Source organism: Micromonospora sp. NPDC048887, assembly GCF_040649715.1.
GTDB lineage: Bacteria > Actinomycetota > Actinomycetes > Mycobacteriales > Micromonosporaceae > Micromonospora.
This window is the reverse complement of record NZ_JBEZGA010000002.1, coordinates 1-112,590: the sequence shown is the minus strand read 5'-3', so window position 1 is coordinate 112,590 and position 112,590 is coordinate 1. Positions and strand designations below refer to the sequence as shown.

The 112,590-nt window shown below is 73.1% G+C and carries 105 protein-coding genes, 1 rRNA gene, 4 pseudogenes and 1 riboswitch (1 of these 111 only partly in view); of the genes and pseudogenes, 34 read left to right on the top strand and 76 right to left on the bottom strand.

Annotation, left to right across the window (positions count from 1 at the left end; translation table 11 throughout):
• The 5 genes in view from AB0C17_RS03680 to AB0C17_RS03660 are tightly spaced (at most 33 nt apart) and all read left to right on the top strand, a layout consistent with a single transcriptional unit that may run on beyond the window.
• Positions 1-175: the 3' end of an ABC transporter ATP-binding protein gene (locus AB0C17_RS03680; RefSeq protein ID WP_357476470.1), read on the top strand. It extends 749 nt beyond the left edge of the window; only the last 175 of its 924 coding nucleotides appear in the window; its start codon lies beyond the left edge, outside the window; it ends in the stop codon at positions 173-175.
• Positions 176-178: 3 nt separating this feature from the next.
• Positions 179-1,003, top strand: coding sequence for an ABC transporter permease (locus tag AB0C17_RS03675; RefSeq protein WP_357476468.1), 825 nt, complete (start codon positions 179-181; stop codon positions 1,001-1,003).
• A complete protein-coding gene (locus AB0C17_RS03670) occupies positions 1,000-1,557 on the top strand; it encodes a TetR/AcrR family transcriptional regulator (RefSeq protein WP_357388640.1) in 558 nt (185 codons plus the stop codon). Before AB0C17_RS03675 ends, AB0C17_RS03670 begins: the two co-directional genes overlap by 4 nt.
• 33 nt (positions 1,558-1,590) lie before the next feature.
• Positions 1,591-1,845, top strand: a complete 255-nt coding sequence (locus AB0C17_RS03665; RefSeq protein WP_043329066.1) for a type II toxin-antitoxin system prevent-host-death family antitoxin — start codon at positions 1,591-1,593, stop codon at positions 1,843-1,845.
• A complete protein-coding gene (locus AB0C17_RS03660; RefSeq protein ID WP_357388642.1) occupies positions 1,842-2,216 on the top strand; it encodes a type II toxin-antitoxin system VapC family toxin in 375 nt (124 codons plus the stop codon). Before AB0C17_RS03665 ends, AB0C17_RS03660 begins: the two co-directional genes overlap by 4 nt.
• Positions 2,217-2,219: 3 nt before the next feature.
• Here the strand turns inward: AB0C17_RS03660 and AB0C17_RS03655 are convergent, their stop codons facing one another.
• The 10 genes from AB0C17_RS03655 to ppdK form a co-directional block, all read right to left on the bottom strand.
• Positions 2,220-2,759, bottom strand: a complete 540-nt coding sequence (locus tag AB0C17_RS03655) for a hypothetical protein (RefSeq protein WP_357388644.1) — start codon at positions 2,757-2,759, stop codon at positions 2,220-2,222.
• A complete protein-coding gene (dnaG, locus tag AB0C17_RS03650; protein WP_357388646.1) occupies positions 2,759-4,630 on the bottom strand; it encodes a DNA primase in 1,872 nt (623 codons plus the stop codon). Before dnaG ends, AB0C17_RS03655 begins: the two co-directional genes overlap by 1 nt.
• 96 nt (positions 4,631-4,726) lie before the next feature.
• Positions 4,727-4,972 carry a helix-turn-helix transcriptional regulator gene (locus AB0C17_RS03645; RefSeq protein ID WP_357388648.1) on the bottom strand — a complete coding sequence of 82 codons (246 nt, stop codon included), beginning with the start codon at positions 4,970-4,972 and terminating at the stop codon, positions 4,727-4,729.
• A gap of 10 nt (positions 4,973-4,982) precedes the next feature.
• On the bottom strand, positions 4,983-5,834 hold the full coding sequence (locus AB0C17_RS03640; RefSeq protein WP_357388650.1) for an ABC transporter permease: 852 nt from the start codon (positions 5,832-5,834) through the stop codon (positions 4,983-4,985).
• Entirely contained in the window at positions 5,831-6,805 is a 975-nt protein-coding gene (locus tag AB0C17_RS03635) for an ABC transporter ATP-binding protein (RefSeq protein ID WP_357388652.1), read from the bottom strand. Before AB0C17_RS03635 ends, AB0C17_RS03640 begins: the two co-directional genes overlap by 4 nt.
• A 44-nt stretch (positions 6,806-6,849) precedes the next feature.
• Positions 6,850-8,484, bottom strand: a complete 1,635-nt coding sequence (locus tag AB0C17_RS03630) for a BCCT family transporter (protein ID WP_357388654.1) — start codon at positions 8,482-8,484, stop codon at positions 6,850-6,852.
• Positions 8,485-8,541: 57 nt separating this feature from the next.
• Positions 8,542-9,378, bottom strand: coding sequence for a siderophore-interacting protein (locus tag AB0C17_RS03625; protein WP_357388656.1), 837 nt, complete (start codon positions 9,376-9,378; stop codon positions 8,542-8,544).
• A 39-nt stretch (positions 9,379-9,417) separates the two neighbouring features.
• Positions 9,418-10,653: a deoxyguanosinetriphosphate triphosphohydrolase gene (locus tag AB0C17_RS03620; protein WP_357476466.1), complete on the bottom strand. Its 1,236-nt coding sequence runs from the start codon at positions 10,651-10,653 to the stop codon at positions 9,418-9,420.
• A gap of 57 nt (positions 10,654-10,710) precedes the next feature.
• Entirely contained in the window at positions 10,711-11,064 is a 354-nt protein-coding gene (locus AB0C17_RS03615) for a VOC family protein (protein WP_357388660.1), read from the bottom strand.
• A gap of 115 nt (positions 11,065-11,179) precedes the next feature.
• The gene (gene ppdK, locus AB0C17_RS03610; RefSeq protein ID WP_357388662.1) at positions 11,180-13,888 is read right to left on the bottom strand and encodes a pyruvate, phosphate dikinase; all 2,709 of its coding nucleotides are present in this window, start codon (positions 13,886-13,888) and stop codon (positions 11,180-11,182) included.
• 312 nt (positions 13,889-14,200) lie between these two features.
• Between ppdK and AB0C17_RS03605 the strand changes: the two genes are divergently transcribed.
• Positions 14,201-16,024: a family 20 glycosylhydrolase gene (locus tag AB0C17_RS03605; RefSeq protein WP_357476464.1), complete on the top strand. Its 1,824-nt coding sequence runs from the start codon at positions 14,201-14,203 to the stop codon at positions 16,022-16,024.
• Between the two features lie 798 nt (positions 16,025-16,822).
• Positions 16,823-17,476, top strand: a complete 654-nt coding sequence (locus AB0C17_RS03600; RefSeq protein WP_357476462.1) for a C39 family peptidase — start codon at positions 16,823-16,825, stop codon at positions 17,474-17,476.
• Positions 17,477-17,531: 55 nt separating this feature from the next.
• Here the strand turns inward: AB0C17_RS03600 and dusB are convergent, their stop codons facing one another.
• Positions 17,532-18,695: a tRNA dihydrouridine synthase DusB gene (dusB, locus tag AB0C17_RS03595; RefSeq protein WP_357476460.1), complete on the bottom strand. Its 1,164-nt coding sequence runs from the start codon at positions 18,693-18,695 to the stop codon at positions 17,532-17,534.
• A gap of 178 nt (positions 18,696-18,873) precedes the next feature.
• Between dusB and AB0C17_RS03590 the strand changes: the two genes are divergently transcribed.
• On the top strand, positions 18,874-19,836 hold the full coding sequence (locus AB0C17_RS03590; protein WP_357388670.1) for a type IV toxin-antitoxin system AbiEi family antitoxin domain-containing protein: 963 nt from the start codon (positions 18,874-18,876) through the stop codon (positions 19,834-19,836).
• A 65-nt stretch (positions 19,837-19,901) separates the two neighbouring features.
• On the opposite strand, the gene AB0C17_RS03585 is transcribed toward AB0C17_RS03590, so the two are convergent.
• From AB0C17_RS03585 to AB0C17_RS03575, 3 genes are all read right to left on the bottom strand, one after another.
• The gene (locus tag AB0C17_RS03585; RefSeq protein ID WP_194802327.1) at positions 19,902-21,281 is read right to left on the bottom strand and encodes a glycine--tRNA ligase; all 1,380 of its coding nucleotides are present in this window, start codon (positions 21,279-21,281) and stop codon (positions 19,902-19,904) included.
• 113 nt (positions 21,282-21,394) lie between these two features.
• Positions 21,395-21,868 carry a hypothetical protein gene (locus AB0C17_RS03580; protein ID WP_357388531.1) on the bottom strand — a complete coding sequence of 158 codons (474 nt, stop codon included), beginning with the start codon at positions 21,866-21,868 and terminating at the stop codon, positions 21,395-21,397.
• A gap of 94 nt (positions 21,869-21,962) precedes the next feature.
• Positions 21,963-22,304: an antibiotic biosynthesis monooxygenase family protein gene (locus AB0C17_RS03575; protein WP_357388516.1), complete on the bottom strand. Its 342-nt coding sequence runs from the start codon at positions 22,302-22,304 to the stop codon at positions 21,963-21,965.
• A gap of 27 nt (positions 22,305-22,331) precedes the next feature.
• Between AB0C17_RS03575 and AB0C17_RS03570 the strand changes: the two genes are divergently transcribed.
• The 6 genes from AB0C17_RS03570 (at position 22,332) to AB0C17_RS03545 (ending at position 26,264) form a co-directional block, all read left to right on the top strand.
• Positions 22,332-22,595: a DUF6703 family protein gene (locus tag AB0C17_RS03570; protein ID WP_355512794.1), complete on the top strand. Its 264-nt coding sequence runs from the start codon at positions 22,332-22,334 to the stop codon at positions 22,593-22,595.
• Between the two features lie 82 nt (positions 22,596-22,677).
• Positions 22,678-23,622, top strand: a complete 945-nt coding sequence (locus AB0C17_RS03565; protein WP_357388514.1) for a metal ABC transporter substrate-binding protein — start codon at positions 22,678-22,680, stop codon at positions 23,620-23,622.
• Complete coding sequence (locus AB0C17_RS03560) at positions 23,619-24,383, top strand: metal ABC transporter ATP-binding protein (protein ID WP_357388512.1); 765 nt, start codon at positions 23,619-23,621, stop codon at positions 24,381-24,383. The genes AB0C17_RS03565 and AB0C17_RS03560 overlap by 4 nt, the downstream gene beginning before the upstream one ends.
• Position 24,384: 1 nt before the next feature.
• On the top strand, positions 24,385-25,260 hold the full coding sequence (locus AB0C17_RS03555) for a metal ABC transporter permease (protein ID WP_357388510.1): 876 nt from the start codon (positions 24,385-24,387) through the stop codon (positions 25,258-25,260).
• Between the two features lie 43 nt (positions 25,261-25,303).
• Positions 25,304-25,606 carry a metalloregulator ArsR/SmtB family transcription factor gene (locus AB0C17_RS03550; protein WP_357388508.1) on the top strand — a complete coding sequence of 101 codons (303 nt, stop codon included), beginning with the start codon at positions 25,304-25,306 and terminating at the stop codon, positions 25,604-25,606.
• A 52-nt stretch (positions 25,607-25,658) separates the two neighbouring features.
• Positions 25,659-26,264, top strand: a complete 606-nt coding sequence (locus AB0C17_RS03545; RefSeq protein ID WP_194802331.1) for a hypothetical protein — start codon at positions 25,659-25,661, stop codon at positions 26,262-26,264.
• Positions 26,265-26,342: 78 nt separating this feature from the next.
• On the opposite strand, the gene AB0C17_RS03540 is transcribed toward AB0C17_RS03545, so the two are convergent.
• The 4 genes from AB0C17_RS03540 to AB0C17_RS03525 form a co-directional block, all read right to left on the bottom strand.
• Entirely contained in the window at positions 26,343-28,316 is a 1,974-nt protein-coding gene (locus tag AB0C17_RS03540) for an acyl-CoA dehydrogenase family protein (protein ID WP_357476458.1), read from the bottom strand.
• 108 nt (positions 28,317-28,424) lie between these two features.
• Complete coding sequence (locus AB0C17_RS03535; RefSeq protein WP_357388504.1) at positions 28,425-28,928, bottom strand: DUF6328 family protein; 504 nt, start codon at positions 28,926-28,928, stop codon at positions 28,425-28,427.
• 89 nt (positions 28,929-29,017) lie between these two features.
• Entirely contained in the window at positions 29,018-29,767 is a 750-nt protein-coding gene (locus AB0C17_RS03530) for an SIS domain-containing protein (RefSeq protein ID WP_357476456.1), read from the bottom strand.
• Positions 29,764-30,600, bottom strand: a complete 837-nt coding sequence (locus AB0C17_RS03525; RefSeq protein WP_357476454.1) for an alpha/beta hydrolase — start codon at positions 30,598-30,600, stop codon at positions 29,764-29,766. The genes AB0C17_RS03530 and AB0C17_RS03525 overlap by 4 nt, the downstream gene beginning before the upstream one ends.
• Before the next feature lie 76 nt (positions 30,601-30,676).
• A riboswitch (TPP riboswitch) is annotated at positions 30,677-30,783 on the top strand.
• A 75-nt stretch (positions 30,784-30,858) separates the two neighbouring features.
• Between AB0C17_RS03525 and AB0C17_RS03520 the strand changes: the two genes are divergently transcribed.
• From AB0C17_RS03520 to gndA, 4 genes are all read left to right on the top strand, one after another.
• Positions 30,859-31,449 carry an ECF transporter S component gene (locus tag AB0C17_RS03520; protein ID WP_357388498.1) on the top strand — a complete coding sequence of 197 codons (591 nt, stop codon included), beginning with the start codon at positions 30,859-30,861 and terminating at the stop codon, positions 31,447-31,449.
• A 116-nt stretch (positions 31,450-31,565) separates the two neighbouring features.
• Positions 31,566-32,999: an ABC transporter ATP-binding protein gene (locus AB0C17_RS03515; RefSeq protein ID WP_357388496.1), complete on the top strand. Its 1,434-nt coding sequence runs from the start codon at positions 31,566-31,568 to the stop codon at positions 32,997-32,999.
• The gene (locus AB0C17_RS03510) at positions 32,996-33,796 is read left to right on the top strand and encodes an energy-coupling factor transporter transmembrane component T (RefSeq protein ID WP_357476452.1); all 801 of its coding nucleotides are present in this window, start codon (positions 32,996-32,998) and stop codon (positions 33,794-33,796) included. Before AB0C17_RS03515 ends, AB0C17_RS03510 begins: the two co-directional genes overlap by 4 nt.
• 882 nt (positions 33,797-34,678) lie before the next feature.
• Positions 34,679-36,121, top strand: coding sequence for an NADP-dependent phosphogluconate dehydrogenase (gene gndA / locus AB0C17_RS03505; RefSeq protein ID WP_357388492.1), 1,443 nt, complete (start codon positions 34,679-34,681; stop codon positions 36,119-36,121).
• Positions 36,122-36,230: 109 nt separating this feature from the next.
• Here the strand turns inward: gndA and AB0C17_RS03500 are convergent, their stop codons facing one another.
• From AB0C17_RS03500 to recO, 3 genes are all read right to left on the bottom strand, one after another.
• Positions 36,231-36,416, bottom strand: coding sequence for a hypothetical protein (locus AB0C17_RS03500; protein WP_073831832.1), 186 nt, complete (start codon positions 36,414-36,416; stop codon positions 36,231-36,233).
• 68 nt (positions 36,417-36,484) lie between these two features.
• On the bottom strand, positions 36,485-37,261 hold the full coding sequence (locus tag AB0C17_RS03495) for an isoprenyl transferase (RefSeq protein ID WP_357388529.1): 777 nt from the start codon (positions 37,259-37,261) through the stop codon (positions 36,485-36,487).
• A gap of 32 nt (positions 37,262-37,293) precedes the next feature.
• Positions 37,294-38,169, bottom strand: coding sequence for a DNA repair protein RecO (recO, locus tag AB0C17_RS03490; RefSeq protein WP_357470624.1), 876 nt, complete (start codon positions 38,167-38,169; stop codon positions 37,294-37,296).
• Between the two features lie 102 nt (positions 38,170-38,271).
• On the opposite strand from recO, the gene AB0C17_RS03485 reads away from it, so the two are divergent.
• Positions 38,272-39,069: a DUF4097 family beta strand repeat-containing protein gene (locus tag AB0C17_RS03485; protein ID WP_357388488.1), complete on the top strand. Its 798-nt coding sequence runs from the start codon at positions 38,272-38,274 to the stop codon at positions 39,067-39,069.
• Positions 39,070-39,462: 393 nt separating this feature from the next.
• On the opposite strand, the gene AB0C17_RS03480 is transcribed toward AB0C17_RS03485, so the two are convergent.
• The 10 genes and pseudogenes from AB0C17_RS03480 to AB0C17_RS03435 all read right to left on the bottom strand — a co-directional run bounded on the left by AB0C17_RS03480 (position 39,463) and on the right by AB0C17_RS03435 (position 47,914).
• Positions 39,463-40,638 (bottom strand): acyltransferase, encoded by a 1,176-nt coding sequence (locus AB0C17_RS03480; RefSeq protein ID WP_357476450.1) that lies wholly within the window; start codon positions 40,636-40,638, stop codon positions 39,463-39,465.
• A 150-nt stretch (positions 40,639-40,788) separates the two neighbouring features.
• Positions 40,789-41,685 carry a GTPase Era gene (gene era / locus AB0C17_RS03475; RefSeq protein ID WP_357470630.1) on the bottom strand — a complete coding sequence of 299 codons (897 nt, stop codon included), beginning with the start codon at positions 41,683-41,685 and terminating at the stop codon, positions 40,789-40,791.
• A complete protein-coding gene (locus tag AB0C17_RS03470; protein WP_354873826.1) occupies positions 41,682-42,068 on the bottom strand; it encodes a cytidine deaminase in 387 nt (128 codons plus the stop codon). The genes era and AB0C17_RS03470 overlap by 4 nt, the downstream gene beginning before the upstream one ends.
• Positions 42,061-43,470 (bottom strand): hemolysin family protein, encoded by a 1,410-nt coding sequence (locus AB0C17_RS03465; RefSeq protein WP_357388527.1) that lies wholly within the window; start codon positions 43,468-43,470, stop codon positions 42,061-42,063. The genes AB0C17_RS03470 and AB0C17_RS03465 overlap by 8 nt, the downstream gene beginning before the upstream one ends.
• Positions 43,446-43,919, bottom strand: a complete 474-nt coding sequence (gene ybeY / locus AB0C17_RS03460; protein ID WP_357388482.1) for an rRNA maturation RNase YbeY — start codon at positions 43,917-43,919, stop codon at positions 43,446-43,448. Before ybeY ends, AB0C17_RS03465 begins: the two co-directional genes overlap by 25 nt.
• A gap of 17 nt (positions 43,920-43,936) precedes the next feature.
• Positions 43,937-44,299 (bottom strand): annotated as a pseudogene (locus tag AB0C17_RS03455) (PhoH family protein); the annotation flags it as partial.
• A 261-nt stretch (positions 44,300-44,560) separates the two neighbouring features.
• A pseudogene (locus tag AB0C17_RS03450) lies at positions 44,561-45,043 on the bottom strand (LAGLIDADG family homing endonuclease); the annotation flags it as partial.
• A gap of 324 nt (positions 45,044-45,367) precedes the next feature.
• Positions 45,368-46,063: pseudogene (locus tag AB0C17_RS03445) on the bottom strand (PhoH family protein); the annotation flags it as partial.
• A gap of 133 nt (positions 46,064-46,196) precedes the next feature.
• The gene (locus tag AB0C17_RS03440; protein WP_357388480.1) at positions 46,197-47,573 is read right to left on the bottom strand and encodes a serine hydrolase domain-containing protein; all 1,377 of its coding nucleotides are present in this window, start codon (positions 47,571-47,573) and stop codon (positions 46,197-46,199) included.
• Positions 47,570-47,914, bottom strand: a complete 345-nt coding sequence (locus tag AB0C17_RS03435) for a histidine triad nucleotide-binding protein (protein ID WP_013475524.1) — start codon at positions 47,912-47,914, stop codon at positions 47,570-47,572. The genes AB0C17_RS03440 and AB0C17_RS03435 overlap by 4 nt, the downstream gene beginning before the upstream one ends.
• Before the next feature lie 80 nt (positions 47,915-47,994).
• Between AB0C17_RS03435 and AB0C17_RS03430 the strand changes: the two genes are divergently transcribed.
• Positions 47,995-48,756: an SDR family oxidoreductase gene (locus AB0C17_RS03430; RefSeq protein WP_357476448.1), complete on the top strand. Its 762-nt coding sequence runs from the start codon at positions 47,995-47,997 to the stop codon at positions 48,754-48,756.
• A gap of 114 nt (positions 48,757-48,870) precedes the next feature.
• Here AB0C17_RS03430 and AB0C17_RS03425 read toward each other — a convergent pair whose 3' ends face one another.
• The 3 genes from AB0C17_RS03425 to hrcA all read right to left on the bottom strand — a co-directional run bounded on the left by AB0C17_RS03425 (position 48,871) and on the right by hrcA (position 51,848).
• On the bottom strand, positions 48,871-49,605 hold the full coding sequence (locus AB0C17_RS03425) for a 16S rRNA (uracil(1498)-N(3))-methyltransferase (RefSeq protein ID WP_357388476.1): 735 nt from the start codon (positions 49,603-49,605) through the stop codon (positions 48,871-48,873).
• A 1-nt stretch (position 49,606) separates the two neighbouring features.
• Positions 49,607-50,752, bottom strand: a complete 1,146-nt coding sequence (dnaJ, locus tag AB0C17_RS03420) for a molecular chaperone DnaJ (protein ID WP_269704585.1) — start codon at positions 50,750-50,752, stop codon at positions 49,607-49,609.
• Positions 50,753-50,825: 73 nt separating this feature from the next.
• On the bottom strand, positions 50,826-51,848 hold the full coding sequence (hrcA, locus tag AB0C17_RS03415) for a heat-inducible transcriptional repressor HrcA (RefSeq protein WP_262015148.1): 1,023 nt from the start codon (positions 51,846-51,848) through the stop codon (positions 50,826-50,828).
• A gap of 232 nt (positions 51,849-52,080) precedes the next feature.
• On the opposite strand from hrcA, the gene AB0C17_RS03410 reads away from it, so the two are divergent.
• The gene (locus AB0C17_RS03410; protein ID WP_357388473.1) at positions 52,081-52,674 is read left to right on the top strand and encodes a DUF4870 domain-containing protein; all 594 of its coding nucleotides are present in this window, start codon (positions 52,081-52,083) and stop codon (positions 52,672-52,674) included.
• A 39-nt stretch (positions 52,675-52,713) separates the two neighbouring features.
• Here AB0C17_RS03410 and hemW read toward each other — a convergent pair whose 3' ends face one another.
• On the bottom strand, positions 52,714-53,937 hold the full coding sequence (hemW, locus tag AB0C17_RS03405; RefSeq protein ID WP_357470636.1) for a radical SAM family heme chaperone HemW: 1,224 nt from the start codon (positions 53,935-53,937) through the stop codon (positions 52,714-52,716).
• A gap of 19 nt (positions 53,938-53,956) precedes the next feature.
• Between hemW and AB0C17_RS03400 the strand changes: the two genes are divergently transcribed.
• A complete protein-coding gene (locus tag AB0C17_RS03400; RefSeq protein ID WP_357470639.1) occupies positions 53,957-54,742 on the top strand; it encodes an enoyl-CoA hydratase-related protein in 786 nt (261 codons plus the stop codon).
• A gap of 102 nt (positions 54,743-54,844) precedes the next feature.
• A complete protein-coding gene (locus AB0C17_RS03395; RefSeq protein ID WP_357470642.1) occupies positions 54,845-55,702 on the top strand; it encodes a hypothetical protein in 858 nt (285 codons plus the stop codon).
• 23 nt (positions 55,703-55,725) lie between these two features.
• Here the strand turns inward: AB0C17_RS03395 and AB0C17_RS03390 are convergent, their stop codons facing one another.
• The 7 genes from AB0C17_RS03390 to AB0C17_RS03360 all read right to left on the bottom strand — a co-directional run bounded on the left by AB0C17_RS03390 (position 55,726) and on the right by AB0C17_RS03360 (position 62,625).
• Positions 55,726-56,559 (bottom strand): carbohydrate ABC transporter permease, encoded by an 834-nt coding sequence (locus AB0C17_RS03390; RefSeq protein WP_013287980.1) that lies wholly within the window; start codon positions 56,557-56,559, stop codon positions 55,726-55,728.
• Positions 56,556-57,542 (bottom strand): sugar ABC transporter permease, encoded by a 987-nt coding sequence (locus AB0C17_RS03385; RefSeq protein ID WP_013287981.1) that lies wholly within the window; start codon positions 57,540-57,542, stop codon positions 56,556-56,558. The genes AB0C17_RS03390 and AB0C17_RS03385 overlap by 4 nt, the downstream gene beginning before the upstream one ends.
• Positions 57,539-58,831, bottom strand: coding sequence for a sugar ABC transporter substrate-binding protein (locus AB0C17_RS03380; RefSeq protein WP_357470647.1), 1,293 nt, complete (start codon positions 58,829-58,831; stop codon positions 57,539-57,541). Before AB0C17_RS03380 ends, AB0C17_RS03385 begins: the two co-directional genes overlap by 4 nt.
• A 225-nt stretch (positions 58,832-59,056) precedes the next feature.
• Positions 59,057-59,341, bottom strand: a complete 285-nt coding sequence (locus AB0C17_RS03375; RefSeq protein ID WP_013287983.1) for a transglycosylase — start codon at positions 59,339-59,341, stop codon at positions 59,057-59,059.
• A gap of 253 nt (positions 59,342-59,594) precedes the next feature.
• Complete coding sequence (locus AB0C17_RS03370) at positions 59,595-59,882, bottom strand: GlsB/YeaQ/YmgE family stress response membrane protein (RefSeq protein ID WP_116507974.1); 288 nt, start codon at positions 59,880-59,882, stop codon at positions 59,595-59,597.
• Positions 59,883-60,104: 222 nt separating this feature from the next.
• Positions 60,105-61,982, bottom strand: coding sequence for a translation elongation factor 4 (gene lepA / locus AB0C17_RS03365; protein ID WP_357388459.1), 1,878 nt, complete (start codon positions 61,980-61,982; stop codon positions 60,105-60,107).
• 106 nt (positions 61,983-62,088) lie between these two features.
• The gene (locus AB0C17_RS03360) at positions 62,089-62,625 is read right to left on the bottom strand and encodes a DUF4240 domain-containing protein (protein WP_357388457.1); all 537 of its coding nucleotides are present in this window, start codon (positions 62,623-62,625) and stop codon (positions 62,089-62,091) included.
• On the opposite strand from AB0C17_RS03360, the gene AB0C17_RS03355 reads away from it, so the two are divergent.
• Complete coding sequence (locus AB0C17_RS03355; RefSeq protein ID WP_357476446.1) at positions 62,624-63,694, top strand: aminoglycoside phosphotransferase family protein; 1,071 nt, start codon at positions 62,624-62,626, stop codon at positions 63,692-63,694. The genes AB0C17_RS03360 and AB0C17_RS03355 overlap by 2 nt on opposite strands.
• A 236-nt stretch (positions 63,695-63,930) precedes the next feature.
• Entirely contained in the window at positions 63,931-64,197 is a 267-nt protein-coding gene (rpsT, locus tag AB0C17_RS03350) for a 30S ribosomal protein S20 (RefSeq protein WP_357388453.1), read from the top strand.
• Positions 64,198-64,368: 171 nt separating this feature from the next.
• On the opposite strand, the gene AB0C17_RS03345 is transcribed toward rpsT, so the two are convergent.
• The 10 genes from AB0C17_RS03345 to pepN form a co-directional block, all read right to left on the bottom strand.
• On the bottom strand, positions 64,369-64,791 hold the full coding sequence (locus AB0C17_RS03345; protein ID WP_357388451.1) for a hypothetical protein: 423 nt from the start codon (positions 64,789-64,791) through the stop codon (positions 64,369-64,371).
• Positions 64,788-65,768, bottom strand: a complete 981-nt coding sequence (gene holA, locus AB0C17_RS03340; RefSeq protein ID WP_357474345.1) for a DNA polymerase III subunit delta — start codon at positions 65,766-65,768, stop codon at positions 64,788-64,790. The genes AB0C17_RS03345 and holA overlap by 4 nt, the downstream gene beginning before the upstream one ends.
• Positions 65,769-65,888: 120 nt before the next feature.
• Entirely contained in the window at positions 65,889-68,288 is a 2,400-nt protein-coding gene (locus tag AB0C17_RS03335) for a ComEC/Rec2 family competence protein (RefSeq protein ID WP_357476805.1), read from the bottom strand.
• Between the two features lie 140 nt (positions 68,289-68,428).
• Positions 68,429-69,205 (bottom strand): ComEA family DNA-binding protein, encoded by a 777-nt coding sequence (locus tag AB0C17_RS03330; protein ID WP_357474351.1) that lies wholly within the window; start codon positions 69,203-69,205, stop codon positions 68,429-68,431.
• 533 nt (positions 69,206-69,738) lie between these two features.
• On the bottom strand, positions 69,739-70,521 hold the full coding sequence (locus tag AB0C17_RS03325; RefSeq protein ID WP_357476444.1) for an SDR family oxidoreductase: 783 nt from the start codon (positions 70,519-70,521) through the stop codon (positions 69,739-69,741).
• A 9-nt stretch (positions 70,522-70,530) separates the two neighbouring features.
• Positions 70,531-71,385 carry a DegV family protein gene (locus AB0C17_RS03320; RefSeq protein WP_357474339.1) on the bottom strand — a complete coding sequence of 285 codons (855 nt, stop codon included), beginning with the start codon at positions 71,383-71,385 and terminating at the stop codon, positions 70,531-70,533.
• Between the two features lie 48 nt (positions 71,386-71,433).
• A complete protein-coding gene (locus AB0C17_RS03315; RefSeq protein ID WP_357388443.1) occupies positions 71,434-72,063 on the bottom strand; it encodes a histidine phosphatase family protein in 630 nt (209 codons plus the stop codon).
• A complete protein-coding gene (rsfS, locus tag AB0C17_RS03310; protein ID WP_013287996.1) occupies positions 72,060-72,464 on the bottom strand; it encodes a ribosome silencing factor in 405 nt (134 codons plus the stop codon). The genes AB0C17_RS03315 and rsfS overlap by 4 nt, the downstream gene beginning before the upstream one ends.
• Before the next feature lie 110 nt (positions 72,465-72,574).
• Positions 72,575-73,171, bottom strand: coding sequence for a nicotinate-nucleotide adenylyltransferase (gene nadD, locus AB0C17_RS03305; RefSeq protein WP_357388441.1), 597 nt, complete (start codon positions 73,169-73,171; stop codon positions 72,575-72,577).
• 83 nt (positions 73,172-73,254) lie between these two features.
• Positions 73,255-75,771 (bottom strand): aminopeptidase N, encoded by a 2,517-nt coding sequence (gene pepN / locus AB0C17_RS03300; RefSeq protein WP_357476442.1) that lies wholly within the window; start codon positions 75,769-75,771, stop codon positions 73,255-73,257.
• A 66-nt stretch (positions 75,772-75,837) separates the two neighbouring features.
• Between pepN and AB0C17_RS03295 the strand changes: the two genes are divergently transcribed.
• The gene (locus tag AB0C17_RS03295; protein WP_013287999.1) at positions 75,838-76,056 is read left to right on the top strand and encodes a DUF397 domain-containing protein; all 219 of its coding nucleotides are present in this window, start codon (positions 75,838-75,840) and stop codon (positions 76,054-76,056) included.
• 7 nt (positions 76,057-76,063) lie between these two features.
• On the opposite strand, the gene AB0C17_RS03290 is transcribed toward AB0C17_RS03295, so the two are convergent.
• Complete coding sequence (locus AB0C17_RS03290; protein ID WP_357388437.1) at positions 76,064-76,450, bottom strand: hypothetical protein; 387 nt, start codon at positions 76,448-76,450, stop codon at positions 76,064-76,066.
• Between the two features lie 239 nt (positions 76,451-76,689).
• Between AB0C17_RS03290 and AB0C17_RS03285 the strand changes: the two genes are divergently transcribed.
• A complete protein-coding gene (locus tag AB0C17_RS03285; protein WP_357476440.1) occupies positions 76,690-77,973 on the top strand; it encodes a cytochrome P450 in 1,284 nt (427 codons plus the stop codon).
• A gap of 21 nt (positions 77,974-77,994) precedes the next feature.
• On the opposite strand, the gene AB0C17_RS03280 is transcribed toward AB0C17_RS03285, so the two are convergent.
• A complete protein-coding gene (locus AB0C17_RS03280) occupies positions 77,995-79,173 on the bottom strand; it encodes a zinc-dependent alcohol dehydrogenase (RefSeq protein WP_357476438.1) in 1,179 nt (392 codons plus the stop codon).
• Positions 79,170-79,808, bottom strand: a complete 639-nt coding sequence (locus AB0C17_RS03275; RefSeq protein ID WP_357476436.1) for a cyclase — start codon at positions 79,806-79,808, stop codon at positions 79,170-79,172. Before AB0C17_RS03275 ends, AB0C17_RS03280 begins: the two co-directional genes overlap by 4 nt.
• Positions 79,809-79,928: 120 nt before the next feature.
• Between AB0C17_RS03275 and AB0C17_RS03270 the strand changes: the two genes are divergently transcribed.
• The gene (locus AB0C17_RS03270) at positions 79,929-81,011 is read left to right on the top strand and encodes a glycosyltransferase family 2 protein (RefSeq protein ID WP_357476434.1); all 1,083 of its coding nucleotides are present in this window, start codon (positions 79,929-79,931) and stop codon (positions 81,009-81,011) included.
• A 63-nt stretch (positions 81,012-81,074) separates the two neighbouring features.
• On the opposite strand, the gene AB0C17_RS03265 is transcribed toward AB0C17_RS03270, so the two are convergent.
• The 3 genes from AB0C17_RS03265 to AB0C17_RS03255 are packed head-to-tail and all read right to left on the bottom strand — an operon-like array spanning position 81,075 to position 82,979.
• A complete protein-coding gene (locus AB0C17_RS03265; protein WP_357388427.1) occupies positions 81,075-81,713 on the bottom strand; it encodes a DUF3618 domain-containing protein in 639 nt (212 codons plus the stop codon).
• Positions 81,710-82,162: a phage holin family protein gene (locus AB0C17_RS03260; protein WP_018787295.1), complete on the bottom strand. Its 453-nt coding sequence runs from the start codon at positions 82,160-82,162 to the stop codon at positions 81,710-81,712. The genes AB0C17_RS03265 and AB0C17_RS03260 overlap by 4 nt, the downstream gene beginning before the upstream one ends.
• Positions 82,163-82,193: 31 nt before the next feature.
• The gene (locus tag AB0C17_RS03255) at positions 82,194-82,979 is read right to left on the bottom strand and encodes a hypothetical protein (RefSeq protein ID WP_357388425.1); all 786 of its coding nucleotides are present in this window, start codon (positions 82,977-82,979) and stop codon (positions 82,194-82,196) included.
• 208 nt (positions 82,980-83,187) lie between these two features.
• Between AB0C17_RS03255 and AB0C17_RS03250 the strand changes: the two genes are divergently transcribed.
• Both AB0C17_RS03250 and AB0C17_RS03245 read left to right on the top strand, forming a co-directional pair.
• Positions 83,188-83,652: a DUF4383 domain-containing protein gene (locus AB0C17_RS03250; RefSeq protein WP_357476802.1), complete on the top strand. Its 465-nt coding sequence runs from the start codon at positions 83,188-83,190 to the stop codon at positions 83,650-83,652.
• A gap of 76 nt (positions 83,653-83,728) precedes the next feature.
• Positions 83,729-84,388 carry a DUF6766 family protein gene (locus tag AB0C17_RS03245; protein ID WP_357388423.1) on the top strand — a complete coding sequence of 220 codons (660 nt, stop codon included), beginning with the start codon at positions 83,729-83,731 and terminating at the stop codon, positions 84,386-84,388.
• 3 nt (positions 84,389-84,391) lie between these two features.
• On the opposite strand, the gene AB0C17_RS03240 is transcribed toward AB0C17_RS03245, so the two are convergent.
• From AB0C17_RS03240 to AB0C17_RS03195, 10 genes are all read right to left on the bottom strand, one after another.
• Positions 84,392-84,841, bottom strand: a complete 450-nt coding sequence (locus tag AB0C17_RS03240; RefSeq protein WP_357388421.1) for a GNAT family N-acetyltransferase — start codon at positions 84,839-84,841, stop codon at positions 84,392-84,394.
• Between the two features lie 59 nt (positions 84,842-84,900).
• Complete coding sequence (gene obgE, locus AB0C17_RS03235; RefSeq protein ID WP_357388419.1) at positions 84,901-86,352, bottom strand: GTPase ObgE; 1,452 nt, start codon at positions 86,350-86,352, stop codon at positions 84,901-84,903.
• Between the two features lie 90 nt (positions 86,353-86,442).
• Positions 86,443-86,697: a 50S ribosomal protein L27 gene (rpmA, locus tag AB0C17_RS03230; RefSeq protein WP_013288010.1), complete on the bottom strand. Its 255-nt coding sequence runs from the start codon at positions 86,695-86,697 to the stop codon at positions 86,443-86,445.
• Between the two features lie 11 nt (positions 86,698-86,708).
• The gene (rplU, locus tag AB0C17_RS03225) at positions 86,709-87,023 is read right to left on the bottom strand and encodes a 50S ribosomal protein L21 (protein WP_018787289.1); all 315 of its coding nucleotides are present in this window, start codon (positions 87,021-87,023) and stop codon (positions 86,709-86,711) included.
• Between the two features lie 295 nt (positions 87,024-87,318).
• Complete coding sequence (locus tag AB0C17_RS03220; RefSeq protein WP_357476432.1) at positions 87,319-90,651, bottom strand: Rne/Rng family ribonuclease; 3,333 nt, start codon at positions 90,649-90,651, stop codon at positions 87,319-87,321.
• 130 nt (positions 90,652-90,781) lie between these two features.
• Positions 90,782-91,501, bottom strand: coding sequence for a TIGR03936 family radical SAM-associated protein (locus AB0C17_RS03215; protein WP_357388519.1), 720 nt, complete (start codon positions 91,499-91,501; stop codon positions 90,782-90,784).
• Positions 91,502-91,863: 362 nt separating this feature from the next.
• Entirely contained in the window at positions 91,864-93,273 is a 1,410-nt protein-coding gene (gene mycP / locus AB0C17_RS03210) for a type VII secretion-associated serine protease mycosin (protein ID WP_357476430.1), read from the bottom strand.
• A 10-nt stretch (positions 93,274-93,283) separates the two neighbouring features.
• The gene (locus tag AB0C17_RS03205) at positions 93,284-94,777 is read right to left on the bottom strand and encodes a hypothetical protein (RefSeq protein WP_357476428.1); all 1,494 of its coding nucleotides are present in this window, start codon (positions 94,775-94,777) and stop codon (positions 93,284-93,286) included.
• A 16-nt stretch (positions 94,778-94,793) separates the two neighbouring features.
• Complete coding sequence (locus AB0C17_RS03200; RefSeq protein ID WP_357388411.1) at positions 94,794-95,231, bottom strand: hypothetical protein; 438 nt, start codon at positions 95,229-95,231, stop codon at positions 94,794-94,796.
• 170 nt (positions 95,232-95,401) lie between these two features.
• Complete coding sequence (locus AB0C17_RS03195; RefSeq protein ID WP_357476426.1) at positions 95,402-97,387, bottom strand: TIGR03960 family B12-binding radical SAM protein; 1,986 nt, start codon at positions 97,385-97,387, stop codon at positions 95,402-95,404.
• Between the two features lie 237 nt (positions 97,388-97,624).
• On the opposite strand from AB0C17_RS03195, the gene AB0C17_RS03190 reads away from it, so the two are divergent.
• Complete coding sequence (locus AB0C17_RS03190; RefSeq protein WP_357474323.1) at positions 97,625-99,769, top strand: hypothetical protein; 2,145 nt, start codon at positions 97,625-97,627, stop codon at positions 99,767-99,769.
• Positions 99,770-99,773: 4 nt separating this feature from the next.
• On the opposite strand, the gene AB0C17_RS03185 is transcribed toward AB0C17_RS03190, so the two are convergent.
• The 3 genes and pseudogenes from AB0C17_RS03185 to AB0C17_RS03175 all read right to left on the bottom strand — a co-directional run.
• Positions 99,774-100,481, bottom strand: a complete 708-nt coding sequence (locus AB0C17_RS03185; protein WP_357391067.1) for a lysophospholipid acyltransferase family protein — start codon at positions 100,479-100,481, stop codon at positions 99,774-99,776.
• A gap of 141 nt (positions 100,482-100,622) precedes the next feature.
• A complete protein-coding gene (gene ileS / locus AB0C17_RS03180; RefSeq protein ID WP_357391065.1) occupies positions 100,623-103,769 on the bottom strand; it encodes an isoleucine--tRNA ligase in 3,147 nt (1,048 codons plus the stop codon).
• A 377-nt stretch (positions 103,770-104,146) separates the two neighbouring features.
• Positions 104,147-104,425: pseudogene (locus AB0C17_RS03175) on the bottom strand (alkaline phosphatase); the annotation flags it as partial.
• Positions 104,426-104,711: 286 nt separating this feature from the next.
• Here AB0C17_RS03175 and AB0C17_RS03170 point away from each other — a divergent pair.
• Positions 104,712-105,152 (top strand): carboxymuconolactone decarboxylase family protein, encoded by a 441-nt coding sequence (locus AB0C17_RS03170; protein ID WP_357391061.1) that lies wholly within the window; start codon positions 104,712-104,714, stop codon positions 105,150-105,152.
• A 96-nt stretch (positions 105,153-105,248) separates the two neighbouring features.
• On the opposite strand, the gene ndk is transcribed toward AB0C17_RS03170, so the two are convergent.
• Complete coding sequence (gene ndk, locus AB0C17_RS03165) at positions 105,249-105,674, bottom strand: nucleoside-diphosphate kinase (RefSeq protein ID WP_030503075.1); 426 nt, start codon at positions 105,672-105,674, stop codon at positions 105,249-105,251.
• Between the two features lie 144 nt (positions 105,675-105,818).
• On the opposite strand from ndk, the gene AB0C17_RS03160 reads away from it, so the two are divergent.
• Positions 105,819-107,177, top strand: a complete 1,359-nt coding sequence (locus tag AB0C17_RS03160) for a VOC family protein (protein WP_357474318.1) — start codon at positions 105,819-105,821, stop codon at positions 107,175-107,177.
• A gap of 20 nt (positions 107,178-107,197) precedes the next feature.
• Here AB0C17_RS03160 and AB0C17_RS03155 read toward each other — a convergent pair whose 3' ends face one another.
• From AB0C17_RS03155 to AB0C17_RS03145, 3 genes are read right to left on the bottom strand one after another with little or no spacing between them, the layout of a single operon-like run.
• Positions 107,198-107,653, bottom strand: coding sequence for a DUF4233 domain-containing protein (locus AB0C17_RS03155; RefSeq protein WP_357474315.1), 456 nt, complete (start codon positions 107,651-107,653; stop codon positions 107,198-107,200).
• Positions 107,650-108,984, bottom strand: a complete 1,335-nt coding sequence (locus AB0C17_RS03150) for a folylpolyglutamate synthase/dihydrofolate synthase family protein (protein WP_357474312.1) — start codon at positions 108,982-108,984, stop codon at positions 107,650-107,652. Before AB0C17_RS03150 ends, AB0C17_RS03155 begins: the two co-directional genes overlap by 4 nt.
• Before the next feature lie 58 nt (positions 108,985-109,042).
• Entirely contained in the window at positions 109,043-111,661 is a 2,619-nt protein-coding gene (locus AB0C17_RS03145; RefSeq protein WP_357391053.1) for a valine--tRNA ligase, read from the bottom strand.
• Between the two features lie 69 nt (positions 111,662-111,730).
• Here AB0C17_RS03145 and AB0C17_RS03140 point away from each other — a divergent pair, with 69 nt between their 5' ends.
• On the top strand, positions 111,731-112,408 hold the full coding sequence (locus AB0C17_RS03140) for a hypothetical protein (protein ID WP_357391051.1): 678 nt from the start codon (positions 111,731-111,733) through the stop codon (positions 112,406-112,408).
• Positions 112,409-112,501: 93 nt separating this feature from the next.
• Here AB0C17_RS03140 and rrf read toward each other — a convergent pair.
• Positions 112,502-112,590, bottom strand: a 5S ribosomal RNA gene (gene rrf / locus AB0C17_RS03135); the annotation flags it as partial.

The window sequence follows — 112,590 nt, the reverse complement described above, 5'->3', positions numbered from 1 at the left end:
CGGGTTCCGTGCCGACCCCGATCACCCGGACCGGGTACGCCTCGCCGTGCCCGACGATCCGCGGGCCCTGGCGAGCGCCCTGACCGAGGCCGGCCACGTCGCCGCCGACATCACCGGTCTCCACCTCGCCGAGCCCTCCCTCGACGACGTCTTCGTCGCCCTCGCCGCCCGCTGACACGTGCTCCCACCGCAACCCGAAAGGCCCGAACCCGTGCTCCCGCAGGCAGTCCCCTCATCCCGCAGATCTCCGGCATCGGTCGTCCTCGCGGCGATCGGACGCTCCACGCGCGCCGTGCTCCGTACGCCCGCGCTGCTGGTCGCCCCGGTCGCCCAGTCCCTGTTCTTCCTGCTCGTCTACGCCGGACAGCTCGACGCCGTCGGCAGCACCTACCTGGGCGGGACGAGCTTCACCGCGTTCCTGCTGCCGCTGATCCTCCTCACCGGCGTCGCCACCGGCGCGGGTGCGGCCGGCACGCTGGTGCTGGGCGACCTCACCAGCGGATACCTGGACCGTCTCCGGCTCGCCCACGGCACCACCACACCGTTCCTCGTCGGCCCGGCCGTCGCCGCGCTGGTCGCCGTCGTACTCCAGATGGCGGTGACCGTCGCCGGGGCAACGGCGCTCGGCTACCGGCCGGCGAGCTGGTCCGGCGTCGCCGCGATGCTGCTGCTGATGCTGGCCCTGGGCCTCGGCGTCGCGCTGCTGAGCATGGCGCTCGCGATCCGGTCCGCCTCGGCGTCGGCCACCAACCTGGTCACGCTCGCCGTGTTCGGCCTGTCGTTCTTCACCGGCGTGTTCGCGCCGGTCGACGAACTGGCCGGCTGGATGCGGGCGATCGCCGTCGTCAACCCGCTCACCTATATCGTCGACACCGCCCGCCAGCTCGGCGGCGACGCGGCGCTCACCGCGGCTCCGATCGGCGTCACGGCGATCGCCGTCCTCGCCGTCGCCGGAACCGCCGCCTGCGCCCTCGCCCTCCGCCACGCGAGAGAGAACCGATGAGCCCCACCGACACCCGCACCCAGATCATGGACGCGTTCGCCGAGCAGCTCGCCGCGACCGGCTACCAGGGCATCTCCCTGGTCGGCGTGGGCCGCAGCGTCGGCATCCAGAAGCCGTCCATCTACCACCACTTCCCCGGCGGAAAGGAGGATCTCTACATCGCGGTGGCGGAACGGTACATCCGCGACGTCGGCGGCCTGATCTCGGCGGCGTTGTCCGGCCCCGGCGACGTGCCGCGGCGGCTGCACGCGCTCGCCACCGTCGCCGCCGGGCAGCACGGCGACGCGATCACGTTCGAGCAGCGCATCTACGACACGCTGCCGCTCGTCTCCGCCGCGACCAGCGAGCACGTCTCGGGCCTCTACGTCGCCCTGATGCTGGCGCCGGTGACCCGGTTCTTCGCCGACGCCCGGGCCGAGGGCGCCGTCACCGGCGAACCGGAGTTCCTGATGAACGCGTTCCTGCACCTGGCCCGCGCGGCCGACCTCACCGACGAGACCGGACCCGCCCGGGTCGTCGCGCTCTTCCTCGACGGCGCCCGCCCACGTGCCTAAACTAAGAACTTAGCTAACCGAGGAGGGCGCGCCATGTCGGCTGAGGCTGTGCACTACAACATGCATGACGCCAAGACCCACCTGTCGCGCATCATCGAGCGGGTGGAACGCGGCGAAGAGATCATCATCGACCGGGCGGGCACCCCGGTGGCGAAGGTCGTACCGCTGGTGCGCCGGACCGACCGCACCGCGATCGGCTCCCTCGCGGGGCAGGTGGACCTCTCGGGTGACTGGGATTCGCCACAGACCAACGCCGAGATCGCCGCCGACTTCGGGATCGGCGCATGACCCTGCTGCTGGACACCCACGTCGCGCTCTGGGCCATCACCGGCGACGCCACCCTCGCCGTCGAGTTCCTCGACCGGCTACGCCACGACCCCGATGTCTTCCTCTCCCCGGTCAGCCTCTGGGAGATCACCATCAAGCAGCAGGCGGGAAAGCTCTCCGGTCCTCCCGACCTCGCGGAACGGGTGCGGGACATGGGTTTCCGTGAACTCCCGGTGACCCACGACCACGCCATCACCGCAGGCCGCCTGCCGCCGCATCACCGGGATCCCTTCGACCGGATGCTGGTGGCGCAGGCGATCACGGAGAACCTGACCCTGGCCACCCGCGACGCCTCCATCCCGCTCTACGAGGTCGACGTCCTCAAGGTGTAGGCCTCAGGCGTCGGCGGGGGCGGTGGCGGCCCGCGCCGCCGCTACCAGCCGGGCGGTCTCGGCGGTCACCGCCTCGTCGTCGGGCGTCCCCGGGTCGTAGCGGACCGTCCAGGTCAGCCCGTCGACCCCGGACACCCGCCGGGCCGCGATCCGCCCGGAGCCGCCGGGCATCTCGTGGTGCGAGGTGTACGCCACCGAGCCGGTGACCCGGGCCCGGACCTGGTGCGGCAGGTCACCCGGGTCGACGAGCAGATACGTCTCGGGCAGGCCGTCCGCGACCACCAGGTAGCCGTCGTGCTCGCCGACCGGTTCGGCCGGGGTGACTGTGAGTTCGCGGCCGGACCAGACCGCCTTGAGGATGTCGTGCCAGCCGAGGCGCTCCACCCGGCCGGGCAGCCACAGCCCGCGGTTGCTGGCCACCAGCACGCCGTCGTTGCCGCCCTCGCCGGTGCCGGCGGCGGCCCAGGCGAGCACCCGCTCGTCGGCGGCCAGCGGCGGCCGGTCTGCCGACGGGAGTTTCGGCCGGCGGTTGAATAGTCCCATCACAATCCTCCGGCGGCCTGCTCGCGCAGTGCCCGTGCGTGCTGTTCCAGCGAGAGCAGTTCCCCGAACAGGGCGAAGTACTCGTCCTTGTTGCTCACCGGGTTGATCCGCTGGATCTTGGACTTCAGGTCGCGGATGCGGCCGGTGACCGAACTCCACTGGAGCCGGGCCATGGTGATCGAGACGTACCGCGGGTCGGGCTCGCCGTCGATGCGCAGCGGCTCCACCGCCAGCTCGCCGACCAGCGCCTGCCCGGCCAGGTCGTCGCAGGCGTCGCGGACCCGCTCGATCCAGACCGCGCCACCGGTGGCGGCGGACGCGCCGCCGGCCGCGGCGACGGCGGCGCGCACCGCGACGTGCACCGGGTGCTGGTAGTCGGTCGCCTCGACCGCGTCGAACATCGGGCCGGCCAGGACCGGCTCCTGCAACGCCAGCTTCAGCGCCTCCCGCTCCACCATGGAACGCGGGCTGTCCACGGCGGGCGCGGCCGGGCCGCGGCGTGCGGGTGCGGCGGGCGCACCGGGCCCCGGTTGCCCGTGTGCTGCCGCCAGCACCGCGCGCTGCACCGGCTCGATCTCCATGCCGAGGTCACCGGCGAGCTTGCGCACGTACTCCGGGCGCTTCTCCCGGTCCTTGATCTTCGCCACCAGGGGCGCGGCGCGGCGCATGGCCTCGACCCGGCCGTCGACGGTGTCCAGGTCGAACCGGCTGATCACGTGCCGGAGCGCGAAGTCCACCAGCGGCTCGCGGCGGGCCACCAGGTCGCGTACGGCCAGGTCGCCCTTTGCCAGGCGCAGCTCGCACGGGTCCATGTTGTCGGGGCTGACCGCGATGAAGGTACGCCCGACGAAGCGCTGGTCGTCCTCGAAGGCGCGCAGCGCGGCCTTCTGCCCGGCGGCGTCGCCGTCGAAGGTGAAGATGATCTCCCCGGCCCGCTCGTCGCTGTCGAACAGCACCCGGCGCAGCACCGAGATGTGGTCGCCGCCGAACGCGGTGCCGCAGGTCGCCACCGCCGTCGGCACGTCGGCGAGGTGGCAGGCCATCACGTCGGTGTAGCCCTCGACGACCACCACCTTGCCCTGCTTGGCGATCTCCCGCTTGGCCTGGTCGATGCCGTAGAGCACGTGCGACTTCTTGTAGATCGGCGTCTCGGGGGTGTTGAGGTATTTCGGGCCGTCGTCGTCGTCGAACAGCTTGCGGGCCCCGAAGCCGATCACGTCGCCGGTGATGTCCCGGATCGGCCACATCAGGCGACGGCGGAACCGGTCGATCAGCGAGCCGGAGCGCGCCGGGCGGGAGAGCCCGGCGGTGACCAGCTCGTCGTGGGTGAAGCCCTGCTGACGCAGGTGCTTGGTGAGCAGGTCCCAGCCGTCCGGGGCGAAGCCGCAGCCGTACCGCTCGGCGGCGGCCCGGTCGAACCCGCGCCCGGCGAGGAACTCGCGGGCCGGGCGGGCGCCGGCGGTGGTGAGCTGGGCCCGGTAGAAGTCGACGGCGGCGGCGTGCGCCGCGATCAGGCGCTGCCGCTGCCCCTGCTGCGGCCGGGTACGCGGCGCGGACCTGTCGTCCTCGACGTAGCGCAACTGGATGCCGGCGCGCGCGGCCAGCCGCTCGACGGACTCGACGAAGCTGAGGTGCTCGGCGTCCATCAGGAACTTGATCGCGTCGCCGCCGACCCCGCAGCCGAAGCAGTAGAACACGTTGCGGGCGGGCGAGACGTTGAACGACGGGCTCTTCTCGTCGTGGAACGGGCAGAGCCCCTTGAGGTTGCCGCCGCCGGCCGACTTGAGCGTCACCACCTCGGAGATGACGTCCGCGATGGCGGTGCGCTCGCGGACCAGCGCGATGTCCTCGTCCCGGATCCGCCCCGCCATGACCGCCACCCCCCTCGGCGTACATCCTGCCCTGCCGGACCGACGTTCCGGCGGCCGGGGGGACGGGCGTGTGGCCGACCACGCCCGTCCCCCGACTCAGGCCGAGCGGGCCGCCGCGGGGTCGCCGATGCGCGGGAACGGCTCGATGGAGAAGACCACCTCGACCGGCACCTCGAAGTACGCCGCGATGCGCAGCGCCAGGTGCAGGCTCGGCCGGAACTCGCCGCGTTCCAGGTAACCCACGGTCTGGTAGTGCACACCGAGCGCGTCGGCCAGTTGCCGGCGGGAGACGCCCCGTTCGGCGCGCAGCACCGCGATGCGGTTGTGCACGGTCTCGCTCATCGCCGCCCTCTCATCCGACCCGCTGCATGGCCCGTTCCCGCCGGGCGGCGACCCGCGAGCCGGACTCCCGGCGGGCCATCCGGCGCAGCACCACAGGGGCCAGCACCAGCCCGAGCACCGCCCAGGCGCCGAGCACCCCGAGCGTCTCCAGGTGCCGCCAGGAGCCGCCGAGTTCGACAGCCGCCAGGTCGGCCGGGAGCAGCGCCGAGCGCATGCCCAAGCCTAGCCAGTAGAGCGGGAAGACCTGGGCGATGCCCTGCACCCAACCGGGCAGGCCGTTGATCGGATAGAAGATGCCGGACAGCGCGATCAGACCGAAGATCGGCATCACCACCAGGCCCATGTTGCGCGGGTTGTCGATCAGCGAGCCGATCACCGCGCCCAGCGGCAGCGTCGCCACCAGCCCGAGCGGCACCACCCAGGCCAGCGTGAGCCACGCGCCCGGGTCACCGAGTCGCAGGCCGTCCAGGAAGAACAGGCCGGGCGTGAGCTGGATGGCCACGCCGATCAGCGAGACCGCCGAGACCAGCACGATCTTGCCGACCAGGTAGCCGAGCATGCCGTCCGGGATCGCCTTGGCGCGCAGCAGCGTGCCGTCCTCCCGGTCGATGACGAGCTGGTTGGCCAACCCGAGCAGGCCGCCGAAGAGCAGGCCCATGCCGAGCGCGCTGGGCAGCGTACGGGCACCGAGGGAGAAGTCGGTGCCGGGCACGGTCGAGCCGCGCATCCAGAACACGGCGACCAGCAGCACCACGGTGGGGAAGAAGTAGGTCCACAGATCCTGGCCGTTGGTGAACGTCGCGCGCAGCTCGATGACGCCGCGCCGCAGCCCGGCCCGCAGCGCGTTCGTGGTCGGGTTCATCGGTTCGCCTCCTGCTGCCACACCCGCTCGGCCCGGCCGGTACGGATACCCGTCTCCTCCTCGTGCACCAGGGTCAGGTACGCGTCCTCCAGGGTGGCCCGGCGCACCTCCAGCTCGCGTATCCGGTCGCCGTGCTCGCGGAGCAGGTCGCGCAGGAACGCGGTGGCGTCGGGCGTGGCGTGCACGTACCGCTCGCCGTCACGGGTCCAGCGCACCTCGGCGTCCCCGGCGACGCGCCGGGCGAGCTGGTCGGGTGAGCCCTCGGCGATGATCCGGCCGCCGGCCAGGATGAGGATGCGGTCGGCCAGCTTCTCCGCCTCGGCCAGGTCGTGCGTGGTCAGCACGATCGTGGTCTCGTCCAGGTCGGCCAGCCGGTGCACCAGCTCGTGGAATTCGCGCCGGGCGGCCGGGTCGAAGCCGACGGTGGGCTCGTCGAGGAAGAGCAGTTCCGGCCGGCCGACGATGCCGACCGCGACGTCGAGGCGGCGGCGCTGGCCGCCGGAGAGCCGGGCCACCCGGCTGCCGGCGTGCGCGCTCAGCCCGACGGTGTCCAGCAGGTCGTCGACCGGCCACGGGCGCGGGATCCGGTCGGTGGCGTAGGGCGCGTAGAAGTCGCCGAGGTGGGCGAGCAGCTCCCGCACCCGCCACTTGCCGTGGTCGCGCCAGGACTGGAGCACCACGCCCAGCCGCGCGCGCCACCGCTCGTCGCCGCGTGCGGGGTCGGTGCCGAGCACGCGCACCGTGCCGGCCGAGGGCAGCCGGAAGCCTTCGAGGATCTCGATGGTGGTGGTCTTGCCGGCGCCGTTGGGCCCGAGCAGCGCCACCACCTCGCCCCGCCGGGCGGTCAGGTCGACGCCGTGCAGCACGTCGACGGCGCCGTAGCGCATACGCAGATCCCGCACGTCGAGGACGAGATCCTCGTCGGGCGGTCGGGGGGACGCGACGGCCCCAGGGAGTTCGACCGCAGTCATACCTCGGAATGTAGCATCTCTACTATAAATCGAGGTATCCCCACTCAACGGCGAGGGCGATGGAACCATCTCGTGACGGGGGCCGGATCCTCCTCCTCGTACGACCGCGCCGCCCGGACCGCCGCGGCCAGGCCGGAGCGGCGGGGCGGAGGCCCGGGGCGGATCATCGGATCGACAGCCATCTCCCGCACGACCGCCACGGCCAGGCCCAGCATCACCACGACGAACGGCAACGCGACCAGGATGGTCGCCTGCTGCAACGCGGCCAGACCTCCGGCCAGCAGCAACGCCCCCGCCACCGCGCCGATCAGCACGCCCCAGAGCACCACCACCCCGCGGTGCGGCCGCAGCGCGCCCCGCGAGCTGAGCGAGCCCAGCACCAGGGACGCGGAGTCGGCGCTGGTGACGAAGTAGAGCCCGATCAGCACCATGGCGAGCACGCTCGTCAGCGTGGCCAGCGGCAGCGCGTCGAGCAGCCCGAACAGCGCCTGCTCCGAGCTGGCACCCACATCCGCGACCAGGTCACGGGTGCCGGTGGTCTGGGTACGCAACGCGGTGCCGCCCATGATCGCGAACCAGACGGCGCTGGCACCGCTGGGCACCAGCAGCACCCCGATCAGGAACTGCCGGACCGTACGGCCGCGCGAGATGCGGGCGATGAACGTGCCCACGAACGGTGCCCAGGAGATCCACCACGCCCAGTAGAAGATGGTCCACGAGCCCAGCCAGCCCGGGTCGGAGAACGCGCCGGTCCGCGTCGACATCCGCACCAGGCCGCTCAGGTAGTCACCGATCGAGGCCGGCAGCACCTCCAGCGTGTAGACGGTCGGACCGACCACGAACACGAACAGCATCAGCACGACAGCGATCAGGACGTTCGTGGTGGAGAGCCACTTGACGCCCCGGTGCAGGCCGGAGAAGGCGGACACGACAAACGCGAGCGTGAGCGCGCCGATGATCGTCAACTCGACGGCCCGGCTGTCCGGCACGCCGGCCACCAGGTCGAGGCCGGCCGCCACCTGGAGCGCGCCCAGGCCGAGACTGGTCGCGGAGCCGAACACGGTGGCGAAGACGGCGAGCAGGTCGATCGCGCGACCGATCGGACCGTCGGTCCGGTCGCCGAGCAGCGGTGCGAACGCGGACGAGATGCGGTTGCCCCGCCCCTTGCGGAACGTCGAGTAGGCCAGTGCCAGCGCCGCGATCGCGTAGATGCCCCACGGGTGCAGCGTCCAGTGGAAGAGCGTGTACTGCATGGCCGTCGCGGCGGCGGCCCCGGTCTGCGGCTCGACCCCGGAGGCCGGCGGCGGCGCGGCGTAGTGCTGGATCGGTTCGGCGACGGCGAAGAACACCAGGCCGATGCCCATGCCGGCACTGAACATCATGGCGATCCAGGCCAGCGTGTCGAACTCCGGCTCGTCGTCGTCGGCGCCCAGCCGGATCCGGCCGAACCGGGTGGCGGCGATCACCACCGCCAGCACCAGGAACGCGTCGGCCGCGACCACGAAGAACCAGCCGAAGGTGCCCACGGTCCAGGCCAGGCCGGACTCGCCGAAGCGGGCCAGTGAACCCCTGGCGAGCACGCCCCACAGCACCACGGCGACCACACCGGCGACCCCGACCCCGAGCACCACCCGGTCGACCGGCTGGGTCGCGGGCCGTTGCCCCATCCGTCCCGTCATGCCCTCATCGTGGGCGGACCGGCCGTATCGGCGGGCCGGAACGCCGCAGGACGCCGGTCAGGCAGCGACGGTGGCGGCCTCCTCGGCCTCCACGGCGGCGTTCCAGGCCGGCTTGGTCGACCGCCAGCCCTCGTCGTCCATGCCCCGCCGCCAGTAGCCGGAGATGGACAGGTCACCCCGGGGCACGCCGCGCTCGACCCGCAGCAGCCGCCGCAGCTCCTTGACCGCCCCGGCCTCGCCGTGCACGAACGCGTGCACCCGGCCGGGCGGGAACTCCAGCGCCCGGACCGCCTCGACCAGCGGCTCGCCGTACGGGCGCCCGGCCCGGTGCAGCCAGCGCAGGTCGACGGTGGCGGCGCTGTCCAGCGGCAGCTCGTCGGGCGGACCGTCCACCTCGACGTACACCGTCGCGCGGGCCCCGGCGGGCAGGCGTTCCAGGGCGGCGGCGATGGCGGGCAGCGCGCTCTCGTCGCCGGCCAGCAGGTGCCAGTCGGCCACCGGGTCCGGCGCGTACGCGCCGCCCGGCCCGGTGAACAACACCCGGTCGCCGGGGCGCAACGCCGCCGCCCACGGCCCGGCCAGACCCTCGTCGCCGTGGTGCACCACGTCCACAGTCATCTCACCGGCCGCGGCGTCCCAGGCCCGCACCGTGTACGCGCGCAGGCGCGGCCACTGCTCCGCCGGGAACTCCCGCTTGATCGTCGCCAGGTCGACCGGGTCCGGGTAGCTCACCCCGGCCGGCGGAAAGGCGAACTTCACGTAGTGGTCGGTGTACGCGCCCACCGGCAGCCCGGCCAGCTCCGGACCCCCCAGCACGAGGCGGATCAGGTGCGGGGTGGGCCGCGTGGTCCGGACGACCGTGGCGGCGGTGAGCTTCTTCGGGCGGTCCGTCATAACGCTTAGGCTAGCCTAAGCGCCGCGTCGGCGGCTCCGTCAGCTCGGTGGCACCAGGCGGGCGTGCCAGGCCAGCGCGGCCGGATCGGTGAGCGAGACGACCTGGTCGATCACCACGCGCAGCCGCGCGGCGTCGTCCGGCGCGTCCCGCCACAGCGGCGCGAACATCGGGTCCAGCCCGTCCGGCGCCCGGTCCAGCAGCGCCGCGACCAGCCCGGCCAGCACGTCCCGCTGCCGCGCGTAGCGCTCCTCCGCGCCGGGGCGGCGCATCACGTACCGCAGCGCCACGCCCTTGAGCAGCGCGCACTGCGCCCGGATCCGGCGCGGCACCACCAGGTCGGCCTGGTAGCGGCGGTGCGGGCCGGGACCGTGGCGCTGCTGGGTGGCGGCCACCACCGCGGCGACGAACCGGCCGGTGAGCACGCTCGTGGTGGCCTTCAGGGCGGCGAGGGCACGGTGGCTGCCGTCGTACGCCGCCAGCGGGGCGAGCACCGGATCGGCGAGCAGCTCGCCCAGCACCTCACCCAGGTCCTCCGGCGCCTCACCGGAGTAGGTGGCCGCCACGTCGGCGCAGAGCGCCCGCCGCTCGTCCGGGTCGGCCAGCAGCGGGCGCAGGTCGACGTACCCGCCGTGGATGCCGTCCTCGACGTCGTGCACCGAGTACGCCACGTCGTCGGCCCAGTCCATCACCTGGGCCTCCAGGCAGCGCCGGTCGCCGGGCGGGGCGCCCTCGCGCAGCCAGTCGAAGACCGGGCGGTCGTCGGCGTACACGCCGAACTTGCGTTCGCCGGGCCGGCGGGGCCACGGGTACTTGCTCACCGCGTCCAGCCCGGCCCGGGTCAGGTTCAGCCCGGCCGAGCGCCCGTCCGGGGCGAACACCTTCGCCTCCAGCCGGGTGAGGACCCGCAGCGTCTGCGCGTTGCCCTCGAAGCCGCCGCAGGAGGCGGCCAGCTCGTCCAGCGCGTACTCCCCGTTGTGCCCGAACGGCGGGTGGCCCAGGTCGTGCGCCAGCCCGGCGGTGTCCACCACGTCCGGGTCGCAGCCCAGCCGGGCGCCCATCTCGCGGGCGATCTGCGCGACCTCCAGCGAGTGGGTCAGCCGGGTACGCAGGAAGTCGTTCGTCCCGGCGACGTGCACCTGTGTCTTCGCGGCGAGCCGGCGGAACGCCGCCGAGTGCAGCACGCGGGCGCGGTCCCGCTCGAACGGCGACCGGCCGTACCCGGTGTCCTTGGGCGCCTCGCCGACCAGCCGCGCCGCGTCGTCAGCCCCGGTCACCGCTGCCGCGTTGGCGCAACGGCCGGAGGTCGCGACTGCGGGGCTCGCAAAACCGGCTCACCCCTCGCGCTCCCGCAACACGCAGAACTCGTTGCCCTCCGGGTCGGCGAGCACCGTCCACTCCACGTCTCCCTGGCCGATGTCGACGTGCCGCGCGCCCATGTCGACGAGGCGCTCCACCTCGGCCTCCATGTCGGCCGGTCGCAGGTCGATGTGCAGCCGGTTCTTTCCCTCCTTCGGCCCGGCGACCGGGACGAAGACGAGACCGGGTGAGGTGTCGGGCGTGCGGCGGATCTCCACCTCGTCCGGCTTGTCGGTGATCACCTGATAGCCGAGCGCCTCCGCCCACCAACTGGCGAGCCGGGACGGGTCCCGGGCGTCGATGGTCAGGTTCTCCCAGACGGCGGTCATGCGCCCACCCCTCCTGATCGACACGTGGCGGAAGCTCAGGTTACGCCGAGGAGACCGGAAAGGCGCGTCGGGCGTACGCGGGGCCGCCGGCGAACACCGGCGGCCCCGCGCCTCCTCAGCGGGAGTCCGAACCGGTGGTGGTGATGGCTGCGCGACCGGCCTCCAGCCGGGCCACCGGCACCCGGAACGGCGAGCAGGAGACGTAGTCCAGGCCGACGGAGTGGAAGAAGTGCACCGAGTCCGGGTCGCCACCGTGCTCGCCGCAGACGCCGAGCTTCAGCCCCGGCCGGGCCGCCCGGCCCTCCTCGGCGGCGATGCGCACCAGCCGGCCGACGCCGTCGGCGTCGATCGACTCGAACGGCGAGATGCCGAAGATGCCCAGCTCCAGGTAGCGCCAGAAGAACGCGCCCTCCACGTCGTCGCGGGAGAAGCCCCAGCCCATCTGGGTCAGGTCGTTGGTGCCGAAGGAGAAGAACTCGGCCGCCTCGGCGATCTGCCCGGCGGTCAGCGCCGCCCGGGGCACCTCGATCATCGTGCCGATCAGCACCTCGACGCCGCTGTCCCCGACCACCTCGGCGATGATCCGCTCGGCCTCGGTGCGTACCGTCTCCAGCTCCTGCACGGCGCCGACCAGCGGCACCATGATCTCCGGGCAGGCCTTGCCGCCGTCGCGGACGACAGCGACGGCGGCCTCGGAGATCGCGCGGACCTGCATGGCGAACAGGCCCGGGATGACCAGGCCGAGCCGGACGCCGCGCAGGCCCAGCATCGGGTTCTCCTCGTGCATCCGCCGCACGGCGGCGAGCAGCGCCTCCTCCTTGGCGACGTCCTCGCCGCGCTCCTGGGCCACCGCGACGTTCACCGCGAGCTGCTCCAGCGGGGGCAGGAACTCGTGCAGCGGCGGGTCGATCAGCCGCACGGTGACGGGCAGGCCGTCCATCTCGCGGAAGATCTCGATGAAGTCGGCCCGCTGCAGCGGCAGCAGCGCCGCGAGCGCGTCCTCCCGCTCCTGCGGGCCGGAGGCCAGGATGAGCCGCTCGACCAGTTCGCGCCGGTCGCCGAGGAACATGTGCTCGGTGCGGCACAGGCCGATGCCCTCGGCGCCGAAGCGCCGCGCCCGGGCCGCGTCCGCGCCGGTGTCGGCGTTCGTGCGTACCCGCAGCCGCCGCGTGGCGTCGGCGTGCGTCATGATCCGGTGTACGGCGCGGACCAGCGCGTCGTCGACGTCCTCCGGGTCGAGTTCGCCCTCGAAGTACTGCACCACCTCGGACGGCATGACCGGCACCTCGCCGAGGTAGACCTTGCCGGTGGTGCCGTCGACCGAGATCACGTCGCCCTCGTTCACCACGTGCCCGCCCACTGTGAACTTCTTCGCCGGCACGTTCACGTCCAGCTCGTCGGCGCCGGAGACGCAGGTCTTGCCCATGCCGCGGGCCACCACGGCGGCGTGGCTGGTCTTGCCGCCCCGGGAGGTGAGGATGCCCTTGGCGGCGATCATGCCGTTGAGATCGTCCGGGTTGGTCTCCCGGCGGACCAGGATCACCGCCTCGCCCTCGGCGGCCAGCTCGACCGCCCGGGCCGAGGTGAAGACGACCTTGCCGGACGCGGCGCCCGGTGAGGCGCCGATGCCCTTGGCCACCGCCTCGAACCCGTGGTCGAGCTGGAAGCGCGGGAACATCAGCTGGGCGAGCTGCGCGCCGTTGACCCGGTGCAGCGCCTCGTCCAGGTCGATCAGGCCCTCGTCGACGAGCTGCCCGGCGATGACGAACGCGGCGGCGGCGGTGCGCTTGCCGACCCGGGTCTGCAGCATCCAGAGCTTGCCGCGCTCGATGGTGAACTCGATGTCGCAGAGGTCCTTGTAGTGCTCCTCCAGCCGGGCCATGATGCCGAGCAGCTGGTCGTAGGAGGTCTTGTCGAGCTGCTCCAGCTCCTGCAACGGCACGGTGTTGCGGATGCCGGCCACCACGTCCTCGCCCTGGGCGTTGGCCAGGTAGTCGCCGTAGATGCCCTGCGCGCCGCTGCCCGGGTCGCGGGTGAACGCGACGCCGGTGCCGGAGTCGGGACCGAGGTTGCCGAACACCATCGCCACCACGTTGACGGCGGTGCCCAGGTCGGCAGGGATGCGCTCCTGGCGGCGGTAGAGGATCGCCCGCTCCGCGTTCCACGAGTCGAAGACCGCGCGGATGGCGAGGTCGAGCTGCTCGCGCGGCTCCTGCGGGAACTCGCGGCCGGTGTGCTTGGCGAAGATCTTCTTGTACGCGTCGACCAGCCCGCGCAGGTCGTCGGCGTCCAGGTCGAGGTCGTTGTGCGTGCCCTTGGCATGCTTGATCTCGTCCAGCGCGTGCTCGAACTCCTCGCCCGGCACCTCGCAGACCGTCTTGCCGAACATCTGGATCAGGCGGCGGTAGGAGTCCCAGGCGAACCTGTCGTTCCCACCCGCTTGGTTGCTCAGGCCGACCACGCTGCGGTCGTTGAGGCCCACGTTGAGGACGGTCTCCATCATGCCCGGCATGGAGAACTTGGCGCCGGAGCGTACCGAGACCAGCAGCGGGTCGTCCGGGTCGCCGAGGCGCCGGCCCATCTCGCGTTCCAGCGACTCCAGGTGCGCCTCGATCTGCGCGGCCAGGCCGTCCGGCTCGCGCCCGGTCGTCAGGTACGCCTTGCAGGCCTCGGTGGTGATCGTGAAGCCGGGCGGGACCGGCAGGCCGAGGTTCGTCATCTCGGCCAGGTTGGCCCCCTTGCCGCCGAGCAGATCCTTGAGATCCTTGTTGCCCTCGGCGAAGTCGTAGACGTACTTCTGCTCGACCGAATCGTGCGCTGCCACCAGAGCCCTCCCACGCGCGCCATTGACACTTAACGAAGGTTCAGTTCGGACATACCCCGGTAGTGACCACCGGTAATCCCGGCTCGTCAGCGTCGGTGGGCCGAAGGCTAGGCGAACTTCGCGAAACCTGGGAGCGTTCGGTGACTTTCGGCACAACGGTCACCACAATCCGCGTTCGTACGGGTTTTTGGGAACGCTTCCACGAGCACGATCACGCAATTCCGCTTCCTCTCGTACTCTTGACGTCACTGCGTCTCGCGGATCCTCACCTTTGCCATATCCCGCGCGAATACACCCCTCGGAGCTGTCGCCGTGCCGACCACCCCCACCGCCCCGGAGACCGGTCCGGAGCCGACCGCCACCCGTCCTGCCAGCACGTCTTCCGGTGACGTACCCGCGATGTCGCCGTCCGGCGCGGCGGCCCCCGCCGGCGTCGCGGCATCCGCCGATGCGGGACCGTCGGCCGACGTCGCGGCGGATGCAGGGCTGCCCGGCGTGCCGGCACCCGCCGCCGAGTTGGCGCGGGTCGCCGCGAGCCGGGCCGACGGCGCGCTCGCCGCAGCGGCGCCGGTCCGTCTCGACGACGTGGTGCCGGCGCCCGAGCGGGTGGTCCCGGACCCGGCGGCGGACTTCACCCTGAGCGCGGACGCGGTGCTGCGGGTCAGTCCCGCCGGCCGGGACGTGGCCGAACAGCTCGCCGCCTGGCTGCGCCCGGCCACCGGCTTCCCGCTCCCGGTCGCCGACGCCCCCGAGGGCGGCCCGCTGACGCTCACGCTGTCGCCGGCGGCTCCCGGTCCCGAGGCGGCGACAGGCTCCGGCGAGCCGGACGGCGCAGCCCTCGGCGACGAGGGCTACCGGCTCGACGTGACCGCCGACGGCGTGCGGATCACCGCCGTCAACCCGGCCGGGCTGTTCCACGGGGCGCAGACGCTGCGGCAGCTGCTACCCGCGCCGATCGAGAGCCCGACCGCTGTCGCCGCGCGCTGGGCGGTGCCCGGCGGCACCATCGTCGACCGGCCGCGCTTCCCCTACCGGGGCGCCATGCTCGACGTCGCCCGCCACTTCTTCGGCGTCGAGGACGTCCTGCGGGTGGTCGACCACCTGGCCCGCTACAAGCTCAACCACCTGCACCTGCACCTCACCGACGACCAGGGCTGGCGGATCGCGGTCGACTCCTGGCCCCGGCTCGCCGAGGTCGGCGGCGCGACCGAGGTCGGCGGCGGCCCGGGCGGCTGGTACACCCGTGACGACTACCGCCGCGTCGTCGCGTACGCCGCCCGCCGCCACGTGACAGTGGTGCCCGAGATCGACCTGCCGGGCCACACCAACGCGGCGCTCGTCGCGTACCCCGAACTGGCACCCGGCAAGATCGGGCCGCCGCCGTACACCGGCACCGAGGTCGGGTTCAGCTACGTCGACCCCGCCGACGAGCGGACGTACGACTTCGTCGCGGACGTGGTCGGCGAGGTGGCCGCGCTGACGCCCGGGCCGTGGCTGCACCTCGGCGGCGACGAGGCGTTCAAGGTGCCGGCCGACAGCTACCGCGCCTTCGTGGCGCGGGCGCAGCGGCTGGTCGCCGCCACCGGCAAGACCGTCGTCGGCTGGCACCAGCTCGCCCCGGCCGAGCACGTCGACGGGCGCGTCCTGCAGTGGTGGGGCACGAACGGCGACGACCCGGAGACCGCCGACGCGGTACGCCGGGGCGCCCGGCTGATCCTCTCCCCCGGCAACCACGCGTACCTGGACATGAAGTACGCCCCGGACACCCCGATCGGGCACGACTGGGCCGGTCTGATCGACGTGCGCCGGGCGTACGAGTGGGATCCGGGCACCCATGTTCGGGGCGTACCGGCAGAGGCCGTGCTGGGCGTGGAGGCGCCGCTCTGGACCGAGTCGGTCTCGACGCCGGCAGAGGTCGAGTACATGCTCTTCCCGCGCCTGCCCGCCGTCGCCGAACTGGGCTGGTCGCCGCGCGAGACGCACGACTGGTCCCGGTTCCGCAGCCGGCTCGCCGGCCACGGCCCACGCTGGGCGGCTGCCGGCATCACTTTCCACCCCTCCCCCGAGATCCCCTGGCCCTCAACCGCCCCCCACATCCCCACCCAGCCCACCCCCACCCCAACCACCACCCCCTAACCGCCCCCGGCCCCGCCGACCCCAAGCCGATCGATCATGAAGTAGACGGGGACAAACCAGGCACAAACGCCACCAACTTCATGATCGACGCCCCATCCCCGAAGCGCCGCGTCCAGCCACCCCTCGCCAACGCGCGCTCCCACCCCGATCGCAGATCGTGGTACGAAACGGCCGCCAGAGGGGCGCCGATCTACCAATATCTCGAACCCACCCATCCCAGAAACCGACATTCGGCACCATCACGACTCACCCCCATCGGTCCGGTGATCAAGGATTTTGTGTCCGTTCGAGGCCGCACGCCGGACACAAACTCCTTGATCACCGGGGTGGGGGGAGGGAGGGAGGGAGGGAGGGAGCCCTTGGGCGGCGGGGGCGGAGCCCGGGGCAGCCTCGACGGGGTTGGTGTCCGGAATCGGGGTGGTCGGGGTCACCGGTCGGGTGGAATCGGGGGTGGGTGCGGGGCGTTGTACATGGCAGACCGCGCCGCACCCGCCGACCGCCCCGCCCCTCGGTCCGGGAATCAGGCCGGGACGCCGGTCGTTACATCACCGGGCCGTCGAGCAGGCCGACGGATCCCGCCGCCGGAGCAGGCCGACAGCGCCTGTCGAGCAGTAAGACCGGGCGACGCGCGCCGGGAATGACCCCGGGTCCCGGTCGTTACATCCCCGAGCCGCCGGAGCAGGCCGTCCCCCTGGCCGCCCGAGCGAGCCACCGGCCCGACGCACACACCGGGCCACCTGATCTCTATTCGCGGCATCCCCCATTGCCGTCGTACCCCCGACAGAGAGGCAACTGATCATGGCTACCACTCTGCTGCGTAAGACCGCTCTGACCGTCGCCGGTATCGCCGCCACCGCTGGTGGCATCGCCGGTCCCGCCATCGCCGCCCAGGCCACCCCGGCCGAGCGCGCCGCCCAGGTCGTCACCAACGACCGCAAGCACGGCGAGCGGGAGCTGGACGTGCGCTACGAGGCGCAGCCCAACTTCTACTTCTGCGGCCCCGCCGCCGCCCGTAACGCCCTGAGCGTGCAGGGCAAGAACATCGACGTGCACGCCATGGCCAAGGAGATGGGCACCACCGAGTCCGGCACCGACAGCATCAACGACATCACCCCGGTGCTGAACAAGGAGACCGGTAAGGACGTCTACAAGTCCACCGAGATCCCCGTGGACAAGGCCCGCGACCGGGACAAGGTCGACAAGCTGCGTGCCGACGTGGTCAAGACCGTCGACGACGGCCGCGCCGTGGTCGCCAACATCGCCGGCACCGCCACCGACACCGACGGCAACACCCACTCCTTCGAGGGCGGCCACTACATCAGCGTGGTCGGCTACCGCGACGCCGGGAAGGTCGTGACGATCGCCGACTCGGCCAACCCGAACCAGGCCTCCTACCGGATGGACGTCGACGAGCTCGCCCGCTGGATCGCCAGCCGCGGCTACAGCTCCTGACCGGACACGAAGGGCCCGGCCCCCACGAGGGGTCGGGCCCTTCGGCATGACCGGGTCAGCCGCCGGAGTCGTCCAGCTCGGCACCGTCCGGCGGGGTGTCGTCGTCACGGCTGGCCAGCCACCCGTCGGGCAGGAACACCTTGCCCGGGGAGTTGGTGCGGCCACGCGGCTGGCCGAGGTTCTCCACCGGGAACGGTACGGCCGGGTCCAGCTTGCCGAGCAGGTCGTCCAGCTGCGCCAGGCTCTCGATCATGGCGAGTGAGCGGCGCAGTTCGCTGCCGATCGGGAAGCCCTTGAGGTACCAGGCGACGTGCTTGCGGAAGTCGGTGCAGCCGTCCCGCTCGCCCCGGGCCGGGTTCCGGGCGCCCGCCACGAACTGCTCCACCAGCAGCTCGGCGTGCCGGCGCATGGTCACCGCCACCTCGCCGAGGCTCGGCAGCCGCTGCTCGGCGCTGCCGTTGAACGCGGCCTCCAGGTCGGCGAACAGCCACGGCCGGCCCAGGCAGCCGCGCCCGATCACCACGCCGTCCACGCCGGTGTGCGCGACCATCCGCAGCGCGTCGTCGGCCTCCCAGATGTCGCCGTTACCGAGCACCGGCACGTCGAGCGCCGACTTGAGCGTGGCGATGGCGTCCCAGTCGGCGGTGCCGGAGTAGCGCTGCGCGGCCGTACGCCCGTGCAGGGCGACCGCCGCGACGCCCGCGTCCTGGGCCGCCAGCCCCGCCTCGACGTACGTCAGATGGTCGTCGTCGATGCCCTTGCGCATCTTGACGGTGACCGGCACACCGGCGGGTGACGCGGCGTCCACCGCGGCCTTGACCAGCCGGGCGAACAGCCGGCGGCGCCACGGCAGGGCCGAGCCGCCGCCACGGCGGGTCACCTTGGGCACAGGGCAGCCGAAGTTCAGGTCGATGTGGTCGGCGAGATCGCGCTCGACCACGATCCGCACGGCGGCGGCGGTGATCTCCGGGTCGGTGCCGTAGAGCTGGAGGCTGCGGGGGTGCTCCTCGGCGCCGAAGGCGATCATGCGCAGCGTCTTCGGGTTCCGCTCGACGAGCGCGCGGGTGGTGATCATCTCGCAGACGTAGATGCCGCCGCCCTGCTCACGGCAGAGCCGGCGGAAGCCGACGTTTGTGATCCCGGCCATCGGCGCGAGCACCACCGGCGGCCACACCTGGTGCGGGCTGATGGTCAGCGCGGGCAGCGTCGGAGCAGTCACCGCACAAGTGTAAGGAAGGGCCCCCTCTTAACGTCTCCGGTAGAGCACGGGCCCCTTTTTAACAGGGCGCATATCACAGCCGGCCCGTCCGGCGGGCGTTCTCCACAACCGGGGCGGCTGTCCACAGGCCGGGCGCACGGGCAGGAGGAGCAGCGGTCGAGCCCGCAGGCTGCCGGGCATGCGCGAACAGCCACCCGAACTCAGCGACCTGGCCGAGCGCCAGCAGCAGATCGTCACGCGGACGCAGCTGCTCGGCGTCGGATACGACGACATGTACCTGTACCGGCAGACCCGGCGCGGCCTGTGGCAGCGCGTGCTGCCGGCCACGTACGCACTCGTCACCGGCACCCTCACCGACGAGCAACGGCGCATCTCAGCGGCGCTCTACGCGGGCGCCGACGCGCAGCTCACCGGCCTGGCCGCCCTGGTCTGGTACGGCTTCCGGCACAGTCCGCGCAGCACTGACGTACACCTGGTCCTGCCGCACCACGTGCGGCGCCGCTCGGCCGGTCACGCGGTGATCGCGCGGGCTCTGGAGCTTGATCCGCGGGCCCGGCGGACCGCGCTGTACCCGGTGTGCTCACCGGCCCGGGCGGTCGTGGACGCCGCCCGCGACCTGCGCCAGCTGCGGCCGGTACGGGCGACGGTGGCGGAGGCCGTGCAGCGCGGTTTCACCGACCTGGACAGCCTGGACGCGGAGATCCGCCGGGCCCGGCGCAGCCGCACCGCCCTGATCCGGAAGGCATTCGCGGAGATCACCGACGGGGCCCGCTCCGCGCCGGAGACGGAGCTGCGGGAGTGTCTGGGCGGCAGCGGCGTGCTCGGCCGGATCCTGTGGAACCCGCGGCTGTCGGCGGCCGACGGCACCCGCCTGCCGACGCCGGACGGCTACCTCGCCGACTGCGCGGTGGCGCTGGAGGTCGACTCGCGGGAGTACCACCTCAGCCCGGCCGACTGGGCGCGGACGCTGGACCGGCACAACGAGCTGAGCCGTTACGGGGTGCTCATCCTGCACTTCACGCCGGCGCAGATCCGCAGGGAGCCGGGCCGCGTGCGGCGCACGGTGGAGGACGCGTACGCGGCCCGGCGCGGGCTGGGCGCCGGGACCGGCGTACGGGCGGAGCCGATCTCCCCCGGATGAGGGGTGTTAAGAAGGGGCCCCTTCTCTACGCGAGGCGTTAAGAAGGGGCCCTTCCTTACACGCGGTCAGCAGCCGGGGAGGCGCTCGATCAGGTAGCGCTCGACCTGGTCCAGCGAAACCCGCTCCTGGGCCATGGTGTCGCGGTTGCGGACGGTCACCGCGTTGTCGTCGAGCGTGTCGAAGTCGACGGTGACGCAGAACGGTGTGCCGATCTCGTCCTGCCGGCGGTAGCGGCGGCCGATCGCCTGCGAGTCGTCGAACTCGACCACCCAGCGCTTGCGCAGGTCGGTGGCGAGCTGCTTGGCCTTCGGCGACAGCGCCTCGTTGCGCGACAGCGGCAGCACGGCGACCTTGACCGGGGCCAGCCGCGGATCGAAGCGCATGACGGTGCGCTTGTCCACGCCGCCCTTGGTGTTCGGCGCCTCGTCCTCGTCGTACGCCTCCAGCAGGAACGCCAGCACCGCGCGGGTGAGGCCGGCGGCCGGCTCGATCACGTACGGCATCCAGCGCTCGCCCTTGCCCTGGTCGAAGTACGACAGGTCGACGCCGGAGTGCTTGCTGTGCGTGGACAGGTCGAAGTCGGTGCGGTTGGCGATGCCCTCCAGCTCGGCGAACTCGCTGCCGCCGAACCGGAACCGGTACTCGATGTCGACGGTGCGCTTCGAGTAGTGGGAGAGCTTCTCCTTGGGGTGCTCGTAGAAGCGCAGGTTCTCCTCGGACAGGCCGAGGTCGAGGTACCAGTTCCAGCGCTCCTGAAGCCAGTACTCGTGCCACTGCTCGTCGGTGCCGGGCTCGACGAAGAACTCCATTTCCATCTGCTCGAACTCGCGGGTCCGGAAGATGAAGTTGCCGGGGGTGATCTCGTTGCGGAACGACTTGCCGGTCTGCGCGATGCCGAACGGCGGCTTCTTGCGGGCGACCGTCTCGACGTTCTTGTAGTTGACGAAGATGCCCTGGGCGGTCTCCGGGCGCAGGTAGTGCATGCCCTCGTCGCTCTCCACCGGGCCCAGGTAGGTCTTCATCAGGCCGTTGAACATCTTCGGCTCGGTGAAGGTGCCCTTGTTGCCGCAGTTGGGGCAGTTCAGCTCCGTCAGCGAGGTCAGCGGCTTGCCGTGCTTGGCCTCGTACGCCTCTTCCAGGTGGTCGGCCCGGAACCGCTTGTGGCAGGACTGGCACTCGGTGAGCGGGTCGACGAACTCGGCGATGTGGCCGCTGGCCTCCCAGACCTTGCGGGCCAGGATGACCGCCGAGTCGAGGCCGACGACGTCGTCGCGTTGCTGCACCATGGTCCGCCACCACTGCCGGCGGACGTTCTCCTTCAGCTCGACGCCGAGCGGACCGTAGTCCCACGCCGACCGGGTGCCCCCGTAGATCTCGCTTGAGGGAAAGACGAAGCCCCGGCGCTTGGCGAGGCTGGTGACGGCGTCGATACGGTCGGCTGGCATGTTTCCTCCTACGCCGGCTGGCGGTCGGCGCGGTTGAGATGGATGGAACCGGGCTGTTCGGGACAACGGTACGACCGTGTCCGTCCCGAGCCCAGCAGAATACCGGGGGCCGGTCAGCTCACCCCGCAGACCTCCACGCCGCCCGACTGCTGGTCCGGCGCGAGTGTCACGGTCTGCGCCTCCCGCCGGCCGCCGGCGAGCGTGACGTCCACCGGCACGGTGAGCGTGGCGAGGTCGACCTCGCCCACCCGGTAGCCGGAGATCTGCGGCTCGGCGGCGACCCGCCGCTCGAACTCGCGCCGGGGCTCCTGCCTCCGGATGTCCTCGCAGAGCGTGTCGTACGCCTTCGACCACTCCCGGGCCACGAGCGCCTGGTAGTAGTCGTTCGTGACCGCCCGGCCCTGCTCGCCGATCGCCTGGGCGTTGCTCACCGCCAGGCCGACCACCGCCGCGCCGCCTCCACCGCAGCAGATCAGCACCGCCAGCGCGCCCGCGCCGAGGCCGAGCCAGAGCCGGGTCCGCCCGCCCTCTGTGGGCGGGGCGGCGAACGGCGGCGCGACGCCGGGCCCCTGCGGCGGCGCGGGCACCCCGGGGTCCGCCGGCGGCGCGGGCGGAACTGCTGGCGGGGGTGGCGCGGCCGGTCCGGGAGCGGTCATACGCGCCAGGGTAGTGCCCCGGCACTCAGCGGTACGGACCTGCGGCACGATCGCTGGCGACGACGACGATCTCCCCCTCGGGAGCAGCGCTGGCGAGCGTCTCGTACGCCGACGGCTCGTCCACCGATCGGGCGAGCAACGGCACGGCGGTGACCTTGACGTCGAAGCCGCCCAGCGCCCGCCGGTACGCCCCGACCGACTCCCACTCGGTGACCAGGAGCCAGTGGTCCGGGTCGTCGAGGGCGCGCAGCAGTTCGCCGCGCAGGTAGCCGGGGCGGGCGGCGAGCGCGGCCAGCGCGGCGTGCGCCTCCCGGGTGAACTCGTCCACCGTTTCGGCTTCCACCACGAACCGGTTGGTGACCAGCACGGCGTTCCTCCTCGTAGAGTTTGTGGCATGCAGCGTACGCAGAGTCCCGTGCTGTCCCGGTTGGCACGGCTCAACCCGACGGCGGTGTTCCTGGCCGTGCTGGCCCTGGTGCTTGTCGGCCTCTTCGCGCCCGGCCCGGCGGGCGGCGTCCTGCTGCTCGTGCTGGCCGGCGGGCTGGTCTGGCTGATGTCCGTCACCTGGCCGGTGCAGGCCCCGGCGACCCGGCTGCTCCGGCTGGTGATGCTCACCTTGTTGATCGCGGTGGCGCTGGCGAAGCTCATGGTCGGCTGACCGGAGAAGCCGAGTTGACCTGCGCTGACATGCAATCATGCGTTTTTGACAATAGTTTTCGTTGTCGCGGACAGTTGAGCCCATGACCGTTCGCGCACCTCGCCGTACCCTGATCGCCGCCGCCACCGCCCTGCTCGCCACCGCCGGCCTGACCGCCTGCGCGGACGGCACGGGCGGCGCGAGCGAGCCGGGCCGGGTGGGCGTGGTGGCCGCGTTCTACCCGCTCCAGTTCCTGGCCGAGCGGATCGGCGGCGACACGGTCGCGGTCAGCAACCTGACCAAGCCCGGCGCCGAGCCGCACGACCTGGAACTCAACCCGCGGCAGGTCGGCCAGATCGTCGACGCCGACGTGGTCGTCTACCTCGGCGGCTTCCAGCCGGCGGTGGACGAGGCGGTGGAGCAGAACGGGGGTGACCGCGCGTTCGACGTGGCGGGCGTCACGCCGCTGCGGGACGCCGCCGGCGGGCACGACCACGACCACGACGGCGAGGCCGGGCACTCCGACGAGGGCGGCGGCAAGGACCCGCACGTCTGGCTCGACCCGACCCGGCTCGCCACCATCGGCGACAGGCTCGCCGAGCGCCTCGGCAAGGCCGACCCGGACCACGCCGCCGACTACACCGCCCGCGCCGGCGCGCTGCGCACCGAGCTGACGAAGCTGGACACCGAGTACGCCGACGGCCTGCGCACCTGCCAGCGCCGGGAGGTGGTGACCAGCCACGCCGCGTTCGGTTACCTGACCGAGCGCTACGGGCTGGAGCAGATCGGCATCAGCGGGCTCACTCCGGAGACCGAGCCGTCCCCGCAGCGGCTCACCGAGGTCGCGAAGGAGGCCCGGGAGCACCAGGCCGGGACGATCTTCTTCGAGAGCCGGGTCAGCCCGAAGGTCGCCGAGACCATCGCGCGCGAGGTCGGGGCGAAGACCGCGATGCTGGACCCGCTGGAGGGCCCGCCCGCCGAGGGCGACTACCTCTCCGCGATGCGCGCCAACCTGCAGACCCTGCGAACCGCTCTGGACTGCTCATGACCCCACCCGTGATCGAGATCGCGCACGCCACGGTCGGCTACGACGGCCGCCCGGTGCTGCGTGACGTCTCGTTGACAGTGACCTCCGGAGAGGTGGTCGCCGTGCTCGGCGCCAACGGCTCCGGCAAGTCGACGCTCGTGCGCGCCGCGCTCGGCCTGGTGCCGGTCGGCGCCGGGTCGGTCACCCTCTTCGGCACGCCGCAGCGCCGCTTCCGGCAGTGGCACCGCATCGGGTACGTGCCGCAGCGGCTCGGCGCGGGCAGCGGAGTGCCAGCGACGGTGCGCGAGGTGGTGGCGTCCGGGCGGCTGGCCCGCCGGGGCGTACTGCGGCCCGCCGGGCGCGCGGACCGGGAGGCGGTGACGGCGGCGCTGGACGCGGTCGGGCTCGCCGACCGGGCCGGTGACCCGGTGTCCACGCTCTCCGGCGGCCAGCAGCAGCGCACCCTGATCGCCCGCGCCCTGGCCGGCGGGCCGGAGCTGCTGGTGCTCGACGAGCCGACCGCCGGGGTGGACGCGGCCAGCCAGGAGGCGTTCGCCGAGGCGCTGCGCGGGTTCCGCGACGGCGGCGGCACGGTGCTGCTCGTCGCCCACGAGCTGGGCCCGTTGCGCCCGCTGATCAGCCGGGCCGTGGTGGTGCACCAGGGCGGGATCGCCCACGACGGCGCGGTGCCGGAGCCGGCCGGCCACCACGCCGACCCGGACCACGAGCACGTGCACCCGCACTGCGACGAGGAGCCCGCCCGGCTCTGGACAGGCATCTGAGATGGATCTCTTCCAGTACGACTTCATGCTCCGCGCCCTGGTCGGCGCGCTGATCATCGGGCTGGCCGCCCCGGCGCTCGGCATCTACCTGGTGCAGCGCCGGCTGGCGTTGATCGGCGACGGGCTCGGGCACGTGGCGCTCACCGGCGTCGGCGCGGGACTGCTGCTCAACCGCTCCCCCGTGCTGGTGGCGGTGATCGCGGCGACGCTCGGCGCGATCGTGATCGAGCTGGTCCGCGCGTACGGGCGCACCTCCGGCGACCTCGCGCTGGCGTTGCTGTTCTACGGCGGCATCGCCGGTGGCGTGATGCTGGTCGGGCTCTCCGACGCCAGCAGCGGGTCGCTCAACGCGTACCTGTTCGGGTCGCTGACCACCACCTCGCCGGGCGACCTGGTCACCATCGGCGTGCTCGGCGCGGTGCTGCTGGTGACCATGCTGGTGCTGCGCCCGGCGCTGTTCGCGGTCTGCCACGACGAGGAGTACGCGCGTGTGTCCGGCCTGCCGGTGCGGACGCTGAACCTGGTCATCGCCGTCGGCACCGCGGTCACCGTGACCATCGCCATGCGGGCGGTCGGGGTGCTGCTGATCAGCGCGCTCATGGTCGTGCCGGTGGCCACCGCGCAGCAGGTGACCCGGGGCTTCCGGTCCACCATGACGGCGGCCATGGCGCTGGGCGTGTTCGCCGCCGGCACCGGCGTCTGGGTGGCGGCGACCGCCAACACGGCGCCCGGCGCCTCGGTGGTGATCGTGGCGATCGGCTCGTTCCTGCTGGTGGCGATCGCCGCGGCCGGTCTGCGGGCGGTGCGGCGGCGGGTGCGGGCCGACCGGTCCACGCCGCCGCCCGAGCCGGCCGAGCACGAGGTGCTGCTGGGATGAGGCCCTGCCCGCCGGCGCAGCTGGGATTGGTTACCGTTACAGGGTGACCGGCACGAACGGGTACGACGCCTTCGAGGGTGCGGGTGACCTGCTGCGCGCGCTCTCCGCCCCGATCCGGCTCGCGATCGTCAGCGAGCTGGCCGAGGGGGAGCGCTGCGTGCACGAGCTGGTCGAGAAGCTCGGCGCCCCGCAGCCGCTGGTCTCCCAGCACCTGCGGGTGCTGCGCGGCGCGGGGGTGGTGCGCGGGTCGCGGCGCGGCCGGGAGATCGCGTACGCGCTCGTCGACGACCACGTGGCCCACATCGTCAGGGACGCGGTCAGTCACGCCGGCGAAGGGTCGCACTGAGCGGGAAATCGGCCAGGTGCCGACGCGCCCGTGTCGTGGGACGCTGTCCGGCGTGAAGATCTACGCCGACCGTTTTCCCACCGCCGTCCGCCAGTTCCTCACCGACCTGCTCGTTGTCGTCTGGGTGTACGCGGCGATCCGCTTCGCGCTGTGGCTGCACGACGTGGTCGAGAAGCTCGCCGTACCCGGGCAGAAGCTGGAGGGGGCCGGCGGTGGACTCGCCGACAACCTGGCCGACGCCGGCGGCAAGGTCGGCCGGGTGCCGATCGTCGGTGACGAGCTGACCGCGCCGTTCACCCGGGCCGCCGACGCCGCCCGCGCGGTCGCCGAGGCGGGCCGCGACCAGCAGGAGCTGGTCGGGCAGCTCGCGCTCGGGCTGACCGTCGCGGTGCTGGTGTTCCCGCTCGGCCTGGTGCTGTTCGGCTGGCTGCCGCTGCGCCTGCGCTGGATGCGCCGGGCCGGCGCGGCCAAGGCCCTGGCCGGCGTGCCGGCCGGCCGGGACCTGCTGGCGCTGCGCGCGCTGGCCGGTCAGCCGCTGTCGAAGCTGACCCGGATCGCGCCCGACGTCGCCGAGGCGTGGCGGCGCGGCGACGACGCGACAGTCGACGCGCTCGCCGCGCTGGAGCTGCGCGAACTGGGGCTGCGCGGCGGCCGGTGAGGTGTGCCGCGCGGTCCGCGCACCCGGTCGGCCGCACCCCGGCGGCCGACCGGGCGGCACGGCCGCCGGGCGGTCCGGTCAGCCGATGGGCGGGATGCGGCGGCGGACGTCCGGCCCGGTGGACGGGCCGGGTTCCCAGCGGGCCACCCAGGGCAGGTCGGCCGGCGGGGTGACCACGCCCTCCTCCAGCGAGGCGTACCGGCCGGCGACGATCCGCTTGGCTGCGGCCACGTCGACCGAGTCGGTGTTCGACCACAGGCCGGTGAACAGCTCGTCGACGCGCAGCCGCGCCTGCCGGCAGAACAGGTCGGCCAGCTCGACGTTCTCCGGGTGCGCGTCGCGCTCGGCGTAGGCCCGGACGCAGACCGCGCTCATCGCGAACAGCTCCGCGCCGATGTCCACCACCCGGCCGAGGAACGCCTGCTTGCGCTCCATCTTCCCCTGCCAGCGGGACATCGCGTAGAACGTCGACCGGGCCAGCTTGCGGGAGGTCCGCTCGACGTGGCGCAGGTGCCCGGCCAGCGGCCCGAACTCCTGGTACGCCCCGGGCGTCTGCCCCTTGCCGACGGCCAGCGTGGGCAGCCACTTCGCGTAGAAGGCGCCGGCCCGCGCGCCCGCCTTGGCCTTGCGGCCCAGCCCGGCGTCGGGATCGATGATGTCGCCCGCCACCGACAGGTGCGCGTCGACCGCCTCGCGGGCGATCAGCAGGTGCATGATCTCGGTGGAGCCCTCGAAGATCCGGTTGATCCGCAGGTCGCGCAGGAGCTGCTCGACGGCGGCCGGCCGTTCCCCACGGGCGGCCAGCGAGTCGGCCGTCTCGTAGCCGCGGCCACCGCGGATCTGGATCAGCTCGTCGGCGATCCGCCAGGCCATCTCGCTGGCGTAGAGCTTGACCAGCGCCGCCTCGATCCGGATGTCGTTGCGGTCGTCGTCGGCGAGCATGCAGGACAGGTCGAGCATCGACTCCATGCCGTACGTGGTGGCGGCGATGAAGGACAGCTTCTTCGCCACCGCCTCGTGCTCGCCCACCGGGCGGCCCCACTGGACCCGGTCCGCCGCCCACTCCCGGGCCACGTTCAGCGCCCACTTGCCGGCGCCGACGCACATGGCCGGCAGCGAGAGCCGGCCGGTGTTCAACGTGGTCAGTGCGATCTTCAGGCCCTTGCCCTCACCGCCGATCACATTCTCCTTCGGCACGAAGACGTCGTGGAACCGGGTGAGGCTGTTCTCCAGGCCACGCAGCCCGACGAAGGAGTTGCGCCGCTCGACTGTGATGCCGTCGCTGTCGCCCTCCACCACGAACGCGGTGATGCCGCCGCGCCGCCCCTCGCCGGCCGGCACCCGGGCCATCACCACGAGCAGGGTGGCGAGTGTGCCGTTCGTGGCCCAGAGCTTCACCCCGTTGAGCCGGTAGCCGGTGCCGTCGGCGGTGGGCTCGGCGGTGGTGGCGAGCCGGGCCGGGTCGGAGCCGACGTCCGGCTCGGTGAGCAGGAACGCGGAGACCTCACCGGCGGCGAGCCGGGGCAGGAACCGTTCCTTCTGCTCGGGCGTGCCGAACATCTTCAGCGGCTGCGGCACGCCGATCGACTGGTGTGCGGAGAGAAGCGCGCTGACCGCCGGGTTCACCGAACCGACGAGCATCAGCGCCCGGCAGTAGTGCAGGTTGCTCAGCCCGAGCCCGCCGTGCTTGCGGTCGATCTTCATGCCGAACGTGCCCAGCCCGGCCAGGCCGTGGAACACCTCGTCGGGGATGTGGGCGTCCCGCTCGATCGCCTCGCCGTCCACCTCGGACGTCAGGTACGCGCGCAGCGCGCCGAGGAACTCGTCCGCGCGGGCCACCTCGGCCGGGTCGGGGCGGGGCCACGGGTCGATCAGGTCGAGCCGGAACCGGCCGAGGAACAGCTCCTTGCCGAAGCTGGGCCGGTCCCAGGCCGATTCGCGGGCCGCCTCGGCGACCTGGCGGGCCTCCTTCTCGGAGACCCGGCCCGCCTCGGTGGGCAGCGGCCCCGCGCCGTCGGGTGACTCGGGCCGGCTGTTGTGTGTCGTGGTCACGGCTGCCTCCTCGTCGGTCCGGCTGCGTCGACGCGTTCGACGAAAACGACGCTACCCCCGGGTGTTACCCAGGGGTAGCGCCGCGTGCACGTCCGATTTGGCGGACGGTCAGCCGCCGGTGAGCGTCTGCGGGTCGTCGTCCTCGTCGTCGATGTCGTCCTCACCCCAGTTGCGACGGCTGAACGGAAGGATCGCCCAGAAGATCAGGAACCAGAGGCCGGTGAGCGCGCTGAGCAGGAACGCGATCGGCCGGTCGAGTACGAAGTCGGAGACCAGCAGGACCGAGCTGACCATCGCGATGAGCATGAAGAACAGGCCGCCGGTGGCCATCCGGTGGGCGAAGCGGACCAGTTCCGGCTTGCGTCCCTGGCGGAACAGCGCCCGGTGGAACGCCACCGGAGAGATGATCATGGCGGCGGACGCGGCGGCGGTCAGCAGCGCCAGGATGTAGATGTCGCGCTGGAACTCGGTGGTCCGGTCGAACCCGGCACTGAACGGCAGCGTCAGCAGGAAGGCGAACAGGATCTGCACGCCGGTCTGCGCGACCCGCAGCTCCTGCAACAGGTCGGCGAAGTTGCGCTGCCAGCGTTGCTTCTCGGATTCCTTCGACACTCGCGGACCTCCCCGGGAGACGGCACGGCCGGCGGGAAACGCCCACCGGCGCACCGCCTGTGCCCCGTACGGATGATCACGAAACCGGCTCAGGAACCCCTGCGGATCCGGCCTGCGTACCGGGCTTCCAGTTCGGCGTTGTGCTCGTCGCCGCCGGTGATGTTCGCGGACAGGTAGACCGGCGGGCGCTGCCCCGCCGCGACCAGCCGGGCCACCACCTCGGCGACGATCTGCTGGGCGAGCAGCGCGGCGGTGATCGAGGAGACCGCGCCGACCGCGCCGCCACCGGGCAGCGGCAGCGTGGCGTCGCCGTACGGGGCGCCGTTGTCCAGCACCACGTCGGCGAAGTCGGCCAGCTTGCGGCCGGACGGGTGCCGCGAGGTCATCCGGGCCGAGTGCCGCGCCGAGGTGATCGCCACCAGGCCGTGCCCGCGTTCCTTCACGATGGACGCGAACTCGACCATCGCCCCGTTCACGCCCGAGTTCGAGGCGAGCACGAACACGTCCTGCGGCCGGATCGGCGCCAGCTCGTAGAGGCGGTGCGCCACCGCCGGGTCGCGTTCCAGCTTCGGACTGAGCACGTCGGCCGGGTCGCCGCCGACAAGCACCAGGTCACGCAACGCGATCCGGTTGGTGGGCACCAGCCCGCCGGCCCGCCCGGCGATCTCCATGGCCAGCGCCTCGGAGTGCCCGGTGCCGAACGCGTGCACCACCCCGTCGGCGCTCACCGCCGCCGCGATCAGGTCGGCCGCGGCGGCCACGTTGCGTCGCTGCTCGGCGGCGACCCGGCCGATGGTCTCGGTCACCACCGCCAGGTACGCCTCGGCGCTCACCGTCATGCTTCCTCCGTTTCCGCACACCGGGCGAGGATCGCCTCGGCCAGCGGGCCGGGCGCCTCGTCCGGGATCCAGTGGCTGACCCCGGACAGCGTCACGAACCGGTAGTCGCCGGTGACGTGCGCGGCGCAGGCCTGCGCCGCCGTCCGGCCGATCGCCACGTCCTTGTCGCTCCAGACGAACGTGGTGGGCACCCCGACCGGGGCGACCGCCTTCATGTCCGCCCCGGTCATCGCGCGATACCAGTTCAGCGCCGCCGTCAACGCCTCCGGCTCGCGCATCCGCTCGGCGTACCGGGCCACCGCGCCGGCGTCGCCCACCCCGCTGAGCAGCCTGCGCAGCGCGGTGGCGTTCAGGGCCAGGAGCACCTTCTCCGCCGTACCCGGCTTGCGGAACAACGTGATGTAGGCGGACTTGACCTTCTGCCGCGGGTCGGTGGCGAGCGCGTGCCCCATCGCGGCCGGGTGCGGCACCGACACCGCGGTCAGCGTCCGCACCCGCTCCGGGTGCGCCGCCGCCAGGCCCCACGCGACGATCGCGCCCCAGTCGTGGCCGACCAGGTGCGCGCGGCTCACCCCTAGTGCGTCGAGGACCGCCGCCGCGTCGGCCACCAGCTCCGGAATCCGGTACGCCCCGACGTCCGCCGGCCGAGCGCCGGGCGAGTAGCCGCGCTGGTCGAGCGCGTACGTGCGCAGCCCGGCGGCGTGCAGCGCGGGCGTGACCGCGTCCCACTCGCCGGAGTGCTGCGGGAAGCCGTGCAGCAACAGGACCGGGTCACCGTCCCCGGGGCCGCCGGCGCGTACCTCGAACGTCAGTCCCCGCGTATCCACCAGCATGATCGCCACCCTACCGACACTCGCCCTGCTGGGCCGGGGCCCATTGTCGGTGCTAGCGTCTGCGACGAGACAACTTCACATCCGACAGGGGAGCGCACAGCGCTGAGAGTGCGGGCCGGTGCCCGCAGACCCTCGAACCTGATCTGGGTAATGCCAGCGCAGGGAGTTCGGTCGACCTCCAGCCGCGTCGCCGTCCGGTGACCACCGGGCGCGGCGTGCGTCTTCTCCTGGTTCACCTCGACGAACTGGGAGCCAACCGTGAACCACACCGACAGCAACCGCTGGCGTACCGTCGACATCGTCGTCGCCTCGGTCATCGCCGTCGCCTTCGGCGTCGTGTTCTGGGCCTGGGGCCTGCTCTGGAGCGCCACCGACGCGGCGTTCGCGTTCTTCCCGCCGGCCCAGGCCGTGCTCTACGGCGTGTGGCTGATCCCGGCGGTGCTCGCCGGCCTGATCATCCGCAAGCCGGGCGCCGCCCTGTACTGCGAGACGGTGGCCGCGATCGTCTCCGCCCTGCTGGGCAGCCAGTGGGCGGGCATCGTGATCCTCCAGGGCCTGATGCAGGGCATCGGTGCCGAGCTGGCCTTCGCGGCGTTCCGGTACCGCTCGTTCAAGCTGCCGGTGGCGGTGCTGGCCGGTGCGATGACCGGCCTCGGTGCGGCCATCTTCGACTTCGTCTACTGGAACAAGGCGCTCGACTTCGCCTCCTACCGCCTCCCGTACGCGCTGATCACGATCGTCAGCGCCACGATCGTCGCCGGCTTCGGCGCGCACATCCTCACCCGCGCCCTGGCCAACACCGGCGTCCTGGACCGCTTCCCCGCCGGCCGCGACCGAGCCCTGGTCTGACGGCTCGCACCACCCCACCCACCCCGGTGATCAAGGAGTTCGCGTCCGCCGGGCACGGTTTTCCGGACGCGAACTCCTTGATCACGCAGGCTGGGGCGGGAGAGGGGTGGTGGGGGGTGAGCGGGGTGGTGCTGCGGGGGTTCGGGTGGCGGCACGGGGGACGTCGGCGCTGGGCTCTCCGTGGGGTGGATCTGCGGGTGGAGAGCGGCGAGCGGGTGCTGCTGCTCGGGCCCTCCGGGGCCGGTAAGAGCACCCTGCTGGCCGCGCTGGCCGGGCTGCTGCCGGAGGACTCCGGCGAGCAGGAGGGCACCGTCGAGATCGACGGGCTCGATCCGCGTAAGGCCCGCGAGCGCGTCGGCATCCTGTTCCAGGACCCGCAGACCCAGCTCGTGATGGCCCGCTCCGGCGACGACGTCGCGTTCGGGCTGGAGAACCGCGGCGTACCGGCCGACGAGATCTGGGCCCGCGTCGACGAGGCGCTGCACCGGGCCGGCTTCCCGTACCCCCGGGACCGCCCGACCGCCGCGCTCAGCGGCGGCGAGCAGCAGCGGCTGGCGCTGGCCGGCACGCTCGCGCTGCGCCCCGGCCTGCTGCTGCTCGACGAGCCCACCGCCAACCTCGACCCGGCCGGCGCCGCCCTGATCCGCCGGGCCGTCGCGGACGCGCTCGACCCGGACACCACGATGATCCTGGTCGAGCACCGGGTCACCGAGGCGTTGCCGCTCGTCGACCGGGTCGTGGTGCTCGAACCCGGCGGCGGGGTGCGCGCCGACGGGCCACCCGACGTGGTCTTCGCCGCGCACGGCGACACGCTGGCCGCCGCCGGGGTCTGGGTACCCGGCCACGTCGCGCCACCCCGGCACGCGGCCGCGCCGCCCGGCGACGTGTTGCTCACCGCGGAGCGGCTCGGCCTGCCGCCCCGGCTGAACCCCACCGACCTCCGGGTACGCGCCGGCGAGGCGCTCGCCGTCCTCGGCCCCAACGGTGCGGGCAAGTCGACGCTGGCGCTGCTCCTGGGCGGCCTGCTGAGACCCGGAACGGGCGCGGTCACCGCGTCGGCGGAACTGGCCGGGCGGGACGCGCGCACTCCCCCGCACCGCTGGCGGGCGCCCGCGCTGGTACGCCGGATCGGGTCGGTGTTCCAGGACCCGGAGCACCAGTTCGTCACCGCCACCGTCCGCGACGAGCTGGCGCTCGGCCCGCGCCGCACCGGGCAGCCCGAGACGGCGGTGACCGCCACCGTGGACGAGTTGCTGCACCGGCTGCGGCTGGACCGGCTGGCCGGCGCCAACCCGTACACCCTCTCCGGTGGTGAGGCGCGGCGGCTGAGCGTGGCGACGGCCCTGGCCACCGCGCCCCGCCTGCTGATCTGCGACGAGCCGACGTTCGGCCAGGACCGGCGCACCTGGCTGGAGCTGGTCGACCTGCTGGCCGGGCTGCGCGACGCCGGGCACGGTGTGGTCGCGGTGACCCACGACGCGGACTTCGTGGCCGCGCTGGCCGACCGCACGCTCACAGTGGACCGCTCCTCCGCCGGGGTGGTCCCGTGATCGACCTCGAACCGGTCGCCGCGCCCGGTGCGGCGCTGGCCCGGCGCAACCCGGTGGCCAAGCTGGCCGCCGCGCTGGTCTTCACAGTCATCCTGGTGGCGACGCTCGACCCGGTCGCCCCGGCCGTCGCCATCGCCGTCGAACTCGCGGTGCTGCCGCTGTTCGGCGTCCGCTACCGGGTGCTCGCCCGGCGGGCCTGGCCGCTGCTCGCCGGTGCCGTCGGCATCCTGGTCACGCTGGTGCTCTTCGCCGCCGACCGCTCCGGCCGGGTGCTCGTCGAGGCCGGCCCGGTCCTGGTCACCGAGGGCGTGCTCGTCACGGCGCTGGGCCTGGTGCTGCGGATGCTCGCCGTGGCGCTGCCCGGCGTCGTCGTGTTCGCCACCACCGACCCCACCGACCTGGCCGACGCGCTGATCCAGAACGCGAAGGCGCCCGCCCGGTTCGCCATCGGGGCGCTGGCCGCCTTCCGGATGGTGCCGCTGCTGGAGCAGGAGTGGCGGATGATCAGCATGGCCCGGCGGGCCCGCGGCGTGGACGCCGGCCGCAACCCGCTGGCCAAGCTGCGGCTGTTCGCGTCCACCGCGTTCACGCTGCTGGTCGGCGCGATCCGGCGGGGTACGCGGCTCGCCGTGGCGATGGACGCCCGTGGCTTCGACGCGGGTACTTCGCGCACTGTGGCACGCCCGCAGCGCTTCACCGCCGCCGACGCGCTGTTGGTCGCAGGCGCCGCCGCCCTGGCTGCCGCCGCCCTGGCCACAAGCATCGCCCTGGGCACCTTCCGCCCCTTGATCGGCTGACCCCTCCCCTATCCGCGCCGTTGACCATGAAGTTGACGGCACCGGTTGCCGGTCTTTTCGCCGCCAACCTCATGATCAACCGGGGCCGGGCGAGATCTTGGTACGGAATGGCCCCTACGAGGGTCGGGGACGCTCGGGCAGGCCCTGGACGGGCCTGCCCGGTGGACGGCTGACCGGGAACGGGACTGTCGATCAGCTGCGGCGGAAGGCGTAGAACCGGGTCTGGCCGGCGCGCTGGCTGCGCCCGGTGAACCGGGCCTGCCGCCCTGCCGGTGGACCCGACCTGGGCGGCGTCGCGGATGCGCCTGGCAGGACCGGGGTCTCCAGAGACTCCGAGGGCGACACCGCCGGCACAGCCGGGACTGGCGACACCGCATCCGGAGACACGGTCGGTGCCGCCAGCTCGGTCGGGAGTACCACCGCGGGCGGCGACGCGGTGAGCGCGTCGAGCTTCGGCGGGGTCACCTGCGGCGCGGACGGCTTACGGGACTTCTTCGGGTTGCGCTTCGCGGGCATTCGCGGGCCTCCTGTCGTACGGACGCGCCGACCGGGACGCGCCGAGCGGGGGCTCCGGTGCGTTCCGATCACGACAGACACCGCGACCGACGGTGGCGGGGAAGGAATGCGGACGCCCGGAGCAGGACGGGTCCACGGGCACTGACGGCGGTGGACCGGGCTCGGAGGTGGGACGTCACTTACGCATGCGGCAACGCTATCCCGTCGCCCGGACGTCCCGCACCCGAATTACCGGAAAGCGAGGCGTGAACGCGCCGCAGACGCACGGCCACCCACCGGTCACGCCCTGTCGACGTCCCCGCCCACTCTCCCGACGACCGCGATACGGTCGCAGCACAGCAGTGCAGACGAGAGGTGGCGGTACGCATGGCAGAGCAGGCGACGGCGCAGATCGGGGTCACCGGTCTGGCGGTGATGGGCCGCAACCTGGCCCGGAACCTGGCCCGCAACGGCTTCGCCGTGGCGGTGCACAACCGGTCGCCGGAGCGCACCCGCAGCCTGGTCGCCGAGCACGGCGACGAGGGCACGTTCGTGCCGTCGGAGTCGCTCGCGGACTTCGTCGCCTCGCTGGAGCGGCCCCGCGCGGTGATCGTGATGGTCAAGGCCGGCGCACCCACCGACGCGGTGATCGACGAGCTGGTGCCGCTGCTGGAGGAGGGGGACATCGTCGTCGACTGCGGCAACGCGCACTTCGCCGACACCCGCCGCAGGGAGGAGGCGCTACGCGAGCACGGCCTGCACTTCGTCGGCACCGGCGTGTCCGGCGGCGAGGAGGGCGCGCTGCTCGGGCCGAGCATCATGCCCGGCGGTTCGGCCGAGTCGTACCGCAAGCTCGGGCCGATCTTCGAGCGGATCGCCGCGCAGGTGGACGGCGAGCCCTGCTGCCGGCACATCGGGCCGGACGGCGCGGGCCACTTCGTGAAGATGGTGCACAACGGCATCGAGTACGCCGACATGCAGCTCATCGCCGAGGCGTACGACCTGCTGCGGGCCGGGCTGTCGGCGAGCCCGGCGGAGATCGCGGAGATCTTCCGGGAGTGGAACGGCGGCGAGCTGGGGTCGTTCCTCATCGAGATCACCGCCGACGTGCTCGGCCACACCGACGCGGCCACCGGCCAGGCGTTCGTGGACGTGGTGCTCGACCAGGCCGAGCAGAAGGGCACCGGCCGCTGGACCGTGCAGAGCGCGCTCGACCTCGGCATCCCGATCACCGGCATCGCCGAGGCCACGTTCGCCAGGTCGCTGTCCGGCCACGCCGACCAGCGCGAGGCCGCCCGCCGGGTGTTCGCCGACGCGGGTGACAAGTGGCAGGTGGACGACCGGGAGACCTTCGTCGAGGACGTGCGCCGCGCGCTGCTGGCCAGCAAGATCGTCGCGTACGCGCAGGGCTTCGACCACATCCGGGCCGGCAGCCGGGAGTACGACTGGGACATCGACCTGGGCGGCACCGCCACCATCTGGCGGGGCGGCTGCATCATCCGGGCCGGTTTCCTGGACCGGATCCGGGAGGCGTACGACGCGGAGCCGGACCTGTCGACGCTGCTCGTCGCGCCGTGGTTCGCCGAGCGGGTCAGCGACGGCGTACCGGCCTGGCGACGGGTGGTGGCCGACGCGGCCCGGGCGGGCGTGCCGGCCCCGGCCTTCGGGTCGTCGCTGGCCTACTTCGACGCGCTGCGGGCGCAGCGGCTGCCGGCCGCGCTGATCCAGGGCCTGCGGGACAACTTCGGCGCGCACACCTACCACCGGGTGGACCGGGACGGCTCGTTCCACACCCGCTGGGCGGGCGACCGCTCCGAAGTGCGGGCGTGAGCCGGGCAGGCAGCCTCGCGGCGCGCCTGCGCCGACCGTAGAGCGGAAACGCCCCGCGCCCGGCGGGAAGGCCGGATGCGGGGCGTTTCGGTCGGGCCGGGCGTCGCGGTCAGAAGAACCGGCGACGCTTGGCCTTCTGCGGCCGGACCAGGTCGGCGCCCTTGGTCAGCAGACGGCTCACCCCGGACGGGCCGCGACGGGCCTCCAGGGTGTGGCTGAGCCGGCGCGCGCCGGCCGCCGCCAGCGGCACGGCGACCGCCATGACCGCCCACTGCGCGATCCGCTTCTGAATCATGTGGTTCACCTCCGCGTTTGCTGTCTGGAGGTATCGGTACCCAGCTCGGCGCGTCGGTAAGCGTGACGTCAGACGCCCGGGGCGACCGGGTTGGGCAGTGCGCCGCCGAAGCGGCGGTCGCGCTGGGCGTACAGCTCGCAGGCGTACCAGAGGTGGCGGCGGTCGAAGTCGGGCCAGAGCGTGTCCAGGTAGACCAGTTCGGCGTACGCGGTCTGCCAGAGCAGGAAGTTGGAGATGCGCTGCTCGCCGGAGGGGCGCAGGAACAGGTCGACCTCGGGCACCTCGGGGTGGTAGAGGTACCGCGCGATCGTCTTCTCGTTCACCTTGGCCGGGTCGAGCTTGCCGGCCGCCACGTCGCGCGCGATCCCGGCGGCGGCGTCGGCGATCTCGGCCTGGCCGCCGTAGTTGACGCAGAACTGCAGCGTCAGCGTCGAGTTGCCGCGGGACATCTCCTCGGCGGTCTGCAACTCGGAGATGACGCTCTTCCACAGCCGGCCCGCGCGACCCGACCAGACCACCCGTACGCCCAGGTCGACCAGCTGGTCGCGGCGGCGGCGGATGACGTCGCGGTTGAAGCCCATCAGGAAGCGGACCTCGTCCGGCGAGCGCCGCCAGTTCTCGGTGGAGAACGCGTACGCCGACAGGTAGGGGATCCCCATCTCGATCGCGCCCTCGACGGCGTCGAACAGGCTGTGCTCGCCCTGCTCGTGCCCCTTCGTGCGGGGCAGCCCGCGCTCCTTGGCCCAGCGGCCGTTGCCGTCCATCACGATGGCGACGTGCCGGGGCACCGCGGCGGGCGGCAGCGCCGGCGGGCGCGCGCCGGAGGGGTGCGGGGTCGGCGGCACCGGCTCGCGGCGGATCGCCCTCGTCGATCGGATCACTCGGTCATCTCCCTGTTCACTCCGGCGACGGGCCCGGCGCCGGAGCGCGGCGGCGGGACCACATCCGGCCCCGCGCCGCCGGGCGGCGGGACCGCGCCGGACGCCGGGGCGCCCCGGTCGACCAGCGGCAGCGAGCGTAGCGCGCGCTCCAGATGCCACTGGAGGTGCGCCGCGACCAGCCCGCTGCACTCCCGGCGTACGCCGGTCTCGGCGGCGTCGGCGTACCCCCAGTCGCCGGAGGTCAGCGCGGACATCAGCGCCAGCGTGGCGGGCGCGGGGTGGGCGGCGCCGGGGGGCCGGCAGTCCGGGCAGACCGCGCCGCCGGCCGGTACGGAGAACGCGCGGTGCCGGCCCGGCTCGCCGCAGACCGCGCAGGCGGCGAGCGCCGGCGCCCAGCCGGCGAACGCCATGCCGCGCAGCAGGTACGCGTCGAGCACGAGCGTGGTGGCGTGCTCGCCGCGGGCCAGCGACTTCATCGCGCCGAGGGTGAGCTGGAACAGCCGCAGCGAGGGCTCCCGCTCGACCGGGGTGAGCCGCTCGGCGGTCTCGGCTATCGCGCTGGCCGCCGTGTAGCGGGGGTAGTCGCCGAGGAAGCGCTTGCCGTACAGCTCGATCGCCTCGACCTGGCTGACGGTGTGCAGCGAGCTGCCCTGGTTGCCCTTGGGGTCACCGGCGAGCTGGAGGTCGACGTGCCCGAACGGCTCCAGCCGCGCGCCGAAGCGGCTCGTGGTGCGCCGCACGCCCCGGGCCACCGCGCGCAACCGGCCGTGCCGGCGGGTGAACAGGGTGATGATCCGGTCGGACTCGCCCAGCTTCTGCACACGCAGCACCACCGCGTCGTCGCGGTAGAGCTGTCGGCGGTACCCGGCCATCAGGCCATTCTCCCTCCGGGTGCGATCTCAGGGTCGGCTCGGGGTGGACCGTCGGGCGATCCCCGATGTGCCGGGCGTCCGGCCGGTCCTAGTGTGCTGGCCATGGCTTCGCTCCGCACCGCACCCCGGCTGCGTGGCGTGGTGGCCGCCACCGCGGCCACCACGCTCATCGTGCTCGCCGGGTGTGACACGCTCTCGTTCCGCCGGCTCGACTACGACCACACCGAGCGGACGAAGATCACGAAGATCACCGTGGACGACGACGGTGCCGGCGACGTGGTGGTCCGGGCCAACGGCCCCGCCGACCAGGTACGCGTCAAGCGCGTGGTCCGCTACCAGGGCGACGAGCCGACCAGCCGGTACGAGATCAAGGGCGACGAACTCGTCCTGCCCACCGACTGCGGGCACCGGTGCAGCATCTCCTGGGAGGTGACAGCGCCGCCCGGCGTGGTGGTACGCGGCGGCACCGGCTCCGGCAACGTCGACCTCACCGACGTCGGCGCGGTCGACTTCACGCTCAGCTCCGGCGACCTGACCGTCAGGGGCGCCACCGGCGAGGTCCGGGCGTCCACCACGTCGGGCAACATGCGGGTCGTCGAGGCGGCCGGCCCGGTGCGGCTGCGGGCCCGCTCCGGCGACATCGAGGCCCGCCGGCTCGCCTCCGCCGCCGACGTGGAGACCACCTCCGGCAACATCGTCGTCGAACTGGACCAGCCGGCTCCGGCCCGGCTGCACGCCACCAGCGGAGACGTCGACCTGGCCGTGCCGGCCGGCCGCTACCGGGTACGCGCCACCGCCACCTCCGGCGACACCGACGTGCGCGTCACCGACGACCCGACCGCGTCGATCCAGCTCGAAGCGTCCGCCACCAGCGGCAACGTCACGGTCAGCACGCGCTGAGCCGACGGCGTCCGGCCGGGTGACTGCATCCACGCACCCCCGACACCCCCACTCCCCAAACTGGCTTCGCGTGACGGCCCCGGCCGGAACCCCACGTTCCCGGAAGTTGACCAAGGAGTTGGTGTCCCCTCAGGCAGGCCAAGACGACCCAAACCCCTTGATCACCGGGGCGCCCGAGGCGGGACGAAACCAGTACGGGGAAGTGGCTAGGTCCACGCACCCCGGACACCCCCATTCCCCCGAACTGGTGCCGCGACCCCGCCCTCACCTCGGCGATCATGAGGTTGGCGGCGACAAATCGGGCACGAACTGCCGCCAACCTCATGATCAACGGGGACAGGCGGCCGGGCGGTCGCGGACGTCGTGAGGACCGGGGCCGTACCCGGTGGTGGCTCAGCCGGGCCCGTCCCGCCGGGACGCCGGGGCGCTGTCCCGGCCGGGGCGCACGGGGGCCTCGGCCGGGCGGCGCGGTGCCGGGACCCGGGCCCCGGCGCTCACCAGCGCGTCCTCCGCACCGGCGGGGGCCGGGCTGGCCGGAGCGGCCGCCGCCCGGTCGGCCACCGTCCGCCGCGCCTTGCCGGGAAGCAGTTCGGGGGTACGCCGGGCCGCCACGTCCTCGACCCAGCCGACCATCAGCGTCACCACGCCGACGAGGGCGAAGACCAGCCCCACCCGCAGCCACAGGCCCACCGGGTCGCGCGGCGACCAGCCGACCAGGCCGACCAGCGGGGTGAGCGCCACCACGAACGGCATGTGCCACAGGTAGATCGTCAGCGCGCGCCGGTTCACCACCGTCACCGCCCGGCCGAACGCCGGCACCCGGTCGACCCAGCTCACCCCGACCGGCGCCCGGCCGATCGCCACCAGGATGAACGCGGCCGACCAGAGCGCGTTACCAAGCGGGATGTCGTTGATGTCGTATCCGCGCGGGCCCTGGTGGGTGAGGATCCAGGCCAGCCCGGCGGCGCCGACCACAGCGGCCACCGGCAGCAGCACCCGGTTGCGCATCCGGCGCAGCAGCCCGTCGTGGTGGGCGAAGCCCAGCAGCCAGGCGCCGAAGTAGAGGCCGAACTCGCGCAGCACCGTGTGCGGGTTCGCCAGGACGCCGGCCTCGATCGCGATCAGCAGCAGGTACGGCGCGGCGAGCGTGGGCAGCGGTGCCCGGCGGAACAGCCAGAGCACCAGCGGTGAGGCGAGCACGAACCACAGGTAGTCGCGCAGGTACCAGATCGGGCTGAGCGCCAGCCCACCCCAGTAGTTGGCCGGCGGGTCACTGATCGGGAAGAGCCAGAGGAACACCTTCGGGCTGAACGTCAGCCCGGTGAGCAGCATGGCCGGTACGAAGACCGCGGCGACCACCCACAGCGACGGCAGGAGGCGGCGCAGCCGGCGGCCGACCGCGCGCACCCCGCTGCGGTCGAGTGACGCCGCCATCAGCGACCCGGCCAGGGCGAACATCACCGACATGGCCGGGAACACCAGCGTGAGCGTGGCGTAGCCGGTGACGTGGTAGGTGACGACGCGCAGGATGGCCAGGAAGCGAAGCAGGTCCAGGTAGCGGTTTCGCATCAGCTCGCGGCGGGGTCCGGGGGCAGAGACAATGCTCCCTACCCTGCTCCGGGACCCTGTGAAACAGCCAAGAACACCTATGGAAAGTGAGATGTCCCATAGGTCTGGCTGATCCTGATCACCTACCGCCGGGCCGTGGCCGGCCGCCGGTCAGAAGCCGAGCTTGCGCAACTGCTTCGGGTCGCGCTGCCAGTCCTTCGCCACGCGTACGTGCAGGTCGAGGTAGACCCGGGTGCCGAGCAACTCCTCGATCTGCCGCCGGGCGGTGGTGCCCACATGCTTGAGCCGGCTGCCCCGGTGCCCGATCACGATGGCCTTCTGGCTCGACCGCTCCACGTACACGTCGGCGTAGATCTTGGTGAGGTTGCCCTCCGGGATCATCTCCTCGACCACCACGGCGATGGAGTGCGGCAACTCGTCGCGGACGCCCTCCAGCGCCGCCTCGCGGACCAGCTCCGCCACCAGCACCTGCTCCGGGTCGTCGGTGAGCATGTCGTCCGGGTAGAGCTGCGGTGACGACGGCAGATAGCCGGTCATCACGTCGACGAGCGTGTCGACCTGGTGGCCGGAGACCGCGCTGACCGGCACCACGTCGGCGAACTCACCCAGCTCGCTCACCGCGAGCAACTGCTCGGCCAGCCGCTTCTTGTCGACCAGGTCGGTCTTGGTGACCACCGCCAGCACCGTGGCCTTGAGGCTGGCCAGCTCGCCGGTGATGAATCGGTCGCCCCGGCCGACCGGCTCGTTCGCCGGGACGCACAGGCCGATCACGTCGACCTCGCTCCAGGTCTCCCGTACCAGGTCGTTGAGGCGTTCGCCGAGCAGCGTCCGGGGCCGGTGCAGGCCCGGGGTGTCGACCAGCACGAGCTGCGAGTCCGGCCGGTGCAGCACCGCCCGGATGATGTGCCGGGTGGTCTGCGGCTTGTTCGAGGTGATCGCGATCTTGGTGCCGACGATCGCGTTGGTGAGCGTCGACTTGCCAGCGTTCGGCCGCCCGACGAAACAGGCGAAACCGGCCCGGTAGGGACGTGCCTCGGGCGTGGTCACTCGACCACCGTGCCGAGGACGGTGCCGTCCGGCGCGGCCACGTGGATCGGCGCGTCGGCGGACAGGTCCCGCACGGCGGCGTGCCCTGCCCCGTCCAGCGTCGACGCCTCGGTCACCACCACGGCGGCCTCCAGCCGGCTCGCGCCCGCCGCCACCGCCGAGGCCACCGCGAGCTGGAGCGCGGTCAGCGTCAGCGACGGCAGCGCCACGCTCGCCGCCGCGTACGTCCGGCCGTCCTGGTCGCGGACCGCGGCGCCCTCCACGGCCGCCACCCGGCTCCGCGCGCCCCGGGCCAGGACGACCAGCTTGGCGTCCTCGGCGCTCAGCTCGGCCGGATCGGCGGGGGTGGGCAGGGCAGCCGGTACGGCGGGTGTCTCAGGCATCGGCGGGTTGCCTCTCCTCGGAACGGTTGTTGTCGCCACGGGAATCGGGCGGCTCACTTCGGTTGGTGCCCTCCGGGGCGTCGCCCCGGTCGACCCGGCTCACCAGAACCGTGTCTATCCGGTTGCGCCGGCCGGTCGTGCCCTCGGCCACCAGCCGCAGGCCGGCCACCTCGGCCTCGGCACCCGGGATGGGCACCCGGCCCAGCGCCTGGGCGAGCAGGCCACCGACCGTCTCCACCTCGTCGGTGGGCAGGTCGGTGTCGAACAGCTCGCCCAGATTCTCCACCGGCAGCCGCGCGGTCACCCGCACGGCCCCGTCCGGCAGGTGCTCGACCGGCGGGCGTTCGACATCGTACTCGTCGGTGATCTCCCCGACGATCTCCTCCAGGATGTCCTCGATGGTGACCAGCCCGCCGGTGCCGCCGTACTCGTCGACCACGATGACCAGGTGGTTACGGGCCGCCTGCATCTCCGAGAGCAGGTCGTCCACCGGCTTGGACTCCGGCACGAACGTGGCCGGGCGCATCAGCTCGGCCACCGGCATCTGCCGGGCGGCCTGGTCGCCCTGCACCCGCCGGATCAGGTCCTTGAGGTAGAGCACACCGAGCACGTCGTCGACGTTCTCGCCGATCACCGGGATGCGGGAGAACCCGGAGCGCAGGAACAACGCCAGCGCCTGCGCGAGCGTCTTGCGTTCCTCGATCCACACCATCTCGGTACGCGGCACCATCACCTCGCGGGCGATGGTGTCGCCGAGCGCGAAGACCGAGTGGATCATCTGGCGCTCGCCGTGCTCCACCACCCCGCGCTGCTCGGCCAGGTCGACCAGCTCACGCAGCTCCACCTGGGTCGCGAACGGCCCCTCGCGGAAACCCTTGCCGGGAGTGACCGCGTTGCCGATCAGGATCAGCAGCGACGCCAGCGGGTTGAGCGCGCGGCCCAGCCACCGCACCAGCGGCGCGACCGCCCGGCCGACCGCGTAGGCGTGCTGGCGGCCGAGCGTACGAGGGCCGACCCCGACCGCCACGAAGCTCACCACCGTCATCGCGCCCGCCGTCACCAGCGCCGCCCGCCAGCCCGCGCCGAACGTGTCGACGGCCACCAGCGCGACGAGCGTGGTGGCGGTCAGCTCGGCCAGCAGCCGCAGCAGGAGCAGCAGGTTCAGGTGGCGGACCACGTCACCGGCGACCACCTGGAGGGCGCGAGCGCCGCGCGCGCCGTCCCTGGTCAGTTCGGCGGCGCGGGCCGGCGAGACCGCTGCCAGCGCCGCCTCGGTCATCGCGATCAGGCCGGCGAGCACCACCAGCCCGGCGGCGAAGAACAGCAGCTGGAGATCGGGCAGACCGGCGGGGGCCCGGACCGCCGCCAAGGCGTCCATCACCGCGACCGGGTCGACCGCCAGCTGGCCAGCAGCCGGGCCTGGAGACCGAACATCTCCCGCTCCTCCTCGGGCTCGGCGTGGTCGTAACCGAGCAGGTGCAGCACGCCGTGCACGGTGAGCAGGTGCAGCTCGTCGGCCGCCGAGTGCCCGGCCGCGGCGGCCTGCTTGGCCGCCACCCCCGGGCAGAGCACGATGTCGCCGAGCAGGGCCGGCTCACCGCCGGCCGGGGTGCTCTCACCCGGGCCGTGGTCGACGCTGCCCTCGTCCATGGGGAAGGCGAGCACGTCGGTCGGGCCGTCGCCGCCCATCCAGCGGTGGTTCAGCTCCGACATGTATTCGATGTCGACGAGCAGCACGGACAGCTCGGCGAGGGGGTTGACCCCCATCTCGTCGAGGGCGTGCCGCGCGACGGCGAGCACGGCGTCGGTGTCGACGTCGACACCCGACTCGTTGGCGATCTCGATGGACAACTGTCTTCCTCTGGTGGTTAGCGGCGCCGGCCCGGCCGGCTGCCCTGGGCCGTCCGGCCCGGCACGGCGTGCACGCTCTGCGCCTGCTGGTTCTCCCGCTCGGCGTCCCAGCGGGCGTACGCGTCGACGATGTCGCCCACCAGCTTGTGGCGCACCACGTCGGAGCTGGAGAGCTGGGCGAAGTGCACGTCCTCGACGTTGTTCAGGATCTCCCGGACCACCCGCAGGCCGCTGGTCGTCCCGCCGGGAAGGTCCACCTGGGTGACGTCGCCGGTGACGACGATCTTGGAGCCGAAGCCGAGCCGGGTGAGGAACATCTTCATCTGCTCGGGCGTGGTGTTCTGCGCCTCGTCCAGGATGATGAACGCGTCGTTGAGCGTGTTGTGAGTCACCAGGAAGTCGTCGGTGACGTAGAGCGAGTCCTCCGCCGCGACCTGGATGCACATCGTCTCCCGCACCCCTGCCGGGATGATCGAGTCGATGAACCGCATCGGCCGGCCACCGTGCTCGTCGTAGAGCCGGCGCTTGCGCGACAGGCGGAACGGCGCGATACCGGCGGGCAGCCGGATCTCCACGACATAGGCGTCGGACCGGTACGGAACCGGCCGGCCTTTCGCCAGACCGGGCTTGCGTCCCTCGGCGGGACGAACCCGTGCCGTGGCCACCCCTCCGAGCGACTCGACCAGGTGGACCACGTCGTCGCACAACCGGGGAGACGTGGTCGAGTACTGCACACGGCACGTGCGTCCGGCCTGGGTGACCGGCCCGCCGTCGGTGTCCAGCAGCCCTTGCAGGACCGCCAGCCGGACGCCGACGCTGTTGTTCTTGTAGACCTCGGGGACGAACTTCGTGCCCGAGGTGGCCCCGGCCAGCCCCAGTTCGCGGACGGCCACCGTCACCGGGTTCGCCACGATCACGCCGCCGCGGTGCCCGTTGACGTGCCGGAGGACGTAGTCGTAGTCACCCTTGCGAACCAGTTGGATGTCGACGAGCGCATCCTCCAGCGCGGTCGCCAGCTCCGGGTCGGCAGTGCGGAAGGCCGGCGTGGCGCGGGACGAGATCGTGCCGTCGCCGAGCAGCAGCCCGAGCGCGTACGGGTCGAGCGGAACCGCCCGCGGCTCCATCTGCACCGGCGCGACGAGCGGGAGTTCGTAGCGACGGGTGTGGCCTCGCCACTCCTTGCCGATCATCTCCTGCGTCTCGATCGTGCGCCGCCGGCCGCGACGTTTGTCGTCCGGCGTGGCTACGGTCCACAGGTGCTCGCCGCAGCAGAGCGTGGACGCGCCGTCCTGGGTGGTGACCCGGTAGACCTGCTTCTGGCCTTGGGGGTAGATGCCGATCACCGGCGTGGGCGTCCCGTTCGAGCCGATGACCAGGTCACCGACCTGGAGCGAGCCGAACGGCCGGAAGCCCTCCGGGGTCAGCACCCGGGCGTCGTAGGGCTGGGCCCGCCCGCGCATGTATGCCAGCGGCGCCACCTCGATCGTGCCGGCGGCCATCAGCTTCGGGATGGTCTCCGGGTCGAGCATGTCGTGCAGCGCGTCGTAGAGCGGGCGCAGGTAGGGGTCGATCTTCTCGTTCAGGGTCCCGGGCAGGAAGCCCAGCCGCTCCCCCGCCTCGACCGCCGGCCGGGTCAGGATGATCCGGTTGACCTGCTTGGCCTGGAGCGCCTGCACGGCCTTCGCCATGGCCAGGTACGTCTTGCCGGTACCCGCCGGGCCGATGCCGAAGACGATGGTGTGTGCGTCGATCGCGTCGACGTACTTCTTCTGGCCCAGCGTCTTGGGACGGATGGTGCGGCCGCGCCGGGAGAGGATGTTGAGCGTCAGCACTTCGGCGGGCCGCTCGGTGCCGCCCTGCTCGAGCATGCCGACGGTACGCCGTACCGCGTCTGTGGTCAGGGTCTCGCCTTTCTCGATCAGTTCGAGCAGCTCACTGAAGAGGCGCTCGGCGAGGGCGTTGTCGGCCGGGGCGCCGGTGATGGTGATCTCGTTGCCGCGGACGTGGACGTCGCTGTCGATCGAGCGCTCGACGAGCCGCAGGATCTCGTCGCCCGCGCCGAGCAGGTTCACCATGATCTTCTGGTCTCCGACCGTGATCCTGGTCTGCACACGCGGCGTGCCGGGAGGTGGGGTGCCGGTCATAGGTCGGGCCGTCGGGCCCTGCGCCACCTGCTCTCCGCTACTCGGCGCCGGGCCCTGCTGGCACGGCGTACGGTTACCTCCATCGTATCGGGTCGGCACCGTACGCACCGCGCCCATTTCGGGTGCCCGGCGGTCAGCCGCCGGCGCGGAAGTCGTACCCGTCGAAGGTCTCCTGGGCGCGGGTGAAGCGGTAGGTCGCCCAGTGCATCCGGACCACCACGCCCCGTTCGTCGCGGGTCAGCCGCAGCAGCTCCCCCGCCTCGCGGCCGGAGACCGTGCGGAACACGTCCGGCCGGTCCGGCAGCGGCGCGAACACGGCGGGCGGCCGCCCGGCCGGGTCGTCCGCGCCCCGCGCCCGCAGCGTCCCGTCGTGCCAGGAGAAGACGTACTCGAAGCCCTCGCCCCACCAGCGGCCCAGCACGCCGCGCAGGTGGGCCGGGGCGGGCGGGCCGGGACGCCACGGCTCGATCTCCGCCGGGTCGTGCTCGGCGGCGGCGGCGAGCAGCCGGTGGGCCAGGTCGAACACCTCCACGCCGGTGCCGGACGAGCCGAGCACCGCGGCGCCCATCGCCCCGGCGGTGCCCTGCCCGCCGCGCCGCCCGTAGACGGCGGCGAGGAATCCGGGCATCGCGCCGTCGTGGCCGACGTGGGTCACCCGCTCCGGCTGCGGGATCAGGATCAGCCCCAGCCCGAAGCCGGCCGACCAGACCGACTCGTCGGTGGGGGTGAGCGGCCAGCGCATCTCCTCGACCGTCGTCGCGGCGAGCACCGCGCCGTCCGGGTCCACCGCCGCCGGGTCGGCCAGGAACGCGGCCCAGCGGGCCATGTCCGTCGCGGTGCTCCAGAGCTGCGCGGCGGGGGCCACCGCGCCGAAGTCGGTGGGCGGTTCCGGGTGGGCCTCGTCGGAGTACGCGTCGACCAGGAACCCGGTGGCGGCGCGCCCGGTCGGCTGCGGGCCGGTGGCGGTCAGCCCGAGCGGGGTGAGCACCCGGTCGGCCAGCACCTCCGCCCAGGTGCCGCCGCGCAGCCGGGCGACCGTCTCGCCGAGCAGCGCCAGGCCGAGGTTGGAGTAGTGGAAGCGGCGACCGGCGGGCAGCACCCGCTCGACCCGGGCCAGGCCGGCCAGCAGCTCGTCGACGGCCGGGGCGCGCAGGCTGTCCCACACGTCGCCGTGCGGCTCGCGTTGCAGGCCGGCGGTGTGCGACAGCAGCCGGCGTACTGTCGCGTCGCCGTGCGCGGGCAGGTCGAGGTGCCGCCCGATCGGGTCGTCCAGGTCGAGCAGGCCGTCGTCGCGGCACTGCATGACCAGCGCCGCGGTGAAGGTCTTGGTGACCGAGCCGATCCGGAACACCGTCTCCGGCCCGAGCGCGGTGTCGTTGCCGGTGTCGCCGACGGCGCACGTCCACAGCGGCCGGTCGGCCCGGTGCAGGGCGGCCGAAACCGCCGGGATCCGCCCGGTGGCCTGGGCCTGGCGGACCATCCGGCCGAGCCGGTCGGACACGTCGGTCATCGGCAGAGCATCGGGCCGAGTGGCGCGCCGCCGAGCAGGTGGGCGTGCACGTGGAAGACCTCCTGGCCGCCGTACGGGCCGGTGTTGAACATCAGCCGGAACCCGTCCACGGTCAGGCCCTCCTCCTCGGCCACCACGGCGGCGGTCTGGAGCACCTCGCCGGCCAGCTCGGGTGCGCCCTGGGCCAGCGTGGCCACGTCCGCGTAGTGCTCCTTCGGGATCACCAGCACGTGGGTGGGCGCCTTCGGGTCGATGTCGCGGAAGGCCAGCGTGGTGGCGGTCTCGCGGACGATGGTGGCCGGGATCTCCCCGGCGACGATCCGGCAGAAGAGGCAGTCCATCGCAGCAGTGTAAGGAGAGGGCGCAGAGCGCGGCGGGGGCACCGCCGGACGGACCGGCCCGGTGCGGCAGGATGGCCGCCATGACGGGACGGGCGGTGCTGGTGACGGGGGCCTCGCGGGGCATCGGGCGGGCGGTGGCGCGGGCGTTCGCCGCGAGCGGGGACCGGGTGGCGATCCACCACCGGGACTCGGCCGAGCTGGCCGGGCGGCTGCGCGCCGAACTGCCCGGTGACGGGCACGTCGTGGTCCGCGCGGACATGGCCGACCCCGACGCGGTACGCGCCATGGTGGACGAGGCGGCCCAGCGGCTCGGCGGCCTCGACGTGCTGGTGAACAACGCCGGCGTGTTCGGGCCGGCCGATCCCCCGCACCCGGTCTTCGAGAGCAGCTACGAGCAGTGGCGGGCACGGTGGCGGGAGGTGCTGGACACCAACCTGGTCGGCGCCGCGAACGCCGCCTGGTGCGCCGCGCAGCACATGCGCGAACGCGGGGGCCGGATCGTGAACGTGTCGTCCCGGGGCGCGTTCCGGGGCGAGCCGGCCAACCCGGCGTACGGGGCCAGCAAGGCGGGGATGAACGCGATGGCCCAGTCGCTGGCGGTGGCGCTGGCGCCGTACGGCATCGGGGTGGCCTGCGTGGCGCCCGGTTTCGTCGAGACCGACATGACGAACGAGCACCTGAAGGCCGAGCGGGGCGAGGCGGTACGCGCCCAGTCCCCGTTCCACCGGGTCGCCCGGCCGGAGGAGATCGCCGGGGCGGTGCACTGGCTGGCGAGCGCCGAGGCCGAGTGGGCGGCAGGCACGATCATCGACCTGAACGGCGCCTCCTACCTCCGCTCCTGACCCACCCCGACCCCGGCGATCTTGCACTTTCAGCCCCGGCAAAACGTCACAAAAGAGACGCCACGCGGGCCGAAACTGCAAGATCGACGCGTGCGGGGAGAACGCGGGTGGGGGTTACCAGTGGGTCAGGCGGGTGGCCAGGACTGTCAGGGCGGCCACGCCTGCTGTGGACGTGCGCAGGACCGTCGGGCCCAGGCGGACCGGGCGGGCACCCGCGTCGGTGAAGGTGGCCAGCTCGTGATCGGCGATGCCGCCCTCCGGCCCGACCACGAGCACGATCTCGCCGGCCGTCGGCAGGTCGACTGTGGTCAGCCGGTCCCGGGCGCCCTCGTGCAGCACGAACGCGCCGGCCGCACCGGCGATCCGGCGGGCCACCGAGGCGGTGGACTCGTCAGGTGCGCCGGCCACCACCGGCAGCCACGGGCGGCGGGCCTGCTTGGCCGCCTCCCGGGCGGTCGCGACCCACTTCTGCCGGGCCCGTTCGCCCCGCTCGCCGCGCCACTGCGCCACCGAGCGGGACGCCGCCCAGGGCACGATCTCGTCCACCCCGACCTCGGTCATCGCCTGCACGGCGAGTTCGCCCCGGTCGCCCTTGGCGATGCCCTGCACCACGACCAGCCGGGGCACCGGCGCGTCCGCGTACCCCCGGCTGGTGACCCGCAGGTCGAGCGTCCCGCGGCCGACGGCGGTGACCACGGCGGCGGCGGTGCCGCCCCGGCCGTCGGCGAGCAGCAGTTCCTCGCCGACGCGCAGCCGCTGCACGGTGGCCGCGTGGTGGCCCTCCGGGCCGTCCAGCGTCAGCGTGTCAGCGGTGGGCAGCGCCTCGACCAGGAACAGCGGGGCGGACACCTCAGGCGTGCCCGTTGAAGGCGTCGCGCATCCGGGAGAAGAAGCCGCCCTGCTTGGTCAGCTCGGCGACCTCCTCGCCGCGCGTCTTGGCGAAGTCGCGCAGCATCCGCTCCTGGTCGGCGTCGAGCTTGGTCGGGGTACGCACGTCCAGGTGCACGTAGAGGTCACCCCGGCCGGTGCCGCGCAGGTGCGGTACGCCCCGGGCGCGCAGCCGCAGCGTGCTGCCGGGCTGGGTGCCGGGCTTGACGTCGACGGCTTCCTCGCTGTCCAGCGTCTTGATGGTCAGCCGGGTGCCGAGCGCGGCGGCGGTCATCGGGACGGTGACCCGGCAGTGCAGGTCGTCGCCCTTGCGGGAGTAGACGTCGTGCGGCCGCTCGTGGATCTCGACGTAGAGGTCACCAGCGGTGCCGCCACCCGGGCCGACCTCGCCCTGCTGGGCCAGCCGGATCCGCATGCCGTCCTCGACCCCGGCCGGGATCTTGACGGTCAGCGAGCGGCGGGTACGCACCCGGCCGTCACCGGCGCACGTCGGGCAGGGGTGCGGGATGGTGGTGCCGTAGCCCTGGCAGACGGTGCACGGCCGGGCGGAGACCACCTGGCCGAGGAAGGTCCGCTGCACCGACTGCACCTCGCCCCGGCCACCGCACGCCTCGCAGGTCGCCAGGTGGGTGCCGGCGGCGGTGCCGGCGCCGGAGCAGGTGGTGCAGAGCACAGCGGTGTCGACGGTGATCGGCGCCTCGACGCCGAACGCGGTCTCGTTGAGGTCCAGTTCCAGGCGCAGGATCGCGTCCGCGCCGGGGCGGGTACGCGGACGGGGCCCCCGGCTGCCGCCCGCGGCACCGCCGAAGAACGCGTCCATGATGTCCTGGAAACCGACGAACGGACCGGCGCCGCCGGGCCCGCCCGGGCCGCCCATGCCACCGCCGCCCGGCGCGAGCGGGTCGCCACCCAGGTCGACGATCTGCCGTTTCCGGTCGTCCGAGAGGACCTCGTACGCGGCGTTGATGTCCTTGAACTTCTCCTGGGCCTCCGGGTCCGGATTGACGTCCGGGTGGAACTGCCGCGCCAGCTTGCGGTAGGCGCGCTTGATCTCGTCGTCGGAGGCGTCCCGGCTCACGCCGAGAATGCCGTAGTAGTCCCTGGCCACTGCGTTAGGTGTCCTCATGTTCGTCTCGCGTCGCTCCGGTCGTCGGCCGGAACCGGCCGTCGGCCCTGACTGGTCAGTTCTGGGCCAGCAGTTCGCCCACGTAGCGTGCCACGGCTCTCACCATGGCGATATTGCCGGGGTAGTCCATCCGGGTCGGCCCGAGCACGCCGAGACCACCGACGATCGTGCTGCCCGGTCCGTAGCCGGTGCTGACCACCGAGGCGGCCCGCAGGTTGTCGAATTCGTTCTCGTCGCCGATGAGCACCCGGGTGGTGCTCGGCTCCGTCTCGCCGATCAGCTTGAGCAGTACGACCTCTTCTTCGAGCGCCTCCAGGATGGGCCGCAGCGAACCCTGGAAGTCGAGCAGGCCACCCCGGGTGAGGTTGGCCTGCCCGGCCAGCGCGAGGCGCTCCTCGTGCCGTTCCACGAGGGTTTCCAGCAGCACTGTGGAGAGCGTCGTCATGGCCGGGCGCAGATGCGGCGCGGACTCCTCGACGAGCGCCTGCACCAGCGGCGGCGTCTCGGCGAGCTGGCAGCCGACGAGTTTCTCGTTCACCAGCCGGCGCAGGTCGGTCACGTCGTCGGCGGGCACCGGGGCGGGCAGCTCGACCAGCCGCTGCTCGACCCGGCCGGTGTCGGCGATCATGACGACCATCAGCCGGGTGGTGGAGATCGGCACCAGCTCCAGGTGGCGCACCTTGGAGCGGGCCAGGCTCGGGTACTGCACCACGGCGACCTGCCGGGTGAGCTGCGCGAGCAGCCGGACCGTGCGGTGCACCACGTCGTCCAGGTCGACGGCGCCGACGAGGAAGCGCTCGATCGCCCGGCGCTCGGCCGGGCTCAGCGGCTTGACCCGGGAGAGCCGGTCGACGAAGAGGCGGTAGCCGCGGTCGGTGGGCACCCGGCCGGCGCTGGTGTGCGGCTGCCGGATGTAGCCCTCCTCCTCCAGCACCGCCATGTCGTTGCGCACGGTGGCCGGCGAGACACCGAGCTGGTGCCGTTCGACGAGGGCCTTGCTGCCGACCGGCTCCTGCGTGGCGACGTAGTCCTCGACGATCGCGCGCAGCACGGCGAGTTTGCGGTCGTCGAGACCCATGTCCCACCTCCTGACGCAGCTCGGTCGGGCCGGCGCGCGGCATCCGCCGGGCGGCTGGCACTCGACTGTAGCGAGTGCCAGTCTACGTCGGCATCCCCGCCGACGCGACGAGCGCCTGACGGACCCGCGGTGCGGCCCGCCACACGGCCCGGCCCGATCGGCCCGAACAGCCGGTCATCGTCGGTCTGTGTCGCTCTGGTGCGAGTTGACCCGTGCACCTACCGTGGCGACCATGACTGAACCTCCTCGCCCACCGGGGGCAGGGGACTACGGACCCCAGCCCGACCCGTCGGCGCCATACGGCTCGTCGCCGGGCAGCGAACCGCCCACCGCTCCACTGTCCGGGGCTCCGGGTGCCGGCGGCTATCCCCCGCCCGGCGACTATCCGCCTCCGGGCGGCTACCCCCCGCCGGGCGGCACGCCCGGCTACGGCGCCGGCTACCCCGCCGGTGGCGGCTACGGCCCCGCCGGATACGCGAACAGCGACGAGAAGACGTGGGCCCTGGTGGCGCACTTCGGCGGCGCGGCCGGTGTCATCGTCGGCGGCGGCCTGCTCGGCTGGGTCGCCCCGCTGATCGCGATGATGACCCGGGGTCAGCAGTCGCCGACCGTCCGCGCCCACGCGGTCTCGGCGCTGAACTTCCAGATCACCTGGACCATCGCCAGCGTGCTCGCCTGGGTGATCACGGTCATCACCTGCGGGATCCTGTTCTTCGTCCCGATGCTGGTCTGGCTGGTGCCGCTGATCTTCGGGATCATCGGCGGGGTCAAGGCCAACGAGGGCGTGCTGTACCGCTATCCGATGACCTACAACTTCGTCAAGTGACACCGCCGGCCGGCCGAGGGGGCGGCCGGCCGGTGCCGGTCACGGCAGCAGGTCGCGTACCACCGCGTCGGCCAGCAGCCGGCCGCGCAGCGTCAGCACCACAAGCCCTCGCGCGTACGCCCCGGCGTCGAGCAGCCCGGCGTCCCGGGCCCGCTCGGCGCCCGTCCGGCCGCCGGCGTCCAGCACGTCCAGCGGCAGCCCGGAGGCGAGCCGCACCCGCAGCATCACGTCCTCCATGTGCTGTTCGCCCGGGCTGAGCTGTTCCCGGGCCAGTGCGGGCGAGGCGCCCTCGGCCAGCCGCGCCGCGTACGCGCTCGGGTGCTTGACGTTCCACCAGCGCACGCCGCCGACGTGGCTGTGCGCCCCCGGGCCCAGGCCCCACCAGTCGGCGCCGGTCCAGTAGAGCAGGTTGTGCCGGCACCGGGCCGCCGCCGAGCGGGCCCAGTTCGACACCTCGTACCAGGAGAATCCGGCCGCGCCGAGCGCCTCCTCCGCGGCCAGGTAACGGTCCGCCGCCACATCGTCGGAGGGGTACGGCAGCTCACCCCGGCGCATCCGCGCGGCCAGCCGGGTGCCGTCCTCCACGATCAGGGCGTACGCGCTGACGTGGTCCACCCCGGCGTCGACCACCTGGGCCAGCGAGGTGGCGAAGTCCTCTGCTGTCTCGCCCGGCGTGCCGTAGATCAGGTCCAGGTTGACGTGCTCGAACCCGGCGTCGCGGGCCTCCAGCGCGGCGGCGGCGGCCCGGCCCGCGCTGTGCCGCCGGTCGAGCACCGCGAGCACCCCCGGCGCGGCGGACTGCATGCCCAGCGAGATCCGGGTGTAGCCGGCCGCCCGCAGCGTCTTGAGCGACTCCGGGCTCACCGACTCGGGGTTGGCCTCGGTGGTCACCTCGGCGTCGGCGGCCAGCCCCCAGACGCGGTCGATGCCGTCGAGGATCCGGGCCAGGTCGTCGGCGGGCAGCAGGGTCGGCGTGCCGCCGCCGACGAACACGGTGTCCACCCGCTGCGGCGGCGAGTCGCCCAGCACCCGGGCGGCCAGCGCCAGTTCGGCCAGCACGGAGTCGGCGTACGTCTCCCGGCTCGCCCCGCCGCCCAGCTCCGCGGCGGTGTACGTGTTGAAGTCGCAGTAACCGCACCGGCTGGCGCAGAACGGGACGTGGACGTACACGCCGAAGCCGCGCGCGCCGACGGCGCGACGGGCGGTGGCGGGCAGCGATCCGTCGCGCGGGACGGGTTCGCCTTCTGGAAGGACGCCGGGCATGGCCACTAGTGTGCCCGGCATGACCTCTCCGGACGCTCTCGTGCGAGTCGCCACGGCCCGTGGGGTGACCACCCTCACCCTGGACAGCCCGCACAATCGCAACGCGCTCTCCACGCCCCTGATGACCCAGCTGCTGGCCGGGCTGGCCGACGCGGTCGCCGACGACGCGGTACGCGCGATCGTGCTCGACCACACCGGCCCGGTCTTCTGCTCCGGCGCCGACCTGAAGGAGACCGCCGCCGCGTACGCCAGCGGCACCGTGCCCGCCGGGATGCTCGGCGACGTGCTGGTGGCGGTGCGGGAATGCCCGAAGCCGGTGGTGGCGAAGGTGGCCGGCCCGGCCCGGGCCGGCGGGCTGGGCCTGATCGCCGCCGCCGACCTGGCGGTCTGCGCGCGGGAGGCGACGTTCGCGTTCACCGAGGTGCGGATCGGGGTGATCCCGGCGGTGATCTCGGCGACCGTGCTGCCCCGGCTGGGCCAGCGCGCCGCCGCCGAGCTGTACCTGACCGGCGACACGTTCGACGGCCACCGCGCCGCCGAGATCGGCTTGGTCACCGCCGCGGTGCCGGCCGACGAGCTGGACGCCGCAGTCGCGCGCTACTGCGACTCGCTCGTCAGGGGCGCGCCCGGGGCGCTGGCCGGGGCGAAGGAGCTGCTGCGCCGGCCCGCCGGGCCTGACCTGCGGGCCGAGATCGCCGAGTTGGCCGCGCTGTCCACCGGGTACTTCCTCTCCGACGAGGGACGCGAGGGCGTGATGGCGTTCCGGGAGAAGCGTCCCGCCGCCTGGGTGCCCGCCGGCGACTGAGCCGTACGGCGGGCCCCGGGTGAGCCGACCTGGGGCCCGCCGGTCGGCCGAGGCCCGCGCCGGCGGATGGGACGTACGCTTGTCGGACTGTCGGGACAGGGGGTGCGGGTGCGGACGCGAGGGGCGATCGTGGCGGCCGGTGTGGCGGTGTGCGTGCTGGCACTGCTCGCGGTCTATGTCGTGACCAAGCAGTTCGGCGAGCACCTGCGGCTGCCGCTGGCCAGCCGGACCTGCACGGTCAAGGCGGACGGCGAGGTGGTGCTCGGCGCCGACCAGATGGCGAACGCGGCCACCATCGCGGCCATCGGGATGCAACGCAGGATGCCCGAGCGGGCGGTGGTGGTGGCGCTGGCGACCGCGTACCAGGAATCGCACCTGCGCAACATCGCGCACGGCGACCGCGACTCGCTCGGCCTGTTCCAGCAGCGCCCGAGCCAGGGCTGGGGCACCCCGGAGCAGGTGCAGGACCCGCGGTACTCGGCGAACAAGTTCTACGCCGCGCTGAAGAAGGTCAAGGGCTGGGAGCGGATGCGGGTCACCGACGCCGCCCAGCGGGTGCAGCGGTCGGCGTTCCCCGAGGCGTACGAGAAGTGGGCGGACGAGTCGGAGGTCCTCACCCGGGCGCTGCTCGGCCACGCGACCGGCGCGGTGGCCTGCACCGTCTCCTCACCGCCGACGATGCGCGGCCCGGCCGCCGCCAGCGCCGTGCTGGAGAGCCTGTCGCTGGACTGGGGGCTGCCCCGGCTGCCCACGGCGACGGACCTGACCGCGCTCACCGTGCCGGCCGGTGACGACCGCAACGGCTGGCGGTACGCGCACTGGCTGGTCTCGCACGCCGACGACCACGGCGTGAAGAAGGTCCGCTTCGGCAACCTGGAGTGGACCGCCGAGCAGGGCTCCTGGGCCCGGGTGAAGGGCGACCCGGCCACCGAGGTGCGCGCCGAGGTGTTCGCCGCCTGACCGGCGCCGGATCACCCCGGCGCTCAGCCCTTCACCGCTCCGGCGACCAGACCGGAGACCATCCGGCGCTGCACCAGCAGGAAGAACACGATCACCGGCAGGGTGAACAGCGTGGACGCGGCCATCACCGAGCCCCAGGCGGTGTCGTCGCGGCCGAAGAAGAACGTCATGGCCACCGGCAGGGTGTACTTCTGCTGGTCGTTGATGAAGGTCAACGCGAAGATCAGCTCGTTCCAGGCGGTGATGAACGAGAAGATGCTGGTGGCGACCAGGCCGGGCGCGACGAGCGGGAACAGCACCTTGCGGAACGTCTGGGCCCGGCTGGCCCCGTCGATGGCGGCGGCCTCCTCCAGTTCCTTCGGCACCGCCGCGACGAAGCCGCGCAGCATCCAGACCGCGAACGGCAGTGAGAAACCGAGGTACGTGAGGATCAGGCTGGGCAGCGTGTTGTAGAGGCCGAGCCGCTGGATCATCAGGAACAGCGGGATGACAAGCGCCTCCAGCGGGATCATCTGCACCACCAGCAGCATGATCAGGAACGTGGTGCGCAGCTTGAACCGGAACCGGGCCACGGCGGTCGCCGCGAGCAGCGCGACCAGCCCGCTGAGCAGCACCGTCGCCAGCGCGACGAGCGCGCTGTTGAGGAAGAAGTCGGCGAACGTCACGCCCGGGATGAGGTTGCCGGTGAGGATCTCCCGGTAGTGCTCCAGCGTCGGCTCCGCCGGCACCGGCCGGGGCGTGGACGAGAAGATCTCCCGGTTGGGCTTCAGCGAGGTCGCCACCATCCAGTAGACCGGGAACGCGGCGAAGAGCGCGACCAGCAGGCCCGCGCCGTTGAGGGCGATCTTCTTCATCATTCGTCCTCCTGCCGCAGCACCATGCGGACGTACAGGGCGGTCACCACGAGCAGGATCACGGTGAGGATGACCGCGATGGCCGAGCCGAGGCCGTACTTGGGCGGCGGCGAGAACGCCTCCGCGTACGAGTAGATCGACAGCATGAACGTCGACCGGTCCTGGGTGCCGCCGGCCAGCACGAACTGCTGGGTGAAGACCTTGAAGTCCCAGATCGTGGAGAGCACCACGAGGATGCCGAAGACCGGCCGCAGGACCGGGAACGTGACCGACCAGAACACCTTCCACGGCCCGGCGCCGTCGACCCGGGCCGCCTCCTGCAACTCCGTCGGCACGCTCTTGAGCCCGGCCAGCACGCTCACCGCGATGAACGGGAACGAGTGCCAGACCACCACCAGCGTCAGGATGGCGAAGAACAGCAGCGGGTCGTTGAACCAGCCGTACCCGGTCCAGTCGCTGCGCCCGAACAGGGCCGTGGAGAGCCCGTCGGGGAGCTTGTTGAACAGCCAGGTGACCAGGCCACTCGTGTCGTCGAAGATCCACTTCCAGACGATCGTGCCGGTCAGCGCCGGGGTGGCCCAGGCGAGCATCACGCAGCTCGCCACGAACGTGGCCATCTTCTTGCCCAGGCGGTTGAGCAGCAGCCCGACCAGGGTGCCGAGGATCATCGTGAGCGCCACGTTGGCGAGCGCGAACAGCACCGTGTTGCGCAGCACCGTACGGAAGAACGGGTCGCCGAGGATCTGCGCGTAGTTGGCCAGGCCGACCCACGGCCACTCGCGGTCGCCGCGCAGCTGCCGGACGCTGTCCAGCTTGTGGAAGGACATCCACACGACCTGGCCGAGCGGCCAGAGCAGCAACACGGCGATGATCGCCAGGCAGGGCAGCAGGAGCAGGTACGGAAGGTGGTCCACCCGGCGACGGCGCCGCCGCGCGGGGGTCTCCCGCGCGGCGGCCTCGCCGGTGGCCTCGGTCAGCGTGGTCACTTGGCGTTGAGGATGCTTTCGATCTCGGTGGCCGCGTCGGCGGTGGCCTTCTCGACCGTCTTCTGGCCCTTGATGACCGAGCTGTTCATCGCCTGGGTCACCGTCTTGGTCCGGCTGACCTCGACCCACTTCGGGGTGAGCGGGGTCAGCTTGGTGTTCTGGATGGCGGTGGCGAACGCGGCCATCACCTTGTCGTTGGCGTAGTCGCCGCTGCTCACCAGATCCTGGTAGACCGGGAAGAAGCCGAGGCTGCTGGCGAACTCCTTGTCCTTCTGCTTGCTCAGCAGCACGGTCATGTAGTCCCAGGCCAGCGCCGCCCGCTTACTGTCCTTCCAGATGGCGATGTCGGAGCCGCCGGCGAACGCCGGGGCGGCCTTGCCGTCCGGGCCGGGGATCGGGAACGTGCCCCACACCTTCTCGATGTCGGGGTTGTCCTTCTTCATCGCGCCGCCCTGCCAGCTACCGGCGAACGCCATGGCGGCCTTGCCGGTGGCGAACTGGGTACGGGCGTCGACCTCGTTCCACCCGGCGGCGGCCGGCGGGGCGACCTTGTGCACGGTCACCAGGTCGGTCCAGAACTTGACCGCCTTCTGCGCCTCGGGGGTGTTGTAGCCGGACTTCCAGCTGTCGCCCTCCTTGGTGGCGATCTCCGCGCCGGCACCCCAGAGGAAGGAGTAGAACGGCAGCTCGGAGTTGCCGGGCAGGGCGATGCCATAGGTGCCGGGCTTCTTGGCCTGCACGGCCTTCGCGGCGGCGACCATCTCCTCCCAGTTCGTCGGCGGCTTCACGCCGGCCTCGGCGAACCAGTCGGTGCGATAGTAGACGGCGCGTACGCCGGCGTACCACGGCACGCCGTACTGCTTGCCGTCCAGCTGGGCGTTCTTGACCAGGTCGGGCAGGATGTCCTTGCCCTCGGACCAGCCGTTGAACTTGTCGCTGACGTCGGCCAGGGCCTCCTGCGCGGCCCAGCCCTGGGTCTCGGTGTTACCCAGCTCGGTGACGTCCGGGCCCTCGCCGCCGGCCAGCGCGGCCTGGAACTTCTTCGGCGCTTCGAGCCAGGGGATGTACTGCACCACGACGTCGGTCTCGGGGTGCTTCTTCTTGAACTCCGCCTCGACACCGTCGAGGAACTTGGTCTGGGCGTCGCCGCCCTCACCCATCATCCACACAGTGAGCTTGCTGTTGTCGGCGGCGCTGTCGTCGTCGCCGGAGCCACCGCACGCGGTCAGCACCAACGCGGCCGACGCCACGATGGCGGTGACCGGAGCCAGCCGCTTCCACCTGTTCACGCCATATCTCCCTCAGGGCCGTTTGGCACTAACCTTCTCCGCCGCACCTTAGTAGGTAAATTTCCTTTACAACAGGGGGTGTGCGTGACGGAGGGCACAGGCGACCGTATCGCAGCCGGAGCCCGGCCGACATCGATGCCGACCGGGCTGTTCGGGGCCCCCCGCACACGCCGACGGGCGCCCGGCCGGTGAGGCCGGGCGCCCGTCGAGGCGCGGGGTGCGGGGTCAGTAGCGCGAGACGCCGCGGCGACGGCCGACGCCGGCCACCAGGGCCACGCCGATCGCGGCGAACAGCACCTGCAGCATCAGCTCGCGCCAGTCGATACCGGCGGTCTCGGCGAAGCCGGAGGCCCGGGCCACGATCGTGCCCAGAAGCGCGGCGCCGACACCGATCAGCATGTGCAGCCAGATCGGCATGTTCTGACGGCCCGGCACGACCAGCCGGCCCAGCGCGCCGACGATCAGACCAACGACCAGCGCCGTGATGATGCCCCAAACGGTGAGCTCCATGGTCGCCCTCCTCCTTAAGATCGGGTCACACATTCCTGTGTGGTTACTGTCGTGATCGCTAAGTTCCCGACCGCCCGGAAATCCAAACCGACTCCGGTGACGAATTGTTCAGACGTACCCTGACCTGCTACTTCGCCCCGAAACCCGGCGCGGCGGGCGGGCCCGGCGCACCGACAGGGTTCAATGCGCCGAATGCGCCGACGGGCGCCCGGCCGGTGCGGCCGGGCGCCCGTCGAGGCGCGTGGTGCGTCGATCAGTAACGCGAGACGCTGCGGCGGCGGCCGACGCCGGCCACCAGGGCCACACCGATGGCGGCGAGCACGACCTGCACGGCCAGCTCGGCCCAGTCGATGCCGGCGGTCTGCGTGGCGATGCCGAGCGCGCGGGCCAGGACGGTACCCAGCAGCGCGGCGCCGACGCCGATCACCATGTGCAGCCACATCGGCATGTTCTGACGGCCCGGCACGACCAGCCGGCCCAGCGCGCCGACGATCAGACCCACGACGAGCGCGGTGATGATGCCCCAGACGGTGAACTCCACGGTCGGTCCTCCTAAACGATTTCGCACGTTCTGTGCGTTTGCTGTCGTGCCCGCTAAGTGCCCGACGCATCGAAAACCGAAACCGGCCGCATCGACCGCCGCTCCCCCGGCCTGGCCGAATCCGCAGGTGGGAGCGCTGCCACAAGCTGAAAATTCCCTGGGTACGCGACCGGCCGGCACCCTCGCAGGAGAGGACGCCGGCCGGTTCGTGGGCTCTGACGGCTACTTCTTGCCGGCGGGCTTGCCGTCGCCGGAGTCGGACGACAGCGCCGCGATGAACGCCTCCTGGGGGACCTCCACCCGGCCCACCATCTTCATCCGCTTCTTGCCCTCCTTCTGCTTCTCCAGCAGCTTGCGCTTACGGCTGATGTCACCGCCGTAGCACTTGGCGAGCACGTCCTTGCGGATCGCGCGGATGGTCTCCCGGGCGATCACCCGGCTGCCGATCGCCGCCTGGATCGGCACCTCGAACTGCTGGCGCGGGATCAGCGTGCGCAGCTTCGCCGCGATCGTCGTCCCGTACGTGTACGCCTTGTCCTTGTGCACGATCGCGCTGAACGCGTCGACCGGCTCGCCGTGCAGCAGGATGTCCACCTTCACCAGGTCGGACGCCTGCTCGCCGGAGGGCTCGTAGTCGAGCGAGGCGTAACCCTTCGTACGGCTCTTGAGCTGGTCGAAGAAGTCGAAGATGATCTCGGCCAGCGGCAGCGTGTAACGCAGCTCCACCCGGTCGGCGGAGAGGTAGTCCATGCCGAGCAGGCTGCCCCGGCGGCCCTGGCACAGCTCCATCACCGCGCCGACGTAGTCGTTCGGGGTCAGCACCGTGGCCCGCACCGTCGGCTCGTACACCTCGGCGATCTTGCCGGTCGGGTACTCGCTCGGGTTGGTGACCACGATCTCCTCGCCGTCCTCCTGGATGGCGCGGTAGACCACGTTCGGGGCGGTGGAGATGAGGTCGAGGTTGAACTCGCGCTCCAGCCGCTCCCGGATGATCTCCAGGTGCAGCAGGCCGAGGAAGCCGCAGCGGAAGCCGAAGCCCAGCGCGCCGGAGGTCTCCGGCTCGTAGACCAGCGCGGCGTCGTTGAGCTTGAGCTTGTCCAGCGCCTCGCGCAGGTTCGGGTAGTCCGAGCCGTCGATCGGGTAGAGCCCCGAGTAGACCATCGGCTTCGGGTCCTTGTAGCCGCCGAGGGCCTCCTTGGCCGGATTGCCGTTGATGGTGACCGTGTCACCGACCCGGGACTGGCGCACGTCCTTCACGCCGGTGATCAGGTAGCCCACCTCGCCGACGCCGAGCGCGTCGGCCTTGACCATCTCCGGCGAGATGACGCCGATCTCCAGCAGCTCGTGCACCGCGCCGGTGGACATCATCTTGATCCGGTCCCGGGCCGAGATCCGGCCGTCGATCACCCGGACGTACGTGACCACGCCCCGGTAGACGTCGTACACCGAGTCGAAGATCATCGCGCGGGCCGGTGACTGGGCCTCACCCACCGGCGGCACGAACTGCCGGACGATCTCGTCCAGCAGGTAGGGCACACCGTCGCCGGTCTTGCCGGAGACCCGGATGCAGTCCGACGGGTCGCCGCCGATCAGGTGGGCCAGCTCCTCGGCGTACTTCTCGGGCTGGGCGGCCGGCAGATCGATCTTGTTGAGCACCGGAATGATGCGCAGGTCGTTCTCGAGCGCCAGGTAGAGGTTCGCCAGGGTCTGCGCCTCGATGCCCTGCGCGGCGTCGACGAGCAGGAGCGCGCCCTCGCAGGCGGCCAGCGAACGGGACACCTCGTAGGTGAAGTCGACGTGCCCCGGGGTGTCGATCATGTTGAGCACGGCGGCCTCGCCGGCCCGGTCGCCCTCACGGATCGTCCACGGCATCCGCACGGCCTGGCTCTTGATGGTGATGCCGCGCTCGCGCTCGATGTCCATCCGGTCCAGGTACTGCGCGCGCATCTGCCGGGGGTCGACCACACCGGTGAGCTGCAACATCCGGTCGGCCAGGGTCGACTTCCCGTGGTCGATGTGGGCGATGATGCAGAAGTTCCGGATGCGCGCCGGGTCGGTGGCACCAGGAGCGTTCGCGCCGGGATCGAGCGTCGGTGGCACAGCGGTCCGTTCTGGTCGGCTGACGTGAGCGGGCCGGCGCGCCGCCGGCCCGCTCCATGGTCCCACGTCCTCCGGGACGCGCCCGGACTCCCCCTTCACTCCACGGCTATTCCACAGGTGGCTCGACGAACAGGGCGGCCAGCCTCGGCAGCCGGCGGCGGGCCTCCTCCTCGTCGTCGAAGTCCCAGAAGTCGTTCAGGTCGGGCACCGGGACCGGGTCGCGCTCGGCCGGCAGGTCGGACGCGGTGGCCTTCCGGTACGCGTCCCACGGCACCGCCAGCATCTGCTCGCACTCGAACTCCTCGCCGCTGAGCGCGGCGGCCCGCACCTGCGGCAGCCCGGCCAGCGCGTCCGGGTCGCCGACCGCCTTGGCGAACACCGTCCGCCCCTGCGTCATCAGCCAGCCCCGGAAGTACTCGAAGCCGTCGTCCGAGGCGCCCCCGTTGATCAGGTAGGCCGCACCCCACAGGTCGACCTTGTAGGAGGCGGCGAGCACCCGCCGCTGGTGGTGGGCGTAGCCGACGATCTCCTCCGGGTCGCGCTCGGCCAGCAGCGCGACCGCCCGGGCGGCCACCGCGTCGGGCTCTCCCCCGGCACCGGCGCGGGCGTCGTCGATCAACTGCCAGAACTCGTCGGTCCTCATGGTGGGCAGTCTGGCAGAGCCCACCGACGCGCCGGCCCGACGCGCGCCGCCGGTGCGGCAGCATGGTGCGGTGCGCGCGATCTCCCTACCGCCGGTTCCGTACGGGTCGACAGCCGTCCGGCCCGGCTGGCCCGACCTGCCGGCCGGGCTGCGCGACGCGCTGGCCGCCCGGATCGGCGGTCCACCGGCGGCGGTACGGGTGGCGACCGGCGGGTTCACCAGCGGCTTCACCGCCGTGCTGACCGGCCCCGCCGGGGAGCGCGTGTTCGTCAAGGCGGCGGCGCTGCACGGGCAACGGCACCTGGTCGACTGGTACGCCCACGAGGCGGCGGTCCTGGCCCGGCTCCCGGCCGGGCTGCCGGTGCCCCGGCCGCGCTGGGCCCTCACCGAGTCCGGCTGGTACGCGCTCGCGCTCGACGCGATCGACGGGCACACCCCCCGGTTGCCCTGGGCGCCGGCCGAGCTGGACGCCGCCCTCGCCACGTACGCCGAAGTGGCCGCCGCGCTCGCCGACCCGCCCGCGGAGCTGGCCGCGCTCCGGCTCCCCCGCCTCGCCGACCTGGCCCGCGACGACATCCTCTGGTGGGGCGAGGTGACCGCCGGGCGCGAGCCGCTGCCCGAGCCGGCCGCCGGCGCCCCGCTGGCCGAGCTGGTCGCGCTGGAGTCGCGCCTGCCCGGGTACGCCGACGCCGCCCCCGGGCTCGCCCACGGCGACCTGCGGGTGGACAACCTCCTGATCGGCCCCGAGGGACGGGCCTGGCTGTGCGACTGGCCCTGGCTCTGCCACGGACCGGCCTGGTTCGACCTGGCCGGGCTGCTGCTCACCGCGTACGCCAGCGGCCTGGACGCGGACGCCGCGTTCGCCGGTCACCCGGCGGCGGCCGGAGCGCCCGGCGACGCGCTGGACGTGACGCTCGCCGCGCTGGCCGGCTACTACCTGACCGGCGCCGCGGCCGGGCCGCCGAACGGCTCCCCGGACCTGCGCGCCCACCAGCGCTGGAGCGGGGAGCAGGCGCTCGGCTGGCTGGCCGAGCGGCGGGGCTGGTCCTGGGCTCGTCCCACCTCTTGATCCACACCGCTTCGCCGGGAGGGCGGGGACGTCTCCCGCGCCCAGCCCGGGAACCGGTCCGGCCTGGCGTGATCCCTGGTCGCGAGGGCAGGATGGTGGCGGTGCCGGAAGGGCCGGGCGGAGGCGTTTTGGCTCGTCCGGGGCCGACCTGGTAGCCTGGCTTTTCGCGCGGCGATGACGCATGCTCGTCGTGCGCGAAAGCAGACCAACCCGAGCTATCAAGACGAGGCTGTCGCGTGGCGAACATCAAGTCCCAGATCAAGCGCAACCGGCAGAACGAGAAGCGCCGGCTGCGTAACAAGTCGGTCAAGTCGTCGCTGAAGACCGCCATCCGGAAGTTCCACGAGGCTGCCGAGGCGGGCGACACCGAGAAGGCCACCGTGCTCATGCGTGAGGCCACCCGCAAGCTGGACAAGGCTGCCAGCAAGGGTGTCATCCACTTGAACCAGGCGGCCAACCGGAAGTCGGCGATCGCCAAGCGCGTCGCCTCGTTCTCCGCCTGACCAGCGCTACAGATCACACCGGAAGCCCCGGGGCCATCGTGCCCACGGGGCTTCCGCCCGTCCGCCCTCCCCTGATCGCGCCGGCACACCAGCGCGAGATCTTGGTACGAGGTGGCCCCCACAGGGGCCGTTTCGTACCAAGATCTGCTGCGTGCTCACGGGCGACGCGTGCTACCGCTCGCCTGGGTGGTGGAACGTCGACCGTTGCGGGTGGTGGTAGCGGACGCCTCGGGAGCCGGCGACCGGCATCGCGCGGGCGCTGGCCGGCACCCGGGCCCGCCCGATCACCGGCTCCATCTGCCGGCGGAAGCGGTCCCGCTCCTGCTCCGGCACCTGCGCCGCGGTGCGGACGACCACCTCGGCCACCACGTCGTTGAGCTTGACCATTGCGGCCACCGCGATCGGCAGCACCACCACCGCCCACCAGCTCACCAGCTCCGCGAGCGCGAGCAGGACGGCCAGCGCCATCGCGCCCTCGAAGAAGAGGAAACAGAGCACCCCACCCGGGTTGATGAAGCGCAGTCCGAGCACCCGGGCGTAGAGCGGTCGGTACCGCTCCTCGTCCGTGGCCACCGTCGACCACGCTCGGGTCACCGGGCGCCGCCCTGCCGGGCCGCGGCCACCGAGAACACGGCCCGCTCCAGCGCGTACGCGCGGTCGTCGGCGCCGCCCTTCACCGCCGCGTTGCACTCGGCGGCCACCCGCATCGCCTCGACCAGCCCCTCCGGCGTCCAGCCCCGGGCGCGTACCTGAGCCTTCTCGATCTTCCACGCCGGCATGCCGAGCGTCTTGGCCAGTTGGAACGCGTTACCCCGGCCGGCGGCGGCGACCCGGGCCACGGTGCGTACGCCGTCGGCCAGCGCGTCGGCGATCGGCACCGGGTCGACGCCGACGTGCAGCGCCCACCGCAGCGCCTCCAGCGCGCCTGGCACGTCACCGATCATCGTCGCGTCGGCGACGGTGAAGCCGGTCACCTCGGCCCGGCCCCGGTAGTACCGGGCGACCGTGTCGGCGCCGATGCGCCCGTCGGTGTCGGCGACCAGTTGCGAGCAGGCGGCTGCCAGCTCGCGCATGTCGTTGCCGACTGCGGCGACCAGGGCGTCGGCCGCGTCGGGCGAGCACTTGCCGCCGATGCGGCGGATCTCGTCCCGCACGAAGGCGGCCCGCTCCCGGTCGCCCTTGAGCTTGACCGCCGGCACCACTGTGGCACCCGCCGCACGCAGGCCGTCGGCGAACGCCTTGCCCTTGGCCCCGCCCAGGTGCAGCACCACCAGTTGCACGTCCGGGTCGGGGTTCTTCGCGTATGCCAGCAGCGCGGTGGACAGGTCCTTGCGGGCGTCCTGGCCGGAGCGGAGCACGAGCACCCGGCGACCGCCGAACAGCGACGGGCTGAGCATCTCGGCGATCTCGCCGACAGTGAGCGTGCCGGCCTGGTATTCCCGCACGTCCACGTCGGGGTCGACCTCGCGAGCCCGGGCGACGGCTTCGGTGACCGCTCGCGTGGCGAGCAGCTCCTCGTCGCCGAGGACGAGCACAATAGGAGGCAGGTCGGCGGGGGTCACGTCGCCCATACTCGCACGCCCTCCGACCCTGCCGGGCCCGCTCATCGGGGACTGTGACGGCGCAGCCCGCACACAGCGCAAATCCAGACATTTGCCTTGATCTACCGCTTAACGTCACAAGATCCCCGTTCATCGTGACGGTTCGGACTCGCGGCCGCGCCTCACCACCACGAGACCGTCGCCCGCCCGGACCGCGGCGACGTCCCCGTCGACGTCGGTACGCAGCACCCGGGCGCCACCCCGGGTCAGCCGGTCCAGCAGCCCCGCGTTCGGATGCCCGTAGTCGTTGTCGACACCCACGCACACCAGCGCCACCGCCGGACGCACCGCGGCCAGGAACTCCGGTGCCTGGTACGCCGACCCGTGGTGGGCGACCTTCAGCACGTCCGCCCGGATCGCGGCGGCCGGCGTCGTCTCCAGCATCGCCCGCTGCTCCTCGGTCTCGGCGTCACCGGTGAGCAGGATCCGTACCCCGCCCACTGTGGCGGCCAGCACCAGCGAGTTGTTGTTCGGATCGGACCGGCTGCCCCGCAGCGGATACGGCGGACCGACAGCTGCCAGGTCCACCGCACCCGCCCGCCACCGCCAGCCCGCCCGCACCGAGGCGAGCGGCGCACCGGCCCGGCGGGCCGCCTCGCGTACCTGGGCGGCGCCGTAGGGCGGCTCGGACCAGGACGGACCCACCACCGCGCCCACCCGCCGCCCCCGGAACACCCCGGCCACCCCGCCGACGTGGTCGACGTGGAAGTGACTGACCACCAGCAGCGGCACCTCGCGTACGCCAAGGCGGCGCAGGCAGGCGTCCACGCCGGAGGGCTCCGGGCCGGCGTCGACCACGACGGCCCGGCCGGCGGCGACCGGCAGCACCACGGCGTCCCCCTGCCCCACCGCGCACGCCACCACCACCCAGCCGCGCGGCGGCCAGCCGGAGGCGAGCAGCCGGATCGGCACCGCACCGAGCACCACAGCCACCGCGACGACAGCGATCAGCCGCCGCGCCCCGCGTCGCCGGAAGCCGAGCAGCAGCGCCACGCTCACCGCCGCCAGCAGCAGGGCGCCGGCCACCCCGCCCGCCCACGGGAGGTTCCCGGCGGGCAGGTCCGCCCCGTATGCGGCGACCGCCACCAGCCAGCGCGCCGGCCAGCTCGCCAGCCAGGCCAGGAACTCCGCGCCGCCCGGCCACAGCGGTGACAGCACCGCCGCCAGCACCCCGAGCACGGTGGCCGGCGCGACGGCGGGCACCGCGAGCAGGTTCGCCGGCACCGCCACCAGGCTCACCGTCGCGGACAGCCCGGCGATGACCGGGCCGCAGGCCAGTTGCGCGGCGGCCGGCACCGCGAGCGCCTCGGCCAGCCCGGCCGGTACGCCCCGGCGCCGCAGCGCGTCCCGCCACCCGGGCGCGAGCAGCAGCAGTCCCCCGGTGGCACACACCGACAACGCGAAGCCCGGGTCGCCGGCGAGGTCCGGGTCGTACAGGATCAGGCCGGTGACGGCGGTGGCGAGCGCCGGCAGCGCCGACCGGGACCGCCCGGCGGCGAGCGCGGCGAGCCCGATCGCGCCCATCGCGGCGGCGCGCACCACGCTCGGCGACGGCCGCACCAGGATGACGAACCCGACGAGCGCGAGTACGCAGAGCACGGCGGCGGTACGCGGGCCGGCGCGGGCCCAGCGTGCCAGCAGCAGCACCGCCCCGACGACGATCGCCACGTTCGACCCGGACACGGCGTTGAGGTGGGTCATCCCGGTGGCCCGGAAGTCCTCCTCCACCTCCGGCAGCAGCCGGCTGGTGTCGCCCACCACCAGGCCGGGCAGCAGCCCGCCCGGCGCGTCGGGCAGCGGCTCGCAGGCCCGTTGCAGCCCGGTCCGCAGCACGCCCGCGGCCCGTTGCGGCCACGACGCCTCGCCGCGCGGCGTGGGCGGGCCGGTGGTGGAGAGCACGGCGGCGGTCAGGTCGCCGCCGCGCGGCGCGGACAGCCGTCCCCGGCTGGTGACCCGCTGCCCGGGGAGCAGTGGACGCCAGGCCGGGTCGGTGGCGAGCACCAGGGCGCGTACCGGGCCGGTGACCCGCGCGCCGTCGGGCCCGGTGAGCACGATCAGATCCACGCGGACCAGCAGCATCGGTTGCCGCCCGGGCGCACCGCGTACCGGGCGGGGATCGTCGCGCAGCACCAGCTCGGCGGTGACCTGGGCACGGTCGGCGATGAGCGCGCGGACCGGAGCGGCGTCGCGGACCACGACGCGGGCGCCGGTGGCCGCCGCCCCGCAGAGCACGCCGAGCAGCACGGCGACTGCGATCCAGCCGTAGCGGCGGGCCGCCACACCCGGCCGGCCCAGCACACCTCCCAGGTGCAGGCCCGCGAGCAGGGCGAGCGCGGCGGCGACGGCGGCCACCCACACCGTCACCCCGAGGCTGAGGTGCAGCCCGGCCAGCGCGGCGAGCCACGCCGCCACCGCCAGCCCGGCCAGCCGCAGGTCGGGAGCGTCGCGACCCGCCGACTCCCCGTCGACGGTGAAGGAGCTCGCGGGAATGCCCCGGCCGCGCTCGGCGCTCGCCGCGGCGCCGGATCGAGCCCGCTCCGTACCCGTCACGCGGGCACCGGCTCGTTCGGTGGTGCCCGCACCGGCGAAGCTGGGGCGATCGAGGTCCGAGGACTGCCCGTGCCGGCCGTTCACACCGTCACCAGTTCCTTGAGCTGCTCGTACCGGGCGTCGCCGATGCCGTCGACCTGGCGCAGGTCGGACACGGACCGGAACCCGCCGTTGCGGTCCCGGTGGTCGAGGATCCGCTGGGCGAGCACCGGACCGACGCCCGGCAGCGCGTCGAGCTGGGCCAGGGTGGCGGTGTTCAGGTTGACCGGTCCGGCCGGTGCCGCCGGGCCGCCCGGCGCTCCACCGCCGCCCGCCGCCGGGCCGGGCGCGGCCTGGCCGGGCGGGGCGGTGACGCCGACCAGGATCAGCTCCCCGTCGGTGACCTTGCGGGCGGGATTGAGCAGGGCGGTGTCGACGCCGGGCAGCGCACCGCCCGCCGCCTCGATCGCGTCGGCGACTCGCGCGCCGGCCGGGAGACGGACCAGGCCGGGCCGCCGGACCTTCCCGGCCAACGCGACCACCACCTGACCGGATGAGCCCGCGGGCACGGGTGCCCCGGAAACCGCTTCGGTCACCGGCGCCTCGGCGGACGCCGCGACCGGCTGGACGGCTTCGGCGCTCGGACGCGAGCGCCACGCCCAGACGGCTGCCGCCACGACCACCACTGCCGCCACCGCCGCGAGCGCGCGGACGCCCCGGCGACCGGGATCGAACGCACCGGGGCCGGGCAGCCGGGACAGGCCGCGCCCGGTCGCCGGGGCGTCGTGGATTCCGTCGTCGTCCGGATCGCCGGAGGCCGGCTCCGTCCCGAACGGATGCTCCCGCCCGCTGTCGTGCTCCGGGAAGCCACGGCGCAGGCCGAAACCCGGCTCGATCCCGTCCGGCGCACGCCCGGGCCGAGCAGGGAGATCGGGCCAGGTGCCGCCGTGGGCGGACCCGGAGCCGGCCCCGGCCGCGAAGAAGACCGGCCCGGCCTCCTCGGGCCCGGGCTCGAAGACCCGCCCGGCTTCCCCGGACCCGGGCTCGAAGAACGGCCCGGCTTCCCCGGGCCCAGGCTCGAAGAACGGCCCGGCTTCCTCGGGTCCGGGCTCGCGGCCGGGCCCGGACGGGGACAGCCCCGGCCGCCGCGAGGACCGCTCCGCCCGGCCCGACCCGCCCACGCGGTCAGCGGGGATCGGCGGAACACCAGCGGCGTCCGCGAACCCGAACAGCCGGGCGAGCCGCCGCCGTACCGTCGTCTCCTCGTCGTCTGGCACGGCTCGGGACGGTACGGCGATCGTTCGTCCCGCATCGGCCGGTGAACGCTCACCTGTGGACGACCGATGCGCTGTGGACAGGCACCCGATCAAGCAGTGGCCGTGCTAGGCACGGCGCCCGGCAGATCAGCGGGTCACGCCGGCCGTGCCTCCGGGTCCAGCCCGAGCGCGGCCCGTCCACCGTCGACCGGCACCGTAGCGCCGTTGACGAACGAGGCGCGTTCGGAGAGCAGGAACGCGACCACCTCGGCCACCTCGTCGGTGCGGCCGATCCGGCCGACCGGGTGCAGCCGGGCCATCTCCGCGTCTACGTGCGCCGCCTCCACCGGGTCGAGTCCGGCCAGGTAGGCGGCGTGCCGTTCGGTGTGGACGGAACCGAGCGCCACCGCGTTGGCGCGGATCCCCCGGGGACCGTAGTCGACTGCCAGCGCCCGGGTCAGCCCTTCCAGCGCGGCCTTCGCCGTCGCGTACGGCAGCGCACCGGGCACCGCCCGGCGTGCCTGGTGGGAGGAGACGTTGACGATCGCGCCGCCGGTGCGGGCGGCCAGGAACCGGCGTACGGCGGTGCCGGCCCCGGCCACGGCGGGGCGCAGGTTGAGCGCGATCAGGTCGACGACCTCGCTCGCGGGCGCGCGGTGCAGGTCGGCGTCGCGGAAGACGGCGGCGTTGTTGACCCAGCCGCCCAGCGGCGCGTGCGCCTCGGCGCGGTCGGCGGCCCGGTCGGTGACCGCCTCGTCGCCGGCGTCGCCGGTCACCGCGTGCAGCCGGTCGGCGAGCGGATGCCGGGCCAGCCAGTCCAGCGCGCTGGTGTCCCGCTCGACCACGACCACGGTTCCCCCGTCGGCGGCGAGCCGTTCCACGATGGCCCGCCCGACGCCGCGCCCGCCGCCGGTGACGACGTACGACAGTGGGCTCATCCGGCCACCCTAGGGCGTGCGGCGGTGGATCACCACGCATGCCAGCCCCGGCCCGGCGTGGGCGGCGACCACCGCTCCGGCCTCGGTGACGTACGTGTCGTGCAGGCGGTCGCCCAGCCGCTCGGTCAGCGCGGTCAGCAGCTGCTCGGCCCGCTGCGGCGCGGCGAGGTGGTGCACCGCGAGGTCCACCTCGGCGTCGTCTGCCGCCTCGACGGCGAGGTCGACCAGGCGCGCCACACCCCGGCTGGCGGTACGGACCTTGTCCTTGACCACGATCGCGCCGTCCGGCATGTGCATGATCGGCTTGACCGAGAGGGCGGTGCCGAGCAGCGCCTCGGCCGCGTTGATCCGGCCGCCCCGCCGCAGGAACTCCAGCGTGTCGACGTAGAAGTAGATGGTGGTCCGGGCGACGGCGTCCAGCGCCGCGTCGCGTACCCCGGTCAGGTCGGCGCCCCTCGCGGCGGCCGCGGCGGCCGCGAGGGCCGGGAAGCCGAGGCCCATGCCTGTGGATCGGCTGTCGACCACGGTGACCTTGTCGTCGCCGACCTCGGCGGCGGCCAGCCGGGCGGCCTCGACCGTGCCGGACAGCTCGGCGGACAGGTGCACGGACACCACGCCGTCGGCGCCCTCGGCGAGCAGCCTGCGGTAGACCTGCGCGAACTGTTCCGGCGCGGGCCGGGACGTGCTCACCGAGACCCGCCGGGCGCCCAGCGCGCGGGTGGCGTCGGCGGGCGAGGTCTCGACGCCCTCCAGCCCTTCCGCGCCGTTGAGCACGACGGTCAGCGGGACGACCGTGAGGCCGCGGGCGCGGGCCAGGTCGGGGGGCAGGTAGGCGGTGGAGTCGGTGACGACCGCGACGGACATGCCCGGCACGCTAGCCGATGGCGCTGTGACGTGCCGGGGCCGGAGGTGTCAGAACGCGTCGGTGAGCGCCGGCTGGGTGATCAGGCCGACGTTGTGCGCGCGCAGGTGCCAGCCCCGGACGTCGTCGTGGCGCAGCTCGGACCAGTGGCAGTTGGCCAGCGAGCCGAGGCTGCGCAGCACCGCGTGGTCCCAGCCGAGCAGGTGCCCGACGCCCTGCCGGGCGCCGCCGCCGTGCGTGGTCACCACGACGGTGCCGCCGGTGGCCAGGTCGGCCGCGTCCTGGAATCCGGCGCCGAGCCGGGCGCCCAGGTCGTCCAGGGGTTCGATGCCGGCGCCGGGGTCGGGGTCGCCGGCCCGCCAGCGGGCGTACTCGTCGGGGAACCGCTCGGCCACCTCGGTCAGGGTGAGGCCCTGCCACTGGCCGAAGTGCCGTTCGCGCAGCCGGGCGTCGGAGCGGACCGGCAGCCCGGTCAGCGCCGCCAGCGCGGCGGCGGTGTCGGCGGCCCGGCGCAGGTCGCTGGCGACGATCGCGTCCGGGCGCAGCGCGGCGAGCACCGGCGCGGCGGCCCGGGCCTGCTCCCGGCCGAGGTCGTTGAGCGGTACGTCGGTCTGGCCCTGGACGCGGTTGCCGGCGTTCCAGTCGGTGTTGCCGTGCCGCCAGATGATCAGGCGGGTCATTCGGCGGTGGCGGTGCCGGCGGCCGAGTCGGCCAGGTCGCGATCGGTGAACGGGATCTGCGGGCAGTCCTTCCAGAGCCGGTCCAGCGCGTAGAACTCGCGCTCCTCGGTGTGCTGGACGTGCACCACGATGTCGACGTAGTCGAGCAGCACCCAGCGGCCGCCGCGCTCGCCCTCGCGGCGCACCGGCTTGGCCTTCTCCGGCAGTTCCAGCAGGCGCTCCTCGATGGCGTCGACGATGGCGAGCACCTGACGCTCGTTCGGAGCGGCGGCCAGCAGGAACGCGTCGGTGATCGCGAGCTGGTCGCCCACGTCGATGATGACGATGTCCTGTGCCTTCTTGTCGGCCGCGGCCTGGGCAGCGGCCATCGCCAGCTCGTGCGCGCGTTCGGAAACTGTCACCGTTCTCCTTCGATCAACAGTGCGACCCTCCAAGCGTCTCACACCCGACGGTGTGGCGACTCGTCAGTTCTGGTCGATTTCAGGCATGGACCGGGACGGAACGGGGCGAATCACCGCTGGTAAAGACGCCGTTTCGCGATGTACTGCACCACACCGTCGGGCACCAGGTACCACACCGGCTCGCCCCGGGCGACGCGAGCACGGCAGTCGGTCGACGAGATCGCCATCGCCGGCACCTGCACCAGGCTCACCGAGTCGGCCGGCAGGTGCTTGTCGGTGAGTTCGAAACCGGGCCGGGTCACGCCGATGAAATGGGCCAGTTCGAGCGCCTCGTCCAGATCCTTCCAGGAGAGGATGCGCTCCAGGGCGTCCGCGCCGGTGATGAAGAACAGCTGCGCCTTCGGGCCGTACTCGGCGTGCAGGTCGCGCAGCGTGTCGACGGTGTAGGTGGGGCCGCCCCGGTCGATGTCGACCCGGCTCACCTGGAAACGCGGGTTGGAGGCGGTGGCGATCACCGTCATGAGATAGCGGTCCTCGGCCGGGGTGACCGCTTCCTCCGCCTTCTGCCACGGTTGCCCGGTCGGCACGAAGACGACCTCGTCCAGGCCGAACCGGTCGGCCACCTCGCTCGCCGCCACCAGGTGCCCGTGGTGGATCGGGTCGAACGTGCCGCCCATGATGCCGATCCGCCGGATGTCTTCCTCCACCCAGCGATCGTAGGCCGCGTCTCGGACGGGCCCGGGCGGGGTCGGCCACGCCGGGCGGGTGCGCCCCCGCCCGGCGTGCCCGGTCAGGCCGACGCGGCGGCCACCGCCGTCCGCGCCACGAGCGCCCGGCGCATGTCGTCGTCCAGGTCGGTCACCCACCGCCGCAGACCGGGCGTGAGGTCGTCGCGGGCCAGCAGCGCCGCGGCCATCTCCCGGGTGGGCTGCGACACGGCGTAGCGGGGGTACGCGGCGACAGTGACCGCGTCGGCCACCCAGGCGGTACGCAGACGCGCCGCCGCCGGCATGTCGGTGAAGTAGCGCTCCACGTACCCGGCTGTCAGCTCGGCCTGCTCGGGCTGCCAGAAGCCCTCGGCGGTCGCCTCGACCAGCCGGTTCGACAGCTCGGTGCTGCGCGTGACGATCTCCCAGGCGGCCCGTTTCGCGTCGGCGTCGGGCAGCGCGGCCCGGCACGCGGCGGCCTGCTCGGCGCCGGTGGCGCTGCGGTCGCCGTCGGCCTCGGCGTCGATCTCCGGCGCCCCGGCCGCGCCGAGCACCACGAGCCGGCGCAGCACCGCCCACCGCAGGTCGGCGTCGACCGCGAGCCCTGGCGGCACGTCCTTGCCGGCGAGCCAGCCGGTCAGCATGGCCGTGTCGGTGGTGGCACCGATCAGGCCGCGCGCCGCCGCCAGTTGCAGGGAGCCGCCCGCGGGCGCCGAGTCGAGCAGCGCCGCGCAGGCGGTCGCCACCCGCAGCAGCGCCGCGTCCCGGGCGAGCGGGTCGAGGTAGCGGTCGATCAGCCGGCGGCTGAGCAGCAGCACGTCCTCGACGATCGTCACTTCGGTCTCGGCGGGTAGCGCCGCCGCGATCAGCCCGGCGAGCGCGCCGGCCGGCCGTTCCCCGTCGGTGACCGCGTCCAGCGTCTCGGCCCAGAGCAGCGCCCGGGCCAGCGAATCGTCGAGCCCCGGCAGCAGCAGCGGCACCGCGTCCGCCGAGGCCGGGTCGAGGCGGATCTTGGCGAACGTCAGGTCACCGGCGTTCGGCAGCACGAGCCCGGTGGCAGGCCGACCGACCAGCTCGGGCAGCGGCGTCCGGCCGCCGTCGGCGTCCGGTTCGAGGTCGACCTCGAACCGGTACGCCGGACCGTCGGCGGTGTGGTGGGCCACCCCGATGCGGTGCGGCCGCAGCACCGGGTGGCTCGCCGGGGCGGTCTGCACGATCGCCACGTCGGTCCACCGGCCGTCGGCGTCCACGGCGGTGTCGACCCGCAGCGTGTTCACCTGCGCGCGGCGCAGCCAGCGTTCCGCCCAGCCGTCCAGGTCGCGGCCGCTCGCCGCGCCCAGGGCGGTCAGCAGGTCGGCGAGCGTGGCGTTGCCGAACCGGTGCGCGGCGAAGTGCGCGTTCAGCCCGGCCAGGAACGCCTCGTCACCGAGCCAGGCGACGAGCTGGCGCAGCACGCTGGCGCCCTTGGCGTACGAAATGCCGTCGAAGTTGAGCAGTGCCTGCGCGGCGTCTGCGACCTCCTCCGGCGCCACCGGGTGGGTGGAGGGGCGCTGGTCGGCGGTGTAGCCCCAGGCCTTGCGGTGGCTCGCGAACGTGGTCCACGCCCGGTCGAACCGGGTCGCCTCGGCGGTGACCCGGGTGCCGAGGTATTCGGCGAAGGACTCGTTGAGCCACAGGTCGTCCCACCAGCTCATGGTGACCAGGTCACCGAACCACATGTGTGCCATCTCGTGGGCGATGGTGGTGGCGCGCAACTCCCGCTGGGTGTCGGTGACGGCGGAGCGATAGACGTAGTCGTCGCGGATCGTGACCAGGCCCGGGTTCTCCATCGCGCCGGCGTTGAACTCGGGCACGAACGCCTGGTCGTACTTGCCGAACGGGTAGCGCTCGGCGAAGAGCTGGTGGAAGCGGTCGAGGCACTGCCGGGTGACGGTGAGGATCTCGTCGGCGTCGGCGTCCAGGTGGGCGGCGAGCGAACGCCGGCAGTAGAGGCCGAGCGGGATGCCGTCGTGCTCGGCGCGCAGCACGTGCCAGGGCCCGGCGATCAGCGAGACGAAGTAGGTGGCCAGGGGTTTGGTGGTGGCGAACTCCCAACGCCCCGGTGCGGGCCGGTCGGCCAGCGGCCCGTTGGCGGCGACAGTCCACTCCGGCGGCGCGGTGACGGTCAGCGTCACCGGGGCCTTCAGGTCGGGCTGGTCGAACGCGGCGAAGACGCGCGGCCCGTCGTCCAGGAACGACAGCGCGTAGAGGTAGGTCTCGCCGTCTGCCGGGTCGACGAAACGGTGCAGCCCCTCGCCGGTGTTGGAGTAGGCCATCTCGGCCTCGACGGTGAGCGTGTTGTCCTCGGCCAGGCCGGTCAGCGGCAGCCGGTCGCCGGCCAGCAGGGCCGGGTCGAGGTCGTTGCCGTTGAGGCGGACGGCGAGGAGTCGGCGCGGCTTGACGTCGACGAAGGTCTCGGCGCCGGGGGTGGCCCGGAACCGGATGGTGACGGCGGAGCGGAACCGCTCGGCGTCGCCGGTCAGGTCGAGGTCCACATCGTAGGACTCGACGGTGATCGACGCGCGGCGCGCGGTCGCCTCTGCACGGGTGAGGCTCGGCATCCGCTTATCCTGCCCGATGTGGTCCGCTCGGGCCGTCTCGTTACGCGTGGCGATGGAGGAACAGCGATGGGTCAGCACCCCAAGGGCGATTTCGACCTCTCCCGGGCGGTTTGGCAGCGGGCTGAGGGCGACACCTCCGAGGGAGCGGTCGAAGTGGCATTCGTCGACGACCTGATCGGTATGCGCAACTCCGCCGAGCCGGACGGGCCGGTGCTGGTCTTCACCCAGGCCGAGTGGGACGCGTTCGTCGCGGGCGCCCAGGACGGCGAGTTCGACCTGGACTGAGCGCGGCTCAGTCACCGTCGCCCCAGCCGAGGCCGCCCGGACCGGGCGCGTGGTGGAAGCCGGGGTGGCCGGCCACGTCCGCACAGCCCTCGCCGTCGGGGCCGAGGGCGTCGCAGAACAGCCGCTCGGCGCGGTGCCAGGCGTCCGCCGGGGACAACGCCGCCGCGCCGAGCGCCAGCTCCGGGCGGAGCAGGCCGAGGGCTTCGGCGTACGCCACCGCGTGCTCCCGCGCGACGGCGGGATCGGCGGCGGCGAAGCCCAGGTGCACTGTGAAGTGGCGCGGCGGGCGGGGCGCGGAGCGCCGGGGCGCGCCGATCAGCGGCCCGCCGCCGCGGTCGCCGCGCAGCCGGGCCGTCGCCTCGCGGTGCCGTCGTACCGCCCTGTCGTCACGCATCGGTGTCCTCCCCCGTCTCCGGTGACCGCGCCGCCGGACGTCGCGCCGGCGGCGGCGGGCCGGTCGCCGCCGGTCCGCGACACCGAGACAACCAGCTTTTCCGCGCCCGGGGAGGGGCCAGCACGCGTCCGTGTCGCCGGCCCCTCCCTCAACGGGCCGGAGCTGCTGGAATGGAGGGTTCGGCCGCGCCGGCCCGGGTAGGTAGGCAGGGCCGCCGAACCGCGTCAGGAGCAGCTGAGATGAGCACCATGCCGAGCGACCGGAGCCCGGACAGCACGCTCGCGTTCCTCCGGGAGGGCTACCGCTTCGTCGGCGCCCGCTGCGACCGCCTCGGCACCGATGTCTTCCAGACCCGGCTGCTGCTGGAGCCGACGATCTGCCTGCGCGGCCGGGAGGCCGCCGAGTTGTTCTACGACGAGGAGCGGTTCGTCAGGCGCGGCGCGATGCCGATGCGCGGGCAGCGCACGCTCACCGGCGTCGGTGGTGTGCAGGGCCTCGACGGCGAGGCGCACCGGGTCCGCAAGGCGATGTTCATGTCGATCATGACGCCGGCCGCGATCCGCCGCCTCGGGGAGGTCTTCGACGAGCAGTGGCGGGCCCGGATCCCGGTCTGGGCGCGGGGCGGGCCGGTGGTGCTCTACGACGAGGTGGGCCGGATCCTGACCCGTACGGTCTGGGCCTGGGCCGGGGTGCCGCTGGCCGAGGCCGACGTGCCGCGCCGGACCGCCGAGATGCACGCCATGATCGAGTCACCGGCCGCGCTGGGCCCCCGGCACTGGCGCGGGCGGCTCGGCCGCCGGCACGCGCAACGCTGGGCCGGCGAGCTGATCGAGCGGGTACGCGCGGGCGCGGTGCCCGCACCCGAGGGCAGCGCGCTGGCGGTCGTGGCCGGGCACCGGGACGAGCGGGGCCTGCCGCTGCCGCGCCGGATCGCCGCCGTGGAGCTGCTGAACGTGCTGCGCCCCACCGTCGCGGTGGACCGGTACGTGGTCTTCGCCGCGCTGGCGCTGCACGACCACCCGCACTGGCGGGACCGGCTGTCCGGCGACGACGACGCGACCGAGCGGTTCGTGCAGGAGGTACGCCGCTACTACCCGTTCTTCCCGGTCACCGCGGCCCGGGTGCGCCGCTCGTTCCAGTGGCGGGGGTACACGTTCCCGCAGGGCCGGCGGGTGCTGCTCGACCTGTACGGCACCAACCACCACCCCGACGTGTGGCCCGAGCCGGAGCAGTTCCGCCCGGAGCGGTTCACCGGCTGGCGCGACGACCCGTTCGGCCTGATCCCGCAGGGCGGCGGTGACCACTTCACCGGCCACCGCTGCGCCGGTGAGTGGATCACCATCGAGCTGATGAAGCGGGCCGTGACGAACCTGACCGGGGCGATGAGCTACCGCGTACCGCCCCAGGACCTGGCGCTCGACCTCGGTTCGATGCCGGCGTTGCCGCCCGCCGGACTGGTGCTCGACGGGGTACGCCCGGCCGACGGGGCACACCCGGCCGACGGGGTACGCCCGCTGCGCTGAACGGGCGCACCCCTCACTCGGTCAGGCGGCCTGCGGGTGCAGCACGCTACGCAGGCAGCCGTCCTCCTTCTTCTCGAAGATCTCGTAGCCCCGGGCGCCCTGTTCCAGCGACATCGGGTGGGTCGCCAGGTAGCCGGGGTCGATCTCGCCGGCCGCGACCCGGTCCAGCAGCATCGGGATGTAGCGCTGGGCGTGCATCTGCCCCATCCGCAGCACCAGTGCCTTGTTCATGGCCGCGCCGAGCGGGAACTTGTCCACCAGGCCGCCGTACACGCCGACGATGCTCACCGTGCCGCCCTTGCGAGCCGCCATGATCGCCTGACGGACCGAGGTGGGCCGGTCGGTCTGCGCGCGTACCGTCTGCTTGGCCTTGTCGTACGCGTACGCCGGGCCGACGTCGTGCGACTCCATGCCGACGGCCTCGATGCAGGCGTCCGGGCCGCGCCCGGCGGTCATCTCCCGCAGCGCCTCCAGCACGTCGGTCTCGGCGTAGTTGATCGTCTCCACGCCGAGCCGCTGCGCGGCGGTGGCGAGCCGTTCCGGCAGCCGGTCGATGACCACGACGCGCTCGGCGCCGAGGATCTGCGCGGACCGGGCGGCCATCTGGCCGACGCCGCCGGCGCCCCAGACGGCCACCACCTCGCCGCCCTTGAGGTCACAGAAGTCGGCGGCCATCCAGCCGGTCGGCATCGCGTCGGAGGCGAAGACGACCGAGTCGTCCGGCACCCCGTCGGGCACCGTGAACGCGCCGACGTCGCCGAACGGCACCCGGATGTACTCGGCGTGGCTGCCGGAGTAGCCGCCCGCCGCGTGCGAGTAGCCGAGGATGCCGGCGGGCGAGTGGCCCCACAGCTTCTCGGTGAAGACCGGCTGCGGGTTGGAGTTGTCGCAGAGCGAGAACTGCTCGGTGCGGCAGTACCAGCACGAGCCGCAGGCCACCACGGATCCGACCACCACCCGGTCACCGACGGAGATCCGCCGCACGTCCGGGCCGGTCTCGACCACCTCGCCCATGAACTCGTGGCCGAGGATGTCGCCCTCGCGCATGGCCGGCAGGTAACCGTTGATCAGGTGCAGGTCGGAGCCGCAGACACTGCTCGCGCGCACCTTGACGATGATGTCGCCGCCGGACCTGATGGTCGGCTCCGGCACGTCCCGCACCGCCAGCTTGCCCACGCCCTCCCAGCACAGCGCCCTCACGGTCGTCCTCCCGCCGTCAGCCTCTCGCGTACCTTGTCCGTCGCCCGTTCCTGCCGGGGGTTGCGCCCGGACGGGTCGTGCCGGGTGTCCAGCACCTGCCCGGTCTCGATCAGCGACTTGATCCGGCGCAGCGCGGTACGCAGCCCCAGGTCCGGGTCGTCGCCGCCGGCCAGGCCGACCGCCCGCCGGATCGGCCCGGAGCGCCACCGCAGCTCGGCCCGGATCTCGGTGCCCCGGTCCTGCGGGGCGGCGACCAGCTCGACCCGGCCGCGCTGCGCGACCGGCCCGTCGGTGACCCGCCAGCTCAGCCGGCCCGGCCCGTCGACGGTGATCTCGGCCCGCCACTCGGTGCCGCCGCCGGCCGGGTCGACCGCCACGCAGCGCCACCGGTTCGCGTCGAGCTGCTCCAGCGTGGCCCACTCGGCCAGCCCTCGGTCGAGCCGTTCCCGGTCGGTCCAGAAGCCGATCACCTCGTCGACCGGCCGGTTCACGGTGATCCCCCGGTGCACCACGTACCAGCCGTCCTCCCGGTCGGGCTGGTGCCGGTGCCGCCGCCGCGCCACCGTCCGGGTGACTCCGAGCGCCGTCACGGCGGCGGCGCCGGCCAGCGCCCATCTCGTCGCGTTGCTGGGCATCACGTCTCCTTCCGACTCGGTCCGTCCGTATCCGGCTGCGCTACCCGACGCAGCACGCCCGAAACGGTTTCAGCGACCGCATTCCGGGCAAGTCGCGTCACCCGACACGAGGGAGGCGACGTGACCCGACCGACCGCCGCGTACCGCGACGAGGGCGCCGCGTCCGCGCCGGTCCGGCTTCCGATGGCGTACGTCCTGCCGCTGCGCGCCCACGACGACAGCGGCCTGGACGAGCTGACCGGGTACCTGCGCGAGCTGAGCCGGTCTGTCGACGTGGTGGTGGTCGACGGATCGGCGCCGGAGCTGTTCGCCCGGCACGCCGCCGCCTGGCGCGGGCTCGTGCGGCACGTGCCGCCGGACCCGGCGCTGCGCGGGCGCAACGGCAAGGCGCTCGGCGTGCTCACCGGCGTCGCGCTGGCCCGGCACGAGCACGTGGTGATCGCCGACGACGACGTCCGGTACGACCGGCCCGCCCTGTGCGCGGTGCACCAGATGCTGGACGGGGTGGACCTGGTCCGGCCGCAGAACCACTTCGACCCGCTGCCCTGGCACGCCTGGTGGGACACCGGCCGGACGCTGCTGGCCCGCGTGTTCGGCGGCGACTGGCCGGGCACCCTGGGAGTGCGGCGGAGCACGTTCCTGGCGATGGGCGGCTACGACCCCGACGTGCTCTTCGAAAACCTGGAGCTGGCCCGGACCGTGCGGGCGTACGGCGGCAGCACCGCCACCCCGGCCTGGCTGTACGTGCGGCGGCTACCGCCCTCCGCCGCGCACTTCCTCGGGCAGCGGGTGCGCCAGGCGTACGACGAGACGGCCCGGCCGGTGTGGCTGCTGGCCGCGCTCGCGGTGCTGCCGGCGACGGCGGTCGCGATCGCCGCCCGCCGGCCCGGGCTGCTGCTGCGGGCCGGGCTGGCGACGGTCGCGGTGGCGGAGCTGGGCCGGCGCCGGGCCGGCGGCGCCCGGGTCTTCCCGGCGTACACCAGCCTCGCCGCGCCCGCCTGGGTGCTGGAGCGTGGCCTGTGCGCCTGGCTGGCGGTGGGCCGGCGGCTGCGCGGCGGGGTGCCCTACGCGGGCGCCCGGCTGCGGACGGCGGCCAACCCCACACGCGCCCTGCGCCGGCGGATGACGCGGCGCCGCCCCGACGATCTGGTGCTCTGGGTGCAGGCCGGGGCACTGCCCCCGCCGCTGCGCGCCGAGGTGTAAGGAAGGGCCCCTTCTTATCGCCTGGCGATAAGAAGGGGCCCTTCCTTACCGAGGGCGCGGACTTCAGGACCGCACCTGCTCGGCGCTGTGCCGGACGTCCTGCGCGGCGGCGCGGCCGTCGTCCTTGACCGCGTACGCGGCGTCCTGCGCGGTCGCCTTCACCGACTCGGCGGCGTGCTGCGCGGGCTCGCGCAGCTCCTCCTTCAGCTCACCGGCGACCTCGCCAAGCTTCTCCTTGACCACGCCACCGTGCTCGGCGGCCTTCTCCTTGACCTGCGCGGCGACCTGCTGCTCGCGGCGGGTGGCCGGAATCAGCGAGGAGACCAGCATGCCGACGCCGAAGGCGATCACGCCGGCGGCGATCGGGTTGCCCTCGGACTTGCGCCGCACCACCTGCGGCGCCCGGTGGGCGGCGTCACTCACCGTGGCGGCGGCGGACTGCGCCTTGTCGCCCACCGTGGAGGCCATCGAGGAGGCGTGGTCGCCCACCGAGTGGGCGGCGTGGCCGGTGCTGTGGCCGAGGTCCGAAGCGGTTCCCATCACCTTGTCCTTCACGTTCGTCAGCGCGCTGCGTACGCGCTGCTTGCGGTCGTCGACGATGCGGCTCGGGCTGACCTTGTACGCCAGGGCGTCCACGTCCGAGCTGAGGTTGTTGCGAGTGGCTTCGATCTCACGGCGGATCTGCTCGGGATCGGTGCTCATCGGGTGACTCCCTCCGGGTGCGGCTTGAGCGCGTCGGGGATGCGCTGCACGCTGTCGTTCGTCTGCTTCAGGCCGCGGATCCGCTCGGCGTTCTTCTTGCCCATCGAGTACAGGACCGCCGCGACAGCGGCCCAGATCACGGCCACGATCAGCGCGGCCAGCCCGGAGTCCATGACGTTGTCGAGGAACTGCCAGATCGCGATCGAGACGAAGAGCGCCACCATGTAGCCGCCGAAGCCGGCGCCGCCGAACAGTCCGGCGGCCTTGCCCGCCTTCTTGCCCTCCTGGCGGATCTCGGCCTTGGCGAGCTCGACCTCCTGGCGCATCAGCGTGGACAGGTCGGTGGTGACCTGACGCATCAGGTCACCGAGCGAGCTGCCGCGCACCTCGTCGGCGTGGGGCGGTGCGCCCGCCGCCTGATAGCCGGGGTCCTGCGTGGGTACGGTCATGCCGTCGCCTCCCTTCTGCCGGTGCGGCCGGTCACGGGCGGGGAGCACCGGTGGACGGGACACCAGGCAGCGGGTCGGTGCGCTCCGGCGGCGGCAGCGGCTGACCGGTGCCACCCGCCGGGTCGGCCCAGGTGTTCGGGGCGCCGCCGGCCGGGTAGGTCGCGCCCGGCGCGGAGTAGCCCGGGTCCGGCTCGGCGTAGCTGCCCGGCGTCGGGTCGAGGTAGCCGCCCGGCGGCACCTGGCCCGGCACCTCGCGCGCGGTCGGGATGACGGCGGTGCGATCCGGGTCGTACGCCGGCCGCGCCGTGCTGTCGTCGCCGATCGCGGCGATGTTGCGGGTGAGCCGCCCGGCGACCACGCCGAGCAGCGCCGCGCCGACGAGGAACGTGCCGGGGTTGCGGCGGGCGTAGCTCTTCACCTCGTTGAGCAGGTCGCCCGGCTCGCGCTGCTCCAGCCAGCCGGCCACGCCGTGCACCCGCTCGGCCGCCTGGTGGGCCAGCTCGGTGACCGGCCCGGAGCCGCCGCCCTGCTGCGCCATGGTGCGCATCTCGTCGGCGAGCGAGCGCAGCCCGCTGGCGGCGCGCTGCTGCTGCTGGCCGGCCTGGGCGGTGACCTGGCTGCGGGTCTCGCCGTAGAGGTCGCGGGCCTGCCGCTTGGCCTCGCCCACCACCTCCCGGCCCTGCTCCTTGGCGGTCTGCGCGACAGCGCCGCCCGCGTTCGCGGCGTCGGAGCCGACCTGGCGGGCCTGGTCACGTACGCCGCCACCACCGTTCGTCGACTGGTACGTGGCCGAACTGGGGGAAAGATCCTGAGTCATGGTGTCCCTTCCGCTCGTGTGTTTCCCAGCGGTTGTCTTCGGGGGTACGCGGATCGTTTCCGCGTGACAATCGCCCTACCCCAGGTCGACGGCTCCATGCCTGATTCGTGAATTCTCTGCGGGACCGGCCCGCCCCGGTCAGAGAATGGGATGCCTGCCCGCCCGGGCGGCGACGCGTCCCACGGGGGTGACAGGGATGGCACGTGACCTGCGCGAACACGCGCCCGCCCGGCCTGCGGTGCAGAAGGTCGCTCTCGCGGCGGCGGCCCTCTTCGCGCTCATCGGCGTGCTCGGCTTCGTGCCCGGCATCACCACCCACTACGGCGAGTTGACGTTCGCCGGGCACCACTCCGAGGCGAAGCTGCTCGGGGTGTTCCAGGTGTCGGTGCTGCACAACCTGCTGCACCTGCTGTTCGGGCTGGTCGGGCTGGTGATGGCCCGGCGGCTGGCCGGGGCGCGGGTGCTCCTGGCCGGTGGCGGCGCGCTCTACCTGGTGCTGTGGCTGTACGGCTTCGCCGTCGACAGGGACACCGCCGCGAACTTCGTGCCGGTGAACGACGCCGACAACTGGCTGCACCTGTTCCTCGGCTTCGGCATGCTCGCCGCCGGCCTGCTGCTCAACGACAATCTGGGCACCGGAAGCCCGGTCGAGGCCCCGTTCGACCGCCCCTGACCAGGCGCGACACGCTGGGCCGGCGTTTGCCCGGGTACGGCCGGGGGCAGGAGGGCCGCGACGAGGAGGTTCGGCGATGCCACGGTGGTTGCGCGACAACATGCTCTCGGTGGCCATGCTCGGCGCGTTCCTCGTCTTCCTGCTGCTGCAGAGCGTGTTCGGCTGGCAGGTGCACAACGAGGAACTGAGCCGGTACGGCGCCGAGCCGCTGAGCTGGTGGGCCTATCTGGGCACCGGGCACTTCGCCGAGGCGGTGTTCGAGAACTGGGAGTCGGAGTTCCTCCAGATGGGCGGCTACGTGCTGCTCACCGCGTACCTGGTGCAGAAGGGCTCGGCCGAGTCGAAGCCGGTGGACCAGACGGACCGGCCGGAGGACAACCGCGACCACGCCGGCCCGCACGCGCCGTGGCCGGTACGCGTGGGCGGGCTGCCGCTCGTGGTCTACCGCAACAGCCTCGCCATCGCACTCCTGATGATCTTCGGGGGCGCGTTCCTGGGGCACCTGTTCGGCGGCGTGGCCGCCTACAACCAGGAGCAGGCGCTGGAGAGCGACGCCGCCCCGATCAGCGCCTGGCAGTTCCTCGGCACCAGCGACTTCTGGTTCCAGTCCATGCAGAACTGGCAGAGCGAGTTCCTCGCCGTCGGCGTGCTGATCCTGCTCAGCATCGTGCTGCGCCAGCACGCCAGCCCGGAGTCCAAGCCGGTCACCGCGCCGCACGCGCAGACCAGCGCCTGAGCGTCAGGCCGCGACCGGCAGCCGCTTGGCGAAGCAGACGCTGTACGGGTTGTCCACGTACTCGCCGTAGACCGGGATCGGCTCGTAACCGCTGGACCGGTAGAGCCCGATCGCGGCCGGCAGGTAGGTGCCCGTCTCCAGGCACACCGTGCGGTGACCCTGCCGGAACGCCAGTTCCTCCAGCGCCACGAGCAGCTGCCGGGCAATGCCCCGCCCCCGGTACGCCGGCCGCACGTACATCCGCTTCAGCTCGCCGGTGCCGGCGTCGAGCGCCTGGAGTCCGCCGCAGCCGACCGCCCGGCCGCCGACGACAGCGGCCAGGTAGTGGATGTCGGTGTGCACGACTGTGACCTGCCCGTCCAGGCCGCCGTCCGCGTCGCGCAGCTCACGCTGCTGGGCGACGACGAGCGCGGCGATCTCCGGATCGGTGACGGGACGGGACTCGATCAACATGTCCGTACGCTAGATCGGCCGGATTTCGCGCAGGTTTCCCGCCACCGACCCGCAAACGGCTACTCGGCGTCCGCTTCCGCGGCGGACGCGGCCTCGATCTCGTCCTCCGGCCGGACCCGGCGGGCCTTGCGGGCCGCCAGCCGGTCGGACGCCGACGGACGGTTCGACTTCTCCTCCAGCCGGACGTCGGTGCCCCGGTTACCGGGTACGAAGTCGACACCGGCGTAGAGCGTCGGCTGCCAGTCGAACTCCCGGTCGCCGATGCGCACCAGGTCGCCGGCCTGGGCGCCGGCCTTGGCGAGCTTCTCCTCGACGCCGAGGCGGGCCAGCCGGTCGGCCAGGTAACCCACCGCCTCGTCGTTGTCGAAGTTGGTCTGCTTCACCCAGCGCTCCGGGCGGCTGCCGCGCACCGTGTACGAGCCGTCGTCCTCGGCCTCGATGGTGAAGCCGGCGTCGTCGACCGCCTTCGGGCGGATCACGATCCGGGTCGGCTCGGCCGGCGGGGCGGCGCGGCGGCCCTGGTCGACCAGCTCCGCCATCGCGTACGTCAGCTCGCGCAGGCCCTCCCGGGTGGCGGTGGAGACGTCGAACACGCGCAGGCCGCGCGCCTCCAGGTCGGGGCGGACGATGTCGGCGAGGTCCTTGCCGTCCGGCACGTCGACCTTGTTGAGCGCGACCAGCCGGGGCCGGTCGGCGAGCCCGCCGTACTGGGACAGCTCGGACTCGATGGCGTCGATGTCGGCGAGCGGGTCGCGGCCGGGCTCCAGCGTCGCGGTGTCGATCACGTGCACCAGCACGGCACAGCGCTCGACGTGGCGGAGGAACTCCAGGCCCAGGCCCTTGCCGGTGGCCGCGCCCGGGATCAGGCCGGGCACGTCGGCGACGGTGAAGGTGTGGTTGTCCACCCGGACCACGCCCAGGTTCGGCACCAGCGTGGTGAACGGGTAGTCGGCGATCTTCGGCTTGGCCGCCGAGATCACCGAGATCAGCGACGACTTGCCGGCGGACGGAAAGCCGACCAGGCCCACGTCGGCGACGCTCTTGAGCTCCAGCACGACGTCCAGCCGGTCGCCGGGCTCACCCAGCTCGGCGAAGCCGGGCGCCTTGCGGCGGGCGTTGGCCAGCGAGGCGTTGCCGCGCCCGCCCCGGCCACCCCGGGCCGCCTCGAACGTGGTGCCGACGCCGACCAGGTCGGCCAGCACCTCGCCGTCGAGGCTCTGCACCACTGTGCCGTTCGGCACCTTGATGAGCAGGTCGCGGCCGTTGGCGCCGTCCCGGTTCGAGCCGGCGCCGCCCTTGCCGTTCTCGGCCTTGAGGTGCGGCCGGAAATGGAAGTCGAGCAGCGTGGTGACCTGCGGGTCGACCACCAGCGACACGCTGCCGCCGTGGCCGCCGTTACCGCCGTCGGGCCCGCCGAACGGCTTGAACTTCTCCCGGTGGATCGAGACACAGCCGTGCCCGCCGTCGCCGGCCTGCATGTGCAGGACGACCCGGTCAACGAACGTCGTCACGACGCCAATCCTTCCAGCGGGGTCCGCCCCGCACGGGGAAAAGCGAAGCGGGCCGGGACTCGAGGTCCGCGGCCCGCAACGCTTTGAGAACTACTGCTGCGGCACGATGCTGACGGTCTTGCGACCGCGCTTGGTGCCGAACTGCACCGAACCGGCGGCCAGCGCGAACAGCGTGTCGTCGCCGCCACGGCCGACCAGGTCACCGGGGTGGAACTTGGTGCCACGCTGACGGATGAGGATCTCACCCGCGCTGACGACCTGACCACCGAAGCGCTTCACGCCGAGCCGCTGGGCCGCGGAGTCACGGCCGTTACGCGAGCTGGACGCACCCTTTTTGTGAGCCATTGGAGGACGACCTACTTCCCGCTGGAGATGCCGGTCACCTTGACCTGGGTCAGCGGCTGGCGGTGACCCTGGCGCTTGTGGTAGCCGGTCTTGTTCTTGAACTTGTGGATCCGGATCTTCGGGCCCTTGGTGTGCGCGGCGATCTCGCCGGACACCGCGACCTTGGCGAGCTTCGCCGCGTCGGTCACCAGGTCGTCACCGTCGACGAGGAGCACCGCGGTGAGCTTCACCGCGTCGCCGGGGGCACCGGCGAGCTTCTCGACCTCGATCACGTCGCCCTCGGCGACCTTGTACTGCTTGCCGCCGGTCTTGACGATCGCGTACATCGGAGGCGGACTCCCTGTCGTTGAGGCTACTGGCGTCTATTCCACCGCTGTCGGCTGTCACACCGTTCACGGTCGTTCCCACGGCGTCTCGCCGGGAGCCGTGACACCGGCAGCGCGGGCACGCGGGAACTCAGCACACCAAAGTGCGCCGCAGGCAAGCGTACGGCATACCCGGCCCGCCCCCCAAACCGGGCCCGCGGTCCGCGTCCTCACGGCCGGCCGACGGACACGACAGAACCCCCGAATCCGCCCATAGCGCGCGGATTCGGGGGTCCTGTTCGAGCAGGTCAGGGCCTCACGGCCGGGTACGCCGCCGGGCGCCGCCGCGTCGCGCCCGCCGGCGGGGGGCACCGCTGTCGTCGTCGTTGTCGCCGTCACCGATCGCGTCCGGGTCGTCGGCGGCGGCCAGCCGGGCCGAGTCGCCCTCCTGGCTGTCCGCGACCGCCGGGGCGGCGGGCGTGTCCGTCTCGAACCGGGAGAGGTCGTAGCCCTGGGTGTCGTAGTAGTCGTCGTCGTTCTCGACCACCTCGGCGACGGTCCGCTCCGGGGCGACGGTCCGCTCCGGAGCGGCCGGGACGGCCGGTGCCTCGTCGGCGGCCTGCGGCGACGCGGCCGGCTGCTCCGGCGCGGCCTCCGCCGCGGCGGTCTTGCGACCCCGGCGGCGGCCCTTCTCCTCGGCCGGCGCGGCGACCGCCGAGGCGACCGCCTTGACCTTCTCCCCCGCACCGCCGCGCGGCTTCTCCGGCACCGGCTCCGTGTGAATGATCACGCCCCGGCCCTTGCAGCACTCGCAGGTCTCGCTGAACGCCTCCAGCAGGCCCGCACCGATGCGCTTGCGGGTCATCTGCACCAGGCCGAGCGAGGTGATCTCGGTGACCTGGTGCTTGGTGCGGTCCCGGCCGAGGCACTCGGTGAGCCGGCGCAGCACCAGTTCCCGGTTCGACTCCAGCACCATGTCGATGAAGTCGATCACCACGATGCCGCCGATGTCGCGCAGCCGCAGCTGGCGCACGATCTCCTCGGCCGCCTCCAGGTTGTTGCGGGTGACCGTCTCCTCCAGGTTGCCCCCGGAGCCGGTGTACTTGCCGGTGTTGACGTCGATGACAGTCATCGCCTCGGTGCGGTCGATCACCAGCGAGCCGCCGGAGGGGAGGAAGACCTTCCGGTCCAGCCCCTTGAGGATCTGCTCGTCGATCCGGTACTCGGCGAACACGTCCACCACCCCGGCGTGCCGGCGCAGCCGCTCCACCAGGTCCGGGGAGACGTGCGACAGGTACGACTCGACCATGCCGTACGCGGACTCGCCCTCGATGACCAGCTCGCGGAAGTCCTCGTTGAAGAGATCCCGGACCACGCGGATGACCAGGTCCGGCTCCTCGTAGAGCAGCACCGGCGCGCCACCCTCGGTCGCCTTGGCCTGGATGTCCTCCCACTGCGCCTGCAGCCGCTTGACGTCGCGTGCCAGCTCGTCCTCGCTGGCGCCCTCGGCTGCGGTCCGGACGATCACCCCGGCGCCGTCCGGCACCAGCTTCTTCAGCACGTCGCGCAGCCGCTTGCGCTCGGTGTCGGGCAGCTTGCGGCTGATCCCCGAGGCGTTGCCGTTCGGCACGTAGACCAGGTGCCGGCCGGAGAGCGCGATGTGGCTGGTCAGCCGCGCGCCCTTGTGCCCGATCGGGTCCTTGGTGACCTGCACCAGCACCGAGTCACCGGAGCGCAGCGCCTGCTCGATCGAGCGGGCCCGGCCCTCCAGGCCGGTGGCGTCCCAGTTGACCTCACCGGCGTACAGGACCGCGTTGCGTCCGCGCCCGATGTCGACGAAGGCCGCCTCCATGCTCGGCAGGACGTTCTGGACCTTGCCCAGGTAGACGTTGCCGGCCATGGTGCCGGACGAGTTGCGCGTGACGTAGTGCTCGACCAGCACGCCGTCCTCGAGCACGGCGATCTGGGTACGGTCACCGCGCTGGCGGACCACCATCACCCGGTCGACCGCCTCGCGGCGGGCCAGGAACTCCGACTCGCTCAGGATCGGCGGCCGCGTACGCCGCTGCTCGCGGCCGTCCCGGCGGCGCTGCCGCTTGGCCTCCAGCCGGGTCGAGCCGGAGACACCCTGCACCTCGTCGACCGGCTTGCGCGGCTCGCGGATCTTGACCACGGTCGGCACGCCGTCCTCGGCGGCGGTGTCCGCCTCCCCGGCGCCCCGGCGGCGGCGACGGCGACGGCGACGGGTCATCCCCTCGCCCTCGGCCTCCTCGTCCTCCGCGGGCTCCTCGGCCTCACCCTCGGCGGTCTCGGCCGCGCCGGACTCGTCGACATCCTCGTCGTCGGCCTCGTCCGCGCCGCCCTTGCCCCGGCCGCGACCACGGCGGCCCCGGCGGCGGCGACGCCGGGCCGCGGCCGTCTCGTCGTCCTCGTCCGCCTCGTCCGCCTCGGCGGACTCCTCGGCCTCGGTGACCGGCTCCTCCTCGACGGCCTCCGGCTCGACCTCGGCCTCGACCGGCTCGACCTCACGGCGGCCACGACGGCGGCGCCGGGTGGTCTCGACCGCTTCCTCGATCGGCTCCTCAGCGGCCGGGTAGGTCACCTGGACGGCCGGCGCCTCGTCGGGCTGCGGCGCCATGAACAGGACGGTCGGCGCGGAGAGCGCGGCACGACGCCGGCGGCCGGTGGCAGGCGGCGTCTCCGCCGGCTCCTCGTCCGCACGCGGCACCGCGGCGCCCGTCGACACCACGCCCGTCGCGTCCGCCGGGCCGCCGCCGCGAGCCAGGTCGACCTCCTGGGTACGCGTCGACGCGGCGCTCGTGGTCTCGCCCTCGGCGTCCTCGTCCTCGACGGGCTCGCCGATGGCGGCCGTGCCGCTGATGGCGGCCGTGCTCGCCGTGCCCTCGGTGCTCGCCGTACCGCGGGTGCTCGCCTTGCGGCTGCGGGTGGTGCGCCGGCCGGTGGTGGGCTGCCCGGCAGCCGCGGCGGCCTCCCCGCCGACGGCCTCGCCCGTGGCGGGCCGGTCGACGCCGGCCTCGCCGCCGTCGATGTCGGCGCGTCCCTCGGCGATCAGGTCGCCACCGGGCGCGGAGACCGGCCCGTCGATCACCGCGTCCGCGGGCGCCTGCCCAGCGGCGGTCTCGTCCGGCGCCACGGTCTCGGCGGCTGGCGGCGTGGCCTTGCGACGGCGGGTCCGGGTCACCTTGACCGGCGGCACGACCTCCTCCGAGGCGGCCTCCACCCCGGCCGCGGCCACCGGCTCCTCGACCGCCTTCGCCGGTGTCGCCTTACGACGCCGCCGGGTGGTCTTCGGCGCGGTGTCCAACTCGCCGGCCACCGGCGCGAACACCTCGGCCTGCGGCGACTCGCCGCTGCCGGTCACCGTCGTGGACGCCTCGACCGGCGCGTCGGTCTGCTCCGGCTGGTTCAACGGGGCGGCCTTGCGGCGGCTGGCCCGCTTGCGGGCCGGCGGCTTGGTCTCGGCCACGCCCTCCGCGACAGCGCCGTCGGCGCTGCCGGAGGCGGCACCCTCGGCACCGGCGGAGGCCGCGCTCGCGGCGCCGCCGGAGGCGGTGGTGGCACTGTCGGCGGTCGTCCCGGCCGGCTGCGCGCCGGTCCGTTCGCCGCCCTCGGGCTCGTTCTCGAGCATGGACGTTCTCCAGTTCTGGCCGCCCCGGGCGCGGGTGAGCGCTGCCACGCAGGGTTGCCGCAAAGGTGTTTCCGCCGGGCGCGCAGACGCGCGACCGCCGAAGTCTGCCTGCCAGAGCGTTGACCGACGGTCAGCGCTCTCCGATGGTTGCCCCGTCGCGATCCGCGTCCAACGGATCGACGATCTCGCCCTGCGCGGTCAACGTGCCCTGCGCCAGCCGGATCACCTTCGGGGTGACCGGCGGCTCCAGGGCGGCCACCGCGCGGAGGCCGGACAGGACGTCATCGGGCCGAACGGACGGGGTGACCTGCCGCACGACCAGTTCGAGTATCGCACACGGTACGGCCGCCGCCCCGGAAGGCGTCTCAGCCGGAGCCACGACATCGATCGACGCCACTGCCGCACGGGCGTCGAACGTACGCCGCCCCTGCTTGGTCATCCGCTCGACCTGGATCTCCTCGGCGGCGGTGAAGGCCGCCACGGCCTCCGCCAGCACCTTCGGGTCGACCTCGGGCAGCTCGATACGCCAGTACGACGCCTCGATCCGGTCGGCCAGGCTGCCGCCGGTGGCCTCCACCGCGTCGAGTACGTCGAGGCCGGGCGAGAGCGCGGCGTCGAGGGCCTCGCGCAGCCGCGCCGGGTCGACGGGCTCACGGAGCCCGATCTCCAGGTATTCGGCCTCACTCGCCACGCCCGTCGGGGCGGCCGAGGCGTACGAGATCTTCGGATGTGGGGTGAAGCCCTGGGAGAAGGCGATCGGCACGCCGGCCCGGCGCAGCGCGCGCTCGAAGGCCCGGGCGAAGTCCCGGTGCGAGGTGAACCGCAGCGGCCCACGCTTGGCGTACCGGATACGGACCCGCTGGACGACGGGGGCCTGGCCGCCCTCGGGTTGAGGCTTTCTGGCGATCGTGAGCTCCTCGGCTGTGCCTGCGTATCGGTCTCATCCTGACGCAGCGCTCACCGCGCCCCACACCCGGGGCCACCCACCCACCCCAAACCCACCCAAACTCGCCCCACCCTCGCCCCAGCCCACCCCACCCTGGACCCCGCCTCGTCGATCATGAAGTTAGCGGCGGAGTCGATCTCCGATTGCGCCGTCAACTTCATGATCGACGAGCTCAGGGGCCCGGCCGGGCGTCCGGGCGCGGGCGTGCGGGGGCGGCTCTCCGGGGGCGGTGAGGGGTGGTGTGCGGGATCCGTACCCGCGGTGGGTCAGGAACGGTCGTCGTCACCGGGTGGGGCGTACGGGCTCCGGCCGGGTGGAGTGTGGTGGGCCTGACCGTGGGGCGGGTAGGTGCCCGCGCCGGGCGGCGGGTACGCACCGGGCTGGGGGTGTCCGCCCGGCTGCGGGTAGGCGCCGGGCGGGCCGTAGCCGGGCGGCTGGGCGGTCACGTGACCGGCGGGCACCGGCGGGCCCTGCCCGTTCATCCGGTCCAGTTCCTCGTCCGGGATCGAGCCGGCCCGGGCCAGTTCGCGCCGGTGACGGCGGCGGTTCCAGATCAGGAACACCACGAGCGCCAGCAGCACGACGAGCGCCACGGCGATGCCGATGCCGATCACCATCACCTGCTGGTCGGTGGGGCCGCCCCGGTCGCCGTACTTCGTCACGTCGAAGTTGTCGTCCTCGGCGGCGGCCGGTGGCGCGGACGCGCTCGGCGCGGCGTCCCCGAGCAGTGGGTTCGCCGACACCGACGGCACGTCGGCGGTGAGTGCCGCGACCGGGTCGATCCGGCCGAAGCCGAACCGGGGATCCCGGCCGGGAGGGCCGGCGTCCCGAGCGGTGCGGATGATCCGGTTGATCACGTCGGGCGCGGAGAGGTCGCGGTGCTTCGACCGGATCAGCGCCGCGACGCCGGAGACGATGGCGGCGGCGTCGGAGGTGCCGTCCCCCCAGCCGTAGCCCCGGTCCGGGCCGATGTTGTAGACCTCGTCGCCGGGTGCGGCGATCACCGCCTCCGGGCCCTGGGCCGATCCGGACCAGAAGCCTCCACCCCGGACCGTGCCGGTCACCGCGATCACGCCGGGAATGTTTGCGGGTGAGGCGACGTCCGGGCCGGACTGCCGGATGTTGCCGGCGGCGGCCACCACGACCACGTCGCGCTCCAGCGCGTACCGGATCGCGGCCGCCTCGCCCTCGTCCACGGCCCCACCACCGCCGTACGACAGGTTGAGCACCTTCGCCCCGCCGTCGACTGCCATCCGGATGCCGGTCGCGGAGTCGTCCGGGGTGGCCGCCGCGCCGACGGGCTTGCGGATGGGCAGGATCCGGGCGTCGGGCGCGATGCCGACCACCCCGGCGCCGTTGGCCGCGATGATCCCGGCCATGTGGGTGCCGTGGCCGTCCGGGTCGCTCCGGCCGTCGCCCGAGCCGCGGGTGCTGCCCCCGGCCAGGAGCTGACCCCGCATGTCGGGGTGCCCGGCGTCGACACCGGTGTCCAGCACGCCGACGACGACGCCCCGCCCGGTGGAGATCTGATGTGCCCTGTCGATCCGCAGCTCGTCCAGATACCACTGCTCGGCACGGCGCGGAGCGGCGACCGCCGGCTGGACGGCGCCCAGCAGCATCAGTCCGGCAAGCAGACCGGCCGCCACCGGCCGAAGCGCGCCGACGTGCACCTTCATCCGTCCGTCCTCATCGCAGGATGCCCGGGGACGCACCGTCACCGGCACCCCACGGATCGTCGTCCTCAGTCAACCACGACGAGTGCCCTGCCGCGTCACCCCCGTGCCCGGCGCCGCCGTGACCGCCCATCATTCCGCCGCCCATCATCCCGGCGCCGGCCATCCCGCCACGCGTACCGGCCGCGCCGCCCGGCCCCGCTCCGGCCGCGGCCTTCAGCGCGCTGGCCGCGCTGGTCAGCGGCGGAACCTTGCCGTTACCGCCACCGACCATGCCGGGCAGGCCGCCCATGGCCAGGCCGCCGGCCGCACCGATCCCACCGCCGCCGATCCCACCGGCCGAACCCAGACCGGCGCCGCCGCCACCGCCACCGAAGCCGCCGCCACCAGCGCTCAGTCCGCCCACGCCACCGCCCCCGCCGAGACCGAGCGTGGCCGGTCCGCCCGCGGTGACCGTGCCGGGCCCGCCCGCGCCCGCCAGGCCGCTGCCGTACCCCGGGGTGCCCGAGCCCGGGGCACCACCGAGCTCGGGGGGCCCGCCGATGGTCGGCGGGGTGTAGGAACCGCCGCCGGGGACGCCGCTGCCGGGCCCACCGGGGGGCGGCGTGTACGAACCACCACCGGGCGTGCCGCCACCGATGCCGGTGCTGCCGATCGACGGCATCGGGCCGCCACCGCCGCCTCCGGGCATCCCGCCGCCCGGCATCCCGCCGCCACCCGGCAGGCCACCGCCGGGCACACCCGTCGGGGGGACCCGCGGGTCCCCCCGGTAGCCGTCGTCCAGCTCTTCCCGGGTGGGACGGGGTACGGCCAGCTTGGGACGCTCGGCATCCACCGCGGCGGGAAGCGGCGACATCGCCGCGTTGGCCGCCTTCTGGTTGTCGTTGTACCAGTTGTCGAGGTGCGACTTGGTGTCCCACCAGCCGCCACGCTTCTGGTCGTTGGCGTTGCCGTCGATCTTCATGGTGGCTTCGAGGTCGTCGGCCTTGTCGCGGAACGCGCCGTCGGCGTACAGCGCCTGGTTGGCCTGGAAGTCGCTGCGCAGGGCGGCGAGGAAGCCGGACTGGCTCTCACCGTCGCGCGCGTCGTCCAGCTCGGTGCCGCCGGGCAGGCTCCACTCGTTCCAGCCGAAGTTGTCCATCAGCGGGATCGGGATGCTGGCCACCGTCTTGCGGATGTCACTCTCGATCCGCGACAGCGCCCCGCTGACGTTGCTGGCGTGCGTGATCAGATCCTCGATGTCCTTGCCGATCTCGGACAGGTGCTCGCGGTACGCGTCGCCGCCGCTGCCCTTCCAGCCGGCGAGCATCCCGGGCAGGCCGCCGGTGTGCGGGCGCTCCTGGCCGGCCGCGATCGGACCGACGAACGACCGGCCGGCGAGGGAGTCGCGCAGGTGGCCGAGAGCGGTGGAGAGGTTGCTCCACCCCGAGCCGACCAGGCCGACGGTGTACGGATCCGCTGACAGCGTCACCTCGCGGACACAGCGTTCCCAGGTGGCTCCAGCCATGACCGTCTCCTCTCTCTCAGGCCGGGTACGGGTAGGTGGGCGGCTCTGCCGCGGCCGGCGGCTCCGCCGCCGACTCCAGCAGCCGTTCGATGTCCTTGCCGTTGGCGGCGTTGCGCTCCTCGGCGTCGCGGAACGCCTTGGCGATCTCCTCGGTGCCCTTCTTCAGACCGGCCAGCTTCGCGGAGAGGCCCTTGAGGTGGCTCTCCATGTTGGCCGTGGAGCGTTCCAGCGCCTGCCACTGCAGGCGGGCGTCGCTGAAGGCGCCGAACGGGGTGCCGTTGGCCACGATCTGCGGGCTGTTGCTGTCGCCCTGCATGTTCAGCTTGATGCGCTCCATCTCCCAGGAGATGGTGTCCTCGACGTACTGCTTGAGGCGCTCGATGTATTCGGCCGCCGCATCCAGGTCCTCGACGCTGACGTGCAGATCGCCGGTGTCCGGCGGATTGATGCCCATGCTGCCTGTCCTCCCCGCTGCCGGCCCCGGCCGGTCCACTACGGACGCAGCGTATCGAGGATGGACCAGTCGGGGCACCCCCACCCCGCGTCGCGCGGTGGCCACCGGCAGAGACGACGGAGCGCGGGCACCCGGTGGGGTGCCCGCGCTCCGGTCGGGTGCCGGCGGCCTCAGCCCTGGGCGGTGGCGGGCAGCTTGAGACCGTTGACCGGGGTGAGTGGCAGCAGCTTGCGGCCGGTCGGGCCGATCTGGATCTCGGTGTCCATGGACGGGCAGACGCCGCAGTCGAAGCAGGGCGTCCAGCGGCAGTCGTCCTGCTCGTACTCCGACAGCGAGTCCTGCCAGTCCTGCCAGAGCCAGTCCTTGTCCAGGCCGGAGTCGAGGTGGTCCCAGGGCAGGACCTCCAGCTCCTCGCGCTCCCGGGTGGTGTACCAGTCGAGGTCCACGCCGTACGCCGGCAGCACCTCGGCGGCGGCATCGACCCAGCGCTGGTACGAGAAGTGCTCGCTCCAGCCGTCGAACCGGCCGCCGTTCTCCCAGACCTTGCGGATCACCGCGCCGACCCGGCGGTCACCCCGGGACAGCAGGCCCTCGATCAGCGACGGCTCGCCGTCGTGGTAGCGGAAGCCGATCGCCCGGCCCAGCGACCGGTCGCTGTTGATCGCCTGCTTGAGCAGCTTGAGCCGGCCGTCGATGACCTCCGGCCGCTCCATCGAGGCCCACTGGAACGGGGTGTGCGGCTTCGGCACGAACCCGCCGATGGAGACCGTGCAGCGGATGTCCTTGGATCCGGTGGCCGCGCGGCCGGCCCGGATCACCTCGTGCGCCATGTCGGCGATCTCCAGGACGTCCTCGTCGGTCTCGGTGGGCAGGCCGCACATGAAGTAGAGCTTCACCTGGCGCCAGCCGTTGGAGTACGCGGTGACCACGGTGCGGATGAGGTCTTCCTTCGACACCATCTTGTTGATCACCTTGCGGATCCGCTCCGACCCGCCCTCCGGGGCGAACGTCAGACCGGTCCGCCGCCCGTTGCGGGACAGCTCCTGGGCCAGGTCGATGTTGAACGCGTCCACCCGGGTCGAGGGCAGCGACAGCGAGACGTTGGTGCCGGCGTACTGCTCGGCCAGGCCGGAGCACATGTCGCCGATCTCGGAGTGGTCGGCCGACGACAGCGACAGCAGGCCCACCTCGTGGAAGCCGGAGAACTCCAGCCCCTCCTTGACCATCTGGCCGACGGTGGTGATCGAGCGCTCCCGCACCGGTCGGGTGATCATGCCAGCCTGGCAGAACCGGCAGCCCCGGGTGCAACCGCGGAAGATCTCCACCGCGTACCGCTCGTGCACGGTCTCGGCGAGCGGGACCAGGGGCTTCTTCGGGTACGGCCAGGCGTCCAGGTCCATCGTCGTGCGCTTGTGCACGCGGAACGGCACGTCCGGGCGGTTCGGCACGACCCGCTGGATCCGGCCGTCCGGCAGGTAGTCGACGTCGTAGAAGCGCGGCACGTAGACGCTCTCGGTGCGGGCCAGCCGCAGCAGCAGCTCGTCCCGGCCGCCCGGGGAGCCCTCCGCCTTCCACTCCCGGACGATCGCGGTGATCTCCAGCACCGCCTCCTCGCCGTCGCCGAGCACCGCGGCGTCGACGAAGTCGGCGATCGGCTCCGGGTTGAACGCGGCGTGCCCGCCGGCCACGATCACCGGGTCGGCGTCGGTGCGGTCGGCGGCGAGCAGCGGGATGCCGGCCAGGTCGATCGCGGTGAGCAGGTTGGTGTAGCCCAGCTCGGTGGAGAACGAGACGCCGAACACGTCGAAGTCACGCACCGGACGGTGGGCGTCGACGGTGAACTGCGGCACGCCGTGGGCGCGCATCAGCTTCTCCAGGTCGGGCCAGACCGCGTAGGTGCGCTCGGCCAGCACGTCGGGCAGCTCGTTGAGCACCTCGTACAGGATCTGCACGCCCTGGTTGGGCAGACCCACCTCGTACGCGTCCGGGTACATCAGCGCCCAGCGGACGGTGGCCGCGTCCCAGTCCTTGACCACCGCTCCCAGCTCTCCACCCACGTACTGGATGGGCTTTGTCACCTGCGGCAGCAACGGCTCCAGCCGAGGCCAGACCGAGTTGGCGGCGGCGGGACGCGGGGTCGTGGACGGGGCACTCATGATGCCCAAGCGTACGCGGTGCCCCCGCCCTCCCCCGCCCTCCGCCCCGCCGCCACCCGCCCGCGCCCGGCTCCGCCGCGTTGATCAAGGAGTTTGCGTGCTGTTCCGCGCTCCTGACGGACACGAACTCCTTGATCACCGGCGTGGGGACTAGATCACCGGTGCGAGAGGGCGGGATTCGTGGTGGGTGGCGGGACGGTACTAACCTCGCAACGGGCGCGAGAGGAGATAGCCGCGATGCCGCAGCCGCAGCCGGCGGCGGGCCGGCCGGCCGACGGGGCCGAGATGCCGTCCGTCACCGAGCCGGCGACCGCCGTCGACACCGAGGACGCCACCGGCGCCTCGGCTCCGGCGTCTCCGTCCGCCGGCACGCCGGAGACCGCCGACGACCGGACCCCCGACCGGGCACCGGCCGAACGGCCGTCGGACGCCGCCGCCGACCAGACCCCCGCCGGGGCACCAGTCGACCGCTCGTCCGACGCCGACAGCAGGCCGCACGACGGTACGCCCGACCGCCGGCCGTCCGCCGCGTCCGGCGAGCAGCCGCGCGGTGCCGAGCCCGGTGACCGGCCGTCGGGCGACCACTCCGACGACTCGCCTCCGGACGTCCCGACCGCCCAGAGTCCGGCGACCTCGACCCTCGACCCGCAGTCCACGCCCGCGCCGACCGCGGCACCACAGGCCGGGACGACGGCGCAGACCGAAGCGGCGGCAGATTCCCCAGGCCCCGCCGAACCGACAGTGCGGGCCGAACCGACAGCGCAGGCCGAACCGACGGCGCGGGCCGAACCGACGGCGCGGGCCGAAGCCGCGCGGCAGGACGAACGAGCCGAACCGGCGGGGAGCCACGCGGACCCTGCCGGCACCGCCCTACTCGACGACGCCACCCCGCACCCGCCCGCCGACCCGGCGACCAGCGACGCGTTGACCAGCGACGCGGCGACCAGCGACGCTCCCGCCGGGACGCCGAGTGACACGGCCGAGGCACCGACCGCCGGGGCAGGATCGCCCGCACCGGTCACCCGGGCTCGGGGATCGGCACCGGTTCCGGGCCGCACCACGCCCGTACCCACTCCCCGGACCGGGCGCCGGCCGGATCCGACCCGGATCGACCTCGCGCCGCAGCCGCCCCGGGCCACCACCGCCCCGGACCCCACGAAGGTCGAGAACGCCGCCCGGGCCGCGAGCACGCCGGATCCCACACGGGTGGAGACGACCCCGGACCCGACCCGGGTCGAGGCGCCCGCGCCCCGCTGGAGTGGTTCCGCCGCCGTCCCGCCACCGCCGCCACGCCGGCCCGCCTGGGGGGAGTCCGCCGAGCCCACGCCGGTGCCGCCGCTCGCGTCGCCGGAACACGCCACACCTGTCGACCCGTGGGCGGGGGTGGACACCACCGGCTGGGAGCTGCACGCCCCGGAGCTGCCGCCCCTGACACCGACGCTGCCGTACACCGCGCCCTGGGCCGCGCCGAACCCGCACCCGGCCCACCCGGCCCCACCCGCGGCGCCACCGGCCCACCCGGCGCATTCCGCCCCGCAGCCGGCACCGCCCGCGGCCCATCCCGCGCCGCCCGCCGCCCGCCCGGTGTCGCCGCCGCCCGGCGCGCCGTACCCCGGCCCGGCCCGGCCGGTCTCGCCGCCGCCCAGCGCGCCCTACCCGGGACCGGCCCGGCCGGTCTCGCCGCCGCGCCACCCCGCACCGCCGGCCGCCCGTCCGATGCCACCGGCCGCGCCGCCGGCGAAGCCCGGACGGCCGCCGAAGCAGCGCCGGGGCAAGGCCGGACCGCCGGTCGCGCCGCCGCCCGGCTGGCAGCAGCCGCCCAAGCGGACCCGTCGCCGGCGCCGCTGGCCCTGGGTGCTGCTGCTCTCCATCGCCTGCTGCTGCGGACTGCCGCTCTGGTGGTTCCTGCCGATCTCCAGCCAGTACCCGGCCAGCGCCAGCCTTCCGGACCAGATCGACTCGATGCAGCTACGCCAGGACGAGAGCAGCCGGGCCGTCGCCGAGGAGCTGAAAGCCCGGGTACGCGAGTCGAACCTGCTCGCCGAGGACACGTTCGCCGGCATCTACACCACCAGCGACGGCAAGCGGGTGACGTTGTTCGGCAGCACCGGCCTGCGGTTCAGTCCGGAGTCGGACGCCAAGTCGGAACTCGACCGCCTCGCCGGGGACTACGCCCTGCAGGAGTCGGTGGTGGTGGACACCGGCGTGCGGGGACGCCACGAGCGCTGCGCGGTCGGCCGGGCGGACGGCGACTCGGTGGTGGTCTGCGTCTCGGCCGACCACGGCAGCCTCACCACCGGGGTGTTCACCCGGCTGTCGGTGGACGACAGCGGGCGGCTGCTGAACGACCTGCGCCAGCGCGTGGTGGTGCCGAAGTCCTGACCGCTCAGGCGGTCTGCTCGCCGCCGGCCTGGTCGCCCGTGGCCTGGTCGGCGCGCTTCGGCGCGTACCGCGGGACGTACACCTGGCCGCTGAGCTTCTGGATCTCGGCCATCATCTCGTCGGTCATCACGCGCAGCGACGTGCGGTCGTCGGAGCGGCCGGTGAAGTCCAGCGGCTTGCCGAACTTCATGGTGATCTTGGCGCGGCCCGGACGCGGGATCCGCGTACCGATCGGCTGGGCCTTGTCGGTGCCGGTCACGCCGACCGGGATGACCGGCACGCCCGCGGCGATCGCCAGCCGGACGGTGCCGGTACGCCCGCGGTAGAGCCGCCCGTCCGGGGAGCGGGTGCCCTCCGGGTAGACGGCGACCAGGTCACCGGCCTTGAGCACCGGGATCGCCGCGTCGAACGCGGTGAGCGCGGCCCGCCCACCGGCCCGCTCGACCGGGATCGCGCCCAGCCCGGTGAGCACGAACTTGGAGAAGCCGCCCTTGAGCCCGGTGCCGTTGAAGTACTCCGACTTGGCCCAGAACGCCAGGTGGCGGGGCACCACGGTGCCGAGGAGCAGTTCGTCGGCGACGGAGAGGTGGTTGCTGGCGAAGATCGCGCCGCCGGTCGCCGGGATGTGCTCCAAACCCTCCACGTGCGGACGGAAGGCCAACCGGAGCGCGGGTGCCACGGTGAGCTTGCCGATGGTGTAGAGCAGGGGCACGGGTCCTCCGGCGGTCGTACGTGAAACAGGCGCTGTCACGGTAGCCGACGCGGCCGTCCGCCACCGAGCGGGTGGCCCGCAGTCCACTCGCTGGGGCCGGGCCCTCCTCCACCCGAGGGGGTGCAGGAGGGCCCGGTCCGCTCACACCTTGCGGACCGTCACCGTCACGCGCTCGCCCTCGCCCGCCTCACCGGCGAAGCCGTCGAGGCCCTCGGCGAAGTCGACGCTGTCGGCCAGCACCTCCCGGGCCACGAAATCGGTGTACGCGGCGACCGCCGCGCGTACCTCCTCCGAGGCGGAGACGGCCACCGTGATCCGGTCCGAGACGTCCAGGTCGGCGTCGCGGCGGGCCTGCTGCACGACGCGGACCACGTCCCGGGCCAGCCCTTCGGCGGCGAGTTCCGGCGTGACCTCGGTGTCCAGCACGACCACTCCCTCACCGCCTGGTAGCGGCGCGGAGTGCTCGGCGTCGGCGGCGACCAGGCGCAGCTCGTACTCGCCCTCGGCGAGCGTGACCCCGGCGGCGACCGGGGCACCGTCGCGCAGCTCCCACTCCCCCGCCTTGACCGCCTTGATCACCTGCTGGACGGCCTTGCCGACACGCGGGCCGAGCGCCCGCGGCACCACGGTGAGCACCTGCTGGCAGTACGCGGACACCTCGTCGGTGAGCACGACCTCCTTGACGTTCACCTCGTCGGCGACCAGGTCGGCGAAGGGCCGCAGCTGGTCGGCGACCGGCGACGCCACGGTGAGCTTCGCCAGCGGCAGCCGCACCCGCAGGCCCTTTGCCTTGCGCAGGGACAGCGCCGCCGAGGCGACCGCCCGGACGTTGTCCATCGCGGAGACCAGTTCGTGGTCGGCCGGGAACTGCGCCGCCTGCGGCCAGTCGGTCAGGTGCACCGACCGCTCGCCGGTCAGCCCCCGCCAGATCTCCTCGGCGGTCAGCGGCGCCAGCGGCGCCACCACCCGGCACAGCGTCTCCAGCACGGTCCACAGCGTGTCGAACGCGTCCGCGTCGCCGGCCCAGAACCGGTCCCGGGACCGGCGCACGTACCAGTTGGTGAGCGCGTCCAGGTAGGACCGCACGGTGGCGCAGGCGCCGGAGATGTCGTACGCGTCCATCTGCGCGCCGACGGTCGCGACCAGCTCGTTCGTCTTCGCCAGCACGTACCGGTCGAGCACGTTCGCCGAGTCGGTACGACGACGCGCGGTGTGGCCGTCGGCGTTGGCGTAGAGCGAGAAGAAGTACCAGACGTTCCACAGCGGCAGCAGCACCTGGCGCACCGCGTCCCGGATGCCCGCCTCGGTGACCGCCATGTCGCCGCCGCGCAGCACCGGCGAGGACATCAGCATCCACCGCATCGCGTCCGACCCGTAGGCGTCGAAGACGTGGTAGACGTCCGGGTAGTTGCGCAGGCTCTTGGACATCTTGCGCCCGTCCGAGCCGAGCAGGATGCCGTGGCTCAGGCAGTTGCGGAACGCCGGCCTGTCGAACAGCGCGGTGGCCAGCACGTGCATGGTGTAGAACCAGCCGCGGGTCTGCCCGATGTACTCGACGATGAAGTCGCCCGGGTAGTGGTGCTCGAACCACTCGCGGTTCTCGAACGGGTAGTGCACCTGGGCGAACGGCATCGAGCCGGACTCGAACCAGCAGTCAAGCACCTCCGGCACCCGGCGCATCATCGACTTGCCCGTCGGGTCGTCCGGGTTGGGGCGGACCAGGTCGTCCACCGCCGGCCGGTGCAGGTCGGTCAGGCGTACGCCGAAGTCACGCTCGATGTCGGCGAGCGAGCCGTACACGTCGACGCGCGGGTAGTTCGGGTCGTCGGAGCGCCACACCGGGATCGGCGAGCCCCAGAACCGGTTCCGGCTGATCGACCAGTCCCGGGCGTTCGCGAGCCACTTGCCGAACGAGCCGTCCTTGATGTGGCCGGGGGTCCAGTTGATCTGCTGGTTCAGCTCGACCATCCGGTCCTTGAACGTCGTCACCGCGACGAACCACGACGACACCGCCTTGTAGACCAGCGGGGTGTCGCAGCGCCAGCAGTGCGGGTAGGAGTGGGTGTACGTGTCCTGCCGCAGCACCACCCCCCGCTCCTTCAGCTCCCGGATCACCGGCTTGTTCACGTCGAAGACCTGCTCGCCCTGGTACGGCGGCACCAGCGCGGTGAACCGCGTGTGGTCATCCACCGTCACGACGGTGGGGATGCCGGCGGCGTTGCAGGTGTTCTGGTCGTCCTCGCCGAAGGCGGGGGCCAGGTGGACGATCCCGGTGCCGTCCTCGGTGGTGACGAAGTCCGCGCCGAGCACCTGGTAGGCGTTCGGGCCGGCCGGCTCGACGAGGAAGTCGTACAGCGGCGTGTAGCGGCGTCCGACCAGGTCGCGGCCGTACACGGTGCCGACCTGCTCGTACCCCTCGAGTTCCTTGGCGTACGCGCCGAGGCGCGCGGCACCGACGACGTAGCGCTCGCCGTCGCGTTCCAGCAGCGCGTACTCGATGTCGGGGCCGACGGCGAGCGCCAGGTTCGACGGCAGGGTCCACGGCGTGGTCGTCCAGACGCCCAGCTTGACCGGCCCGCGCAGCGGCTCCGGCGCGTTCTCGTCGGCGGTCAGCTCGAACCAGACGGTGAGCGTCGGGTCGTGCCGGTCCCGGTAGACGTCGTCCATCCGGGTCTCGGTGTTCGACAGCGGCGTCTCGCACCGCCAGCAGTACGCGAGCACCCGGAAGCCCTCGTAGACCAGCCCCTTGTCGTGCAGGGTCTTGAAGGCCCACATGACGCTTTCCATGTAGTCCAGGTCGAGCGTCTTGTAGTCGTTGGCGAAGTCGACCCAGCGGGCCTGCCGGGTGACGTACCGCTCCCAGTCGTGGGTGAACTCCAGCACCGAGGTGCGGCAGGCGTCGTTGAACCGGGCCACGCCGAGGTCCAGGATCTCCGCCTTGGTGGTGATGCCGAGCTGCTTCTCGGCCACCACCTCGGCGGGCAGGCCGTGGCAGTCCCAGCCGAACCGGCGCTCGACGCGCCGCCCGCGCATGGTCTGGTAGCGCGGCACCACGTCCTTGACGTAGCCGGTGAACAGGTGCCCGTAGTGCGGCAGGCCGTTGGCGAACGGCGGGCCGTCGTAGAAGACGTACTCGTTCTCGCCGTCGCGGCCGGCGTCGCGGGCCTCCACCGACGCCTCGAAGGTCTTGTCGGCCGTCCAGTGCTCCAGCACCCGGCGCTCGACCGCGGGCAGGTCCGGGCTTGCCGGGACACCGGCGCCGGTCGGGTCGTGCAACGGATAGGCCATCGCCTGTCGCTCTCCCTCAGCAGCTCACTCGTCTGTGGTCTGCGAGGACGAGCCGAATCCGGTACGCCGTGAACGGCGTACCGGGCGTGGCCCGCGGTACCACCCCGCTTGGCGGCCGAGGTGCGACCGCCCGCTCGTTGGCCGGCTGTGACGGGCCGTCCCGTCCGGTTCTACTGAGCCGGTGACCCGGCCGTTCTTCCGGAGGCTCACCGGTGATGGCCGGGTCGTCGCCTGTGGGTTGAAGCGTACTCGACCTCCCACCCGCCGCGCCGCCGAGTATCGCCCGCCCCACCTCTCCCCCGGCGATCATGAGGTTGACGGCGACATCCGAGATCGACATCGCCGCCAACCTCATGATCAACGGAGTCGGCCGGGGGTCAGCGGCGCGACGGGGCCGTGAGAGTGGTGGTCCAGAGGGAGGCGCCGGAGCGGTCCCGCAGGTGCACCGTCAGGGCCGCCGACGGGCCGTCGATCGACACCTCGCCGAAGTGCTGGAAGCCCTCGGCCGGGGAGGTGTTGGCGCGCGGCGGCGCGTGCACGAAGACCGCCTTCGGGCCGAACGTGCCGTCGAGCGCGTTCGGGCCGAACGCACCGGCGTGCGCGGGGCCGGAGACGAACTCCCAGAACGGGCTGAAGTCGCCGACCGCCGCCCGCGCGCGCCGGGCGCGCCGAGCAGCGCGCCGCCGGCGACTCCGGCACCGGCGACCAGGCCGGCGCGGAGCAGGGTACGTCGATCGAAGTGCGTCATGGGTTCTCCCGGTCTCGGCAGTGTCGCCAGCCCGGTCTACCGGCCGCAGGGGGCCGGGAACTCCGGTCGAGGTGACCGGCATGTCAACGCCCGCTGTCCAGCGCCCGATCATGACCACCGTCACACCGCCGTCCCGTCACACCGCGCCCGCGCCACCTCGTCCTGTCCGCGTACCCAACCTCGAGGAGGCGGCGATGAGCCGGATGGACATGGTGGCGGTGGCACCGGAGGCGTACCAGGCCGTGCTGGGCCTGGAGAAGTACGTCCGGGCGAACGTGGACCACACCGTGCTGGAGCTGGTGAAGCTGCGGGCGTCGATGCGCAACGGCTGCGCGTTCTGCGTCGACATGCACAGCCGGGACGCGCTGGCGGCCGGTGAGGACAGCCGCCGGCTGTTCGCTGTGGCGGCGTGGCGCGAGGCGCCGTTCTTCGACGAGCGGGAGCGGGCCGCGCTGGCCCTCACCGACGCGGTGACCCGGCTCGGCGAGCACGGCGTGCCGGACGAGGTCTGGGACGCCGCGGCGAAGGTGTGGTCGGAGAAGGAACTGGCGGACCTGGTGATGGCGATCGCCACCATCAACGTGTGGAACCGGATCGCGGTGACCTGCCAGACCCAGCCGCCCGCCCTGGCCTGAGGGCGGCCCTGGTCTGACGGCGGCCTGTGTCTGAATGCGGACACACGACGGCCCCGGTCCCGCGAAGACGCGGGGCCGGGGCCGTCGGCGGGTCGGTCAGGCCAGCTCGGGGAACCAGAGCGCGATCTCGCGCTTGGCGCTGTCCGCCGAGTCGGAGGCGTGCACCAGGTTCTCCCGGTTCGACAGCGACAGGTCGCCGCGGATGGTGCCGGCGGCGGCCTTGCGGCCGTCGGTGCTGCCGATCATCGCGCGCACCACCTCGATCACCTGGTCGCCGGAGAGCACGAGCGCCACCAGCGGTCCGCTGGTCATGAACGTCTTCAGCGGCGGGTAGAACGGCTTGTCGACGTGCTCGGCGTAGTGCTGGTCGGCGAAGTCGCCGTCCATGGTCCGGCTCACCATCGCGTCGATCCGCAGGCCCTTGCGCTCGAAGCGGGACAGGATCTCGCCCACCAGACCCCGGCGCACCGCGTCGGGCTTGATCAGTACGAGCGTCCGCTCGTCCGGGCTGCTGCTGGACACGCTGGTTGCCTCCTGTGCGCTCAACGGGGTTCGGCTGGGTACGGTCAGCGTAGCGACCCGGTCCCGACGCCGGCGCGGCGGCTGCGTCTTCCCTGGCCCGCCGCGGCGGCCTAGCCTGACCATGGAACCCCTGGGAGGTCCACTGTGGCGAATGGCGGGAACCGCACGATCGCGCCGGTACGCAAACTGATCGGCGTGGTGCTGGGCACCGTCGCCACCTTCGTGACGGTGTTCGGGCTCGGCATGACGAGCTGGGCCATCGTGGCCCTCGGCGTCGCCCTGCTCGTGCTGGCGATCGCCCTGGCCACGGTGCGCGGCGGCGGTCGCACCTGGGTGATCGGCCTGGGGCACGTGCACAGCGCCTCCGAGCCACCCACCCAGTACGCGTTCGGCCGGTGCGAGCTGCAACTCGTCATCGACGCGCCGGGGCTGCCGCCCCGCTCCAAGAAGATCATCGAGCCTCGGGTGCCGGTCGCCAAGTGGCCCTCGCTGGGCCAGGCGCTGCCGGTCCGGGTGGCGCTCGACGACCAGCGGCACGTACGCGTGCTCTGGGACGAGGTGCCCACGCACACGGAGAGCGCCGCCGCCGTCGCCGATATGCCGCCCGAGTACGCCCCCGAGCCGGACCCGCTGGACGAGCCGCTGATCGCGCAGGAGGCGCCGCCGTGGGCCGGGCGCGCGCCGGAGGACGACTTCCGCGACGACTACCCGCCCGCGCCGGACCCGTACCTGGACGACGTCCCGCCCCGGGCCGAGGAACGCGAGCCGGTGGTGCTGCACCAGAGCCCTGGCGGCCCGGTGGTGCTGGAGGGGCAGCTCGTCGAACGGGCCGCCACCACCGGCCCGCTCCCCCGCCGTGCCCCCGCGCCCCGCGCACCGGCCGAGGAGCCGGCCGACACGGTGCGTGTCGACACGGTGCTCGCCGACCCCGGACCGGCGGTCGACCCTGAACCGGCAGCCGACGCCGGACCGGTAGCCGACCCCGCGCCGGCAGCTGACACCCTGCCCGACCCGATCGACGTGCCGCTGGACGATCCCTCGGACTCTCCTCGGCGCTCCGACGTGCCGCCGACCGCCGAGGAACTGGACGAGGCGATCTTCGGCTCGGCCGAGCCGGACGATCTGGCCAGCCCGATCAGTGGCGTCGGCATCACGCTGCTCGTCGCCGACCTGGACCGGTCCCTCGACTTCTACCGCGAACTGGGCTTCGACGAACTGGACCGGGGCGAGGGCAACGCCGTGCTCTCCTCCGGCCCGACCCGGCTGGTGCTGCGCCGGGTGACCGGTGCCGCCCCGATCAGCCGCCGGCTGGTGCACGTCAACCTGGAGGTGGACGACATCCAGGGGGCGTACGAGCGGCTGCGCGACTCCGGCGTCCGGTTCACGTACGCCCCGCGCGTGGTCAACCGGGGCACCAAGCTGGAGGTGTGGGCGGCGGCGTTCCGCGACCCCGACGGCCACGGCGTGGCCCTGACCCAGTGGCGCACGCTCGCCGACGCCTGAGCCGTACCCGGCGGCCGTCCTCAGCCGAGGATGACCCGCCGCACGTGCAGCGCGTACGCCCACACCAGCGCGAACATCACCCCGAGCGCGAACAGCGACCAGTGCAGCAGCCCGGAGAGCAGCAGCAGACCCTGGAGCACGGTGCCGGCGTGCCACGCCCACGGGCGGCGCATCATGCCGGCCAGCACCACGCAGGCGACCGCCAGCGCCACGATCGCGCCGATCGCCGCGCCGCTCAGGTCACCGCCGACCACCCGGATCGGCTGGATGGCCAGCAGCAGCACCAGCGCCTCCAGCGACATCGTGCCGGCGCCCAGCCCGCGTACCGCCTTGTCCGGGTTCCGTAGCCCGGACCGCCGCCCGCCGTCCGGCGCCCGGTCCTCCGCCGCGTCGCCAGCCGGCTGCTGCGGACCCGTCGCCTGCTCCGGACCCGTCGGCTGCTCAGCGCCGGCCGGGCGCTGCTGCGGGCCGGTCATCGCTTGAGCAGCCGGCGGGCGTCGGCCACTGTCACCACCGATCCGGTGATCAGCACGCCCACCCCGGACAGTTCGCCCGGCACGTCCGCCTCGGCCTCCGCCACGGCCGCCTCGATGGCGTCGGGCATCTCCCGGGTCGCCTGCACCCGCTCCGGCCCGAAGATCTCCCGCGCCAGCGCGGCCAGCTCGTCCACCGGCATCGCCCGGGCCGAGCTGTTCTCCGCCACCACGATCGAGTCGAGCACCGGTTCGAGCAGTTCCAGCAGGCTCGCCGCGTCCTTGTCGCCGAGCACCGCCAGCACGCCGACGAGCTTGCTGAACGCGAACTCCTCCTGCACGGCGGCGACCGTGGCAGCCATCCCGTGCGGGTTGTGCGCGCCGTCGAGCAGCACCGTCGGGGCGGTACGCACCCGCTCCAGCCGGCCCGGCGAACTGGTGGCGGCGAAGCCCTCACGGACCGCCTCGATGTCGAGCTGCCGCCGGGCCCCGGCGCCCAGGAACGCCTCCACGGCGGCGAGCGCCACCGCCGCGTTCTGCGCCTGGTGCGCGCCGTGCAGCGGGATGAAGATCTCCTCGTACACCCCGCCCAGGCCCTGGATGGTCAGCACCTGGCCGCCGACGGCCACCGCGCGGCGCAGCACGCCGAACTCGGCGCCCTCCCGCGCGACGGTGGCGTTCACCTCGGCGCAGCGTTCCAGGATCGGCCGGGCCGCATCCTCCTCCTGCGCCGCCGCGATGACTGTGGCGCCGGGGTGGATGATGCCCGCCTTGTGCAGCGCGATGTCCTCGATCGTGTCGCCGAGCCACTCGGTGTGGTCCAGCCCGATCGGGGTGATCACGGCGACGCCGGCCTGGATGACGTTCGTCGCGTCCTCCGCGCCGCCGAGCCCGACCTCCACCACCGCCACGTCGACCGGAGCGTCGGCGAACGTGGCGAACGCCAGCGCCGTGGTCATGTCGAAGTAGGTCAGCGGCTCGGCGAACCGCTGGTCGACCAGCTCGGCCAGCGGCGCGATCTCGCGGTACGTGGACACGAACCGCTCCTCGCTCACCGATTCGCCGTCCAGGCTGATCCGCTCCCGGACGGTCTCCAGGTGCGGGCTCGTGTAGCGGCCGGTGTGCAGCCCGAACGCCCGCAGCAGCGAGTCGATCATCCGGGCCGTCGAGGTCTTGCCGTTGGTTCCGGTCAGGTGGATCGACGGGTACGCCCGCTGCGGGCTGCCCAGCAGGTCGAGCAGGGTCTCGATCTTCTCCAGCTCGAAGTGCATCCGGGTGAAGCCGCGCGCGTTGAGCGCGGCCTCCACCTCGGCGAACTCGGTGCGGTCGCTCATGCGGCACCACTTTCCGTTCGCGACTGCGGGGCTCGCGCCCCCGGCTCTCTCCTCGCGCTCACGAGGGCAGCGCCTCCAGGGCGGCGTCGATCCGGACCAGGTCCGCCTCGGCCACCGCCAGCCGTTCGCGGATCTTCGCCACCACCGGTTCGGGCGCCTTGCCGACGAACGCCGGATTGTCCAGCTTCGCCCGCGCCTGGGTGGCCTCCTTCTCGGCCGCCGCCCGGTCCTTGGTGAGCCGGGCGCGCTCGGCGGCCACGTCGATCGAGCCGCGGGTGTCGAGCGCGACGCTCACCGCACCGGGCATGGCGAGCGTGGCGCTGGCCTGGAAGCCGTCGCCGGGCGCGTCGAGCCGGGCCAGCGAGCGCACCAGCGGCTCGTGCGCCGCGATGCCCGCGCCGGCCAGGCCGTCGAGCCGCGCCGCGACCCGCTGGGTCGGCCGCAGCCCCTGGTCGGAGCGGAACCGCCGGACCTCGGTCACCACCCGCTGAAGCGTGGCGACCTCGCCCTCCGCGGCGTCGTCGATCAGGGTACGGTCGGCGACCGGCCAGGACGCCGTCAGCACGGTCTCGCCGCCGCTGAGCGCGGACCACAGCTCGTCGGTGACGAACGGGATGACCGGGTGCAGCAGCCGCAGGAGCTGGTCCAGCACGTGTCCGAGCACCCGGCGGGTGGTGTCGGCAGCCGGCCCACCCTCGGCGAGCACCGGCTTGCTCAGCTCCACGTACCAGTCGCAGACGTCGTCCCAGGCGAAGTGGTAGAGCAGGTCACAGACCTTGGCGAACTCGTACGCCTCGAACTGCTCGTCCACCTCGGCCGTGACGTGCGCCAGCCGGGACAGGATCCACCTGTCGACGGTGGATAGGCCTGCGGCGTCCGGCAGCGGGCCGTCGGTGTGCGCGCCGTTCAGGAGCGCGAAGCGGGTGGCGTTCCAGAGCTTGTTGCAGAAGTTGCGGGAGCCCTGGCACCACTCCTCGCTGACCGGCACGTCCTGACCGGGGTTCGCGCCCCGGGCCAGCGTGAACCGGGTCGCGTCGGCGCCGAAGCGGTCGATCCAGTCCAGCGGGTCCACCACGTTGCCGAACGACTTCGACATCTTCTTGCCGTGCTCGTCGCGGACCATGCCGTGCAGCGCCACCACGTCGAACGGCTGCACGCCGTCCATCGCGTACAGGCCGAACATCATCATCCGGGCGACCCAGAAGAACAGGATGTCGTAGCCGGTGACGAGCACGCTGGTCGGGTAGAACTTCGCCAGGTCGGGGGTGCGCTCGGGCCAGCCGAGCGTGGAGAACGGCCACAGGCCGCTGGAGAACCAGGTGTCCAGGACGTCCTCGTCCTGCCGCCAGCCCTCGCCGGTCGGCGGCTCCTCGTCCGGGCCGACGCAGACGATCTCGCCGTCCGGGCCGTACCAGACGGGGATGCGGTGGCCCCACCACAGCTGGCGGGAAATGCACCAGTCATGCATGTTGTCGACCCAGGCGAAGTAGCGCTTGGCCAGCTCGGCCGGCTCGATCTTCACCCGGCCGTCGCGCACCGCGTCACCGGCCGCCTTCGCCAGCGGCGCGGTGTTGACGAACCACTGCAACGACAGGCGCGGCTCGACAGTCGTCTTGCACCGCGAGCAGTGCCCCACCGCGTGCAGGTACGGCCGCTTCTCGGCCACGATCCGGCCCTGCTCGCGCAGCGCCGCGACGATCGCCGGCCGGGCCTCGTACCGGTCCAGGCCCTGGAACGGGCCGGGCGCGGTGATGACGCCGCGCTCGTCCATGATCGTCAGCGAGGGCAGGTCGTGCCGCTGGCCGATCTCGAAGTCGTTCGGGTCGTGCGCCGGGGTCACCTTGACCATGCCGGTGCCGAAGCTCGGGTCGACGTGCTCGTCGGCGACGATCGGGATGCGCCGGTCGGTGAGCGGAAGCTCCACCTCGGTGCCGATCAGGTGCCGGTAGCGCTCGTCGTCGGGGTGCACCGCCACCGCCGTGTCGCCGAGCATCGTCTCCGCGCGGGTGGTCGCCACCACGACCTCGTCGCCGTAGCGGATCGACACCAGCTCGCCCTCGTCGTCGGTGTGCTCCACCTCGATGTCGGACAGCGCGGTGAGGCAACGCGGGCACCAGTTGATGATCCGGTTGGCCCGGTAGATGAGCCCGTCGTCGAAGAGCTTCTTGAACATGGTCTGCACGGCCCGGGACAGGCCCTCGTCCATGGTGAAGCGCTCACGGTCCCAGTCGACCGCGTCGCCGAGCCGGCGCATCTGGCCGAGGATCGCGCCGCCGGACTCGGCCTTCCACTGCCAGACCCGCTCGACGAACTTCTCCCGTCCGAGGTCGTGGCGGGACAGCCCTTCCCCGGCGAGCTGCCGCTCGACCAGGTTCTGGGTGGCGATACCGGCGTGGTCCATGCCCGGCAGCCAGAGCGCCTCGTGCCCCTGCATCTTCTTGCGCCGGGTGAGCGCGTCCATGAGGGTGTGCTCGAACGCGTGCCCCATGTGCAGCGACCCGGTGACGTTCGGCGGCGGGATGACGATGGTGAACGGCGGCTTCTCGCTGTCCGCCGACGCCCGGAAGTGGCCGCCGGCTACCCACTGCTCGTACCGTCGCTGCTCTACCTCGCCGGGCTGGTACTGGCCGGCGAGGGTCGGGGCGTCGGGGCGTCGGGCATCCAGTCTCTCGGTCACCCTGAAAGTCTACGGAGCGCTTTCGGGGACCCGACGTGCACCACCTGTGATTCGCGTACGGTGGCGGTCATGTCCGATGCGCATCTCACGGAGCGCGCGGTCGACGGGGGTTCCGATCCGTTCGAGCTGACCGAAGAGCCGATCGAGCTGAGCCGCCGCGACCCCGCGCAGGAGTCCGAACGCCGTCCGTTCTCGCGGCGCCGGAAGATCGTCCTTGCCGCCCTGGTCGCGGCCGGCCTGGCCGGTGCCGGCGCCTTCGGAGTGGGCGGCTGGCGCGTGCTCCAGCAGAAGGACACGACCCTCGGCCAGCCCGCCGAGGTGGCCGGGCTGGTGCGGGACGACAGTGAGCGGGCCCGCAGCACCGCTGAGTACCTGCGCGACGGGCTGGCCGCCGACATCGAGCTGGACCGCAGCTTCGGGGCTGTCTACTCCGACCGGGGAGACGTCAAGCGCTCGGTGCTCCTGTTCGGCGGCACCACGCTGCTGTGGCAGCCCGAACGCGACCTGGACACCCTGTTCGGGCTGATGGCGGACGAGACCGGCCGGGTGGCCGGGTTGCGCGAGGTGGACGCCGGCCGCCTGGGCGGCGTGATGAAGTGCGGTACGACCACCGGCGACGGTGGCGACTTCGCGGTGTGCGGCTGGGCCGACCACGGCAGCGTCGTAATGGGGATGTTCCCGGGCCGCCGGATCGACGACGCGGCAGCGCTGTTCCGCGACATCCGCGAGTCCGTCCAGAGCCGCTGACCCCGCTCATCCGAGGGCTGGCTCCGGCCGGCTTTCCGGGACTCAACGCAATTCAGGGCCACCCCGTGCGGGGTGGCCCTGAATTGAAAGATTGTCCGGCGGTGTCCTACTCTCCCACACCCTCCCGAGTGCAGTACCATCGGCGCTGGAGGGCTTAGCTTCCGGGTTCGGAATGTGACCGG

Excerpts from the sequence above, each read along its gene's own strand:
- AB0C17_RS03670 (WP_357388640.1), top strand. The coding sequence starts at position 1,000 with ATGAGCCCCACCGACACCCGCACCCAGATCATGGACGCGTTCGCCGAG.
- AB0C17_RS03665 (WP_043329066.1), top strand. The coding sequence starts at position 1,591 with ATGTCGGCTGAGGCTGTGCACTACAACATGCATGACGCCAAGACCCAC.
- AB0C17_RS03660 (WP_357388642.1), top strand. The coding sequence starts at position 1,842 with ATGACCCTGCTGCTGGACACCCACGTCGCGCTCTGGGCCATCACCGGC.
- AB0C17_RS03655 (WP_357388644.1), bottom strand. The coding sequence starts at position 2,759 with ATGGGACTATTCAACCGCCGGCCGAAACTCCCGTCGGCAGACCGGCCG.
- dnaG (WP_357388646.1), bottom strand. The coding sequence starts at position 4,630 with ATGGCGGGGCGGATCCGGGACGAGGACATCGCGCTGGTCCGCGAGCGC.
- AB0C17_RS03645 (WP_357388648.1), bottom strand. The coding sequence starts at position 4,972 with ATGAGCGAGACCGTGCACAACCGCATCGCGGTGCTGCGCGCCGAACGG.
- AB0C17_RS03640 (WP_357388650.1), bottom strand. The coding sequence starts at position 5,834 with ATGAACCCGACCACGAACGCGCTGCGGGCCGGGCTGCGGCGCGGCGTC.
- AB0C17_RS03635 (WP_357388652.1), bottom strand. The coding sequence starts at position 6,805 with ATGACTGCGGTCGAACTCCCTGGGGCCGTCGCGTCCCCCCGACCGCCC.
- AB0C17_RS03630 (WP_357388654.1), bottom strand. The coding sequence starts at position 8,484 with ATGACGGGACGGATGGGGCAACGGCCCGCGACCCAGCCGGTCGACCGG.
- AB0C17_RS03625 (WP_357388656.1), bottom strand. The coding sequence starts at position 9,378 with ATGACGGACCGCCCGAAGAAGCTCACCGCCGCCACGGTCGTCCGGACC.
- AB0C17_RS03615 (WP_357388660.1), bottom strand. The coding sequence starts at position 11,064 with ATGACCGCCGTCTGGGAGAACCTGACCATCGACGCCCGGGACCCGTCC.
- AB0C17_RS03600 (WP_357476462.1), top strand. The coding sequence starts at position 16,823 with ATGGCTACCACTCTGCTGCGTAAGACCGCTCTGACCGTCGCCGGTATC.
- AB0C17_RS03590 (WP_357388670.1), top strand. The coding sequence starts at position 18,874 with ATGCGCGAACAGCCACCCGAACTCAGCGACCTGGCCGAGCGCCAGCAG.
- AB0C17_RS03585 (WP_194802327.1), bottom strand. The coding sequence starts at position 21,281 with ATGCCAGCCGACCGTATCGACGCCGTCACCAGCCTCGCCAAGCGCCGG.
- AB0C17_RS03570 (WP_355512794.1), top strand. The coding sequence starts at position 22,332 with ATGCAGCGTACGCAGAGTCCCGTGCTGTCCCGGTTGGCACGGCTCAAC.
- AB0C17_RS03565 (WP_357388514.1), top strand. The coding sequence starts at position 22,678 with ATGACCGTTCGCGCACCTCGCCGTACCCTGATCGCCGCCGCCACCGCC.
- AB0C17_RS03560 (WP_357388512.1), top strand. The coding sequence starts at position 23,619 with ATGACCCCACCCGTGATCGAGATCGCGCACGCCACGGTCGGCTACGAC.
- AB0C17_RS03555 (WP_357388510.1), top strand. The coding sequence starts at position 24,385 with ATGGATCTCTTCCAGTACGACTTCATGCTCCGCGCCCTGGTCGGCGCG.
- AB0C17_RS03530 (WP_357476456.1), bottom strand. The coding sequence starts at position 29,767 with ATGACGGTGAGCGCCGAGGCGTACCTGGCGGTGGTGACCGAGACCATC.
- AB0C17_RS03525 (WP_357476454.1), bottom strand. The coding sequence starts at position 30,600 with ATGCTGGTGGATACGCGGGGACTGACGTTCGAGGTACGCGCCGGCGGC.
- gndA (WP_357388492.1), top strand. The coding sequence starts at position 34,679 with ATGGCAGAGCAGGCGACGGCGCAGATCGGGGTCACCGGTCTGGCGGTG.
- AB0C17_RS03500 (WP_073831832.1), bottom strand. The coding sequence starts at position 36,416 with ATGATTCAGAAGCGGATCGCGCAGTGGGCGGTCATGGCGGTCGCCGTG.
- recO (WP_357470624.1), bottom strand. The coding sequence starts at position 38,169 with ATGGCCGGGTACCGCCGACAGCTCTACCGCGACGACGCGGTGGTGCTG.
- AB0C17_RS03485 (WP_357388488.1), top strand. The coding sequence starts at position 38,272 with ATGGCTTCGCTCCGCACCGCACCCCGGCTGCGTGGCGTGGTGGCCGCC.
- AB0C17_RS03480 (WP_357476450.1), bottom strand. The coding sequence starts at position 40,638 with ATGCGAAACCGCTACCTGGACCTGCTTCGCTTCCTGGCCATCCTGCGC.
- AB0C17_RS03470 (WP_354873826.1), bottom strand. The coding sequence starts at position 42,068 with ATGCCTGAGACACCCGCCGTACCGGCTGCCCTGCCCACCCCCGCCGAT.
- AB0C17_RS03440 (WP_357388480.1), bottom strand. The coding sequence starts at position 47,573 with ATGACCGACGTGTCCGACCGGCTCGGCCGGATGGTCCGCCAGGCCCAG.
- AB0C17_RS03435 (WP_013475524.1), bottom strand. The coding sequence starts at position 47,914 with ATGGACTGCCTCTTCTGCCGGATCGTCGCCGGGGAGATCCCGGCCACC.
- AB0C17_RS03430 (WP_357476448.1), top strand. The coding sequence starts at position 47,995 with ATGACGGGACGGGCGGTGCTGGTGACGGGGGCCTCGCGGGGCATCGGG.
- hrcA (WP_262015148.1), bottom strand. The coding sequence starts at position 51,848 with ATGGGTCTCGACGACCGCAAACTCGCCGTGCTGCGCGCGATCGTCGAG.
- AB0C17_RS03410 (WP_357388473.1), top strand. The coding sequence starts at position 52,081 with ATGACTGAACCTCCTCGCCCACCGGGGGCAGGGGACTACGGACCCCAG.
- hemW (WP_357470636.1), bottom strand. The coding sequence starts at position 53,937 with ATGCCCGGCGTCCTTCCAGAAGGCGAACCCGTCCCGCGCGACGGATCG.
- AB0C17_RS03400 (WP_357470639.1), top strand. The coding sequence starts at position 53,957 with ATGACCTCTCCGGACGCTCTCGTGCGAGTCGCCACGGCCCGTGGGGTG.
- AB0C17_RS03390 (WP_013287980.1), bottom strand. The coding sequence starts at position 56,559 with ATGATGAAGAAGATCGCCCTCAACGGCGCGGGCCTGCTGGTCGCGCTC.
- AB0C17_RS03375 (WP_013287983.1), bottom strand. The coding sequence starts at position 59,341 with ATGGAGCTCACCGTTTGGGGCATCATCACGGCGCTGGTCGTTGGTCTG.
- AB0C17_RS03355 (WP_357476446.1), top strand. The coding sequence starts at position 62,624 with ATGGTGGGCAGTCTGGCAGAGCCCACCGACGCGCCGGCCCGACGCGCG.
- AB0C17_RS03360 (WP_357388457.1), bottom strand. The coding sequence starts at position 62,625 with ATGAGGACCGACGAGTTCTGGCAGTTGATCGACGACGCCCGCGCCGGT.
- holA (WP_357474345.1), bottom strand. The coding sequence starts at position 65,768 with ATGGGCGACGTGACCCCCGCCGACCTGCCTCCTATTGTGCTCGTCCTC.
- AB0C17_RS03325 (WP_357476444.1), bottom strand. The coding sequence starts at position 70,521 with ATGAGCCCACTGTCGTACGTCGTCACCGGCGGCGGGCGCGGCGTCGGG.
- AB0C17_RS03320 (WP_357474339.1), bottom strand. The coding sequence starts at position 71,385 with ATGTCCGTCGCGGTCGTCACCGACTCCACCGCCTACCTGCCCCCCGAC.
- AB0C17_RS03315 (WP_357388443.1), bottom strand. The coding sequence starts at position 72,063 with ATGACCCGCCTGATCATCTGGCGGCACGGCAACACCGACTGGAACGCC.
- pepN (WP_357476442.1), bottom strand. The coding sequence starts at position 75,771 with ATGCCGAGCCTCACCCGTGCAGAGGCGACCGCGCGCCGCGCGTCGATC.
- AB0C17_RS03295 (WP_013287999.1), top strand. The coding sequence starts at position 75,838 with ATGGGTCAGCACCCCAAGGGCGATTTCGACCTCTCCCGGGCGGTTTGG.
- AB0C17_RS03290 (WP_357388437.1), bottom strand. The coding sequence starts at position 76,450 with ATGCGTGACGACAGGGCGGTACGACGGCACCGCGAGGCGACGGCCCGG.
- AB0C17_RS03285 (WP_357476440.1), top strand. The coding sequence starts at position 76,690 with ATGAGCACCATGCCGAGCGACCGGAGCCCGGACAGCACGCTCGCGTTC.
- AB0C17_RS03275 (WP_357476436.1), bottom strand. The coding sequence starts at position 79,808 with ATGCCCAGCAACGCGACGAGATGGGCGCTGGCCGGCGCCGCCGCCGTG.
- AB0C17_RS03265 (WP_357388427.1), bottom strand. The coding sequence starts at position 81,713 with ATGAGCACCGATCCCGAGCAGATCCGCCGTGAGATCGAAGCCACTCGC.
- AB0C17_RS03260 (WP_018787295.1), bottom strand. The coding sequence starts at position 82,162 with ATGACCGTACCCACGCAGGACCCCGGCTATCAGGCGGCGGGCGCACCG.
- AB0C17_RS03255 (WP_357388425.1), bottom strand. The coding sequence starts at position 82,979 with ATGACTCAGGATCTTTCCCCCAGTTCGGCCACGTACCAGTCGACGAAC.
- AB0C17_RS03245 (WP_357388423.1), top strand. The coding sequence starts at position 83,729 with ATGCCACGGTGGTTGCGCGACAACATGCTCTCGGTGGCCATGCTCGGC.
- AB0C17_RS03240 (WP_357388421.1), bottom strand. The coding sequence starts at position 84,841 with ATGTTGATCGAGTCCCGTCCCGTCACCGATCCGGAGATCGCCGCGCTC.
- rpmA (WP_013288010.1), bottom strand. The coding sequence starts at position 86,697 with ATGGCTCACAAAAAGGGTGCGTCCAGCTCGCGTAACGGCCGTGACTCC.
- rplU (WP_018787289.1), bottom strand. The coding sequence starts at position 87,023 with ATGTACGCGATCGTCAAGACCGGCGGCAAGCAGTACAAGGTCGCCGAG.
- AB0C17_RS03220 (WP_357476432.1), bottom strand. The coding sequence starts at position 90,651 with ATGCTCGAGAACGAGCCCGAGGGCGGCGAACGGACCGGCGCGCAGCCG.
- mycP (WP_357476430.1), bottom strand. The coding sequence starts at position 93,273 with ATGAAGGTGCACGTCGGCGCGCTTCGGCCGGTGGCGGCCGGTCTGCTT.
- AB0C17_RS03205 (WP_357476428.1), bottom strand. The coding sequence starts at position 94,777 with ATGGCTGGAGCCACCTGGGAACGCTGTGTCCGCGAGGTGACGCTGTCA.
- AB0C17_RS03200 (WP_357388411.1), bottom strand. The coding sequence starts at position 95,231 with ATGGGCATCAATCCGCCGGACACCGGCGATCTGCACGTCAGCGTCGAG.
- AB0C17_RS03195 (WP_357476426.1), bottom strand. The coding sequence starts at position 97,387 with ATGAGTGCCCCGTCCACGACCCCGCGTCCCGCCGCCGCCAACTCGGTC.
- AB0C17_RS03190 (WP_357474323.1), top strand. The coding sequence starts at position 97,625 with ATGCCGCAGCCGCAGCCGGCGGCGGGCCGGCCGGCCGACGGGGCCGAG.
- ileS (WP_357391065.1), bottom strand. The coding sequence starts at position 103,769 with ATGGCCTATCCGTTGCACGACCCGACCGGCGCCGGTGTCCCGGCAAGC.
- AB0C17_RS03170 (WP_357391061.1), top strand. The coding sequence starts at position 104,712 with ATGAGCCGGATGGACATGGTGGCGGTGGCACCGGAGGCGTACCAGGCC.
- AB0C17_RS03155 (WP_357474315.1), bottom strand. The coding sequence starts at position 107,653 with ATGACCGGCCCGCAGCAGCGCCCGGCCGGCGCTGAGCAGCCGACGGGT.
- AB0C17_RS03150 (WP_357474312.1), bottom strand. The coding sequence starts at position 108,984 with ATGAGCGACCGCACCGAGTTCGCCGAGGTGGAGGCCGCGCTCAACGCG.
- AB0C17_RS03140 (WP_357391051.1), top strand. The coding sequence starts at position 111,731 with ATGTCCGATGCGCATCTCACGGAGCGCGCGGTCGACGGGGGTTCCGAT.